Annotated in this window: 101 protein-coding genes, 4 pseudogenes and 1 riboswitch (1 of these 106 running past the window's edge); of the genes and pseudogenes, 50 read left to right on the top strand and 55 right to left on the bottom strand. The window is 43.2% G+C overall.

Going from position 1 to position 115,343, the window contains the following annotated elements; all coding sequences use genetic code 11:
* Nucleotides 1-186 carry the 5' portion of a homoserine dehydrogenase gene (locus H6F41_RS06635; protein ID WP_190402686.1) on the bottom strand. Its footprint begins 1,110 nt before the window's first position, so only the first 186 of its 1,296 coding nucleotides appear in the window; the start codon lies at nucleotides 184-186; its stop codon lies off the left edge, out of view.
* A gap of 92 nt (nucleotides 187-278) precedes the next feature.
* Nucleotides 279-1,487, bottom strand: a complete 1,209-nt coding sequence (locus tag H6F41_RS06630) for a DUF4336 domain-containing protein (protein ID WP_190402685.1) — start codon at nucleotides 1,485-1,487, stop codon at nucleotides 279-281.
* 303 nt (nucleotides 1,488-1,790) lie between these two features.
* Here H6F41_RS06630 and H6F41_RS06625 point away from each other — a divergent pair, with 303 nt between their 5' ends.
* Nucleotides 1,791-3,365, top strand: coding sequence for a TIGR04222 domain-containing membrane protein (locus H6F41_RS06625; RefSeq protein ID WP_190402684.1), 1,575 nt, complete (start codon nucleotides 1,791-1,793; stop codon nucleotides 3,363-3,365).
* A gap of 47 nt (nucleotides 3,366-3,412) precedes the next feature.
* On the opposite strand, the gene H6F41_RS06620 is transcribed toward H6F41_RS06625, so the two are convergent.
* Nucleotides 3,413-3,856, bottom strand: coding sequence for an HD domain-containing protein (locus H6F41_RS06620; RefSeq protein WP_190402683.1), 444 nt, complete (start codon nucleotides 3,854-3,856; stop codon nucleotides 3,413-3,415).
* A gap of 105 nt (nucleotides 3,857-3,961) precedes the next feature.
* On the opposite strand from H6F41_RS06620, the gene H6F41_RS06615 reads away from it, so the two are divergent.
* Both H6F41_RS06615 and H6F41_RS06610 read left to right on the top strand, forming a co-directional pair.
* The gene (locus tag H6F41_RS06615; protein ID WP_242022949.1) at nucleotides 3,962-4,828 is read left to right on the top strand and encodes a substrate-binding periplasmic protein; all 867 of its coding nucleotides are present in this window, start codon (nucleotides 3,962-3,964) and stop codon (nucleotides 4,826-4,828) included.
* Nucleotides 4,741-5,631, top strand: coding sequence for a J domain-containing protein (locus H6F41_RS06610; protein WP_190402697.1), 891 nt, complete (start codon nucleotides 4,741-4,743; stop codon nucleotides 5,629-5,631). Before H6F41_RS06615 ends, H6F41_RS06610 begins: the two co-directional genes overlap by 88 nt.
* A gap of 42 nt (nucleotides 5,632-5,673) precedes the next feature.
* Here the strand turns inward: H6F41_RS06610 and secA are convergent, their stop codons facing one another.
* The gene (secA, locus tag H6F41_RS06605) at nucleotides 5,674-8,484 is read right to left on the bottom strand and encodes a preprotein translocase subunit SecA (protein WP_190402681.1); all 2,811 of its coding nucleotides are present in this window, start codon (nucleotides 8,482-8,484) and stop codon (nucleotides 5,674-5,676) included.
* A 176-nt stretch (nucleotides 8,485-8,660) separates the two neighbouring features.
* Here secA and H6F41_RS06600 point away from each other — a divergent pair, with 176 nt between their 5' ends.
* From H6F41_RS06600 to H6F41_RS06585, 4 genes are all read left to right on the top strand, one after another.
* Nucleotides 8,661-9,746: an ATP-dependent 6-phosphofructokinase gene (locus tag H6F41_RS06600; RefSeq protein WP_190402680.1), complete on the top strand. Its 1,086-nt coding sequence runs from the start codon at nucleotides 8,661-8,663 to the stop codon at nucleotides 9,744-9,746.
* A gap of 113 nt (nucleotides 9,747-9,859) precedes the next feature.
* Nucleotides 9,860-10,888 (top strand): ABC transporter permease, encoded by a 1,029-nt coding sequence (locus H6F41_RS06595; RefSeq protein ID WP_190402679.1) that lies wholly within the window; start codon nucleotides 9,860-9,862, stop codon nucleotides 10,886-10,888.
* Nucleotides 10,889-10,890: 2 nt separating this feature from the next.
* Nucleotides 10,891-12,519 carry a DUF3352 domain-containing protein gene (locus H6F41_RS06590; RefSeq protein WP_190402678.1) on the top strand — a complete coding sequence of 543 codons (1,629 nt, stop codon included), beginning with the start codon at nucleotides 10,891-10,893 and terminating at the stop codon, nucleotides 12,517-12,519.
* A 114-nt stretch (nucleotides 12,520-12,633) separates the two neighbouring features.
* Entirely contained in the window at nucleotides 12,634-13,992 is a 1,359-nt protein-coding gene (locus H6F41_RS06585) for a hypothetical protein (RefSeq protein WP_190402677.1), read from the top strand.
* Nucleotides 13,993-13,997: 5 nt separating this feature from the next.
* Here the strand turns inward: H6F41_RS06585 and H6F41_RS06580 are convergent, their stop codons facing one another.
* Entirely contained in the window at nucleotides 13,998-14,408 is a 411-nt protein-coding gene (locus H6F41_RS06580) for a (2Fe-2S) ferredoxin domain-containing protein (RefSeq protein WP_190402676.1), read from the bottom strand.
* Between the two features lie 78 nt (nucleotides 14,409-14,486).
* Here H6F41_RS06580 and H6F41_RS06575 point away from each other — a divergent pair, with 78 nt between their 5' ends.
* The 3 genes from H6F41_RS06575 (at nucleotide 14,487) to H6F41_RS06565 (ending at nucleotide 16,991) form a co-directional block, all read left to right on the top strand.
* Nucleotides 14,487-15,158: a response regulator transcription factor gene (locus H6F41_RS06575; protein ID WP_190402675.1), complete on the top strand. Its 672-nt coding sequence runs from the start codon at nucleotides 14,487-14,489 to the stop codon at nucleotides 15,156-15,158.
* Nucleotides 15,159-15,167: 9 nt separating this feature from the next.
* Nucleotides 15,168-16,583, top strand: coding sequence for a sensor histidine kinase (locus H6F41_RS06570; protein WP_190402674.1), 1,416 nt, complete (start codon nucleotides 15,168-15,170; stop codon nucleotides 16,581-16,583).
* A gap of 105 nt (nucleotides 16,584-16,688) precedes the next feature.
* Nucleotides 16,689-16,991, top strand: coding sequence for a hypothetical protein (locus tag H6F41_RS06565; RefSeq protein ID WP_190402673.1), 303 nt, complete (start codon nucleotides 16,689-16,691; stop codon nucleotides 16,989-16,991).
* Between the two features lie 47 nt (nucleotides 16,992-17,038).
* Here the strand turns inward: H6F41_RS06565 and H6F41_RS06560 are convergent, their stop codons facing one another.
* From H6F41_RS06560 to H6F41_RS06550, 3 genes are all read right to left on the bottom strand, one after another.
* Nucleotides 17,039-17,620, bottom strand: coding sequence for a thylakoid membrane photosystem I accumulation factor (locus H6F41_RS06560; protein ID WP_190402672.1), 582 nt, complete (start codon nucleotides 17,618-17,620; stop codon nucleotides 17,039-17,041).
* Between the two features lie 168 nt (nucleotides 17,621-17,788).
* A complete protein-coding gene (folE, locus tag H6F41_RS06555; RefSeq protein ID WP_190402671.1) occupies nucleotides 17,789-18,553 on the bottom strand; it encodes a GTP cyclohydrolase I in 765 nt (254 codons plus the stop codon).
* A 480-nt stretch (nucleotides 18,554-19,033) separates the two neighbouring features.
* Nucleotides 19,034-19,780, bottom strand: a complete 747-nt coding sequence (locus H6F41_RS06550; RefSeq protein WP_190402670.1) for an SDR family oxidoreductase — start codon at nucleotides 19,778-19,780, stop codon at nucleotides 19,034-19,036.
* A gap of 35 nt (nucleotides 19,781-19,815) precedes the next feature.
* Between H6F41_RS06550 and H6F41_RS06545 the strand changes: the two genes are divergently transcribed.
* The gene (locus tag H6F41_RS06545; protein WP_190402669.1) at nucleotides 19,816-20,382 is read left to right on the top strand and encodes a hypothetical protein; all 567 of its coding nucleotides are present in this window, start codon (nucleotides 19,816-19,818) and stop codon (nucleotides 20,380-20,382) included.
* A gap of 15 nt (nucleotides 20,383-20,397) precedes the next feature.
* On the opposite strand, the gene H6F41_RS06540 is transcribed toward H6F41_RS06545, so the two are convergent.
* Complete coding sequence (locus tag H6F41_RS06540; protein ID WP_190402668.1) at nucleotides 20,398-20,961, bottom strand: hypothetical protein; 564 nt, start codon at nucleotides 20,959-20,961, stop codon at nucleotides 20,398-20,400.
* A gap of 93 nt (nucleotides 20,962-21,054) precedes the next feature.
* Here H6F41_RS06540 and H6F41_RS06535 point away from each other — a divergent pair, with 93 nt between their 5' ends.
* Entirely contained in the window at nucleotides 21,055-21,507 is a 453-nt protein-coding gene (locus tag H6F41_RS06535; RefSeq protein WP_190402667.1) for a peroxiredoxin, read from the top strand.
* A 35-nt stretch (nucleotides 21,508-21,542) separates the two neighbouring features.
* On the opposite strand, the gene ispD is transcribed toward H6F41_RS06535, so the two are convergent.
* The 7 genes from ispD to H6F41_RS06500 form a co-directional block, all read right to left on the bottom strand.
* Nucleotides 21,543-22,229: a 2-C-methyl-D-erythritol 4-phosphate cytidylyltransferase gene (gene ispD / locus H6F41_RS06530; RefSeq protein WP_190402666.1), complete on the bottom strand. Its 687-nt coding sequence runs from the start codon at nucleotides 22,227-22,229 to the stop codon at nucleotides 21,543-21,545.
* 3 nt (nucleotides 22,230-22,232) lie between these two features.
* Nucleotides 22,233-22,451 carry a DUF2839 domain-containing protein gene (locus tag H6F41_RS06525; protein WP_190402665.1) on the bottom strand — a complete coding sequence of 73 codons (219 nt, stop codon included), beginning with the start codon at nucleotides 22,449-22,451 and terminating at the stop codon, nucleotides 22,233-22,235.
* 110 nt (nucleotides 22,452-22,561) lie between these two features.
* Complete coding sequence (locus tag H6F41_RS06520; RefSeq protein WP_190402664.1) at nucleotides 22,562-24,526, bottom strand: DUF3352 domain-containing protein; 1,965 nt, start codon at nucleotides 24,524-24,526, stop codon at nucleotides 22,562-22,564.
* Between the two features lie 196 nt (nucleotides 24,527-24,722).
* Entirely contained in the window at nucleotides 24,723-25,856 is a 1,134-nt protein-coding gene (locus H6F41_RS06515) for an Hpt domain-containing protein (protein WP_190402663.1), read from the bottom strand.
* Between the two features lie 71 nt (nucleotides 25,857-25,927).
* Nucleotides 25,928-26,524 (bottom strand): GUN4 domain-containing protein, encoded by a 597-nt coding sequence (locus H6F41_RS06510; RefSeq protein WP_190402662.1) that lies wholly within the window; start codon nucleotides 26,522-26,524, stop codon nucleotides 25,928-25,930.
* 54 nt (nucleotides 26,525-26,578) lie between these two features.
* The gene (locus H6F41_RS06505; RefSeq protein WP_190402661.1) at nucleotides 26,579-28,600 is read right to left on the bottom strand and encodes a chloride channel protein; all 2,022 of its coding nucleotides are present in this window, start codon (nucleotides 28,598-28,600) and stop codon (nucleotides 26,579-26,581) included.
* A gap of 46 nt (nucleotides 28,601-28,646) precedes the next feature.
* Nucleotides 28,647-30,971, bottom strand: coding sequence for a ribonuclease R family protein (locus tag H6F41_RS06500; protein ID WP_242022948.1), 2,325 nt, complete (start codon nucleotides 30,969-30,971; stop codon nucleotides 28,647-28,649).
* A gap of 501 nt (nucleotides 30,972-31,472) precedes the next feature.
* On the opposite strand from H6F41_RS06500, the gene H6F41_RS06495 reads away from it, so the two are divergent.
* Complete coding sequence (locus H6F41_RS06495) at nucleotides 31,473-33,113, top strand: iron uptake porin (protein ID WP_190402660.1); 1,641 nt, start codon at nucleotides 31,473-31,475, stop codon at nucleotides 33,111-33,113.
* A gap of 132 nt (nucleotides 33,114-33,245) precedes the next feature.
* On the opposite strand, the gene argB is transcribed toward H6F41_RS06495, so the two are convergent.
* The 4 genes from argB to apcB form a co-directional block, all read right to left on the bottom strand.
* On the bottom strand, nucleotides 33,246-34,115 hold the full coding sequence (argB, locus tag H6F41_RS06490) for an acetylglutamate kinase (RefSeq protein WP_190402659.1): 870 nt from the start codon (nucleotides 34,113-34,115) through the stop codon (nucleotides 33,246-33,248).
* A gap of 116 nt (nucleotides 34,116-34,231) precedes the next feature.
* A complete protein-coding gene (locus H6F41_RS06485; protein WP_190402658.1) occupies nucleotides 34,232-35,380 on the bottom strand; it encodes a glycosyltransferase family 4 protein in 1,149 nt (382 codons plus the stop codon).
* Between the two features lie 86 nt (nucleotides 35,381-35,466).
* Nucleotides 35,467-36,546: a class II fructose-bisphosphate aldolase gene (gene fba, locus H6F41_RS06480; protein WP_190402657.1), complete on the bottom strand. Its 1,080-nt coding sequence runs from the start codon at nucleotides 36,544-36,546 to the stop codon at nucleotides 35,467-35,469.
* Between the two features lie 176 nt (nucleotides 36,547-36,722).
* The gene (gene apcB, locus H6F41_RS06475; protein ID WP_190402656.1) at nucleotides 36,723-37,220 is read right to left on the bottom strand and encodes an allophycocyanin subunit beta; all 498 of its coding nucleotides are present in this window, start codon (nucleotides 37,218-37,220) and stop codon (nucleotides 36,723-36,725) included.
* Nucleotides 37,221-37,702: 482 nt separating this feature from the next.
* Between apcB and H6F41_RS06470 the strand changes: the two genes are divergently transcribed.
* Nucleotides 37,703-38,914, top strand: a complete 1,212-nt coding sequence (locus tag H6F41_RS06470; protein WP_190402655.1) for an FIST signal transduction protein — start codon at nucleotides 37,703-37,705, stop codon at nucleotides 38,912-38,914.
* A 189-nt stretch (nucleotides 38,915-39,103) separates the two neighbouring features.
* Nucleotides 39,104-39,493 carry a hypothetical protein gene (locus H6F41_RS06465; RefSeq protein WP_199288685.1) on the top strand — a complete coding sequence of 130 codons (390 nt, stop codon included), beginning with the start codon at nucleotides 39,104-39,106 and terminating at the stop codon, nucleotides 39,491-39,493.
* Nucleotides 39,494-39,539: 46 nt separating this feature from the next.
* On the opposite strand, the gene dxs is transcribed toward H6F41_RS06465, so the two are convergent.
* Nucleotides 39,540-41,459 carry a 1-deoxy-D-xylulose-5-phosphate synthase gene (dxs, locus tag H6F41_RS06460; protein WP_190402654.1) on the bottom strand — a complete coding sequence of 640 codons (1,920 nt, stop codon included), beginning with the start codon at nucleotides 41,457-41,459 and terminating at the stop codon, nucleotides 39,540-39,542.
* A gap of 313 nt (nucleotides 41,460-41,772) precedes the next feature.
* Here dxs and H6F41_RS06455 point away from each other — a divergent pair, with 313 nt between their 5' ends.
* On the top strand, nucleotides 41,773-42,903 hold the full coding sequence (locus H6F41_RS06455; protein ID WP_190402653.1) for a sensor histidine kinase: 1,131 nt from the start codon (nucleotides 41,773-41,775) through the stop codon (nucleotides 42,901-42,903).
* A 56-nt stretch (nucleotides 42,904-42,959) separates the two neighbouring features.
* Here H6F41_RS06455 and H6F41_RS06450 read toward each other — a convergent pair whose 3' ends face one another.
* Both H6F41_RS06450 and idi read right to left on the bottom strand, forming a co-directional pair.
* On the bottom strand, nucleotides 42,960-43,442 hold the full coding sequence (locus H6F41_RS06450; RefSeq protein WP_242022947.1) for a 2TM domain-containing protein: 483 nt from the start codon (nucleotides 43,440-43,442) through the stop codon (nucleotides 42,960-42,962).
* Between the two features lie 55 nt (nucleotides 43,443-43,497).
* Nucleotides 43,498-44,019, bottom strand: a complete 522-nt coding sequence (gene idi / locus H6F41_RS06445) for an isopentenyl-diphosphate Delta-isomerase (RefSeq protein ID WP_190402695.1) — start codon at nucleotides 44,017-44,019, stop codon at nucleotides 43,498-43,500.
* 118 nt (nucleotides 44,020-44,137) lie between these two features.
* Between idi and H6F41_RS06440 the strand changes: the two genes are divergently transcribed.
* Nucleotides 44,138-44,560, top strand: a complete 423-nt coding sequence (locus tag H6F41_RS06440) for a hypothetical protein (protein ID WP_190402652.1) — start codon at nucleotides 44,138-44,140, stop codon at nucleotides 44,558-44,560.
* A gap of 31 nt (nucleotides 44,561-44,591) precedes the next feature.
* Here the strand turns inward: H6F41_RS06440 and surE are convergent, their stop codons facing one another.
* From surE to hisH, 3 genes are all read right to left on the bottom strand, one after another.
* On the bottom strand, nucleotides 44,592-45,365 hold the full coding sequence (gene surE, locus H6F41_RS06435) for a 5'/3'-nucleotidase SurE (RefSeq protein ID WP_190402651.1): 774 nt from the start codon (nucleotides 45,363-45,365) through the stop codon (nucleotides 44,592-44,594).
* Between the two features lie 99 nt (nucleotides 45,366-45,464).
* Complete coding sequence (locus tag H6F41_RS06430) at nucleotides 45,465-45,992, bottom strand: DUF2808 domain-containing protein (protein WP_190402650.1); 528 nt, start codon at nucleotides 45,990-45,992, stop codon at nucleotides 45,465-45,467.
* Nucleotides 45,993-46,018: 26 nt separating this feature from the next.
* Nucleotides 46,019-46,642, bottom strand: coding sequence for an imidazole glycerol phosphate synthase subunit HisH (gene hisH, locus H6F41_RS06425; RefSeq protein ID WP_190402649.1), 624 nt, complete (start codon nucleotides 46,640-46,642; stop codon nucleotides 46,019-46,021).
* Nucleotides 46,643-46,822: 180 nt separating this feature from the next.
* On the opposite strand from hisH, the gene H6F41_RS06420 reads away from it, so the two are divergent.
* Nucleotides 46,823-47,293, top strand: a complete 471-nt coding sequence (locus tag H6F41_RS06420) for a hypothetical protein (RefSeq protein WP_190402648.1) — start codon at nucleotides 46,823-46,825, stop codon at nucleotides 47,291-47,293.
* Nucleotides 47,294-47,342: 49 nt separating this feature from the next.
* Here H6F41_RS06420 and H6F41_RS06415 read toward each other — a convergent pair whose 3' ends face one another.
* The 4 genes from H6F41_RS06415 to hemL all read right to left on the bottom strand — a co-directional run bounded on the left by H6F41_RS06415 (nucleotide 47,343) and on the right by hemL (nucleotide 52,343).
* A complete protein-coding gene (locus tag H6F41_RS06415) occupies nucleotides 47,343-48,833 on the bottom strand; it encodes a mechanosensitive ion channel domain-containing protein (protein ID WP_190402647.1) in 1,491 nt (496 codons plus the stop codon).
* Between the two features lie 47 nt (nucleotides 48,834-48,880).
* A complete protein-coding gene (locus H6F41_RS06410) occupies nucleotides 48,881-49,972 on the bottom strand; it encodes a ligand-binding sensor domain-containing protein (protein ID WP_190402646.1) in 1,092 nt (363 codons plus the stop codon).
* 136 nt (nucleotides 49,973-50,108) lie between these two features.
* Entirely contained in the window at nucleotides 50,109-50,735 is a 627-nt protein-coding gene (locus H6F41_RS06405; RefSeq protein ID WP_190402645.1) for an ATP synthase subunit B family protein, read from the bottom strand.
* Nucleotides 50,736-51,032: 297 nt separating this feature from the next.
* Nucleotides 51,033-52,343: a glutamate-1-semialdehyde 2,1-aminomutase gene (gene hemL, locus H6F41_RS06400; protein ID WP_190402644.1), complete on the bottom strand. Its 1,311-nt coding sequence runs from the start codon at nucleotides 52,341-52,343 to the stop codon at nucleotides 51,033-51,035.
* Between the two features lie 433 nt (nucleotides 52,344-52,776).
* Here hemL and H6F41_RS06395 point away from each other — a divergent pair, with 433 nt between their 5' ends.
* Both H6F41_RS06395 and H6F41_RS06390 read left to right on the top strand, forming a co-directional pair.
* Nucleotides 52,777-53,454: a response regulator transcription factor gene (locus tag H6F41_RS06395; RefSeq protein WP_190402643.1), complete on the top strand. Its 678-nt coding sequence runs from the start codon at nucleotides 52,777-52,779 to the stop codon at nucleotides 53,452-53,454.
* Between the two features lie 95 nt (nucleotides 53,455-53,549).
* The gene (locus H6F41_RS06390; RefSeq protein ID WP_190402642.1) at nucleotides 53,550-55,625 is read left to right on the top strand and encodes an FHA domain-containing protein; all 2,076 of its coding nucleotides are present in this window, start codon (nucleotides 53,550-53,552) and stop codon (nucleotides 55,623-55,625) included.
* Nucleotides 55,626-55,674: 49 nt separating this feature from the next.
* Here H6F41_RS06390 and H6F41_RS06385 read toward each other — a convergent pair whose 3' ends face one another.
* The 3 genes from H6F41_RS06385 to H6F41_RS06375 form a co-directional block, all read right to left on the bottom strand.
* Nucleotides 55,675-56,229 (bottom strand): glutathione S-transferase family protein, encoded by a 555-nt coding sequence (locus tag H6F41_RS06385; RefSeq protein ID WP_190402641.1) that lies wholly within the window; start codon nucleotides 56,227-56,229, stop codon nucleotides 55,675-55,677.
* A 75-nt stretch (nucleotides 56,230-56,304) separates the two neighbouring features.
* A complete protein-coding gene (locus H6F41_RS06380; RefSeq protein ID WP_190402640.1) occupies nucleotides 56,305-57,753 on the bottom strand; it encodes an aromatic ring-hydroxylating dioxygenase subunit alpha in 1,449 nt (482 codons plus the stop codon).
* Between the two features lie 88 nt (nucleotides 57,754-57,841).
* Nucleotides 57,842-59,173, bottom strand: coding sequence for an FAD-binding oxidoreductase (locus tag H6F41_RS06375; protein WP_190402639.1), 1,332 nt, complete (start codon nucleotides 59,171-59,173; stop codon nucleotides 57,842-57,844).
* Between the two features lie 118 nt (nucleotides 59,174-59,291).
* On the opposite strand from H6F41_RS06375, the gene H6F41_RS06370 reads away from it, so the two are divergent.
* From H6F41_RS06370 to H6F41_RS06360, 3 genes are all read left to right on the top strand, one after another.
* The gene (locus tag H6F41_RS06370) at nucleotides 59,292-59,441 is read left to right on the top strand and encodes a hypothetical protein (RefSeq protein WP_190402638.1); all 150 of its coding nucleotides are present in this window, start codon (nucleotides 59,292-59,294) and stop codon (nucleotides 59,439-59,441) included.
* 113 nt (nucleotides 59,442-59,554) lie between these two features.
* Nucleotides 59,555-59,839, top strand: a complete 285-nt coding sequence (locus tag H6F41_RS06365) for an RNA recognition motif domain-containing protein (RefSeq protein ID WP_094528637.1) — start codon at nucleotides 59,555-59,557, stop codon at nucleotides 59,837-59,839.
* Between the two features lie 93 nt (nucleotides 59,840-59,932).
* A complete protein-coding gene (locus H6F41_RS06360) occupies nucleotides 59,933-60,715 on the top strand; it encodes an ABC transporter permease (protein ID WP_190402637.1) in 783 nt (260 codons plus the stop codon).
* Between the two features lie 34 nt (nucleotides 60,716-60,749).
* On the opposite strand, the gene H6F41_RS06355 is transcribed toward H6F41_RS06360, so the two are convergent.
* A complete protein-coding gene (locus H6F41_RS06355) occupies nucleotides 60,750-61,382 on the bottom strand; it encodes a Vat family streptogramin A O-acetyltransferase (protein ID WP_190402636.1) in 633 nt (210 codons plus the stop codon).
* Between the two features lie 116 nt (nucleotides 61,383-61,498).
* On the opposite strand from H6F41_RS06355, the pseudogene H6F41_RS06350 reads away from it, so the two are divergent.
* The 8 genes and pseudogenes from H6F41_RS06350 (at nucleotide 61,499) to larC (ending at nucleotide 68,008) form a co-directional block, all read left to right on the top strand.
* A pseudogene (locus H6F41_RS06350) lies at nucleotides 61,499-62,068 on the top strand (Uma2 family endonuclease).
* A 129-nt stretch (nucleotides 62,069-62,197) separates the two neighbouring features.
* Nucleotides 62,198-62,710, top strand: coding sequence for a photosystem I assembly protein Ycf3 (locus tag H6F41_RS06345; RefSeq protein ID WP_190402635.1), 513 nt, complete (start codon nucleotides 62,198-62,200; stop codon nucleotides 62,708-62,710).
* A 73-nt stretch (nucleotides 62,711-62,783) separates the two neighbouring features.
* Nucleotides 62,784-63,074 carry an Asp-tRNA(Asn)/Glu-tRNA(Gln) amidotransferase subunit GatC gene (gene gatC, locus H6F41_RS06340; RefSeq protein WP_190402634.1) on the top strand — a complete coding sequence of 97 codons (291 nt, stop codon included), beginning with the start codon at nucleotides 62,784-62,786 and terminating at the stop codon, nucleotides 63,072-63,074.
* A 162-nt stretch (nucleotides 63,075-63,236) separates the two neighbouring features.
* Nucleotides 63,237-63,659, top strand: a complete 423-nt coding sequence (locus H6F41_RS06335; protein ID WP_190402633.1) for a response regulator — start codon at nucleotides 63,237-63,239, stop codon at nucleotides 63,657-63,659.
* A 4-nt stretch (nucleotides 63,660-63,663) separates the two neighbouring features.
* A complete protein-coding gene (locus tag H6F41_RS06330; RefSeq protein ID WP_190402632.1) occupies nucleotides 63,664-64,158 on the top strand; it encodes a DUF427 domain-containing protein in 495 nt (164 codons plus the stop codon).
* A gap of 322 nt (nucleotides 64,159-64,480) precedes the next feature.
* Entirely contained in the window at nucleotides 64,481-65,647 is a 1,167-nt protein-coding gene (locus H6F41_RS06325; protein WP_190402631.1) for a DnaJ domain-containing protein, read from the top strand.
* On the top strand, nucleotides 65,640-66,590 hold the full coding sequence (gene queG, locus H6F41_RS06320; protein WP_322095883.1) for a tRNA epoxyqueuosine(34) reductase QueG: 951 nt from the start codon (nucleotides 65,640-65,642) through the stop codon (nucleotides 66,588-66,590). Before H6F41_RS06325 ends, queG begins: the two co-directional genes overlap by 8 nt.
* A 33-nt stretch (nucleotides 66,591-66,623) precedes the next feature.
* Nucleotides 66,624-68,008: pseudogene (gene larC, locus H6F41_RS19480) on the top strand (nickel pincer cofactor biosynthesis protein LarC).
* On the opposite strand, the gene H6F41_RS06310 reads toward larC, so the two are convergent.
* Complete coding sequence (locus H6F41_RS06310) at nucleotides 67,977-68,444, bottom strand: gas vesicle protein K (protein WP_190402630.1); 468 nt, start codon at nucleotides 68,442-68,444, stop codon at nucleotides 67,977-67,979. The pseudogene larC and the gene H6F41_RS06310 sit on opposite strands and share 32 nt — an antisense overlap.
* Nucleotides 68,445-68,553: 109 nt before the next feature.
* Entirely contained in the window at nucleotides 68,554-69,945 is a 1,392-nt protein-coding gene (locus tag H6F41_RS06305) for an aldehyde dehydrogenase (RefSeq protein ID WP_190402629.1), read from the bottom strand.
* A gap of 137 nt (nucleotides 69,946-70,082) precedes the next feature.
* Between H6F41_RS06305 and H6F41_RS06300 the strand changes: the two genes are divergently transcribed.
* The gene (locus H6F41_RS06300; protein ID WP_190402628.1) at nucleotides 70,083-70,877 is read left to right on the top strand and encodes an E3 ubiquitin ligase family protein; all 795 of its coding nucleotides are present in this window, start codon (nucleotides 70,083-70,085) and stop codon (nucleotides 70,875-70,877) included.
* A gap of 39 nt (nucleotides 70,878-70,916) precedes the next feature.
* Here the strand turns inward: H6F41_RS06300 and H6F41_RS06295 are convergent, their stop codons facing one another.
* The 3 genes from H6F41_RS06295 to serS form a co-directional block, all read right to left on the bottom strand.
* Nucleotides 70,917-73,544, bottom strand: a complete 2,628-nt coding sequence (locus H6F41_RS06295) for a M1 family metallopeptidase (protein WP_199288684.1) — start codon at nucleotides 73,542-73,544, stop codon at nucleotides 70,917-70,919.
* 97 nt (nucleotides 73,545-73,641) lie between these two features.
* Nucleotides 73,642-74,313, bottom strand: a complete 672-nt coding sequence (locus tag H6F41_RS06290; RefSeq protein WP_190402627.1) for an L-threonylcarbamoyladenylate synthase — start codon at nucleotides 74,311-74,313, stop codon at nucleotides 73,642-73,644.
* 58 nt (nucleotides 74,314-74,371) lie between these two features.
* Nucleotides 74,372-75,646, bottom strand: a complete 1,275-nt coding sequence (gene serS / locus H6F41_RS06285; protein WP_190402626.1) for a serine--tRNA ligase — start codon at nucleotides 75,644-75,646, stop codon at nucleotides 74,372-74,374.
* A 231-nt stretch (nucleotides 75,647-75,877) separates the two neighbouring features.
* Here serS and H6F41_RS06280 point away from each other — a divergent pair, with 231 nt between their 5' ends.
* Nucleotides 75,878-76,180: a hypothetical protein gene (locus H6F41_RS06280; protein ID WP_190402625.1), complete on the top strand. Its 303-nt coding sequence runs from the start codon at nucleotides 75,878-75,880 to the stop codon at nucleotides 76,178-76,180.
* Nucleotides 76,168-76,389, top strand: a complete 222-nt coding sequence (locus H6F41_RS06275; protein WP_190402624.1) for a hypothetical protein — start codon at nucleotides 76,168-76,170, stop codon at nucleotides 76,387-76,389. Before H6F41_RS06280 ends, H6F41_RS06275 begins: the two co-directional genes overlap by 13 nt.
* Nucleotides 76,390-76,629: 240 nt before the next feature.
* Here H6F41_RS06275 and H6F41_RS06270 read toward each other — a convergent pair whose 3' ends face one another.
* Nucleotides 76,630-77,721, bottom strand: a complete 1,092-nt coding sequence (locus tag H6F41_RS06270) for a FecR domain-containing protein (protein WP_190402623.1) — start codon at nucleotides 77,719-77,721, stop codon at nucleotides 76,630-76,632.
* A gap of 256 nt (nucleotides 77,722-77,977) precedes the next feature.
* Here H6F41_RS06270 and rplI point away from each other — a divergent pair, with 256 nt between their 5' ends.
* Nucleotides 77,978-78,439, top strand: coding sequence for a 50S ribosomal protein L9 (gene rplI, locus H6F41_RS06265; RefSeq protein ID WP_190402622.1), 462 nt, complete (start codon nucleotides 77,978-77,980; stop codon nucleotides 78,437-78,439).
* A 78-nt stretch (nucleotides 78,440-78,517) separates the two neighbouring features.
* On the opposite strand, the gene pdxA is transcribed toward rplI, so the two are convergent.
* The gene (gene pdxA, locus H6F41_RS06260) at nucleotides 78,518-79,594 is read right to left on the bottom strand and encodes a 4-hydroxythreonine-4-phosphate dehydrogenase PdxA (RefSeq protein WP_190402621.1); all 1,077 of its coding nucleotides are present in this window, start codon (nucleotides 79,592-79,594) and stop codon (nucleotides 78,518-78,520) included.
* A gap of 98 nt (nucleotides 79,595-79,692) precedes the next feature.
* On the opposite strand from pdxA, the gene dnaA reads away from it, so the two are divergent.
* Both dnaA and H6F41_RS06250 read left to right on the top strand, forming a co-directional pair.
* Nucleotides 79,693-81,201, top strand: a complete 1,509-nt coding sequence (dnaA, locus tag H6F41_RS06255) for a chromosomal replication initiator protein DnaA (protein ID WP_190402620.1) — start codon at nucleotides 79,693-79,695, stop codon at nucleotides 81,199-81,201.
* Nucleotides 81,202-81,208: 7 nt separating this feature from the next.
* Nucleotides 81,209-82,333 (top strand): THUMP domain-containing class I SAM-dependent RNA methyltransferase, encoded by a 1,125-nt coding sequence (locus tag H6F41_RS06250; RefSeq protein ID WP_190402619.1) that lies wholly within the window; start codon nucleotides 81,209-81,211, stop codon nucleotides 82,331-82,333.
* A gap of 27 nt (nucleotides 82,334-82,360) precedes the next feature.
* Here H6F41_RS06250 and H6F41_RS06245 read toward each other — a convergent pair whose 3' ends face one another.
* Together H6F41_RS06245 and H6F41_RS06240 are read right to left on the bottom strand one after the other, a co-directional pair.
* Nucleotides 82,361-83,143, bottom strand: a complete 783-nt coding sequence (locus H6F41_RS06245; protein WP_190402618.1) for an MlaE family lipid ABC transporter permease subunit — start codon at nucleotides 83,141-83,143, stop codon at nucleotides 82,361-82,363.
* A gap of 135 nt (nucleotides 83,144-83,278) precedes the next feature.
* The gene (locus tag H6F41_RS06240) at nucleotides 83,279-83,461 is read right to left on the bottom strand and encodes a hypothetical protein (protein ID WP_190402617.1); all 183 of its coding nucleotides are present in this window, start codon (nucleotides 83,459-83,461) and stop codon (nucleotides 83,279-83,281) included.
* Nucleotides 83,462-83,678: 217 nt separating this feature from the next.
* Between H6F41_RS06240 and H6F41_RS06235 the strand changes: the two genes are divergently transcribed.
* The gene (locus tag H6F41_RS06235; RefSeq protein WP_190402616.1) at nucleotides 83,679-85,988 is read left to right on the top strand and encodes an NACHT C-terminal helical domain 2-containing protein; all 2,310 of its coding nucleotides are present in this window, start codon (nucleotides 83,679-83,681) and stop codon (nucleotides 85,986-85,988) included.
* 164 nt (nucleotides 85,989-86,152) lie between these two features.
* Here the strand turns inward: H6F41_RS06235 and H6F41_RS06230 are convergent, their stop codons facing one another.
* A complete protein-coding gene (locus tag H6F41_RS06230; RefSeq protein ID WP_190402615.1) occupies nucleotides 86,153-87,775 on the bottom strand; it encodes an adenylate/guanylate cyclase domain-containing protein in 1,623 nt (540 codons plus the stop codon).
* Between the two features lie 122 nt (nucleotides 87,776-87,897).
* Between H6F41_RS06230 and H6F41_RS06225 the strand changes: the two genes are divergently transcribed.
* On the top strand, nucleotides 87,898-89,175 hold the full coding sequence (locus H6F41_RS06225) for an aspartate aminotransferase family protein (protein WP_190402614.1): 1,278 nt from the start codon (nucleotides 87,898-87,900) through the stop codon (nucleotides 89,173-89,175).
* A gap of 48 nt (nucleotides 89,176-89,223) precedes the next feature.
* Here H6F41_RS06225 and ruvC read toward each other — a convergent pair whose 3' ends face one another.
* Nucleotides 89,224-89,691 (bottom strand): crossover junction endodeoxyribonuclease RuvC, encoded by a 468-nt coding sequence (gene ruvC / locus H6F41_RS06220; protein WP_190402613.1) that lies wholly within the window; start codon nucleotides 89,689-89,691, stop codon nucleotides 89,224-89,226.
* A gap of 274 nt (nucleotides 89,692-89,965) precedes the next feature.
* On the opposite strand from ruvC, the gene gyrB reads away from it, so the two are divergent.
* The 8 genes and pseudogenes from gyrB to H6F41_RS06180 all read left to right on the top strand — a co-directional run.
* A complete protein-coding gene (gyrB, locus tag H6F41_RS06215) occupies nucleotides 89,966-93,205 on the top strand; it encodes a DNA topoisomerase (ATP-hydrolyzing) subunit B (RefSeq protein WP_190402612.1) in 3,240 nt (1,079 codons plus the stop codon).
* A gap of 335 nt (nucleotides 93,206-93,540) precedes the next feature.
* On the top strand, nucleotides 93,541-94,452 hold the full coding sequence (locus H6F41_RS06210; RefSeq protein WP_190402611.1) for a hypothetical protein: 912 nt from the start codon (nucleotides 93,541-93,543) through the stop codon (nucleotides 94,450-94,452).
* Nucleotides 94,453-94,469: 17 nt separating this feature from the next.
* The gene (locus H6F41_RS06205; protein ID WP_190402610.1) at nucleotides 94,470-94,955 is read left to right on the top strand and encodes a hypothetical protein; all 486 of its coding nucleotides are present in this window, start codon (nucleotides 94,470-94,472) and stop codon (nucleotides 94,953-94,955) included.
* Nucleotides 94,956-94,958: 3 nt separating this feature from the next.
* Nucleotides 94,959-96,986 (top strand): coiled-coil domain-containing protein, encoded by a 2,028-nt coding sequence (locus H6F41_RS06200; RefSeq protein ID WP_190402609.1) that lies wholly within the window; start codon nucleotides 94,959-94,961, stop codon nucleotides 96,984-96,986.
* 350 nt (nucleotides 96,987-97,336) lie between these two features.
* Nucleotides 97,337-97,564, top strand: a complete 228-nt coding sequence (locus H6F41_RS06195; protein ID WP_190402608.1) for a hypothetical protein — start codon at nucleotides 97,337-97,339, stop codon at nucleotides 97,562-97,564.
* Nucleotides 97,564-97,974 (top strand): type II toxin-antitoxin system VapC family toxin, encoded by a 411-nt coding sequence (locus tag H6F41_RS06190; RefSeq protein WP_190402607.1) that lies wholly within the window; start codon nucleotides 97,564-97,566, stop codon nucleotides 97,972-97,974. Before H6F41_RS06195 ends, H6F41_RS06190 begins: the two co-directional genes overlap by 1 nt.
* A gap of 101 nt (nucleotides 97,975-98,075) precedes the next feature.
* On the top strand, nucleotides 98,076-98,402 hold the full coding sequence (locus H6F41_RS06185; RefSeq protein WP_190402606.1) for a DUF433 domain-containing protein: 327 nt from the start codon (nucleotides 98,076-98,078) through the stop codon (nucleotides 98,400-98,402).
* A gap of 1 nt (nucleotide 98,403) precedes the next feature.
* Nucleotides 98,404-98,613 (top strand): annotated as a pseudogene (locus H6F41_RS06180) (DUF5615 family PIN-like protein); the annotation flags it as partial.
* Nucleotides 98,614-98,695: 82 nt separating this feature from the next.
* On the opposite strand, the gene H6F41_RS06175 reads toward H6F41_RS06180, so the two are convergent.
* The 10 genes from H6F41_RS06175 to dnaB all read right to left on the bottom strand — a co-directional run bounded on the left by H6F41_RS06175 (nucleotide 98,696) and on the right by dnaB (nucleotide 112,246).
* A complete protein-coding gene (locus H6F41_RS06175) occupies nucleotides 98,696-100,612 on the bottom strand; it encodes a flavin monoamine oxidase family protein (protein WP_190402604.1) in 1,917 nt (638 codons plus the stop codon).
* A 92-nt stretch (nucleotides 100,613-100,704) separates the two neighbouring features.
* Nucleotides 100,705-102,147, bottom strand: a complete 1,443-nt coding sequence (cobG, locus tag H6F41_RS06170; protein WP_190402603.1) for a precorrin-3B synthase — start codon at nucleotides 102,145-102,147, stop codon at nucleotides 100,705-100,707.
* Nucleotides 102,148-102,279: 132 nt separating this feature from the next.
* Nucleotides 102,280-103,320 (bottom strand): cobalamin biosynthesis protein CobW, encoded by a 1,041-nt coding sequence (gene cobW, locus H6F41_RS06165; protein ID WP_190402602.1) that lies wholly within the window; start codon nucleotides 103,318-103,320, stop codon nucleotides 102,280-102,282.
* Between the two features lie 119 nt (nucleotides 103,321-103,439).
* Entirely contained in the window at nucleotides 103,440-104,120 is a 681-nt protein-coding gene (locus H6F41_RS06160; RefSeq protein ID WP_190402601.1) for a HupE/UreJ family protein, read from the bottom strand.
* A 30-nt stretch (nucleotides 104,121-104,150) separates the two neighbouring features.
* Nucleotides 104,151-104,329: riboswitch (cobalamin riboswitch) on the bottom strand.
* A 192-nt stretch (nucleotides 104,330-104,521) separates the two neighbouring features.
* Nucleotides 104,522-105,652, bottom strand: a complete 1,131-nt coding sequence (locus tag H6F41_RS06155) for a CO2 hydration protein (protein ID WP_190402600.1) — start codon at nucleotides 105,650-105,652, stop codon at nucleotides 104,522-104,524.
* A gap of 68 nt (nucleotides 105,653-105,720) precedes the next feature.
* Complete coding sequence (locus H6F41_RS06150; protein ID WP_190402599.1) at nucleotides 105,721-107,724, bottom strand: HAD family hydrolase; 2,004 nt, start codon at nucleotides 107,722-107,724, stop codon at nucleotides 105,721-105,723.
* Between the two features lie 58 nt (nucleotides 107,725-107,782).
* Complete coding sequence (locus tag H6F41_RS06145; protein WP_190402598.1) at nucleotides 107,783-109,198, bottom strand: glycosyltransferase; 1,416 nt, start codon at nucleotides 109,196-109,198, stop codon at nucleotides 107,783-107,785.
* Between the two features lie 47 nt (nucleotides 109,199-109,245).
* A complete protein-coding gene (locus tag H6F41_RS06140; protein ID WP_190402597.1) occupies nucleotides 109,246-110,094 on the bottom strand; it encodes a hypothetical protein in 849 nt (282 codons plus the stop codon).
* Between the two features lie 62 nt (nucleotides 110,095-110,156).
* Nucleotides 110,157-110,753 carry an antibiotic biosynthesis monooxygenase gene (locus tag H6F41_RS06135; RefSeq protein WP_190402596.1) on the bottom strand — a complete coding sequence of 199 codons (597 nt, stop codon included), beginning with the start codon at nucleotides 110,751-110,753 and terminating at the stop codon, nucleotides 110,157-110,159.
* A gap of 110 nt (nucleotides 110,754-110,863) precedes the next feature.
* Nucleotides 110,864-112,246 (bottom strand): replicative DNA helicase, encoded by a 1,383-nt coding sequence (dnaB, locus tag H6F41_RS06130; protein ID WP_190402595.1) that lies wholly within the window; start codon nucleotides 112,244-112,246, stop codon nucleotides 110,864-110,866.
* A gap of 165 nt (nucleotides 112,247-112,411) precedes the next feature.
* Here dnaB and H6F41_RS06125 point away from each other — a divergent pair, with 165 nt between their 5' ends.
* The 3 genes and pseudogenes from H6F41_RS06125 to H6F41_RS06115 form a co-directional block, all read left to right on the top strand.
* Nucleotides 112,412-113,896 carry a zinc metalloprotease gene (locus H6F41_RS06125; protein ID WP_190402594.1) on the top strand — a complete coding sequence of 495 codons (1,485 nt, stop codon included), beginning with the start codon at nucleotides 112,412-112,414 and terminating at the stop codon, nucleotides 113,894-113,896.
* 272 nt (nucleotides 113,897-114,168) lie between these two features.
* Nucleotides 114,169-114,825 (top strand): Npun_F0813 family protein, encoded by a 657-nt coding sequence (locus H6F41_RS06120; RefSeq protein WP_190402593.1) that lies wholly within the window; start codon nucleotides 114,169-114,171, stop codon nucleotides 114,823-114,825.
* A gap of 135 nt (nucleotides 114,826-114,960) precedes the next feature.
* Nucleotides 114,961-115,343 (top strand): annotated as a pseudogene (locus H6F41_RS06115) (hypothetical protein); the annotation flags it as partial.

The following is a 115,343-nucleotide window of genomic DNA, read 5'->3' as shown; positions in this document are numbered from 1 at the left end:
ATCTAAATCTTCTGTGACAATGCTGGCATCAATCGCCACATCACGCTGCTTATTTTGCGATCGCACACCCACACGAGCGATTTCAATATCAGGCAGTAGAGGATGGCGACCCGTAGAGTCTTGGAATATTTTGGCAACACCAGTGCCAACCGTTCCTAATCCGAGCAGTCCAACTTTATATGTCACAGTCTTAATCTATTTAATGCTTGTCATTTCTATTAACATTCACTCTAGTACATTATTTGAAATTTTTGGCTAATCGAGATTGTCTTTAGACTTCAAACTTTGTCTTTTGCCTGTTTAATAATGCGATTGCCTTGTAATAGATTATTGATTTCCTTGAGAACCGTGAAATCTTCCTCAGGCAGAGCAGTGGGACATTTAAATTGCGAATCTTTTTCTAGAAAGCTAAAGGCTTGGCGAAACTCAGTTGGTGTAGTTGCGATCGCATTATCGAAATGACAGGGGATAATTCGCACAAACTGCCAACTTGCCACTTGATTTGCCCATGCGATCGCCGCTTGGGGATCGCGATTGAGAATCAGGGTTTGCAAAATTGGCGCGACAAAAATTCGCCCATTGCCGCGTAATTTTTCAAAGGATTGATACCAGTCATAGCGCCATTTAAAGGGAAATAGTCCAAAAAAAGCTTTTTTCGATCGCTCTGGGGCATTGGCAAGATCGCGCAGGGCTTGCCCGAAAGGCACTGTTTCTAAAACTTGAGGACGGAAATAGAACAAAAATAGGGCGGTACGTTGCCAACCCCTGACCCGATTTACAGGCGTATCGGCAATTGGTTCGGCGGCGCTATCCCTAGCGTGAAACAACAGGGGATAGGGATCAATTTGTAAAATTTCAGGCGGATGCTCAGGAATTGCGACAATCGTATCCGTGACTAATAAACTTTGCGATCTCTTATCTAACCATGCCACCTCGGCAAATTTACCTAAACCTAGTTCAATCGAGCCTAAAATTGCATAGTCAAACTGATCCGCAAAGGGAGTTTGCTTAACATCTGGGGGCAAGATATGCGTGCGTCCCCAAGGTAAACCGAGCCAACTTAGCGGCAAATTAAACGGAAAACTCCATTGGTGGGGTGACACATATACTTGAGCCTTGGGAAATTTTCGCGCAAATGGCCCCACAAATACTTTATGTTCAATTCCTGAAACCGTTGGCAAAATAATGTATTTAACTTCCCCATGCTCCGCGACTAATTCATTCACGAGGCGGATACATTCAGGGGTTGGGGCAACGGGTGCATAGACTAGCAATCCACCTTGGGCTAGCTTTACCACAGTCATGCGGATTGGCACAACTACATAAAAGATCCCCTGAATTTGATCAAATGTCCATACTGAGTCTTTGACTATTTCTTTACGCAATGTCCTACGCTGACCATAGGGATATAGTGGCACTACCTGCCAAAATTTCCATGACCAGTCTTGTTTGCGATCGTTTGTGGGAGATGTTTCTGGAACAGCCATTAGCCGCAATCTTAATCTTTTATATTTATCAGTTTTTAGAGAAGCATCTCAATTAGACACTAAGCAATTATTTTTACAATTGAAAAAGCCTAAAGTCCTTATTTTTTGCAATATTCAGTATATGACAAACAAATGAGACTCGTAATATAGCAGTCCTAAATAAGTTAGAAGAGGATTTAGTTCCCCTCAGTCATCGATATACGTTATACATTGGCTGAGCGAAACCGAAACCCTATTTTATATTTAATTGCACTCAGATACTTATGGGAATATATCTAGAGAAGTTGCTAAGGTTACAAACTTATGAGCAATCCGTTGAACTGTCAGATCAAGCTAGAAGAAGACAACCTAGATCGAAAAAATGCGTGGGATTTGCAGAAATTAGAAATATATCAACGGATTCAGAAGTTTTCTCTAGATCAAGATGTACCATTTTCGTTCAGTCATCGGTTGGCGAGAGATAACAACTGGACGCAGAATTATGCTCAAAGAGTCATTATTGAGTACAAGAGATTTGTATTTCTCGCGATTGCGGCAGGGCATCCTGTGACTCCGTCGGATCAAGTCGATCAGGCTTGGCATCTGCATCTGAGCTATACCCGTTCCTATTGGCAAGAGTTTTGTCCCCATGTGTTGCAAACTGAGTTACATCACCAACCGACCAAGGGTGGTAAGTCTGAGAAAGTCAAATTTCATGATTGGTATAGTCGCACATTAGAGAGCTATCGCCACTTTTTTGAAGAAGAACCGCCCATTGATATTTGGTCAACAGCTAAGGAGCGCTTTGGGCAAGATTTACAGTTTGTGAGGGTGAACACTAGCCAAAATTGGATTATTCCTAAATTTCATTTCAAGGATCTTCTAAAATTCAAGGATTTTCTAAAACCAACGATTGCCTCTATTGATTCATCTAATTGGCAAAGACGCACAACACTTTTGCTGATTTTGTTTCTAGTTTCAAGCGCGATCGCAGGCTGTACTGTTAATCCCCTCAACTTGGGTGCTAATGATTTCTTGATATTTTATTTTTTGTTGTCAGTAATTGTGGTCTATACGTCCTTTCTCCTGAAAGACTATCTGCGATTGCCCGATGGCGATCCCAAGCAAACCTATATCAACCTCAGTCCCTATGAAATCGCTTATCTCATTGGTGGCGATCGCAGAGTTATAGAATCGGCGATCGCTAGTTTATTTCATAAAAAGCAGATTAGTATTGATGCTCAAAATCGAACTTTGACATTTAGTGGTTCTCTGAGTGACGTGAGAGATCCTATTGAAAGAGCCTTTGTAGAGGCAATTCAAGCTGATGAGACAATCGATGATCAGAGACGATTATCTTTTAGTTCTAAGGTTCTTCAAAATATTCGCTATGGCAGCGATGTGATTAGCGATCGCTTAGTTAAGCTTGGGCTTTTACTTAATCCATCTCAAGCCTTTAAAGCTCAGGTATATCCAATTCTCTTAATTACGGCACTACTAATTCTAGGAATTACGCGAATAGTTTTAGGAATCTTGCGGAATCGTCCTGTCGGCATATTAATAACTATGGTGTTTTTGATCTCCCTCATTGTTGGGGTTCTGTACAACATAGATTCTCGCCGTACTCGCTTTGGCGATCGCATGATTAAGCATTTGAGAGCAAATCAAGCACGAGTGAAAGATAAGTCACAGGTCGCTTTAATAGTTGCCTTATCAGGCATATTTGCCATCATGGGCGATCAATTTGTTGATTTAAGGACATTCCTTTATCCGCCATCAAACAGCAGTAGCGATAGCTTTAGTGGTAGTGATAATGATAGCTTTAGTAGTAGTGATAGCGGTGATAGCGGCGGCGGCGGATGTGGTGGTTGTGGAGGCTGCGGTGGCGGTGGTGACTAGTTCAAGGGAAGAAATTGCAAAGCAATCACTTTGAGCTATAGCAGTCCTCATTGCTGTAACTCTTGCAAAACCTGTTGATATTTGGCTAAACGCTGAAAATCCTGCTCAGTGGGGTTAGGGATGCGACCAAGATCCATGTTGTGCTTGAGATCAGCAATCTTGACTTTGGTGGCGATCGGATTAGATTTCACCCGCGATATATAGTCGGCATAGCTTTCACCCTCCAGTTTCGTAATTGCGGCGATCGCCTCGGTAATCGAGCTGGGAAAACCCTCACTGACCAGATCTTTAATCGTCAACTCCGAGTCCTCGATCGCATCGTGCAGAATTGCCACAATCTTGCTTTCGAGGCTGTCCATCTGCGCCATCACCATCAAAGGATGAGCAATATATGGTTTCCCCGCTTTATCAACTTGTCCCTCATGGGCTTTGGTGGCAATTGCGATCGCAATCGCTAAGAATTTTTCAGGATCTTTTTCATAATCCAGCATATAGCGCCCTCTAAGTCTCCAAGGTTATAATTATCAACTGTTGATGCAAGCTTTGAGATTACCAAACAAAAAACAATGCGGAAATATATCCACAAACTTGCTTGCTTGGCAATTTATACAAGCGTATGTCTGGGCATCAGTAGTACGATTGCACCTGTCTTTGCGGAAGATAGCAGCTTGGGCATAGTCATGCGCCGAGGTCATCTGCGCGTTGGTATTGATGCAGCCATTGGTGGCCCCTACATGTTTTGGAATGGCAAGACGCAATTCTATGATGGTTTTGAGATGGAAATCATCCAAGAAATTGCATCTCGTCTCAAAATTGAACCACGTCCGATTAATATTCCTTGGGCAACTCAGCCTGAAAATTTAGCATCGCGTCAGGTGGATGTACTTCTGAGTGCGCGGGAAGAGGGCGCATTAGAATCAGGCGCAACCCAAGGTAAGTTTATCGAAACCGTTCCCTACTATCGAAATGCTCAACGGGTGCTAATTCGGGCTGACGGCACACAAATTCGATCTCTGCGGGACATGATTGGTAAGCGAGTGGGCGTTGTTGCCAATAGTGGTGGTGCAGCCATAGCCGAGACCTACAACAAAAATAGAGGTAACGCCCTACGTCTATTTTCATCCCGTGATCTCGATCGTATGCTGATCCAGTTACGCGATCGCCAACTTGATGCGATGATCCTTGATGAACCTGTGGCGGTATGGCAAGTCCGCAATAATCCTAACTTTATAATTGTGGGCGAACCGATGATTCCGATTCGGTTAGTCGCCATTGTCAACAAGGACGATGTATCTCTCAAAAAAGCAATCGATCAGGCTTTAACGGAGATGCGTCAAGAGGGTAAACTCGAACAAATACTTAAAAAGTGGAATCTATGGGAAAGCCAGACAACTTTAAAATCGACAAGGGGCTTGCCAGATATGGTCTTAGCGATCATTATGCCATCCTCGGTTTACCAATGACGGTCGATCCGCTCCAGATTCGCAAAAAATTTCTCAAACTGGCAAAAATTCTCCATCCCGATGTCTTCGGCAGAACTAGCGAAGAAAAGGAAATTGCAACTAAATATTTCTCTAAAATGGTTAGCCCTGCCTATCAGATCCTCAATAGCGATCGCGAAAGAGGAGAATACTTGGCAACGCTGAGAATGTTTGCTCAGGGAAAGAAACAAAAGCAAGAAGTACCAACGCTGAATTCGGAAATTGCCCAAAAGCTGTATCGTATTCCCCATGAAATTACCTACAAGCAATATGTGGAGGAAATTACACCTAAACAATACGATTCGCTAGACTCCATTTTGGAATATACGGCGACTCTCAGCGAGCTAAACCTTGTGTATCTATTTACGCAAACTAGCCCTAGTTTCACGGTTAGTGGTTCGGCTACACCCATGAATACCAGTAATGATCAACTACAGGCACAGCAGCAACCTATTGTTGCCAAACCTGCTCAATCACCAGCACTGCGTAATCTCAATATGGCAGAGCTATTTATTGGCAAGAAACAATGGGCTGATGCGCTCAAGGAGTTAATTGCGGCGGAAAAACTAGATCCGAATAATGCGAAACTCCACGCCCTCAAAGGCTTGGTGCAAATGAACCAAAATGCGATCGCGATCGCCAAGTCTAGTTTCCAAAAAGCCCTCAAACTTGATCCCAAAGAACCAATTGCCCTTAAGTACATCAACCAAGTGAATGTAGCTACTAAACCACCTGAAAAGCCGCCAGAGAAAAAAGGTGGTTTCTTTGGTTGGGGTAAAAAGTAAAAAGTTAAAAGCGGCGCTAAGCGCCGCTTTTAACTTTGGTATCTAGACAAATTCAGCTTCTAAAGATTCAGGCTGTTGCTTGGGTCTTGGGTCAAACTCGAATAGCGAGTAGACAACATCACGGCGAATTTGCGTCATCATGTCAAGGAAAATCTCGTACCCTTCGCTCTTGTATTCGATCAACGGATCTTTCTGACCATAGCCACGTAAGCCAACCGACTCACGCAAAGCCTCCATTGCCTGTAAGTGATCGCGCCAGAGCGTATCAATGCGTTGCAGAATAAAGAAACGCTCTGCTTGACGCATCAAACCAACCTGTAAACCTTCGACCTGAGCCTCTTTAATTTCATAGGCACGACGGACTTCTTCTCTGAGAAAGGCTTGCATCTCAGGCAAGAACATATCATCAAGCTGTTCTGGCTCTAAATCTTGCAAGAGATTTACAAATTCCTTGATCTTTTTGACCATGGCAACCAGATTCCATTCTTCAGGAGGCAATTCAGGATTAACGTAGGCATTGACAATATCATCCATCGTGCGCTCGGCATATTCAATCACGCGATCGCGGAGATTTTCACCCTCAAGCACGCGCCGACGCTCTGCATAGATGGCTCGACGCTGATTATTCATTACTTCATCATATTCAAATACTTGCTTACGGATATCGTAATAGTAGGTTTCCACTTTTTTCTGTGCGTTTTCGAGAGCACTAGTCAACATGCCTGAGCTAATTGGCATATCTTCCTCAACACGGAAGGCATTCATTAGCCCTGCCACACGATCACCTGCAAAAATTCGCATCAAGTTGTCTTCCAGACTCAGGAAGAAACGGGTTGAGCCAGGGTCACCCTGACGACCGCAACGACCGCGCAACTGGTTATCGACGCGCCGAGATTCATGGCGCTCAGTACCAATCACATGTAGCCCGCCCAGATTAGTTACTTCTTGATGTTCAGCACTTGTGACGGCTTCATATTCACGCTTAATCAAAGTGAAGGCATCCCGCAGCTTTTGGATAACAGGATCATCGGTCGGCGCTTTTTCAGAAGCAACGGCAAGCATCTCCTCCGCCGTAAGCTCTGACTGACTCATGCGCCCCATTTTCTCGACCGCATAGTCAACGGCTTCCTTGAGCATAGTCTGAGCATCTTGAGATAGATCACAGGGATAGAGGCTATCTGAGACTTTCCAAGTTTTTTTCTTTTTGGTCTCTGCACCTGTACCAAAACCCTGTCCCTTTTGAGGGCGATCGCTAAACATGCGTTGTCCTTCATTGGTGAAGTCATCATCATCTTCAGGACGGACAATCTGTGGCATGAAGCTTTCTCGCACCTTTAAACGTGCCATGTAGTCCGCATTACCACCGAGAATAATGTCTGTACCACGTCCTGCCATGTTTGTAGCAATGGTAATCGAACCTTTGCGCCCTGCTTGGGCAACAATTTCAGCTTCCCGTTCTACATTCTCTGGCTTCGCATTTAAAAGATTATGAGGAATTTCCTTTTCACTCAGCAACCGCGAGAGGACTTCCGATTTCTCGACACTGGTTGTTCCAATCAACACAGGACGACCTGTTTCGTGCATTTCACGACATTCTTCGGCAACGGCACGCCATTTTGCTGCTTCGGTTTTATAAACCACATCTGACCAGTCTCCACGTCCACTCTTGCGGTTGGTGGGCATCGTGGTAACTTCGAGATTGTAAATTTTACCGAGTTCTGCCTCTTCAGTTTTGGCAGTACCCGTCATGCCGCCCAATTTAGGATATAGCAAGAAGAAGTTTTGGTAGGTAATGGTGGCAAGGGTTTGGGTTTCATTTTCAATATCAACACCTTCCTTCGCTTCGATCGCCTGATGCAACCCATCACTCCAACGACGACCAGGCATAATCCGACCCGTAAACTCATCAACAATGGTGACTTCGCCATTGCGGACAATATAGTTAACATCTTTGAGGAATAATTCCTTTGCCTTCAAGGCATTAAATACATAGTGCGCCCAAGGATCGGCTTGGTCAAATAAATCCGTAACACCCAGTAATTTTTCGGCTAGTTCAAAGCCTTCATCGGTCATAACCACATTACGCTGCTTTTCATCAACCTCGTAGTGGGTTTCCTGTTGCAGTTGTGCCGCGATTTGGACAGCCCCAATATATTTTTCGGTGGGACGTTCCACCATACCTGAAATGATCAGGGGCGTTCTGGCTTCGTCAATTAAAATCGAGTCTACTTCGTCAATAACGCAATAGTTAAAATTTCGCTGGACAACTTCTTCAATACTGGTTGCCATGTTGTCGCGGAGGTAATCAAAACCTAGTTCGCTGTTGGTAGCGTAGGTGATGTCACAGTTATAGTTTTTGCGGCGCTCAATTGGCTCCATCGAATTTTGAATCAAGCCCACAGACATTCCCAAAAAGCGGTGTACTTGTCCCATCCATTCCGCGTCACGACGGGCGAGATAGTCGTTAACCGTAACCACATGGACACCTTTACCTGAAAGGGCGTTGAGGTAGCTAGGCAAAGTTGCCACCAGTGTTTTGCCTTCCCCTGTTTTCATTTCGGCAATTTCACCACGATGCAAGATCATCCCGCCCAACATTTGCACATCGTAATGGCGCAGACCTAAAACGCGGGTAGCCGCTTCACGGACAACAGCGAAGGCTTCGGGCAGCAAGTCATCGAGGGGTTCGCCCTTTTCCAGTCTTTGTTTAAATTCTCCTGTTTTGCCTTGTAAATCGCGATCGCTTAGCTTCTCTAGCTCTGGCGCTAGGGAGTTAATGAGAGCCACGTCGGGACGGAGTTTGTCGAGCTTACGCTTGTTAGGATCGCCAATCAGGTTTTTTAGGTTAAACATAGCTACCGAATGCAGTTAAAAATGCGACTAAAACAGGGGAATGCGCCAAACGTGATATTTAATACGACTTTGGTCTTCATATTACATATTACTCGACTGTTGAGATTGTATTTATAATTTCGATGTTTCGGTTATCCGAAGACAACGAGCAAGAACTATTAGAAGATCTAAGATCTATGACAAAGCTTAAGCGTGTTGGCATTTTGACAAGTGGCGGTGACTGTGGCGGACTAAATGCCGTGATTAGGGCTGTGGTACGCCGTTCCCGCGATTATGACATGGAAATTTACGGGATTAAGGGTGCAACTCAAGGTTTGATGAATCGTCCAGTCGAGGCAGAGGTACTGGATATGCGAAAAGTTTCGGGGATTCTTCGCTATGGTGGCACGATTTTAGGGACAGTCAATAAAGGGAATCCCTTTGCCTACCCCATGGCTGATGGAGAAATTGTCGATCGCTCTGAAGAGGTGATTGAGGGATATCACAAGTTGGGACTAGATGCTCTGATTGGAATTGGTGGCGATGGCAGCTTGGCTATCCTGCGTCGCCTCGCGCAACAGGGCAATATGAATCTTGTGGCTGTACCAAAAACCATTGACAACGATTTGGGAGCAACTGAAAACTCGATTGGCTTTAATACGGCGGTGAGTGTGGCGGTAGAAGCTTTAGATCGCTTGACCTATACCGCAATTAGCCATAGTCGCGTGATGATCTTGGAGGTGATGGGGCGAGATGCAGGACATATTGCCGTTAGTGCAGGGATTGCTGGGGGCGCACATGTAATTTTAATCCCAGAAATTCCCTATAGTTTGGATGAAGTTTGCGATCGCTTAATGAATCGAGCCTTACGCGGCTTTCATTTCAGCACAATGGTGGTGGCGGAAGCGGTGAAAACGCCCACTGGTGAGCCAGTCAAGTACACCAACAGTCTGGGGCAAACTCTCTATGGCGGGATTGGGCAGTACCTTGGCGATCAGATCAGTACCCGTACTGGTATGGAGAGCCGTGTTAGTGTTTTGGGACATGTGCAGCGTGGCAGCACTCCATCACCACTAGATCGCATTCTTGGTGCAGCTTTTGGCGTGGCAGCCGTAGACTTGATCGCGCAGGAAAAATACGATCGCATGGTGGCATGGGTCAATCGTGAAGTTGTAGATGTACCGATTGCCGATGCGATCGCACAATATAGTGCGGTTGATGTGCATGGCACATTAGTCAGAACTGCGATCGGCTTGGGTACTTACATTGGTGAACTTGATTAGGACTCAATTAGAATGAGCGGCGCAAAGCGCCGCTCATTCTATAATCTTTCTATGTTTTTTTGGAGAGCGCTTTGCGCTAATGTGAAAACACATGTCGGGTAAAGCTTCAGCCTATGTCTAGTCGCCTCAAAGCCCTTTTGTATTACATCTCAGCGCGATTACTGCTCGCGCCGATCATGTTATGGGCGATCGCCTCAGTAGTATTTCTGTTAATGCGTGCCACCCCCGGCGATCCCATTGACGCAATCTTAGGTCCTCGAGCCCCTGAAGAGGTCAAAATTGCGCTCCGCGAACAAGTGGGACTAACAGGCTCTTTGTTTTCGCAATATTGGGGCTATATGCAGGATTTGTCTCGCTTTAATTTGGGCAAGTCGATCAGCACTCGTGACCAAACCGTTTGGCAAATCATCAAAAACTTTTTCCCTGCCACTGCCGAGTTAGCACTGTATGCCCTGATTATTGCTTTAGTAATTGGACTAACGGTGGGCATTATCGCCGCCCTTCGCCCCAACACCAAATGGGATGTGGGCGGTCGCTTGTTTGGGATTATTACCTATTCCTTACCACTTTTTTGGGTGGGGATGATTTTGCAATTAGTATTTGCGGTGCAATTGGGGTGGCTGCCAATCGGGACAAGATTTCCGACGAGCATTGATCCACCAGTGCAGGTATTTGGACTATATACAATCGATGCCTTGATCAAGGGTGACTGGGAAAGTTTCTGGCTCAGCGCTCAGTATTTAGTGCTGCCCGCAATGAGTCTAGGCATCGTGATCAGCGGCATTTTTGAGCGGATTGTGCGGGTAAATTTGCGCCAGACGTTGCAATCAGACTATGTGGAGGCAGCTAAAGCAAGGGGGATTAATTCCAGCGCGATTGTGTTTAACCATGCCCTCAAAAATGCCATGATTCCTGTAATTACAATTTTGGGATTGACCTTGGCTTCGATGCTCGGTGGTGCAGTCTTAACCGAAGTTACTTTTTCTTGGCCGGGGCTAGCCAATCGACTATTTGAGGCGATTGCAGGGCGCGACTATCCCGTAGTACAGGGAATTGTGGTATTTTTTGCAATCATTGTCACGATCGCCAGTATTCTCGTAGACATTATTAACGCTTGGATTGATCCGAGGATTCGTTACTAAACATGAAAATCAAACCCGTTTTTGTTGGAATTGCTTTATTGGGAGCTTTGCTGCTGTTGTTGAGCTTAAGCTCCGTGGGCAAAGTCTTGGGAGCGAATCCGCGTGATGTTTTGTCGGGTGTCAAAACTGCGCCGCTAGCTACTAAGTTTTTGCCACAAAGCTCACCCATGTTTGTGTCTTTTTTGGTGAATCCTGAAAAGTTAGGCTTATTTACGCAATTAGCAGCACAAACTAACGATCGCAATGAGGTGCGTCATGAGCTTGCAGAACTCAAGCGGCAATTGCAACAAAACTGGTTATTGAATTACGAAGCTGATATTCAACCTTGGCTCGATCAAGAAATTACTTTAGCGATCACTGATGCAGATCTTGATCACCAATCTGCTAATGGACTGCAAACAGGTTATTTAATTGCCTTTGCCGCTAAGGATGTCGATCTGGCTCAGTCAAGCATGGAGGCTTTTTGGCAAAGATTGGCGGTCGGTGGCTCTGATTTGGGCTTTGAGCAGTATCAGGGCTTGTCGATTTTGAGTACCGAATTTAAAGATGGCAAACCTGCGATCGCAGGTACGACTCTCGGAAATTTTGTAATATTTGCCAACGACTCACGGGTACTTCGTAGTGCCATTGATACGTTCAAAGAACCTAGATTTGCGATCGCAAATCTAGACACCTATCAGTCACGTCTTAGCAAGTTGAATAAGGGCAAAATTGCGATCGCATATACTAAGCTCCCTCAATCCATTCTATTGACCAGCTTTAATGTCGAAAAATCAGGACTTAGAGCCAAATCAATATTAACTTCAACCAAACAAGGCGAAAATTTGGGCGATAGTGTCGTGACAGAAAAGCGTAACTTCTCGCAGAAAAACTATATCAAGCTTGCCAGCACTATACCTGCGGGCAGCTCAGTGATTCTTGGTAGTGATCTTGGGCAAACATGGCAATCGATCAAGGGTTTACTCACGCATGAAGGGCTAGATAAGGTATTGCCAATTTCCATTGATAGTAGTGATTTGGCATGGGCGCAAAATGAATTTGTGATCGCAATACTGCCCCAACCGAATAGCGAACAGCTAGATTGGTTGCTAGTCTCCAAGGTCATCGATGAGCAATCCACAAAAACTGCGATCGCCGAGCTAGATCGTCTCGCCAGAACGAAACTAACCGTCGGAGAGATTGGCACAACAACTCAACCTTTAACAGTTTGGACAAAATTAAGTGCCGCTAATTCGAGTGTGTCAGGTAATGTGGTGGCTGTCCATACTAAGACTAAGGACTATGTTTATTTGTCAAATTCACTAACAGTTTTAGAATCTGCCTTAACACTAAAAAACAATCAATCTATCGCCGCTACTAAAAGCTTCAAGAATGCCTTGGCAAAATTACCAAAGGAGCAACAAACCTATGCCTATATTGCCAAAAATTTGATTAATAGGCTTAATTTAAGAGGATTACAGACTAGTTTATTCAATATTCCCACTATCAGTGGATTAACTCAAATATTTATTGACTCGCCGCTCAGCAATATTTTTAAACATTCAGAGTTAATTAGTTTTGCGGGTAATATAGCTAATAGCAGCAGTGAAATTGCTACACAAGATAGTGAATTTCTAGTAACTCTCAAATAGTTAAATAAACTTAGCCAATCGCAACTAATTACAGAAGATACAGCTATTCTGAAAGGAGTTTGTAAGTGGCTAAAATATATCCAAAATAGGGGCGCTGAACGTGGAGACGATCAGATGATTACGGCAACGGATGAACAGAAATGTCTCGCTTGTTTAACTGAGGCAATTGCCGATTTGCATGGTCAAGCTGACAAGCAAAAGTTGGCTAAAATTGCCGATCTGATTATTCAGACCATGACTGGCCCTTGGAGGCTATTTCACACCCCTAATCACATCTTTGAAGTGGGTGCAGGTGGCGATGCGATCGAAATTATCGCTGCCTTATTCCATGATTTAGTCTATGTACAGGTTGATCAAGGTATCAGTGTCAACATTAGCCGCTACATCTGTGGCTACATCAAAGAAGATCACGAACACCTCGTAATTTTGAATCCCCCAGAACTCTTAGAAGATAACGCTTTTCAGGTAGTCAGTAAGATATTTGGATTTCAGCAAGGACAGCCACTAGTTCCCGTCTGTGGACAAAATGAATTTCTCAGTGCCTTGATTGCTGTCAAAGCATTAGAAGATATCCTGCCGATGTCAACGCTGGCAGAGATTGCCGCCTGCATCGAAGCAACAATCCCTTTTCGTCCGCGCCTAGATGAAAATCAGACATGTTCCGATCTGCTTTTTAAACGCCTGATCGAAACTAATAAATTTTTTCAATTTGGTTGGGATATTCCCAAAGTTAATGAAATTGTCGAGCGCTCAGTCCGTTTGTCTAATCGTGATGTCGAAAACTTTGCTAGCCCCAATTCCTCAAGATTTTTAAACAATACTTGGAATTTAATTCCTGAAACTAACCACGACCTCAAAAATGTCAATTCCTATAGCGTATATGGATATCGGGTATCCATGCAAAAAATGGAAGCATTTATGAATTTTCTATCACCAGATATCGTGTTTCGGCGCTATGGTAATGAGCCAGATGTCCAAACCTATAGCAAATTATTAAGCCTCACTCAGCAAAATTTAGATGTGGCAAGACTATATTTAGGCACCAAGTTAGCTGCCATTGCCCTGCTAGAGGCGTTATCTGCTCGCATTGGCAACGATATTTCCCTATCAACAATGATGGGAGAGTTACCTCTAGAAGATAAATCGATGGCAACCCTAGAGCAGTTTTTGCCTAAAGTCGAGATGATAGTTCATCCTTTAAACGCAATTGAGGCAGAGGTTTTAGAGATTTTAGAAAAGGGACGTACCCTAGATTCCCATTACGATATTAAAAACTCTCCCGTAGCAACCCTGATGGTCAAATCGTTAGGGTTTGCAGAAATGCACAAGATCCTCAAATTGTCGAAGGAGTTTTTTAGTGGCAAGCTCACTGCTGAAGCCCTAATTGCTAACTGCGATCGCAATGTTACGGAAATGATTAAAAATGCGATTTTCCAGTTATTTGATTCTCGCAAAGCCGCCCTTTCGCAATAGACAATTTACTGTGCGGGTGCAACAAAAGCATAATCAGCCACAACCACACCACCGATGATATGTTCTTGTAAAATTCGCTCTAAAACTTCATTCGTTGCCGAGTGATACCAAACACCGTCGGGATAAACCAACAAAATCGGACCGCGATCGCAAACTCGCAAACAATTGGTTTTCGTCCGAAAAACCTTCGCTTCTAGATCCAGTTCTTTAATGCGGCGCTTGAGGTAGTCCCATGCTTGTAGCCCCAACTTTTTGTCGCAACAGAGAGGCTTAGTTTGGTCAGCACAGAGAAATAAGTGCTTTTCAATTTTGGGAATTGATAAATTTGCTGCACGGGTAGCTAATTGTTGCTTAATTAGATCGAGATCTACCACTATCTCCCTATCTGTGGTCATAATTTCAGGATTCAATTCCATAGTTTTTTTTGAGTCATATATTTAAGTCATACAACAAAGGATAATTAAAGATAAAGCCTTAATAGTTTCGATTATTGAATGAAAATTTTGTTGGTTGAAGATGATGAGCGCATCGCCGCCGCACTAACAGAGGCATTAACTGACCATTATTACGTCGTAGACGTAGCATCAGATGGAGAGCAAGGCTTTGCATTTGCACAAACCTTTCCCTATGAGTTATTAATTTTAGATGTCATGCTGCCAAAATTGGATGGTATTGCAGTATGTCGGAAAATTCGACAAACGGGTCACAAAATGCCAGTCTTGATGCTCACAGCAAGAGATACCTATCAAGATAAGGTAACTGGACTAGATGTGGGAGCAGATGATTATGTGGTCAAGCCCTTCGACTTAAATGAATTATTAGCAAGAGTTAGGGCGCTCTTGAGAAGGGGGACTTCTGACCTCACGATGATATTAGAGTTTGGATATTTACAACTTAATCCTAATACTTATGAAGTCCGCTACGATGGAGAACCATTACATTTAACACCTAAAGAATATCGAATTTTAGAGTTGCTATTGCGTCACCGCAATCGCACGTTTAGCAAGTCTGAAATTATCGATTATCTATGGTCATTTACAGAAACTCCTAACGAAGAAACGGTAAAAGTTCATATTCGCAGCTTGCGACAAAAATTAAAAAGTATGGGGGCAAAGCAAGACCTAATTGAAACTGTCTATGGTTTAGGATATCGCCTCAAGCACTAAGAAATAACAATGAGAATTGATGATAAAAAATATTTGCCAAAAATCCTAAGACAATGGTTTTATGATCCTTTTAACAAATTGCATTTGCATTTGTTATTTGCTTGTTTAAGCATGATGAGCATGGTCTTAGGGATAACGACATTGTTTATTTATCAATATTTTGCAAATAATCTCTATGACAAAATTGATCGTCAGATTAAGAACCTAGCTGATTCTGCTGCTCATAGTTTACCCACAATAAAAGCAAATTTGGGTATATCACAAACATCCCGTACATTTGACAATGACGGAGATCTAGACATTCCTTGGCAAGATCTGCGCCAAAATCAGCAAACTGTAGAATGGTTTAGTGCTGATGGTAAGTTACTGGTGCGAACAGGTAAAAAAATACCTAAATTCCCTTTGGTTCAGTCTAGTATTTTGGGCAAGGTACAAAAATTAAAAATCAATGAAAATGACCAGCACAATTTAACTAATACAGAATATGAAGACTTAAGATTCGTTACCATTCCTGTTTACCTTAGTAGTTCGCTTAGTAATCAAGACTCTTCTCAAAAAGTATTGATTGGCTATGTGCGGGTTAGCGAATCTGGCGAAGAAATAGAGGAAGAATTAGAAAGACTACTATGGGCTTTAGGATGGGGAGGAATACTAGCAATTGCCTTGAGTAGTATTGGCGGCTGGTGGTTAGTCAAGAAAGCCTTGCAACCAATTGAAAGAAATTATGAACAAATGCGTCAGTTTACTGCCGATGCTTCCCATGAGTTGCGTAGTCCATTAACAGCCATTAAAACTTCTGTAGACGTAATTCGTAGCCATCCCGAACGTATTCACCGTGACGATGTGCAAAAAATGGCGGCGATTGCTCATGCAACAGCACAAATGGGCAATCTAGTAGAAGATTTATTATTTATGGCAAGGTTTGACAATACTAAATTTAGTGAGTACGAGCGCCATAAGTTGTTGTTTTCTCTCAGTGAGTTATTGGAAGATGTATTAGAAATACTAGAAACCCAAATTCAGCAAAAGGAAATAACATTACATACCAATCTCTATGATCCAAAGCTAAACCAAATCAATATCTATGGTGAACCGCACGAAATTCGTCGCCTGTTGATGAACTTACTGGAAAATGCGATCGCATACACGCCAAAAGCAGGAGACCTTACAGTTAATCTATTAAAGTACGAAGATTATCTAAAAGTTAGCATTAGTGATACAGGCATAGGTATTGCTAATGAGGATTTAGATCACATTTTTGAACGATTTTGGCGGTCAGATCGCGCTCGCACAAGACGATCAGGTGGCTCAGGTTTAGGACTATCAATTGCACAAGCAATTGCCAACAGACATGGCACAACTATTAATGTGAAAAGTGAGATAGGTGTGGGTAGTAGTTTTAGTGTGAAATTTTTCTATAAGTAAATGTGACAAAAAAGACTATTTTTACTTTGCGCCTTTCCGAGTTCTTTACTTTTATTCGACATAATCAACGCATTCACTAAAACTAACCGTAGCCCCAAAGTAATCATGAAAAAATTTAACTGGCGCAAAATTCACCGCTTTATTGCTCCTATTTTATTTCTACCACTTTTGCTGACCACTGTTACAGGGGTCGCCTACAGACTAGGAAGGAGTTGGTTTCATATACCTAAAGGTGAAGGCACATTAGCAGAAACTTTACTGACAATTCATCAGGGAGGATTTCTAGGAGATCAACTCAGACCCTTCTATGTTTTGTTAGATGGGCTAGGGTTAATCGGGTTGATCGTAACGGGAATAATTATGATGGGACTTGTAGGAAAACGCCCTCGCCGCCAATACGATGTCTAGTCTGGGTCTACTAAACCAAAAAGTGCCGCAATGCGGCACTTTTTGGTTTAAGGATTTAGTTCGTTGATTACCTTGTCAGTTTTGCGGAATTTTAATTCTGGTGGTGCATCGGGTAAACCTAAAACATCACGAATTGCTGAATCTAATTCTTCAAAACCAAAAAGCCCTTCACGGTCGTAGCTAACTTTGCCATCGCCAGAGATTAGCACTGTTTGAGGAACTGTACCTTTGTAATAATAGGCTTCATCGCTTGGCGTATAGTCCTTTCGGTCTAAGTCCAAGCTATCAACAGAAACCGCAATTAAGCTAATCGTCTTGCCATAAAAACCTTGAGCAAGATTGAGAATTGGCGAAAATCGTTTGCAGTCAGCACTATCATCAACGTAGAAAACGATCATCGCCGCGCGATCTTTCTCAAGAGATTGCGCCAAGCTGATTCTTGGTGGCACAATCGAGCCATTGCCACCATAGAGAGCAAAGATATTGCCATCATAGGCATCGTCGGTCAGTTTTGCCTGTACAGGTTGCGTATCACCGACCACTGTTCCCAGAAATATACTTAGGCTTAAACAACTTGCGATCGCAACACCAAAAATTACATCAAAGGATCGCTTCAGCCAATTTTTCATTATTTTTAATACAACTTCCAATATAAGTTCTTCTACAAAACACTATAGATGTAGGTATCACAAATTAAAACCCAGTGATCTTAGGCAACACGTAGGTATACCTTGAAATCTCTGGGTTTTAGAAAGGCGACAAGCGCCAAAACTAGTCACACAAATTAGTCACGCAGATTAGTCGCCAAAACCATGGGCGCGAATTAGATCAAAGAATTCCTTCTTCATGTGGGGGTCATGGCGGAACGAACCACGCACGATCGAGTTAACCATTTTGGTCTCAGGTTCTTTGACTCCACGCCAAGTCATGCACATATGCTGCGCCTTAATTACAAACGCTAAGCCTTTGGGTTTAATCAGATTCTCAATAGTATCAGCAACCATGATGGCAGCTTCTTCTTGAATGTGAGGACGACTCATCACCCAGTCAACAATACGATTGAACTTAGAAATACCAATTACGCGATCGCTAGGAACAATACCAATCCAGGCCTGACCAACAATAGGAACAAAGTGGTGGGAACAAGCCGAACGCACAGTGATGGGACCAAGGGTATAGATTTCGTCAAGTTCTTTGGCATTAGGGAAGTCAGTTACCTTAGGCATGGGATGGTAACGCCCTTTAAAAACCTCGTCCACATACATTTTGGCAACACGTTTTGCGGTTTCTTTGGTGTTGTGATCGTTTGCAGTATCAATAATCAACGAGTCAAAAACACCTTGCAATTTCACTTCGATTTCTTTTTTTAGCTCTTCCCGTTCAGTCGCGCTAATGTGATGGGCGATCGAGTCATTGGCAAAGAATGGATCGCCAGCGGCAACCACACGCTCACGGATAATTTGCGAGATAGCTTTTCTGGTTGGTAAAGATTCTAAGACTTTTGCGGGTTTTGAGTCGCTTTCAGAATTGTTGCTGACAGGGCGAGAGATACTGATCGTCATGGTGTGATACTTACTAGATATCCAGTGAATTAACGTAAAACTGAGGAAGCCAAAAAATACCGAGAAAACAGTAATTAAACATCAAAATTTTTCGCTTGACTCCAATCAAATTCGCATACATAAAAACGGATTTAATCAAAAATTCAAACTATAAAGCTTAATATATTCTCCCATATTTGCAGATCTGCGGAAGTTATTACTTCTCTCAATAGATTGAAATTTGGATTTAATTTTTTCAATTGTCACTGAGTCTTCCTTTATAATTCTAAACCATTGTTTCGTCGCTATAGTTGATTATGGTTAAGTTTCAGTTAATTCCATCCGTAAGATAGAGAAACTAGATTAATTTCAATTTTGCATAGTTTTGAATAAGTAGACTAAAAGCTGCTTTGTATATAGACAAATACTTATCAATTTCTTTAAATCGAAAAAAGAGTGGCGGCGCGAAGCGCCACCACTCTTTTTTCAAGAAGCCAAAAATTAGAAAGCGCCTGCATTAGGCATCAGTACGAAGTCACTAATCATTGCGTCAGCAGGCAGATTTACTAAGGTCATGATTGATTCAGCAACGGTGGCAGGGCGCAGCATCGCTGCACGATTGAAATTGGGGGGGACTCTGTCACCGAGGGTGTCCCATAGTGGTGTATCGATAGAACCTGGGCAGATTGACATAACTTTAATTCCATGGGGTTGCTCTTCGGCGGCGATCGCTTGCGTCAAGCCCAAGAGGGCGAACTTGCTAGCACAGTATGCCCCCCAGTTGGGAAAACCTTGTTTCGCGGCAATGGAGGCAACATTGATAATCGTGCCGCTTTTTTGCGATCGCATTGAGGGTAAGGTTGCCTGCAAGCATTGAAATACACTAGTCAAATTTAGGTCAAATAATCTTTGCCATTCCGCGAGGGGCATATCAATCAATTCACCGATATATGCCATGCCTGCATTGTTGATCAAAATATCTACCCCTCCCATATCCTCGACAATAGCCTTGATTTGGGTCGCGACTTGAGATACATCAGCTAGATCAATCGCATATCCTTTAGCATTACTGCCTACGGGCAATTCCGAGATAATTTTGTCAGGATTGCGACTAACGAGGCTTACCTGTGCGCCTGCTTGCAACAGTCGTATTGCTACTTCTTTGCCAATGCCACTACTAGCACCCGTGACGATTGCTTTTTTGCCTGTTAATTTGTCGATGGATTTAGTTGATACTGTATTGGTCATGGTTTGATTTTTTATTTAGTCTATGTCAAAAGTCTATGTCAAAGAAGGTCGGACGCAACTTTTGGTGGCTATGGCTAGTCGCAAATATTCTGGGTAATGTTCTGCTGCCGATGTTGGTTTGGCAAGATCCCTATGATTTGCGATCGCAAATTTTGATCAACGAGATCCTACATGCCGTAGGAATTTCGATTGCTCAATCGGTAATGCTGCGTGATCGCTTTGCCAGAGAAGCTTGGTGGCTACCCCTAACATTACTGGGTTGGATCGTGGGATTGACGATCATCTTTTTTGTGCCTGCGCTGACTTTGAGATCGCAAGGTCAGAACCTGCCAGACATTTCCCGATTATTCGTTAGTTTTGCGATTATCGGTACGATTGTGGGTATTTGTCAGTGGCAATTGCTCAGAGGTTTTCGTGCAGCAGGGCTGTGGCTATTTGTGAGTGCGATTGCCTTGTCTCTTAGTGTTGCAGGGTTGTACCTTGGCTATATGGCAAAGTCTACGCTTTTAGCCAATATTCTCCAAGGTCTCATCTATGGGGCAATTACAGGTTTATTTATGATTAGAATTTTGCGATCAGCAAAGATAAAAAACAAAGATTAGAGTTGCACCGCAACTCTAATCTTTAGTGGCTTCCACAAATCGCAAATCGCGCTTTAAAAACGTCTTCTCACCAGTCTCCGTATTTACCGTCGCTCTGATTAAGCTCGTTTTTGTTACCAATAGTTTTGCCATGTAATAAGGGCTATCAGGTTCTAAAACTAAAACACGATCGCCTACCTGCAAAGGTCGAATTGTCGGCATGGGCAAATTAGTGCGCCGATCTTCTGAAGAGCTATTTTCGGGTGTATTGCGATCGCTATTAGGGAAGGCATCCACAGTGGAAAGGGATACTCGCTCTTTAACCAACTCCTCGACATATTGTTTCAGTCTTTGTTCCAGCGATAACTCCAAGGCATGGAATCGCTCATGATCATGATGATCTTGGGTGATCGAGCGACTCAAAACCTGCCGCAAGCCATGGGTTACAAAGTCCGATTCATTTTTACCCGTTAGTTGAATTTGTTCGATTAGCACAGCATAAAGATCGTGCGGTATCTGCACAGATATGGCAACCATAGCTAGCTGTTTTGCCTGTTCTGTTGACTGTTCAGGTGAGTTATCCATCGCAGGAGTTTCCATGGTAGTGATTATTGATAAGATGATGATTAGCTGTGAAACCAATACTCGTGTTCCAGTTTAAATACCCAATCAAAAGGTAATACAGGAAACTCTATGTCTGTCGAAGTCGGTCAAAAAGCTCCAAATTTTACTTTACCTAGCGATCGCGGTGATATTACACTCAGCCGCTACGAAGGTAAAACAAACGTCGTCCTCGCATTTTATCCAGGCGATTTTTCACCTCTCTGCACCAGTGAAATGCAATGTTTTGCAGACGATTGGACTAAATTTCGGGAGGCTGGGGCAGAAATTTTGGGCATCAGTACCGATCCAATCGAAAAACATATCCAGTTTTCCAAAAAGTTAGGTTTACAGTTTCCCTTACTCAGCGATCGCAATCAAGAAGTATCGAAAAAATACGGCGTGGCTGGGCTATTTGGCAGTAAACGCGCCTATTGCATCATCGATATTCATGGCATCGTCCGTTATAAACACATTGAATTTTTGCCCGTGTTTAAGCGGGAAGATAGCGAGCTTTTAGTTGTGCTACGCAGCCTCAAAGCCTAAATCTAAAAAGAAAGGACGCAAAGCGTCCTTTCTTTTTAATTATGTCGCTGTTTTAGAATGAACTCTGCGATCGCAAGATCTTGAGGAGTCGTCACTTTGAGATTGGTTTCTTCACCCATCACAATTTGCACTGCCAAGCCAACTTTTTCCAACAGAGCAGCATCATCGGTAACTTCCCAGCTTTGCTCTAGAGCCGTGAGATGGGCATTTTTGAGCAGTTCTAATTGAAAGCCTTGGGGAGTCTGAGCTGCCCAAAGTTGATCACGATTGGGGGTATCCACAATCGTTAAGCCATTGACCACCTTAATTGTGTCCTTGACTGGCACAGCCGCAATAAAGCCCTGCATAGTTTGCAAAGAGGCATCACAGCGATCAAATAATTCAGGGGTGGCTAAGCATCGCGCTCCGTCATGAATCAGTACGCGATCGCAATCTGCGGGTAAAGCCTGTAACCCATTAAATACCGAGGCTTGACGACTTTCTCCACCTTGAATTAGGCGAATTGGCTTTAGTTGACTAATCTCATTAAATATTTTTTGGAACTCTGGGTAGTCGTGGGGTTGCCCCATCACGCCAATCCATGCAATCGACTTTGAGGCAATCGCAGCTTCGAGAGTCCATTGCAAGATTGGTTTGCCCAATAACGGCAACAACAACTTGTTGCAATCGGCTCCCATGCGTTTGCCGCTACCTGCCGCAGGGATTAATAGATGACAGGCCATAGTTTAATCAGCCAATTGCCACCAACCAAAGGCGGGGCCAATAAAGCGAATTGTCACCCAGATTAACGCGGTTGCACCAATGCCATACCAAGCCCATTGGGTAGAGACTTCGACAAACTTATTGGCTTTATCTTTTGTCAAAAAAGGAATCCAAGAAGCGACTGGTTCTGATTTGCCGTAGTCTTCTCCCAATACTTGTTTGCGGCGTTTGGACTCGCCCATAATTAACACTCCTAAACTTACTTACAGCTCACCCCATAATATCCTATGCGAGTGCTAAGCAATCCAAGAAGGTGAGTGGCAGCGCTTCGCGCTGCCCTCGTCTAAAGAGTTTAGGGGTTTAGTCCCAAAAAGAAATCGGCTTGAAAACGATCGCTAGTTTCTGAATAGACAAACACAGCACCACCTAACATATCAATTGCCTTTTGAACAGGTGGGGGCAGCTGGGGTTGATCCGATTCACTAGACACATCAGGAAAGGGAATTACACCTGTGAGCATTAGCAAGCCCACACCTTGTTTTGCGATCGCATTGGCATTCAGATAGAAATAACCAAAGTTTGGTTGGGGCATGTCGGCAATTGCATCGCGAAACATTTCTGACTGAGCCAGTGATGGTTTTGGAGTCGGGCTAAAATCTGCGGCAGTGCTAGAACCCAATGTCAGCAGCAAAGTTTGGCGATCGCGCCAGCCATAGGCAAAAATGCTCTGAGTCTTGCCACGAACTTGCTCATCGGGAAACTCAAAACTAGTAAGTAAAGTCGTACCAACTTGACGCTTTTTAATTTGCAGCCCTTCCGATTTCAAACTGGTGACAAAGTTATTTAACTTGGCAAGCGCCGCATTAGCGGCTTCAGGCTTAGATGTGCGAATTAGCATCCCCGCCGTTACGTCCGTGCCAACTTCTTTTAAAGGAGAGTTTTCACTGGGAAAGACAACAAACGCATATTCCCCATCCATCCACGAAATAATATCTTTCTCAATATCAATGTCAACCCCAAAGCCAAACATCAACGGCACAACCATCCGTAAGCCTTCGGTAAAGATTTTGTAGGAAGGTTGAATTTTTGACTCTTCGACAAACCATTGCCACTGGCGGTTCAGATTACGACTGGTAATCGCTCCATAGACATTAGGAGGTAAATAGGACAACAATCGATCGCGATTTTCATTGTCTTTTGGCAAGGGTGGGCGCACCGATGAGAAATAACTATTACTTTGGCTGCGAAGTCCCTTGGGAGTTAGCCATGTAAATAAATCGAAGCTGCTGTATTGGGCGAGGGTTGTTTCCAATCCTTGTAAATATTCAGCACGGCTAAATCCGGGAATTTCGGAAGTTTCGGGTAAGTCCTCTGCCAAGGACTTATAAAATTCGGCTAAGGACTGAAAATCACCATAGCCCGCCAACAAGGATTGATTCCAACGCGGATTATTGACCGATCGCAAAAAGAGCGGGTGTGTTGCGAGTGACTGAGACTCATTGACATCAATCATCTGCTCAATTGCTTGGCGATCGGAGGCAATCACCGCCATACCACTGGGTAAATTTGCGATCGCAAATTTTTTGGGAGTAAAGTCTGGCATAGGTGGCTGAAATTCTTCCATTTCTTGATCCTCCTCTGGCAGATCCTCATCCATATTTTGCCCCACATTTTGCTTGGTGCGGAGTTGAGAAATCTGTGATTTGGCTAACTGCGAGATAACTGGCTTGTCATCAGATTCCCCCTCCTCTGACTGCAATTGCCATTCTAAAATTTTGACGTTTTTGTATAGAGTTTCAGTTGGCTGCGGTAGCTCGGATTCTTGGAGCTTAGTTAGGAAATCATCAAAACTTTTGGTATTGGTAATCGGTGCTAAGCCAACAAACATAATTTCTGTCTGTTGGTTAGGGTTACTCAAAAATGCGATCGCCATTTCTTTACCCAGCCAAGGCTGTACATATTTTGCGATCGAGATTTGCGGATCTCCTGCCAAAAGACCAAATAACTTATCAAGCCCCAAAACTGGATCGATTGGTGGTGCATCTGCTGATAGTTGCCATGACTGCGGATCAACATCTAGAATCATCACGCCGATCGTACTAGCAGGAAGGTGTTTGACCATCTTTAAGGAGCGAGCTGCAAATTGATGGGGACTAGCAGCATTAAGACTCTTGACCTGTTGCTGTTGAGACACAACACTTAGCCTTGATTCTCGACGAGATGCCAATAAATTATCAGTTAGGTTAGAAGAATTTGCGATCGCAGGTACAGATGTACTTGCAGCAATCGCTAAAAGTGTGGCAAACAAACTCCGCATCCAAACACCTCCACAAAGTAAACGCCGTCAAATAATATATTGGCTACATTTAAGATATAGTGCTTTGCGATCTAATCAAAACAAAAGAAAACCCGCAAAGCGGGTTTTCTTTTGTTTTGATTACGGATTGATATAGCAATTTTTAATCAAGCAATATATAGAATTTCTCTACCAAAAATGAGAAAATCCTATAAATCTAATTAATATTACAGTTAGCAATTTTGGCTAATAAAGACGCATACTGCGCTTGAAACTCCTTTGCTTTTGAGTCCTTAGACTGATGCCAACCCGCCAACCACATAGGAGTTGGGAAATGTCCATCGGGTTCATGGTCAGACGGCACAGCATTGGATGCAATCCAAGTACCATTGTGTCGCCACCCAATGCGATCGCAAAAAGTTTGCCAGCCCTTCATCGCCTTATCTTCTTCGATCACAGCACCAAAGATCTTACTTACCTCGTCGGCGGAAGTATTATCAGCCATCGCCTCAAAGCCTGTAATATCCGTTTGCACAGGAGGCAATAAATCGGCAGGGAGTAACTGTAGCAATTGGTTAGATACTTTAATCTGATCAGCCTTTTGCGCTAAAACCTGTTCCTGCGCTTGCTTTACTTCTTTGATTAAAACTGGGGCAAGAGTACGGAATTGATTATTAGGATTGGTGACAGCAGCTTGGACAGCATCAATCAACACCAACCAAGGATCTAAACCAAATCGGTTGCCAATCCCCTTTAACTGTGTGCAGATTTCCCCTAAACCTTGCCGACTGCGAGGACTATCGGGTTGTTTAAACAGCTCCAACATACTTCGCAGCTTCAGTGGAACCTCAGACTGAAATACTGTCAACATCTCGCGAGTATCATTCTTGGGCGCAGTCGCAGCAGTTGCACTAGTGGGTACTTTGCCCGCCACCAAATCCTGTAAATGTACCTTGAGATTTGCAAAAATCTGATCAGAACCAGCCATCACCCCATCAACAACATCCTTAGTCAATCCATAGGGGCTTTGCAGATGCTCAACTAGCTCCTGTAACTTGTCAAAAGCCTGTAAAAATAGCGTTTGTAAATCCTGATCAACTTTGAAATTATTATTTTCGCGAATTACCTTGAAATAATCTTCAAAATTATGGGCAATGTGTTGAATGCTACTAAAGCCCAACATTGCTGCCCCACCCTTGATCGAGTGAGCTGCCCGAAATATTTCATTGATTGCCTCAGCATCCCCCATCAGTGATTGCAAATTCAGCAGCCCTGATTCAATTGTCTGGAGATGTTCCTTAGCCTCCTCAATAAAGTAACCTGTAATCTGCTTTTGCTTATCCTGATCCATGACACTAACCCCTAATACCTAAGATTACTTAACAAATTGATGACTGATTGATGACTTAGTTGCTCTAACATTTATTCTAAAATTGATGACATATAGACCTGATTTTGGGCGCTAAAGCCATAACGTCCTTGGCTATATTGCCTCCACAAATCGTCAATCATCCGTAGATCATCACAGGAAATTTGCTTAATCTCCTCAGCAGTCATCACTGAGCCGAGGTTTTTATGCGCTGCCCGACACATTACATTCCATGTTTCTTGGTTCGCTTCTTGCCATTTACCACTGGCTAACAAAGTTTGCAGTGTTGTGTAGTCAACACCCGTACTCGAAACTAAGGACTTAGATGCACTTGCGGCTACCGCCTTTTGTTCAATTGCAGCTACAGCAACACTAGGACGACGGAACCGTAAAGTTATCGCCCCCTTACTTTGTCCATCTCCTAATAAAATTGCTTCACCCGTATCAGTGAGCTTGATCTCAATTTCAACTTCATCTAAGGCTAGCCCATTGGCATGACTAGGAGCATCGTCAGTGGCGAGTTGCTGCACTAAGTTAGCAATCCTTTGAATGCTGTCCTTGATCTTAGTGGTGTTGATTGTCTTAACCGATCCACCATTGGCGTGATCATCATTTCCTACAAACTCAATTAGTATTTCTTCGCTATCCATGACATCCTTGTTTGGGCTATTTGCCAGATATGTAAGACAATTCCTGTCTAAATTTTAGGAGGAAATCGCCTCAGAACTATGAATATCCGACTCTCTGTTTAAGTTGTTACTTGAATTGCTATCTAGAGTATTACTTAGAGGACTGTTTAAATTATTTAAACTGTCTAAATTACTATCTAAATTATTGTTCTGATCATTCTCCCTGTCATTAGCAATATTACTAGAGATATTGCTATTGCTATTGCCAGAGCCATTAGTGGTGATCACAGCAACAGCAGGAACAGGTGATACCGATTTAGTCGCTGTAATTCTAGCAGCGATCGCCCTTTTTGTTAGTGCCGTATTATAGGCTGTGGTAATCGCCAACCGATCAACCATGCCAATTACTCGCTTTGGCTGATGGCGATCAACGACTGGCATCTGGCGCAAGTCTCTAGTCGCCATGCGTTTCAGGGCTTCTGCAAGGGATTCATCAGCAAAGGTATATAGAACTTCACGGGTACAGATATTCTCAACGGTCATGTCTTCAATCGAACGCTCGCCCATGGGTGCAGATAGCGATCGCTTTAAATCTTGGGTGGTTAAAATCCCTTGCAAATGATTAATGTCATCAAAAACTAACGCGCTGTGATGGTACCCACTAGTAATAAATTGAGCAGCTTGCAATAACGGCATTGAATATTTCACCGATGCAGGGTTAAGGGTCATCACCTCCGCGATTTTAATTTTTTCTAGCACCTCAATATCAGCAGGTAAATTTGACCATTGCATGATCATTCGATCCGCCTTCGAGGTATCACTCTGATCGAGAACCCATGCACATAGTCCCACGGCTGCCATCAATGGCAACACAATCCGATAGTCGCGAGTCATCTCAAATAATAATAAAACTGATGTGAGTGGCGCGCGCACCGTCCCTGCGAGTACCGCCGCCATCCCCACGAGGGCATAGGCAGGTGAGGCTGCGATCGGGATTGAAGCTGGTAAAAAATAGGCGATCGCCTGTCCATATAAACTGCCTAACACTGCTCCTAGAAAAATCGAAGGCGCAAATATGCCGCCCACAAAGCCACTAGCGGAGCTAATTGCAGTCAAGAGTAACTTAATCACCAACAAAATTGTCAGCAACGGAATCGTAAAGGGAGTATCTTGCAGAATTGATTCCACGGTTTCATAGCCGATGCCAATCGCTTCTGGAAAGGTGAGTGCAATTATGCCTACACAAAATCCACCAATCAACAACTTGATCGGCATTGAGACCTTTTGCATAAATGCGGCGATCGCCCATTCCCCCGCAAAAAATCGCTTAGCCTGTTTGATGGAACGGGTAAACAGCAGGGCAACTACACTCGCGAGTACCCCTAAGCCCAAATATAGTGGTAGTTCCCAATAACTTCGCACTTCATAGACGGGCAAACTAAAGGCAGGACTCTCGCCTAAGCTAATTTGTGAAACTAAGGCTGAAATAACTGAAGCAATAACGACGACGCTGACATCGGAGTTGGGACTAGATTTATTGGTGCGATAGGAATCGCGTAATAACACCTCAAGGGCAAAAAACACACCTGCGATCGGCGCATTAAAACCTGCCGCTAAACCTGCCGCTCCGCCTGCACCAATTAGCAAACGAATCCTTTCGCTAGAAAATTGCATCGTTTGCCCCAGTAATGCGCCAATATTGCTACCTAGCTCCACGCTTGGTCCTTCTGGACCGAGCGAAGCTCCTGCACCTAACGATAATGCCGCCGCCACAGTTTTTAAAGGAATTTGCGAATAGGACTGCCCTAAATCACGGTTAGATGATCCCACTTCTAGTTGATCTAATTTGAAGCGCAAGAGGCTGACCACGACCGCCCCAAGCATGGGAATGAGAACAATTGCCCAGTGAAACTTGGCGCTAAAAACGATTGCAAATTCATGCCAATAGATTTCTTGGGCAAACAAAATTAGTTTGCGAAATAGGGTCACACCCGTGCCACTGATCACACCAACTGCGATCGCAGAAACAAGCATAACCGTCTCCGCAGATGGCTGAAGACGGTTAAGAAGGGTCACCAACAGGCGGGAAAGCGACATGGTGAAAACACTCGTGAAGGAGGAGTAATGGTGAGCGTAGGATTATTTATTCTAAAATCGCAGCATCAACTTCTTCGGGGAACTCTTCTAAGATATCCGATTCCCCAGAGTTCGATTCATCCAGAGTGGCTAGATCGCGATCGGCTTCGGCATTCACCACAGCCACAAGGTCAATTTGTTGACGATAATAATCAACGCCCTTGACCTGTACTTCCACACGATCACCTAAACAATATTGACGACCACTACGGCGACCCACCAACAAAGTTGAAGCCCTTGCACGTCCCTTGCCATTGATTAAAGGAAACTCGTACCAGTCATCCTTGAGGGAGCTGACATGGACTAAACCTTCAACCAAAAGGGATTCAATTTCTACGAAAAAGCCATAGGACTGCACACTGGTAATGATGCCGTAGAAATTACTACCTGTGTGCGATCGCATAAACTCAGCCTTACGCAAACCATCAAGGTCAGAAATTGAGCGATGGTACAAAGCATCTGCTTGATTTAGCTTCGGCACAATCGTTTCTAAATCTTCAATTAACTGACGCTCAGTTTCAGGTGGCAGTACACTCCAATTCACCTGACCATGGGCGCTAGAACTACGCAGATTAACCCCATCCTTAATGCGGATACTACGGCGATCGCGACCTTCTTCAAACACCGTATGCAAAATTCGCTGAATTAGCAAATCTGCATAATGATTTTGGGGAAATACACCATGTAAATAGGGCTGCTCAGTTAGCCCCAATCCAAAATGTACCGCAGGAGACATCACATACTCATTAGTCTTAAACATAGACATCAAGAGATACTTGAGGATGTCTCGAGTCGCATCCTGCTCCATCTGCTCAATTTGTCCTAAGATTTGATGTAAATCAGTAATCTGGATTTGCTCAGGAGTTTCTAGTTGCAAACTAATCCCCATACTCTCCAGCAGCTTTGTCCAGTCATCAACCTTGCCTTGGTCGGGAGGAATTTGACGCAGATAAATTGATGGAATCGCTAGGGAATTCAGATGAGATGCGATCGCTTTATTAGCTAGAATCATAACTTCTGTAACAGTGCCAGAAATCGGCAATGAGACAGGTACAACCGTCACCCCTCTCACACCCTCATCAGCTTCTTGTGAAGGAATCTGTGGCAAGACCAGTCTAATCGCATTAGACCGCTCTTGCAGTAATGCCCCCACCTTAGCGATTAAATGCACCAAAGCTTCCACTTCAGTATCAATTTCTTGACTAGGCGCATCCTCATCAACCGCCACCTTCCCATCAAGAATTTGTTGCGCTCTCTGATAGCTCAGGTTTGCTCTCACCAAGATAGCCGAAGGCTGAATTTCAAAAGAAAGCATATTACCTTGATGATCTAGCTTAATCAGCACCGACATCGTTAGATATTCTGGCTGGTTAAACACATTCATTTCAGGCAACATTGGTAAAACCGTGTCACCAAGGAAAAACGATCGCAATCGCTTTTGAGCCTCTAAATCCAATGGTGAGCCAGCAGTTACATAGGTAGCTACATCAGGAATATGCACGCCTAATTCCCAGCCAGTTTCCACTTCTGTGATCGAAGTAGCTGCCGCATTACCAATTCTTACAGTCAGGGTTTTGCGTAAATCGAGACGATGTTTAAGATCAGCTTTGCGCACACCCCTCGGCAAACTTGCCGCCGCCGTTAAAGCCTTAGCACTAAATCTTCTGGGCAAATTATGTTTGCAGCAGACCAAATCAATATCATTGGTCGATTCCGCGTTGTCACCCAAAACCTGCAAAATTCGTCCCAAAGGTAAATGATTACCCAAGGAAAATCTCACCATTTCCAAATGCACCAGTTTGCCAACTGCGACCGATAGATCAGGAGTTTCTTCGTCTGGCACTAGCTCAACTTCAAACAAAAGACGATCATCCAGTGGCACAGCTCGATAACTATCATCAGTTAATTTCACTGTTGATAGCAATGTCGGATTAGAACGCTCTAGAATTAAGCGCACCTCACCTTCTGGCGAACGTCTCCGCACACCATCTTTAGTTACCCGTACTAAAACGCGATCACCATTCCAAGCATTGCTCAGGCGACTTTCGCGCACATAAATATCCTCAGCACCTTCAACATCTTGAATCGCAAAGCAAAAACCTTTGCTAGAACAACGCAAACGACCTTCCACCAAACCCTCTTCTTGGATACGGCGATATCGTCCCTTGTCTTTTTCGAGAATGCCAATTTTTTCGAGAGCATCGAGGGCGACTTGGAGACGACGCACACTTTTGCTGTCATCGCTAATTCCAAGTTTTTTTTCGATCGCTTTGGGCGTAACTAGCTTGTCATCAGAGAAATTGTCTAACAGTTGATTAATCGAGAATTCCATGAGGCGAAGGTCAAACGATGGTTAAAGGTGAGCAAATTAGAGCAAACGAGAGGAAACAAGGCAGCAATCTAGTACATCACAACAAGATTACAAATCAGTCAGAAAGCAACATCGTCAAATCAACGAAAGTTAGTATCTCGGTGATCACCACAGTCCAGACTTGTAAGAGGTACAGCTTATCGAAATGAGACTTCTACAATCTCATTTATCTTCTCAGAGCTGACTTAACTTTATTTTAGAAACAGTCGTTAGGTAGTTATATAACTCTATGGTGTCACTATTAGCTCTCTTAATCAATTTGCAAGGTTAGTTTGCACATTGTTCCCCTGCCAGTGACATTTTAACCCAATTAATCCAGCAAATATTTTGGATATATTACACAGATGTTGAAAGTATTTAACAAATGTGTCGGTAATCACTTAACTTTTTGTCAACATTGTTGATATAGTTTCATTTAATACAGACTAAAAGCCTGTTGCGATGTGAGGAAAGGTAAAATCAATGTCTAATTTTTCTAAAAAAAGCTACAGCGTAGCTATCTCTGCGGCTGTTGCCGCATCTGCACTGATTAGTGGTGCTGCAAATGCTCAAGCTTCTCAAGATTCTGAAGTAATCCGCTCCGTAGGCACAACCAACAGCTTGTCTCGTTCTGCTGTTGCTCAAAATGTAACTTCCGTATCTCAACTCAGCGATGTTCGTCCTACTGATTGGGCTTTCACTGCTTTGCAGTCTTTGGTAGAGCGTTACGGTTGTATCGCTGGTTATCCTGACAGCACCTTCCGTGGCAACCAAGCCACCAGCCGCTACGAATTTGCTGCCGGCTTGAATGCTTGCTTAGACAAAATCAATGAAATCATCTCTGCTGGGCTTGCTGACAAGGTATCCCAAGAAGACCTCGCTACTTTGCAAAAGCTTCAAGAAGAGTTTGCTGCCGAACTAGCTACCCTTCGTGGTCGTGTTGATGCCCTTGATGCGAAGGTTGCAAAACTCGAAGCTCAACAATTCTCCACCACTACTAAGCTACGCGGCGAAGCAATCTTTGGTCTAGCTGCTGGTTCTGATGGTATTGTTACCCCTCCTGCTGGAGCAACTGTTGATAGAACCAACCTTGTTTTCAACTATCGCGCTCGTCTCAACCTAGACACCAGCTTCACTGGTAAGGACTTGCTGAGAACCCGCTTGCAAGCTAGCAATTCAAACAGCTTTACTAACCTCGCTGGCAGTAACAGCACTCGCCTTTCCTATGATGGCGTTTCAGCCGCTAATACGAACCTATTTGAACTCAATCGTCTGTATTACAGATTCCCAGTTGGTGATGCTTTCACAGCCTATGTTGCTCCCATTGGTGCTGTAGAAGACATTATCAACCCTCTTAACCCTCTTGAAAGCGATAGCCAAGGCACAATCTCTCGCTTTGGTCGATTCAGCCCATTGATTCGTATTGCATCTAGTGGGAACCCAGCCGTTGCTGGTTTTGACTGGAAGCTTTCTGACAAGGTAAACTTCCAAGCTGCTTACAGCGCTTCTAATGCTGGTCTTGCAACTGGTGCTGGTGGTGTAACTAATGGAGACACTAAGATTGCAGCTCAGTTTGTGTTCAAGCCTGCTGATGCTTTAACTTTGGGTGTTGGCTATGCTAATGCTTACACAACTAGCACTGCTACCTCAATCCTTGGCTCTGGTCTGAACTTGGATAATAATAGCGTTGGGATTCCTGCTGGTATTGGTCTGAAGACTGATACAGTTGTAGGTAGCTTAATTTGGGACATCACCAAGAAGTTTACCTTTAATACTTGGGGTTCTTGGACTTTTGCTAACGGGGCTAACGTTAATACATCTTCAACCCTTACTAGCTGGGCAGCTGCTCTCTCTGGCAAAGATTTGTTCAGCGATGGTGATCTAGCCGCTGTTATTTTTGGTCAGCCGCTAACACCAACCAATTTGACTCTTGGTGGTGTAGGTCAAGATCTAAATGCGTTAAATATTGGTAATACCCCTTATCACCTCGAAGCTCTTTACCGCTTCCGTGTTTCCAAGAATATCACCATCACCCCTGGTGTATTCTTTGTGTTCAACCAAAACAGTGCAAGTGCTAATGGCACAGCAACTGTTGGTGTAATTCGCACCACCTTCTCATTCTAGAAACTGCTCTAGATAGATAATAAAAAGCGGCAGAAGTGTTTATCACTTCTGCCGCTTTTTATTTGTGAATTGAAACTAAAAAAATATGGGTTTGAAAATAAAGCAATGGCTACGCCATTTCTTTATTTGGTATTAGAGGGCAGTTTCTGAGGCGACAATCATTGAACCAACGCCGCTATTGGTAAAAATCTCTAGAAGCAGTGAATGGGGAACACGACCATCGACAATATGAGCGGCTTTTACGCCTTGTGCTAGCGATCGCACACAACATTGCACCTTGGGAATCATCCCACCGCTAACAACATTGTCACGAATTAAATCTCTAGCTTTACCAATCGTCAGGCTGCGATATAGAGTGCTAGGGTCTTTGTAATCATGCAAAATACCAGCAATGTCAGTGAGTAGAATTAACTTCTCAGCACCTAAGGCTGCCGCTAGTTCACCAGCAACAGTATCGGCATTGATGTTATAAGACTGCCCCGTTTCGTCGGTAGCAACACTGGATACGACAGGAATATGCCCAGCTTCAAGGAGTGTAGATAATAAACCGATATTGATACCACTAACTTCGCCCACAAAACCGATCGCATCATTACCTTGAGGGCGAGCGCGAATCAAGTTACCATCTTTGCCGCATAAACCAACTGCTGAGCCACCAGCAAGATTAATCATCTCGACGATTTGTTTATTGACGCGACCGACTAACACCATTTCCACAACTTCCATAGTGGCAGCGTCGGTGACGCGCAAGCCGTTAATAAATTGAGGTTCAATATTGAGTTTGGCTAACCATGTATTAATTTCTGGCCCGCCACCGTGGACCAGCACAGGACGTAGTCCCATAAATGACATGGTGACGACATCGCGAATCACGTCCTGTCGCAAACTTTCTTCTTTCATTGCCGCCCCACCGTATTTAACTACGACAGTTCGCCCTGCAAATTGCTGCATATAAGGCAATGCTTCGCTTAAAACCTGAACGCGATCGCTATCTGTTAGCATTTAACGCCTCAACTAATCTTGAAATATCCTAATAACCTTACAACTTCAGTTGTCCTATTCAATAAAGGGAGCAGGTAACTTGTCATTATTTAATGACTTTTATGAAACTAGGGCTATTAGATTCCTGCGATCGCCATTTCAAAGGCTTGACAAACCGAAGGGATTGAAAACTTACTTTGAGCTTGATGATAGGCAGTTTCAACAATTTTTTTGGTGACGAGAGGCTCATTAAAAGTTTTTTGGATTACTTCTGCAAGTTTTTCGGAATCATTGGGAGGAATTAAAAAACCCGTAATCCCGTTATCAACAATTTCACTAGTGCCACCACCAATAGTTGCGATCGCAATTCTTTTAGCCAGCTGAGCCTCGACGATCACTCTGCCAAAGGGCTCAGGCGATGTCGAACAATGGACAATCGCATCACAAGCTTTCATAAGGTCGGGAATATCTTGACGGAAACCGAGCCAATGGATGCGCCCCTGCAAGCTTGGTTGATTTGCCATATTTTTTAGCTTTTCAGTATACTCAGCTTCACCAAATAGAGCATCCCCCACCAATAACACATGTACGTCAGGAAGCTGACTGACAGCCTCTAGTAAAATATGCTGACCTTTCCAATAGGACAATCGACTAAACATTCCCACTAATCGACAATCACGGGGGATATCTATTTGCTCCCGCAGACTCGATTGATTATCTTCAATGCAATCAAACTTTTCGCTAGCAAAGCCGTTATAGACTGTGCGTAATAGCTTCATATTGCCTCCCGCAGCAATAAACGCATCGGCAGTAGCTTGAGAATTAACAATCACCCTAGTCGCACACCAATTTGCTAAGGTCACCGCAATCCGCCGATTAGTTTTGCTAAAGATATCAGCAGTCAAAATATCGTGCAGATGCCAAACTACAGGTGCGCCACCCATAAATCTTGCGATCGCAGATACCACAAACCCCTTTTGATTGTTGGCATGAATCAAATCAAAATTCTGACTTTTTTTGGCAATTTGCTTGGCCAGTCGCCATAACTCTCCAAGGGATTTGAGTGATGCTAGCCCACTCGATACTTTAACCTCAGCCAATGACCGTGACGATTGCAAAACCTCAACCTTTACTCCCTCCTGTTCAAGACGCTGTTTAAGCGCACCATCGGTCAGCAACACCACCTCACTTGTATCACGATAGGCATGGGCAAAATCGATTAAGCAAAGCTCACCCCCTCCTAAGACTGCCGTGTAACTTACAAATAAAATTCGCTTTTTTTCCATGCCAAGTAATTGTGTTGATAAAAAATAGAGGGGGCGCATTGCACTCCCTCTATTTTATTTATAAGCAGTTAAAGAATAATTAACAACTAAGCCTTAACAGCAGCACGGCTAACTTGCTTCAATTCGCCCTTAGCATACTTACCAACAAAATCATAGATACTAACTTGCTTGATTTTGCTAGCTTGACCAGCAGCTTCAAATTGAATGTAGCGGTCAGCACATACCTTTTGCATGTATTTGATCGATGGCTTCAAGAAATGACGAGGATCGAATTCCTTAGGAGCTTTAGCCAAAGCTTCACGCACCGCAGCAGTGATTGCCAAGCGGCAGTCGGTGTCAATATTGACCTTACGAACACCACACTTGATGCCCTTTTGAATTTCTTCAACAGGTACACCATAGGTTTCAGGAATTGCGCCACCAAACTCGTTGATCATCGCAAGCAAATCTTCAGGAACTGAAGAAGAGCCATGCATGACAAGGTGAGTGTTAGGTAAGCGGTTATGAATTTCTTCGATGCGGCTGATGGCAAGGATTTCGCCAGTAGGCTTGCGAGTAAATTTGTAAGCACCGTGGCTAGTACCGATCGCAACGGCTAGAGCGTCTACTTGAGTGCGCTCAACAAAGTCAGCAGCTTCGTCAGGATCTGTTAAGAGTTGAGAATGATCTAAAGCACCTTCAAAACCATGACCGTCTTCAGCTTCGCCCTTACCAGTTTCGAGAGAACCTAAGCAACCTAGTTCACCTTCAACGCTTGCGCCGAAAGCATGAGCAACTTCGACAACCTTAGAAGTAACTTCCACGTTGTACTCATAGCTCGCAGGGGTCTTAGCATCAGCTTCTAGGGAGCCATCCATCATGACGCTAGTAAAGCCATTTTGGATTGCCGAGAAGCAAGTTGAAGGAGCATTACCGTGATCTTGGTGCATCACGATGGGGAGATGAGGATAGGTTTCCGCAGCAGCCAAAATTAAGTGACGTAGGAAATTTTCGCCTGCGTAGTTGCGTGCGCCACGAGAGGCTTGCAAAATTACGGGGCTGTTGGTTTCATTAGCAGCCTGCATAATCGACTGGATCTGCTCCATGTTGTTGACGTTAAATGCAGGAATGCCGTATCCGTTTTCAGCTGCGTGATCGAGCAGCAAACGCATTGGTACTAAAGCCATATATAAAATCTCTCCTAGACAAAATCGAGCTTGTTCGACTATGAACAATCTTAAATCATTTTGAAGACTTAAATTAATCAAAAAAAAGAGGTGTGCTTGGCACGCCCCTTTTTGACATTTTTTTGATCTTGCGATCGCAAAAATAATTTCATCCACTACAGGGGGAGAAATTACTTTTAAATATTTTTTTCGCTAAGTTCGCGGCTCATATAGTCAAAGGGTGCAGCTAGCCAATCCGCAGAGTCACCAACCAGTTCAAATACCAATTGCTTCATAATCTGAATACCCTGTACGGTTGGACCAATGGGTACGCCTAAGGAGTTGTAAGTATCACGCAAACCTTGCAATACTCTCTCATCAAGCACATCGTTATTACCAGCAACTAGAGCATAGGAGGCATAACGGAGGTAGTAGTCCATGTCACGCAAGCAAGCTGCAAAACGGCGCGTTGTATAGGCATTGCCACCTGGACGGATCAAGTCTGGCACTTCTTCAAATAATTGTGAGCCAGCTTTACGTACAATCGACGCTGCATTTGCAGTAATGGCAGAAGAGGCAGCTAGGCGAGCGTTCCCCGTAGCAAAATAGGATTTGAGGGTATCCAATGCATCGCGATCAAAGTATTTACCAGTTGCATCATAAGCTCCGATCAGGCTGGTAATTGCATCTTGCATGTTGTTTTCTCCGTTAACTTGTCTTTAATAAATGTATCGGTAACGTATTTGTAAAGTTTGTAAACTATATATAACTTAAACTTGGCAACCTATCCCTTGGGCAGTTACCGAAATTATTTTACTGTGCTTTCAGCGTCTCACCAAGTTTTGAATGCCCAAATTTGTAAAAACTAGTGCCGATAAATAGCTCATTCAGCAGATTGAGTCGCTCGCTAAGCGAGTAACTCAAGATTTGTTTTTGTTTTTTAACTATCCTGAGCTACTTAAAAGACAGTTTTGGTAAATTTTGACCGTAATCAACCCATAAAAAATGTCGGAATTAAGTCTTTGCAGGGTAAGCTTAAATACTATGCTTAAATAATAAGCTCAAATATCTTGGATCTTTAGAATCATCAGAATTCAAGATTGGGGTTTATCCGAAAGCTTTGCAAATTATTTATTAAAGAAATGTGCGGAAGTGAACTTGATCTGTGGCTAGGTATATGAAGTGGGTTACTAGTCTCTCGACGAAAATATCTTTAGAAGCTGCGATACAAGATATATCACAGCAAGTGTTTTCACTGTTGGGTGACAAATCGCTTGATCTGGGTTTTTTATTTGTGTCTACTGCCTTCGCCAGCGACTATCCGCGCCTATTACCTCTGCTAGCAGATAAATTGCCAATCAAGAAATTAATTGGTTGCTCTGGTGGCGGTATTGTTGGCAATGGGCAAGAGTTTGAAGATAAGCCTGCGATCGCACTTTTAATCGGACACCTACCTAACGCTGAAGTCAAGATATTTCACCTTGATGACGATCAGTTGCCAGATCTTGATAGTCCTCCTGATCGTTGGGAAGAAATTACTAAAGTTGACCCATCCAGCGCACCTAACTTTGTTTTAGTTGGCGATCCATTCTCCTTTCCGATTAACGACTTAATTCAGGGACTAGATTTTGCCTACCCCAATGCGGTGAAGGTGGGTGGATTGGCAAGCAGTGGTGGCATGGGTGCTAATGCATTATTTTGCTTCCATCAAGAAGGAGAATATAAGCTTTACCGTACAGGGCTACTAGGTGCAGCGCTTTGGGGAGACATCACAATTGATCCTGTGGTTGCCCAAGGATGTCGCCCAATTGGTAAAGTTCTACAAGTTTCTGAATGTGAACGCAATTTGATTTTGGGTCTGGAGGGCAAAGCTCCCCTAAGTTTATTGCAAGATACGGTGAGTGACCTTAGCCCTAGCGATCGCGAACTTGCCCAGCATTCACTATTCATTGGGGTGGTGATGAATGAATTTAAGGCAGATCCGTCGCAGGGTGATTTTTTAATCCGTAATATCATTGGTGTTGATCCTCGTTCTGGGGCGATTGCCGTTGGCGATCGGATGCGTCCTGGACAGAGAATTCAATTACATTTGCGTGATGGTAAAGCTTCAGCCACAGATCTGGAAGAAGCCTTAGTTAACTACACTAATCAGATGAGCTTAGAGGCTCCGAATGTATCGCCTTCAGCAGCCTTAATGTTTTCCTGTATGGGACGTGGCGAGAGGCTTTACAACCATCCCAACTTTGATTCGAGTCTATTGCAAAAGCACTTAGGGCTAATACCATTGGGAGGCTTTTTCTGCTCTGGGGAAATTGGGCCTGTTGGAGGCACAACATTTCTGCACGGTTATACTTCAGTTTTTGGCATCTTTAGAGCAAAGAACTCATAAGTAGCTTATCCGAAATCTTAAGCCCTGTGGCGCACGCTGCATGTGCGCCACAGGGCTTGAGGTTTCGTTTTTACCTGTATTGAGATTAGTAACAAATACTCAGGAAATGCTGTGATTATGATAGCTTGAGAGGAATCGTAACCATGGATTTGTCAATCCATGATTAAGAAGTTGATAAGGATTAATTGAATGTTTGACTTGCATTGTTTGGGAAACTCGCTAGGTGATTTTTCGCGATCGCATTGCCTAGCAATCTGTGCATTCCTCGTACCTGCAAACCTAATCGCCACTTCACAAACAATATTATTTACGCTCTTAAGAAGATCATCCCTCCAAGTTTTTACAATCAGCACTATTGCCACGATCTATGCATTGCTGATGATTTCCCACGTGATTAGCTGGTTTGTGGTGGGCGTGGTCATGGCTCCCACATTTATTTTGATGTTCTTGGGTATTACTTGTTTAGCAATTAATGCGATCGCAGTTTGGTTCAAAGTCAATCAAGTTGAGATTGATTATTTAAGAATTTTAATAAGAATTTTAAGAAGATTTGATTTTAGGTCTGTTCCTTCGTCTTAAACAATTCCTAAATAAAAAAGGCGGCGTGTTACGCCGCCTTTTTTATTTAGTTACTAACCGCAGTTTGTTTGCTAAAAGCAAACTGATTCAGAATGCGATCGCAAATCTGCCCACTGGATAAACCCAGAGCATTGAAAGACTGCTCAGGTGAAGCATGTTCAACAAGCATGTCAGGAACTCCAATTCTACAAACAGGAACCATAACACTTTCATCACTTAAAGCTTCGAGAACCGCACTACCAAAACCACCCATCAAGCAACCTTCCTCGACTGTAACTACTTTGCCAATTTTTTGGGCAAGGGGAACAATCAGCTCAGTATCTAAGGGTTTTGCAAACCTTGCATTAACGACAGTGGCACTAACGCCATGCTCATTGAGAAGTTCTGCAACCTGTAGCGAAGGGTACACCATAGAGCCGTATGCCAAGAGCAACACATCATTACCTTCACGTAATACTTCGGCTTTACCGATTGGTAATGGCTCTATATCTTCATCCTGTAATGGTGCACCCACACCATTACCACGAGGATAACGCATGGCAATGGGACCAGCGTGAGTCAAGCCAGTAACAATCATATTCTGCATTTCCGCTTCGTCCTTAGGAGCCATCAGCACCATATTGGGAATACAGCGCAGATAGGCGATATCATACATACCTTGGTGGGTAGGGCCATCAGCACCAACTATACCTGCACGATCTAGACAGAGGAACACAGGTAAATCTTGGATACAGATATCATGGATGATTTGGTCAAAACCACGTTGCAGGAAAGTGGAATAAATAGCCGCAACGGGGCGCATTCCTTCACAAGCCATACCTGCGGCAAGGGTGAGGGCGTGCTGTTCGGCAATACCAACATCGACAAATTGATTGGGCAATGCCGCTTGAAATTTATCTAGTCCTGTACCTGTGGACATTGCCGCCGTAATCGCGACGATGCGTTTGTCATGTTCGGCAAGTTTGATCAGCGTATCCGCAAAAACTTTGGAATAGCTGGGAGGTTTGGGCTTACTAGAGGTGGAGGGTTTCGCCTTGCCTGTAGCGAGATCAAAGGAGTTTTGAGCATGGTAGCCAACGCGATCAGCTTCAGCATAGCTATAGCCCTTACCCTTCGTGGTACTAACGTGAACCATGACGGGGCCAGTTAGCGTATGCGCCATTTTAAAAGTGTCAATCAATTCCTTGAGATTGTGACCATCGACGGGGCCAATGTACGTGAAGCCGAGTTCTTCAAAAACAGCACCCACCTTATTTTGTACCATCGTCACAATCTTGAGATTGTCTTTGATTCGCTCGATTTCAGGACTGATTTGTTCGCCAACAAAGGGAATATTGCGGATTTGTCCCTCTAGGTTGTTAGTGATAAATTTCATCGGTGGACTGAGGCGCATTTTGTTCAAATAGCGAGGAATCGCGCCCACATTGGCTGAAATCGACATTTCATTGTCATTAAGGACAACCAATAAATTAGTTTTGGGAAGATGTCCTGCATGGTTAATTGCTTCGAGAGCCATTCCGCCCGTCAATGAACCATCACCAATAATTGCTACAGTTTTATAATTTTCACCTTGCAAATCACGGGCGATCGCCATACCAAGAGCAGCAGAAATGCTAGTTGATGCGTGTCCAGCACCAAAATGGTCGAATTCACTTTCACGACGATTGAGATAACCTGCAATCCCATCCTTTTGACGTAAAGTATGGAAATTTTTGTAGCGCCCTGTGATCAACTTGTGAGGATAAGCCTGATGCCCTACGTCCCAAACGACCTTATCGCGATCTAAATCAAGGGTTTGGTATAAAGCAAGTGTCAATTCCACTACGCCTAGCCCAGGGCCTAAATGACCACCTGTAGCAGCAATGGTTTCTAAATGTTTTTGCCGAATTTCCTTGGCGATCGCTTCCAATTGCGAGATCGTTAGACCGTGCAATTGGTTAGGATGGGTAACTTCACTTAGCCGCATATATACTTATTTTCATAAAATAACTTCCTTTAGTTTAACTGACTCGCACCCTACAAACGTTCATTGCGATCGCGGTTATTGAAATATAGCTGTAGTCCTTTGCCTCAGGACAAATCAAAACCCAAAAAGTGAGTGGCGGCACTTCGCGCCGCCACTCACTTTTTGGGTTTTATGTCTTAACAATAGTGGCGACAGCTATAGTCCAGAACATCATCAAGATTTTGAGAAAAAGTAATGAAATAGAAGCCAAGCAGTGATCGCTATATACTAAAAATTAGACATTATCAATTTCTAATTCCCTATTCCGTTATTCATGCTCTCCGCCAGCCCCGATCTTATAGCCTTAGCCCGATCGCAAATTATGTTGCTGACCCATAGCTTGGGTGCGGTTGCTAGTGCTATTTACATTACCGAAAATGTAGCGGAAGGGATGCCGTCGAATTTGATAGAAGTCGCGATTTTTCCTGAAGATGGAGTTATGGCTTTGCCTGAAGCTTTTGCCTCTGACACGCTGCCAATGCTATCTATGGGTAATGGCGGACTCGTCAGGCAACGGCGGTTTGTTTTGCCATTGATCTATGAAGAGGCGATTCTTGGTTTTTTGATGACGGGACGAGATGATCGGGATTGGTTTGAATATGAACAGTTGCAAATTAAACAAATTGCCAATACGTTAGCGATTGCCTGTGCGTTGGATCGGCGGAATCAATGGTTGGAGGCTAATCAACGACGCAACTATGAACAACAAAGCAATTTTTTAGCTTCATTGCTACATCAGCTTCGTAATCCCCTCACGGCAATTCGGACTTTTGCACAACTACTCGCCAGACGAATTGTGACTGGAGATCCTAATTACAAGTTTGTAACGGGCATTTTGCGCGAGGCTCAACATATTCAAGATTTACTTAGCGAAGCCGATCACCCTGCACCACTACTACTATCTCAAGCTGAACCTGAAAAAGCTTTATTACCTGCGGCAAGTTTAGATCTGGGGCTAGTGGATTTAAGTAATATTTTGGATGCGATCGCAAATTTTGCTAGTGCCATTGCTCTAGAGCGCAATATTCAATTTCTCTCCAATATCCCTCCCCAATTACCGCCTGTTTTAGGAAATGAATCTGGACTGAGAGAAGTGATTGGGAACTTGGTAGAAAACGCTCTTAAATACACACCTGAGAAGGGATATGTTTTGTTAGGAGCAGATGTAAAACTTGATAGTGTTGACATCTATATTCAGGATACAGGGGTAGGTATTCCCGATGCGGATATTCCCAGACTATTTGAGCGTAATTTTCGCGGTAGACAAGCAGATGGAAACATATCGGGAACTGGTCTGGGGCTGGCGATTGCTAATGATTTAGTCCAACAAATGGAAGGTAGTATTCATGTGATCAGTCAGGTGGGAAAAGGAAGTACTTTTGCGGTAACCCTAAAGCGCCCATAGAAATCCAGTCAGGATTTTCAAAAATAAAAATGGTGTAGCCATTTTTATTTTTGATATTATTTCAACCATTCTTCAATACTATTGGTCAATTTACCTGTGATTTGAGCCGTAAGTTGCTCTCGTTTTTGTTTGCGTTGCCATTTTCGGAATTGCTTCTCATATTCATCACTTTCCTTTTGATAGGTACTCCAAGCATCTAGCGCCACACCTAATCCCCAAAACAATAATGGATAGATTGCCCAGCCAATTTTGCCCGAGGTGGATAGATTTAACGCCACTAAAAACGAATTAACAATCGTGTATTTTAGTAAATTAGAGTTGAATGATTTTTTTTTGTATTTATCGAACTCTACCTGCTCTTGACGGACACTTTGGGTGGATTGCCACTGCTGCACTGCCGCCAAAAAATCAACCTCACTAATACCCATGTCTGAAGCAATTTCATAGATTTGCTGTTTCGTCAAATTTTGCCCATTAGTTCTCTTGGCAAGAGCATAGCGAAGAATTTGATCAACCTGTTCTTCTGAATAAGTTTCCATATTTTTCTCCATCACAATAAAAATAAAGAGAAACAACCCTGCGGGTTGTTTCTCTTTATCTTAGTTCAGCAATAAAGCGATCGCAGCAATCGCGCAACCAATAGGTATAGTTTTGGGGATGTTGTTGAATATCAACTTGCAAGGTTTTTAAATCTATCCATTGCCAGTCTTCCGCTTCTTCGGGATTAAGCAATGGATTGCGATCGCAATAACCGACCAACACATGATCAAACTCATATTCCGTTAGTTCATTATCGAGCTTGGCTTGATAAACAAAGCTAAACAGTTCTTGCAACTCACAGTCAAAGCCCATTTCTTCTTGCAAACGGCGATGGGCAGCATCTAAAACTAATTCGTCGGGACGAGGATGGCTACAGCAAGTATTTGTCCAGAGTCCTCCTGAATGATATTTGTGTGCGGCCCGTTTCTGCAATAAAAGCTGTCCCTGTGAGTTCAGCACAAAAATAGAAAAGGCACGATGTAACAGTCCATCACGATGGGCTTGTAATTTTTCGGCAATCCCAATTTTGCGATCGCAGACATCTACTAAAATAACTTGTTCTTCTAACGCATTCATGGTGTTGGGTATTACAGTCAAAACCTTAAGCTCAATCGCTTCAAATTCTTACGCAAAAGTTTTCCAAAGAGTAGATCGGCTAGAATATATTACAAAACTACACATTCGCAGGAGTTTTATGGATACCATCGACTTAGGAAAGCTTGCTCAAAAAGGCTACTACGTCACACTAGGGGCAACATCATCATTACTTGAGGTAATCCAAGATCCCATCAAACGCGAAGAAAACTTGAGACTGATCGGGCGCAATCTTGATGAAGTTACCCAAGAGCTTGCTAATAAAGGTGTTAGCGTGGAAGCCGAAGCACGCAGCTATGTAGATAATTTTATCGCGCAGCAGGTAAATGGCACAGCAAGTAAATCTTCTGAGTCCACAGGCTTAACCACTGTCACCACCACTGCGAAAACCGTTGAGGATGATGTAAATACATCAACTAAGGCTGATCAAAAGGTCAAAGCGAGTATGCGTGATGAGATTCAAGAACTTACACAGCAGCTAGCCACTTTACGTTCTGAATTAGCGCAAATGCGATCTCAATAATTAAAATACCGTCCGCAAAGCGGGCGGTATTTTAATTATTGAGCTTGTCTGTCCATGCTTGTAAAAATGGCATAGCCGTCGCCAAGGTCAAATCATATTTGAGCGGTGTAATCGTGACGTAATTATCTCTAATCGCTTGGATATCTGTATCCGCCTCCGCTTCTTCCTCAACCACTACACCCGATAACCAATAGTAAGTTTTGCCGCGAGGATCGATCCGTTTTTCAAATAGATCCCGATAGCGGCGAATACCTAGTCTTGTCACCACTGCACCACAAATATCTGCCTCTGGAATTGCAGGGATATTTACATTTAATAAAATTGGTTCTGTAAGGGGATTAATTGCGATCGCAGTGACCATTTTTTTTGCAAAATTTGCCGCCGCACTAAAGTCGAGGTGCGTAAAGCTCGTCAAACTAAAGGCAATGCTTGGCACATCTTCAAGAACTCCCTCCATAGCGGCGGAAACTGTCCCCGAATATAAAACATCAGTGCCTAAATTAGCACCTCGATTAATACCTGATAGCACCAGATCAGGACGAGTATCTAATAACGCATCCAATGCTAACTTTACCGTGTCTGAAGGAGTTCCCGAACAAGCCCAAGCCGTAATTCCTTCAGGATAAATACCCGTAATTTGATCAACCCGTAGTGGCTCTTGCAAGGTCAGAGCGTGACCTGTAGCCGAGCGCTCACGGTCTGGACAAACCACTGTAATTTGATGCTCAGTATCACTCAGCGCTTCCGCTAGCGCCCTCACCCCCGGCGCATAAATGCCATCATCATTACTAATAAGAATATTCATTGTCAAAAATCGTCAGTGCTAAAGATGGCAAAGTTAAAACCTATTTCAATTTTCAATATAAAGGCTCGCTTAGCGAGCCTTTATATTGAGGAAATATTCTTAGTCGAGGGTAATTACCCATGAGCCAATATAAACAGGCACAGGCACATCTGCCCGTAGAACTCGTCCATCCATTTGATAGAAACCGCTGTAGTCAGGGTTACGCACATTTGACATCACAATTCTAATGGGGGTTTTGGAAGGAATTGCTTCTTTAGGAATGATGGTAACGCGACGACTTTCTCGATCCCAAGTTACTGATTCAATTTCCAAATCTTTACCACCACGGCATTGATCAGAGATGCGTAGCTTAATGTCTTCAGTATCAAATCCGCCTGTAAAATGGCTAGGATAGGTGACAATTACTTCCGATACTTTGAAGCTTTGGGGTTTGACCTCTAGGTAATACCGATCGCGACGACCACTTGTACCATTATCGAGGCAATAGTCTAGCGCACTGTCTCTTACCCCACCAAATAGAATAAATCCTGCATTACCTTGAGCGCGAACTATTGATGGCGACACAACTGCACAAGCCGCAGCCAAACAAGAAACAATACCGAGTTTTTTGATCATTTGGATCTTCATACATCTCACAAGATTCTACTATTATGCTACGCACTGATCATTCTGACGAAATTTGCTAGTAAATGTATCCCGTCCATGGATGATTTTTCAGGGTGAAATTGTACCGCCATCACATTATCTTTTGCGATCGCAACAGTGACCGTTTGACTACCGTGGGTAGTGCTGGCAGCAGTAACAGCACAGTCAACAGGCGCAGTGTAATAGGAATGCACAAAATACATCCAAGGGTTACTACCTAAATCTTGCCACAATTGACAATCGGGCTGATTGAGCTGCAACTGATTCCAACCCATATGCGGGATTGTCAAATTTTGCTCAGGACGAAATCGTTTGACTTGCCCCTTGATGATACCTAGCCCTGTTTCCTGCCCCTCTTCACTACTATCAAATAGAATTTGCATACCCAAGCAAATTCCTAAGAATGGTTTGCCCGATGCAATCGCATCATGAATCGGTTGCTCTAGTCGGTTGGCTCGTAATTTTTGCATCGCAGGATCAAAAGAACCAACCCCCGGTAAAACGAGCGCATCGGCGGCGGCTAATTTTTGCGGATCATTGGTGACTAATGGGGTTGCACCTGCGATCTCTAAACCTTTGCAGGCTGAGTGCAGATTACCCATGTCATAGTCAATCACTGCCACAACTGGCATGAATTTGCTCCTAACTAAAATTTTGGGGTTGCTAAGTAGCTTGAGCTAAAACCTGTGGCGCACGCTGCGCGTGCGCCACAGGTTTTAGAGTTTTATATTTAATTGCGCCTAGCTACTTAGTTATAATAGTAGACAATAGTAGACAACCTAAAAAGTTATCACAAATCTCTGAGGCAGCATATGGCGGACAAGTTAGCAATTAATCAGGCTTCATTGTCTCTGAACACAGGGATATGCACGGGATTATTTGTAAGTGCGATCGCAACTTTCTTAATTGCTAATCCCGCAACATCAGAAGAGATTGTTACTATTCCCCAAACGCCAGTACAGCCAAGCTTATGGTGGAAGTCGCAACGATTACCCGAAGGATGGGTAGAAAATATTGTTATTAATGCTGAGACTAGACAAGCAATTGTCACGCTAAATCTTAACCGATGGACAGCATCAGATTATTTGCAGAGATTTAGTTTTTTGTTTCAATTGGGTACTGAAGCGCAGAAGAATAATTTTGGGGTATTGCTACACAATCGCCGCGCTCAGACTATTGCTGAATATAGTGTACAGCAGGAAAAATGGCGGATCGAGCCAAAATCCCTTGGCACAGATCCTTTTCGGGTAATTTCCCCCACGATTTTGCAGCGACAATTTTAAGAATCAAGAGACTGTAGCGCTCGCTTCGCTTACACTACAGTCTCTTGGATTAAGAATTTTTTCCTAAGTTAATTCCAAATAAATTATTGAGGCGATCGCGCACCCATGCCAAAGCCGCATGTTGCGAATCCTTTAACTCTTCTTCATTAAGTAAACCAAGACTGATCAGCACCTGCTGCCTCTCCGACAATTTTAGGGCAATTTGTTCGCCTAGCTCTTTATATTCACTGAGTAGTTTTTTAAGTTGCTGACGCTCCACCACAAATAAAACCGTATCCGCCGCACTAGCCCGAACTGTAGCCGTGCGAGGCGTACCAGTCAGCAAAGAAATCTCCCCAAAAAAGTCGCCTTGTCCTAGAGTGGCGATCACCTGATTACTTTTTTCAGAGAATACTTCCACTTTTCCCGACAGAATCATATAAAATTCTTCGCTAGAATCATCTTCATAGCAGATGATTTCGCTAATATCATAATAGCGCCGATAGCCTCTGGTGATAATGGCGAATAGTTCCACATCTGTACATCTCTCAAAATAAGATATCTTCCGTAATAAATCTCGTAAACTGCGAGAGTTCACACCGTTAGGATTATTAGAGTTATCAGAGATAGCCACATTGATGGGTAGATTCGCTGGCGGTTGAGTTGCTAGATTCTCTGGATTAGATATAGGTTGCGAAATAATTTGGCGAATTGATTCAGGATTTTGAATCATTAATGCTCTGGTCGGGAGCGGAATTTTAATTCCTCTTTCTCTAAATTCATAGGTAATCCGAAAGTAAAGAGAACTACTAATGGGATCATTCGCATCAGGTTCATCAATCCAGACCAACAATTCAAAATCGAGAGATTCTTTGCCAAAGCCACAACATAAAACCTCTGGAGGCGGCGTGGATAATACTCTTGGTTCATGACGGGCAGCTTTGAATAGAGCTTCTGTCAAAACTAATAAGTCCGTGTCATAGGCAACACTTACAGGGATACGAATACGGCAAGTATGACCTGCATAGCTCCAGTTAACTGTATTATTTTCGATAAAGCGCTGATTGGGAACGATTACATATAGGTCATCATTAGTCCTCAGAATTGTCGAGCGAATCGAAATTTTTTCAATTGTGCCTTTAAGATCGCCAATTTCGATGTAGTCACCAATTTTTAGGGTTTGCTCGAATATTAAAACTAGTCCACTAACAAAGTTACTCGCCAGATTTTGCAATCCAAACCCGATTCCAATTCCCAATACACCTGCAATCACCGCTAGAGAGGCGAGATTGATGCCTGCACTTTGCAAAATGATGATGCTGCTGAGGGTGATCAGCAGATATTTAACAAATACAGTAATTGCTTCTTGTAAGCCAAGATTAATTCGGAATCTAGATAACAGCGTGCGTCGAATAATTTCACTAATTAATTTGGAAACAAAAAAGGCGGCAATTATTAGCCCCAGCAAGGATACGATCGTGGCGATCGAAAATCGATTTTCCCCAATATCAAGAATTGGCGCGGTGAAGATTTCATACAGCTTGTTTAAAAAAGCATTCATGTTTGTATATGTTTCTTCACAAATCAATCTGAATAGAGTTCTGTGAACTAGTTCATTTTGTAAATCACTGTAGCATTAGCATTAGGAATTTCTGAAGCCTTGAGATTGGTGTTAATTTTGCCAAGACCATCCATTGTGCCAACCCATAACTGCTGATTGTGAATGATCAAGTTAGTGACAGAGCTGCTAGGCAAACTATAGACAGAGGCGGTCACTGCCCCATTGTAAGTATTAGCTAAAACGAGACCATCGCGCATACCGATCCAAAGCTGACCATTTTTGTCACTGGCAAGCGCGATGATGTCGCGACCAGTTACAGAATTCACTCTTGCGATCGCAACATTAGTACGCGGATTAATTTCAATAACATTACGGGGTGTCCCTGCCCAGATTTTTCCTGATGGGGCAATAGTCAAAGCTTGGACAATCTGACCAGAAACAAAGGGAATATTGGCAAGGATTTTGGCAGTGCCGGGATTAATTTTAACTAGCCCGTTGAGAGTGCCAACCCAAAGATTGCCAGCATAATCAATCTGCATCACATTTGCGGCTTGCCCCGGTAGATCAGGAATTCTGGCATAGGTTTCAGCATTGTATGGACTGATTCGAGTGAGTCCGCGATCTGTACCAACCCAAATAAATCCTGCTCGATCCATTGCGAGACTGAGTACGCGGCTGGAAGACAGTTGCGTTGGCATATTCATGATTTTGCCAGAACTAGGTTGCACTTGGTATAACCCTGAAGTTGTGCCAACCCAGAAATAACCACGACGGTCTTCTAGTAATGCAGTGATTGTGGAATTGGGAAGAGAGATAGCAGTGATTGCCTTGCCAGACTTGGGATTAATTTGCATTAATCCTTGCCAAGTTCCAATCCATAGTCGCCCACCACGATCAACGATGGCAGCACTAATGCGACCATCAAAAGATGATGATGGGGTACGCGCAATTTGCGTAGAAGTTAGATGCGTAGAAGCTAGAACAGGCTGATGCGTAACAGTATTAATTGCTTCCGCATTTTTGTAGCTGTAAGTAGCAAGTAGACCTGCGGCATTAATAGCAGTTGCTAATAAAATTTTAGAGACAACATCCAAGGCATTTCTGGCGAATGTCCCCGATCTCTTTTTTGCTGCCAACATCCTGATCACCATCACTAAAAGCTAAGACTCTTTTAAGCGTCAGATGTTAACACAAGAGATTGCCATTGCCACGTTAATGTCAGATTAAATCTGTTAAATGTCAGATAATGCCAGATTTAACATTGCCTAAGGTCGGCTAGAGTCGTAACTCCTTGCGTCCATTTTGGACAATTTTGATCATGTCAATTAGTTGCAATTCAAGATTGCCAAGAATGCGATCGCTATATTCATCAGCCCCACGTTGCATATCCTGCACCTCTCCAGTCACCTGTTGATGCAAAAGGTCAAGGTCTTTTTGGGCTTGACGACGCATTTGAGCGACTTCATTGAGGGTTTGCGATCGCAGTTGCTCACATTCCTCTTGCAGTTGGCGGCGAATTTGATTGGCTTCTTGCTCAGCTTGACGAATAATCAACGATTCTTCGAGCATCTGACTTGCTCGAAGAATCGTTGATTTGATTAAGTCATCAGCATATTGTTGTGCTTCAGCAACCAAATCTTCTTTATAAAGTAAAATTTCTTCTGCCTTAGCGATCGAATCAGGAACAGTCAACCGCACCCGATCAATTTGCTGGCAAAGTTTCTCCTCATCGATAACAGTATGTCCCATAACGCGAGGTCCACTTTCTAGCACCATCTCTTCAAGTTGGTCTAGCTCTTTGTGTAAGCCCATGTAGTAATCGGAGCGTGTCACAGGCGGTGGTGAGGTGTTGTAATTGCCATTGTTAGACCTTGTTGTAGCAGTAGGGTGTTCTGTCAGCATCGGATTTTATGTAGAGAGACTTTAACAATGCTCGGAAGTTCCAGATAATGTGGCTTTACAAGATTTATTCAGCCAATATGCTTAGAAATGCTCGATAACATTGTAAATGAATTTTTGTGAAATTAGTAACCGAACAAACTTTTTTTAAGAAAATTTCTATACAGCTACAGCCATTTACGTTAGGACAAAACCAAAAACCAAAAGAGAGTTGCGGCGCGAAGCGCCGCAACTCTCTTTTGGTTTTATGGCTATAGCTAGCGAATGGCGACGCGGAGTGTCGCCATTCGCTTCGTGTGGTTAAGCAGGAATCTTTGACAAGACAGCGCGGGCTGCATCTAGGGTCGTCTGTACGTCAGCATCGGTATGGGCAAGGGATGTAAAACCAGCCTCAAACTGTGAAGGAGCAAGATAAACGCCATGCTCTAACATGCCGCGATGAAACTTGGCAAACTTCTCAGTATCACTAGTTTTGGCATCTTCATAGCTATAAACTTGCTTGTCAGTGAAAAACAAACCAAACATTGCGCCAACCAAATTACCTGTAGCCGCATGTCCAGTCTCATGGGCGATCGACAGCATTCCATCCGCCAGCTTCTTGGTAATTTGCTCCAGATATTCATAAGAACCAACGCGCTTCAGAATTTCCATGGTCTTGATGCCTGCGGTCATTGCCAAAGGATTCCCTGACAATGTACCTGCCTGATACATAGGGCCAGCAGGGGCAACCATTGCCATAATATCTTTACGTCCACCATAGGCTCCTACGGGTAAGCCCCCACCAATTACCTTACCCATGGTCGTAAGGTCAGGAGTAACGCCAAAGCGAGCCTGTGCGCCACCATAAGAAAGACGGAAGCCTGTCATGACTTCATCAAATACCAACAAAGCACCATTGGCATGACAGAGATCCTTTAAACCTTGTAGAAATCCATCCTTAGGTACGATGCAACCCGCATTACCAACTACTGGCTCGATAATCACACCAGATATCTGGTCTGGATTTTCGGCGAACAACTGTTTGACGGCTTCAAGATCGTTGTAAGGAGCAGTGAGGGTATTGGCAGTGGTGGACTTGGGAACACCGGGGGAGTCGGGCAAGCCAAGGGTGGCGACACCAGACCCAGCCTTAACCAAGAACATATCGGCGTGACCATGGTAGCAACCTTCAAATTTGATGATTTTGTCACGACCTGTAAAAGCCCGCATGAGGCGCAATACAGACATACAGGCTTCAGTACCAGAGTTCACAAAGCGCACCATCTCGACGCTAGGGACAGCTTCAATTACCATTTCCGCGAGTTGATTTTCGAGAACACAGGGCGCACCAAAGCTTGTGCCTTTTTCTAACGCTTTGTGTAATGCTTCGATGACTTCGGGATGAGAATGTCCGACGATCGCAGGCCCCCATGAACCGATGTAATCAATATACTTATTGCCATCGATATCCCATGCGTATGCGCCATTAACGCGATCAAACACGATTGGCTCGCCACCCACAGATTTGAAGGCACGAACAGGAGAACTAACACCTCCAGGCATTAGCTCTTTGGCTTTTGCAAAAATTTCTTGAGATGCAGTTGTTTTAAAAGTAGTTAGGTTCGCGGTCATTTTCTAATTAAAGATTTATTGAAGGTTTTCGGGTCTCTATAGACTCAATTTAACTCAGCAACGATCCAAGCGTCACAAAAATCAGAGAGAAAATTGTAACTAGTGTCATCGTTTGCCATAATTTAGCTTTGTAACACCCAAAGTCAGTGTGGTCAAAAGTTTGGCTATCCACAAGTTTCTTTACAAAGTATATGCTTTTGGCTTAATAAATACGATTTTTTGATGATTGCGGGTGTTATAATCGCAATAATACTTAAAATTTTTGCATATATGAAAAACCATTCGACGTTTCGTATATGATTTGAATAGATAGTAGTGAATCGTGTTAGCGAAATTTATACAGTTTATGTTTTCCATATACCCGTTAAAGGCATCCGTTAATTGGCGAGCAAGCTACTATTCAACTTCAATAACCAAGACTTGTCCGAATCTAATGAGAATTCTCCTTGTAGAAGATGATGCCAATTTAGCTGATACTTTAGCCGATGTGCTAACTGGTCAGCATTGTGTTGTAGACATTGCTAGAGATGGGGAGGAAGGCTGGGAGAAATCTCAAGCCGATGATTACAACCTAATCTTGCTAGATGTGATGCTGCCGAAGTTGGATGGTATTAACCTATGTCGTCGCTTACGCGCCCATGGGAACAATATCCCAATTTTGATGGTGACAGCGCTAGATATGAGTTCTGACAAAGTTCAGGGGCTTGATGCGGGTGCTGACGACTATATCGTCAAGCCAATTGATCCGCCTGAATTGATGGCACGGATTCGTGCTTTGTCTCGTCGCGCTCAGATTGCAGAACCAACTGTTTTACGTTGGGGGGAACTCCAACTTGATCCCGGAATGCATGAAGTGTCCTATGCAGGACAATCTGTGCATTTAACACCAAAGGAATACAACATTCTGGAGTTGTTGCTTCATCATGGTCGCCAAGTTTTAAAGCGTGGCACTATCGTAGAGCATGTATGGTCACTCACTGATCCTCCTAGAGAAGATACAATCAACGCAACGATCAAGAGTCTCCGTAACAAATTAAAGGGTGCTGATGCGCCTCATAACTTGATTGAGACAATCCATGGTGTTGGTTATCGTTTGAGCCAACTTTCTTAGGCTTACATAAAGATCAAAAAGGGGGATTTGCACTCCCTTTTTTTATAGCCAAATTCAAAAAAAGATGTAAAGCTCGTCGGAATTAGTAAGTCCTTATGCCGTCTGAAGTTCAACTAAGCTGGCTAGAAGTAGGCACTGATCAGTCTGTATCTATACGCTTAAATTTACCGATCGCAATTGGTAAGGATGCAACGGCTCTGCCAGATTATCTTGATGCAGAACAGGTATCGCCATTAGTGCTTAATGATCGCTCGGTATCTCGCTATCACCTGTTACTAAAAATTGAGCAGGGGAATCTAGTGGCGATTGACCAAAACAGCACCAATGGAGTTTTGGTCAATGGGGTTTTGCTAAATCAGTCGATGGGATTACGGCAAGTGTTAAGCACAGGCGATCGCATTACGCTAGGACGATACGAAATTGCGATCGCCTTTGACTTTGCTCCTGTTTCGGCTAATCAAGCAACAATTACTACTTCACAGGCGAATACCCTTAGTAGGGATTCTGAAAGTCAGACAGCTTCAGTTTCCCCAAGTTTTCCAACAATTTTATTTAATGCTAAAACAGGTTTACCGCCATCAGTAGCAATCCCCAAAGGGGAAGAGCCTCCTAGCCCACAGGTTAGTCAAACTGGTCAGGATTTTCCGCCCAACTTTTTTCAATTACCCGTTGTCGAGGTGGCAGCTTTGCAGCAAACAGGAATGCCTGTATATGCGTCAACCTATGGGGCAGTCGGTGGGGGATTGGGTAGCTATATCTGGGCAGACTATTTACGAATATTTGGGGTGGCGGCGGATCAAATTGTGTCATTGGGTTTAGAGCCACAGCCCTATGCCCGCTACAAACGGCTTTGTCTGAACTCACAGATTCCTTTGTCCGAGAGATTGCGCTCTAATTCCGATTCCTGTCCTGATAATATTTGGGGATTTCCTAGCTACGCATGGCGCGAGGCTTGGCATGACTTGAGTCGCGGGATACTCAAGCAAGCGGCTAAGTATCTCTGGCAAGTTTTTGCAGAGCCAGATTTGGCGGAAACCTATACGCCGCGATCGGGCAATGTATTTGATTCGATTGATCGTGAAGCCCAACGCATTGGCTGGGACAAGATCTATCGCTATGGCAGGGTGCGCTCAATTCGGAAGACCGATGATGGGCGCTATGCGATCGCATATTCCCTAGGGCAAGGTAATCATGCTTTTTTAGTAGTCAGATATTTACACTTAGCAGTGGGCTATGCGGCGATCCAATTTTTGCCAGATTTACAGGCTTATCGCAGTCAAACCTTAGATTTTCGCTCTGTAGTCAATGGCTATGAGGAGCATGAGCATATTTATCAACATCTCGAAAGTCATGGCGGTACGGTGTTAATCCGTGGACGTGGCATTGTTGCTTCGCGAATTGTGCAGCGCATCTCAGAAATACGTCAACGAGCTCCACAGCAAAATATTCATCTCTTGCATTTGATGCGATCGCCCAAAGCTCAAGGTAATCGCTATGGTAAGGCGCAGCGCGATGTGGACAATCATTACGAGTTTCAACCCTTTAACTGGCCAAAAGCCTGTTGGGGTGGCGATTTACGGCTACTGCTCGAAAAGTCCGATCCTGCTACTCGCCATACTTTGCTCAAGGATTGGGGTGGCACAACCACTGCCGATCGCCGTGATTGGAAGCACATTGTCCAAACAGGACTAAAGGAAGGTTGGTATCAAATTACCTTTGGTGATGTGGAGAAGGTGGAACGGTTGCCTGATCAGCGTACGGTTACTTATATTCGTCCACGTCAGATGCAAGGGCTATTGCAGTTAACCGCAGATTTTATTATTGATGCGACAGGATTGGATGCCAAAGTAGAGACAAATCCTCTGTATGCAGATTTGCTGCAATGTTACAACATTCCAACCAATGCTATGGGCAGACTCAATGTCACTAATGACTTTGAAATTGCGGAGCTACGCAATCAGGGGCGAGCCTATATCGGTAAGGTATATGCAGCAGGGGCAGCGACTTTGGGTGGGCCCTATGCGGCGGTAGATAGTTTTTTGGGCTTACAGTTTGCGGCTTTGCGATCGGTGGATAACTTAATTGTATCTCGCGCCCCCCAGTTAGGTTATCTCAATGGATTGAGTTCGTTGGGGCAGTGGCTAAAATGGGCTACTAATCAAGCTCCGTAAAGCCTGCGGCAAATAAGCGGGCTAAGCCCGCTTATTTGCCTAAAAATTTTTAAGGTTGTCCCAAAATTGCTTTTTTAAACGCAGGGCGCTCATTGATCCGTTTTACATAGGCATCAACGGCAGGATAATCAGTGTAGGACATTTGTAACATCATGACGGCATAGCCTAGAATCGAACCAACGGCAACATCAGCGACAGTAAAGGTATCACCGAGGAGATAGGTCTGGGTTTCAAGAACCTTATTTAAGCCACTTAATAAACGAGGTGCTTCTTTTTCGCGATTATCAGCTACAAACAAACCAGTGCCAAGGGTCGCATTGGCAAATAATACCCACTGACTTGCGATCGCTTTTGCTTCAGGAGTCTTTAATTCGCCAAATTTTTCAGCAAGATAGAGCAAGATTGCACCTGATTCCCATAGTTTTAAGTCGCCATCGGTAATTGCGGGAACTTTGCCAAAAGGGTTAATTTCTAAAAAATCAGGCTGCAAATGCTCTCCTTCCTGCATATTCATCAGTTGAAACTCGTAAGGAGCTTGCAGTTCTTCGAGATACCATTTGACGATTGAGGCGCGGCTTCTTGCACCGCCATAGAGCTTAATCATGATTTTTTAACATAGTGCATAAAAAACAAGAGCGCAAAAGCGCTCTTGTTTATCTTAAATCGCAAAGTGTGATGTCTATAAGTTGCGTAACGGGGTTTCTTGTCCGTAGATAAATTTCCGTTCCAAATTTTTGCAGACTAGCCAGACTGCGATCGCAATTGTGGCAGGAATCGCACTGAGTAAGGTTGTCATTAAATTTACTGGTGCAAAGAGTATGCTGAGCAAGGGACTAGCAGTCCAAGCAGTCGCCGCAATCGCGAGACTGATGGTTTTGATTTTGCGAACATTTTGCAAAGCTTGGCGGCAACTCGCACATTTAGAAGTATGGGAATGATAGCGATCTAAGAGAACTTCTTTAGATAAAGGTGCTGCTAATCTGTGCCCTGCAAAGGGATCAGCAGCATAGCGATTCACCCATTTGCGTAGTTCGGAAACATAGGCATCGGCGGGAGTTGCCAAATAGAAGGCTTTGGCATGGTTGCCATTAACTTCAGTTTGGGCGAGAGTTTCGGCTAGATAACGCTCTTGATAGTGCAGAAAAATCTGATCATCTTCGAGGATGCTATTTTGTCCAATATGAGAATACCAACGGGGAGTGATACCAATGAAGAATCGCGGAATTGCCGAATTGAATTGGAAGGGAAATCTCGCAAATAAACGACATTCACCCTTGCGTGTGGGTGTGGCATAGACTGCCGTGATTGTGCGCCCAAATTGCTTTGAGGTGAGGTCATGCCACATTAATGAGGGGGCAATAAAAGTTGTATCTTGAGTTCCGAGTTTGCCACGGCGGGGGCCTTCTTCCCAAGTTCCTGTAAAGCCATGCTTATCTGTTTCGAGAACTTCCAAAACCATTGGTGCAGCATTGGCGCGATTACCAACAGATTTATGGTGCGTAAAGGGAAGGTGACTAGCATCCAGCACATTTTCTAAAAGGGTGATGGCATCATAGGGAAGATCGCGAAAAGTCCCAAATAGAGTCCATTTTTCCGTATCAGTCTCTAATGGCTCAATAATTGGGATTTTAACTTGGGGTGCATTTTCGGGATTGCCAGCATAGATAAACAGCAAACCTTGACGCTCGGCAGTCGGTAGGGACTTGACACATGCGCGGGGCGATAAATGGGCAGTGCCACCTTCGGGCTGTTGGGGAATGCGATCGCAGTTACCATCACCTTTAAATGCCCAACCATGATAGGGACATTCTAGTAAGCCATCTTCAGCAATTCTACCTTCAGAAAGAGGAACAAGACGATGGGGACAGCGATCGTCAAAGGCTTTCCATGCGTTACTGTGTCGATCCCACCAAATCACAAGATCTCGTTCGAGTAATGTAAATTGGGCGGGCTTATGCTTGTCTAGGTCTTCTATATAAAAGACAGGATACCAAACCTCTTGCCAATCAAAGCGTTCAGGATCTTGTCCCCCCGCCGCCAAATTGTTGGGCGCTGTTTGCGATCGCAGATCAGCATCAGATTGAAATTTGCCGCCAAGATTATCTCTAGGCACAGTATTTGTAGTCATAGCAGTCAAGTTGATCGCAATGTAAAGTTATGTAAATAGTGTAGCTTGCGATCGCCCAAAAAGGGATTGGCAAGATGTGCTGATTCCTCTACTGCCAGCCGCGCATTTTGTCAGGATTCATCAATCCGTGGGGATCAACCATGCGTTTGAAATTAAGTTGATTATGATCAACCACCTTCATGCCACCATCCTCAAGAATGTAAGTATGGGGATTGGCAATGAATACGCCCTGTGATTCATGGTAAGCAATAATTTCATTGAGCCGCTCAGCATCGGTAAAGCGCACCAATTGAATTGCCGCAGGAATGACATTGCCATTTACCTTAATAAATTCCAAATGCATCATCACCTCATCACCAAAATGAGTAAACATGCGCTGGACAAGTTCCAATTGCGGATCATTCAAAAATAAGCTTTGAAGATAGGTAAGGGAGTCATCGACAGCACGCGCATGAAGGGTCGTATGATTCCAAGAAAATTCGATCAGATTTAGTCCTTTTCCCGCTTCATGAGCGCCCTTTTCGTAGCAAATTTCACCCTTAAATTCCTGTACAAGACTGAAAAATGGTTCGCGATCGCTTTCGGCAACTAATACCAAAGCACAGTTAGCATCTTGGGGAATATAGCTCTGTAAAGCCGTGAAATAATTAGGGATTGGCGCAGCATGAACACTGATCATCTTTTTGATAATGCCATCACTATTGCCTAGAGCCTGACCAAATCGGGCTGCCGTCATGAAATCTCCGAAACAGACCACATATTCTGCCCAACCATAGGCAGGTGCGAGGGGAACTTCCAATTCCGTAATGATGCCATTAGTTCCATAGGCATGGGCTACTTTTTGAACATCATCCCCGCGCAATTCCATGATTCTCGGCTCATCTTCGAGGGTAACGACACGGACAGCCCGCAAGTTACCGCGATCGCGCAACTGTCCATACAAAACTGACCCAATGCCGCCACTGCCTCCCGCAATAAAACCGCCCACCGTCGCACTTCTAAAAGTCGATGGAACCATGCGAGATTCCCAACCCATTTCCTGCGCTCTTTTATCTAAAGCTGCCAGTTTTACGCCTGTTTGGACTGAGGCAATCCCCTCCTTAATCCATTTAATTTCCTGTAGTCGCGATGTCTCTAAAATGATTCCGCCCCTAAGAGGTGTACATTGCCCATAATTACCTGTACCGCTACCACGGATCGTCAGAGGCACTTTATATTTCACACAGGTTTTGGCGATCCTTAGCACTTCGCTTTCATCACTAGGACGTACCACTAAGTCCCCAACCTTGCCCGCTAGCAAAGGCACTAAAACAGGACTGAAATGCGCGTAATCTTCCGAGAGCTTGGCGACTTGAGCAGGATTCGTAATTACCTCAAGCCCAGACAATTCTTCAATCAAATTTTCTAAAGATATTTGCATATTTGCCAAGTTACTCTGTTCTATCACGCTATTCCCCCATTTTAAGCCCTGTAAGGCTGCACTATGTTTAGTTATTTTTACCTATGTCTTTAGAATGAAATTTTGAATACAATTCTAGGTGATAAAAGAATTTGCGATCGCAACCGAGCAGAAATACCGCATCCAGCAAGGAATTTATGCAGCGATTCACAACTTTGCCGTCTCTTTACCATTACTTGCACAAAGCTTTGTAATACAGCCTACGCAAATTGATGCGGGTAGACGGTAAACTTATACCAAAGCTGAAATTTAGGTTGGATTTGTGAGATCTCGGATCGAGCGAGTCTTTTCCGAAGACTGGCTAAATTACTATATCGATCTCTTTTTTGGAGCGAACTGACTGTGACTATCTACGTTGGAAATTTGTCTTATCAAGCTGCTAAGGACGACTTAACAAGCGTCTTTTCAGACTACGGCACCGTAAAGCGCGTGCAATTGCCCACCGACCAAGAAACAGGTCGGGTTCGGGGCTTCGCCTTCGTTGATATGGAGGATGACGCTCAGGAAGAAGCGGCAATCGCAGCACTAAACGAAGCTGAATGGATGGGACGAACCCTGCGCGTTAATAAGGCTAAGCCTCGTGCTGAGCGTAGCAACGATCGCCCTAGAGGTCGTGGTTACGCCTAAGTCTCATTAATGGCAAACATCATAGGGTTAGACAATAGCCTTGCTGTGGTTTAACCCTGTGATGCAAATTAACATGAGTAAATATGGGCAAGTATGGGCAAATATTTACAAGCCTTAAAACTTTTCTGGTCAACAGCGATCGCCGCCGAACTCGAATATCGGATTAATTTTGCGATCGCATCCTTGGGCAGTATTGGCAATTTGGCAGGAAGCTTGTTTGGGCTCTTTTTGTTTTACCGCACTGGCTATACCTTTGCAGGATGGCAATGGGAAGAAGCAATGGTCGTGCTGGGCATATTTACAATCCTTGAAGGATTTTCTAGCACCTTTCTTGCGCCAAACCTCAGCAAAATCGTTGATCACGTCCAAAAAGGGACATTAGATTTTGTACTTTTAAAGCCAATCAGCAGTCAGTTTTGGCTATCGGCAAGAACCATCTCACCTTGGGGATTCCCAAATTTAATCTTTGGTTGCGGTATTTTGATTTATGCAGGCAACAAACTAGGGCTAAGTTTAGGTAATTATCTCATCAGCCTCATCCCGTTACTTTTGGGTTGTATTAGCCTCTACAGCATTTGGTTTATGCTCGGAGCAACCAGCATTTGGTTTGTCAAAATTTATAACGTTACCGAGGTTTTGCGGGGACTGATGGAGGCGGGGAGATATCCGATGGCAGCTTATCCCGCTTCCTATCGTTTTTTCTTTACCTTTGTTGTGCCAATCGCCTTTTTAACCACAGTTCCCGCCGAGACCCTATTGGGACGAGGTGAAGCCATTTGGATTTTCGGCTCAATGCTTTTGGCAATTGGTTTACTCTATGCCTCCAATCAATTTTGGCGCTTTGCCCTCAAGTTTTACACCAGTGCTTCTAGCTAATCCAAAAAGCATTGCTTCGCAATGTTTTTGGATTTTACTTACACAACCTTAGAGCTTCAATATCTGCTGATAGGATCTTGTCTAAGTTGCTTGTGATTTTGTCGATATCCCAGTTCCACCAAGCAATTTCCAGTAACGACTCAACTATTTCACTATCAAAACGCTGACGGATGCACTTAGCTGGGTTACCACCAAAAATGCTGTAGGGAGGTACATCAGTCACCACTACCGATTTTGAGGCAATAATCGCTCCATCGCCAATCTTCACCCCTGCCATAATCACTGATTCATAACCAATCCACACATCATTACCAATGATCGTATCGCCCTTAAATGGAAACTCTTCGGGACGAGGAGTAGACTTTTCCCACCCATTACCAAAAATATAAAATGGATAGGTGGAAAACCCATCTAATTTGTGATTGGCTCCATTCATGATGAACTTTACACCTCTCGCCAAGGCGCAAAACTTACCAATAATCAGCCGATCGCCAACAAAGGGAAAGTGATATAGAACATTACGTTCAAAGTTTTCCGAGTCGTCGGGATCGTCATAATAGGTGTAATCACCAACAATGATATTGGCATTAGATATGGTGTTTTTAATAAAGCAGATTTGTGGAAATCCCTTCATTGGGTGCTTATCTTTGGGATCGGCTCCTGTCATTAGCGATCGCTCCTAGCTCTTATGCTTAGTATAGTTAACTATCCAGCCCTGTGACACACGCCACAGGGCTGGGGGATTGCGCCTAGCTACTTATTGAAAATATAGCAATTAAAATTATGGTTGCCTTACCCGATCGCATCTTGATGAGCTACGAAGAATATCTCGCATGGGAATCGACCCAAGAAATGCGCCATGAATATATTGATGGTGAAGTTGTCGCTATGGCTGACGGCACACGCAACCATAACCGTGTGAGTGGCAATATTTTTAAAATACTCGATGATGCTTTTGGCGATCGCCAATGTGAAGTTTATATATCTGATGTAAAGGTACAAGTCGAACGAAATCGTAAATATTTCTATCCCGATATTGTTGTTACCTGTGATGAAAGCGATCGCGATCCGCAGTTAGTGCTATTTCCTTGTTTAATCATCGAAGTGCTTTCACCATCCACCGAAGCCTACGATCGTGGCTTTAAATTTTCGCAATATCGTCAGTTTGAGAGCTTGCAAGAATATGTCCTAGTCCAAGTCTAACAAGCCACAGTAGAAATATTTCAGCGCGAACAAAAGGGGAAATGGTTATTTGCTGAATATGGGCTAGGAGACCGAATATTCCTGAAATCTATAAATTTGGAAATCTTAGTTGATGACTTATACAAGCAAGTGCAGTTTTCGCAAAATTAAAACCAATAATTGTTTCGGCGGACTTTGCTCGCCGAAACAATTATTTTGATGAAATCACAAAACGCAACCTCAGATAGATCGAGCTTTTGATATGCTGAGTAGTAATTGACTGCAAATTTATAAAGAACTATGCCTAGATCGCAACGTAATGACAACTTCGTCGATCAAACCTTTACCGTTATTGCTGATACGATTTTAAAACTCTTTCCTGCCAGTCAGAAAGAAAAAGAAGCCTTTGCCTATTATCGCGATGGGATGTCGGCTCAAGGTGATGGTGAATATGCCGAAGCCCTAGCCAACTACGAAGAAGCGCTCAAGCTTGAAGAAAACGCTTACGATCGCAGCTATGTTTATTACAACATGGGATTGATTCATGCTAGTAATGGCGATCATGATAAGGCTCTAGAATTTTATGAGCAGGCGATCGACCTCAATCCACGGATGCCCCAAGCCCTCAACAATGTGGCAGTAATCTATCACCATAAAGGCGAAAATGCCCAAGATGAAGAACAAGCCGAGGAGTATTTCAATACGGCGGCAGAGCATTGGGTCAGAGCAATTCGTCTTGCTCCTAACAATTATATTGAGGCGCAAAACTGGCTGAAGACTACTGGACGCGCTGATATTAATCTATTTTTCTAGCTTCCAAATTTATAAATTTCCGAAACAAGGGGCTTCAGCCCTTTTCCCTATCATTAAATACATATACAAAACTATGATTGACAGAGAGCAAGTGCGTCACGTTGCCCACTTAGGCCGTTTGCAACTAACTGAAGCAGAAGAAATTGCTTTTACAAAACAACTCGATAGCATTTTGGACTATTTCCAACAGCTTAATGAGCTTGATCCTTTGCTAGAGGGGGTGGAACCAACGACTAGAGCCGTTAACACTGTAAATATTACCCGTCCTGATATTTTGCAGCCCTTTACCGATCGCGAAGTGCTGCTTGACTGCGCTCCTGATCGTGAAGAGGATTTTTTCCGCGTACCTCAAATTATGGGCTAATACCAAAGCCAAAGCTGGTAATACCAGTTTTGGCTTTGAGCACTCTAAATTTGGTGTGTTTTTTATTCATGAAAGTGTTGTCATGCTTGCATGTATTGATACAACCAAAATTTGCGATCGCAATTGCTTGTTTGCCCAGATATAAATCAACACCATCTAGCTATGGAAACTTCCAGCACCAATGAACCATCCTTGTCTAATTTGAGGATATTGTTAGCCGAGGATAATGCTGTTAACCAAAAAGTAGCACTACGGGTACTCAAGCATCTTGGCTATCAAGCGGACTTAGCTATTAATGGCAAAGAAGCAGTCACAGCGATCGCTGATAAGTCTTACGATCTAATTCTCATGGATGTGCAAATGCCTGAGATGGATGGGTTAGAAGCGACTAAACAAATTCGACAGCAGCAAGCAGCATCAGCAGTAGCACCCGTTATCATTGTTGCCATGACAGCCAATGCCGCATCGGACGATCAATCGATCTGTCGCAATGCAGGGATGGATGACTACATCAGTAAGCCGATTCAAATTGAAAAGTTGAAGAATCTCTTGCAGCACTACGAATCACTCAAGAATCAAAATTAGTTCTATGCACCCCCAACGAATTGAGCCACAGTTAGGTCAAGAATCAGTATGGGACTATCCCCGTCCTGCCATTTGGGAAGATACAAATAAACGGATTCGCATTATTTGTAATGGGGTTGTCTTAGCAGAAACACAACAGGCTAAGCGCGTATTAGAAACTAGCCATCCACCTTGCTATTACATCCCCATTGAAGATATCAAAATGGAATATCTGATTGAGACTTCGCGGCGGACTATGTGCGAATGGAAGGGAATTAGTCAATATTATGATGTGGCTATTGCGGATAGATACATCAAAAATGCTGCATGGCGATACTTTGCCCCAACTCCTAATTTTTGGGAAATTCAAAATTCTCTCAGCTTTTATGGCAGCCTCATGGATGAATGTTATGTCAATGACGAGCTAATTACACCACAGGCTGGAGATTTTTATGGCGGATGGATTACAGCCGATATTGTTGGTCCGTTTAAAGGGGAAGTCGGAACTTGGGGCTGGTAGATATAGCAATCAAAGTTTTGCTTAGGACATAAAACCAAAGAATTAAGTTGCAGCGCGAAGCGCTGCAACTTAATTCTTTGGTTTTGATTTATTTTTGCGATCGCAGAATTATGAAATTAATTATTAAGAATAAAAGCTACGATTGCCATCAGACTTTATCATGATAAATCCTAGATAATTTAATGGTTTCTGTATGGAAAATATCTGATTGTTAAGATAGAATGACTATTAATTATCATTAGCATATTATCTAGTCTTGTGGTGTAGAACCACTTGAATCCTGAAAATAAAGTCTATGCAACATAAAAGCTGAGGATTGATAGTGGATAGTCCAAGAAAATTTCGTATAGATCGTGGCATCGGTCAATATGACTATAATGATTACTACGCTGTACTGGGACTGCCTATCACAGCCTCATCTTTTTATGTAAGGAAGCGCTACATCACGATTGCTAAGACTCTACATCCCGATGTGATCTATGGGTATAGTGAAGCGGAAAAACGTAAAGCTACTGAATATCTGTCTAAGCTAGTTAACCCTGCTTATAATGTTTTGTCACAGGATCGCGAGCGCACTGAATATTCAGCCATTTTAAAATTACTTGGTAAAAGACTGATTAAGCGTAATCAAAAATTTTTACCCCAGTCAGATCTTGCAAAACAGTATTTAGAGGCTTCCCATAGTGTCAATTATGAGCAAACTATCCAATCAATTGCCCAAATTCAGTACAAAAATCTCGATCAGACTTTAGATTATATTAATCAGCTTAGTGAGCTAAATTTGGCGCACATATTATTACAAGAAGGTTATACTAATTCGTCAAACGTTATTCTTCTTAGTAATAAAACTAGTCCTAGCAACTCTTCTGCTGCTATCCGTTCTAGCAACGTAGCGAGCCAGACAGAGATGAGTAGCAACGGCATGGCAAGCAAGAGTTATCAAGCTCAAAGTGAGTCAAAAATGGCGATGGGTAAATCTGTAAATGGTTCTGTAAATGCTAGTGTTAACAGCTCTGCGGCAAGTACCTCTACAAATAACAGTCAAGCTAATCAAGCTAATCGAACCAATCAAGCTAGTGGCTATCAAGGGAGTTATGGTCAAGCTGCTAAACAACCTCCACTGAGTCAATCAACGGCTAACCAATCTAGCAACCTCAACTCTAGCAAACCAGTTAGTCATCACATTACTCAGGCAGAAGAATATATCAATCAACAGCTATGGGCATCGGCTCTGCGTGAGCTGCGTACAGCTCTGCAAACTGATCCTAAGAGTAGTAAATGTCATGCACTGTTGGGTTATGTCTACATGAATCAAAAGTTAGTGGGCATGGCAAAAACAAGCTTTAAACAAGCTTTAGCCATTAATCCTAAAGAAGAGTTAGCCCTGAAACATATCAATCAAGTTGGCGGCAATACGACTGAAGTACCAAAAGATCAAGATAAGAAGCAGAAGAAAGGCGGTTTTTTTGGGTGGTTAGGTGGTGGCTGATATTGACCGCAAAGTAGACATCAAACAGACAATCATTAATAAAGCGAAGGAATTGGGCTTTACGAAGGTTGGCATTGCCAGAGCCGAGTCTGGGCTGGAAGCAGAACGGCTACAAGCATGGCTAGATCTTGGTTATCACGCGGATATGGATTGGATGAGCAACCCCAAGCGTCAGGACATTACCGAGGTGATGGTGGGGGTAAAGTCAGTCATATGCGTAGCTCTGAATTACTACACACCACATCAGCATAGTTGCGATCGCAATATTGGCAAAATCTCTCGCTATGGTTGGGGACGTGACTATCATAAGGTATTAACAAAAAAGCTCAAGGCGTTATCAACTTGGTTGACGGCACAGGGTGAGCAGATTGAAGCGAGATATTACGTCGATACAGGGCCAATCTCAGAAAAAGCTTTTGCTCAAAAAGCAGGGATTGGTTGGATTGGCAAACATAGCAATGTGATTACAAGGGACTACGGCTCTTGGTTATTTTTAGGAGAATTGCTCACGAATTTGGAGTTAGAACCCGATCGACCACACACAGAGCATTGTGGAACTTGTACGCGCTGTATTGAGGCTTGCCCCACAGGTGCGATTACCCAACCCTTTGTGGTTGATGCCAATCGCTGTATTGCTTTTCATACGATTGAAAATAAAGCGGCACAAATTCCAGATGCGATCGCAAAAAATTTACAGAACTGGGTGGCGGGCTGCGACATTTGCCAAGATGTTTGCCCATGGAATCAACGATTTGCTCAAGAAACTTTGGAATCTGATTTTCAACCCTTTGCCCATAATGTCGATCCGCAGTTGGAGGATTTAGCCAATATGACCGAATCTGAATGGGATCAGGGATTTACAGGATCAGCATTGAGAAGAATTAAGCACGAGCGTTGGCAGCGCAATGCTAGGGCTGCCATGGATGATGCAGATGTGAAATGATAGGATACAGATAGAAAGCCGCTCGAGGACTCTATGGGAAGCATTGCATATTTAGACTGTCCAACAGGAATCTCTGGTGATATGTGTTTAGGTGCGCTGGTCAGCGCGGGTGTGCCTTTGACATATTTACAGGAAATTGTCCAGAAGTTGGGTCTAGAAACAGAAGTGAAACTATGGACAGAATTGGTGCAGCGCATGGGTGTGGAAGCGACCAAATTACATGTTGAACTAATTAGCCATGCCCATGAAACGGTTTCGCCGATAGTTTCCGACCAAACTTCCGATCACGATCATCAATCCCATAGTCATTCCCATGACCATTCCCATAAACATTCAGGAACTTCGCATCAAGTGCATTCCCATGGGGTACATCGTCATCTACCCGATATTGAGAAGCTGATCTGTAATGCCAAGTTACCTCAACAAGTTGAAGTTTGGAGTCTCGCCATATTTAGAGAACTGGCGATTGCTGAAGGGGCGGTGCATGGCATTGCCCCTGAATCTGTCCATTTTCATGAAGTCGGCGCAATTGATGCGATCGTGGATATTGTTTGTACCTGTGCGGGATTGGCTTGGTTAGGCATTGAGCATCTTTATTGCTCGGCTTTGCCTGCGGGTGGCGGCTATGTCAATTGCGAGCATGGCAAGATGCCTGTACCCGCACCTGCAACCTTGAAACTATGGGAAATGCACGGCGTGACCACCTTTGATAATGGAATTAAGAAGGAACTGGTCACACCCACAGGTGCAGCAATTGCAGTCACCCGTTGTAAAAAATTTGGGGAAGTGCCACCGATGAAAATCAAAAAAGTGGGACTAGGAGCAGGTTCTCAAGATCTAGAAATTCCCAATATTTTGCGTCTATGGATTGGTAAGGATAAAAAAAAAGGGCTCGCCTAGCGCTTAATCAATCCACTAATCTCCTAACCCAAAATCTGCGAAATACACAGACACAAGAAACGATCGCTATTTTGGAAACGCAAGTAGATGATATGACGGCTCAAGCGATTGCCTACACGATGGAGCAGCTATTGCAGGCAGGGGCTTTAGATGTTTATAGTCAAGCCATCGGCATGAAAAAGTCTCGCAGTGGTGTATTGCTAACGGTGATCTGTACCTGCGATCGCAAATCTGTATGCGAGCAAATTCTGTTTCAAGAAACAAGTACCCTCGGTATTCGCTATCGATATCAACAGCGCAAAATTCTCGATCGCAAAATTCTCGAAGTGATTACCGAATATGGTACGGCAAGGGTCAAAATTGCTTGGCGAAACGATTTCTGGACAGTGCAACCAGAATATGAAGACTGTGCCAAATTAGCGCGATCGCAAAATTTACCGCTATTCCAAATTCAAGAAGCCGTCAGGGTGGCGGGGCTACAACTGCTCAAGACGATGCCGACTTATCCCCAGATGTGAGTAATAACTTCAGTTTGAGATCGATCAAATTAATATCCGCAAGCCCAATCTGGACATCGCCTTCTAAAACTATGCCTGTGCTAATGAGACGATCGAGCAATTCTAATATCGATGATTCGCTAGAGGATTGATCGGGATAGTAGGCTCCCCGACGGGGCAGGAGTTTTCCAAATTCACCTAAATCAAGATTAAGGTCTTCAGGATCAATATCTAGGACTTCACAAAGGTTGAAAATTTGCTGCTCTAGGGCTTGAAGGCTATCAGCAGCGCGATTAATCTCAGACTCGGTTAGCTTTTCGGCATCCATGCGCCGAATGACTTGAGCTTCCATTAACTGGCGCAACAATTCCACTAAGGTCAAGATTAGCGGTGCTAGTCCTGACTTTTTGGGTTTGACGACTAAATTATCGGCGAAATTATCAACATCATCAGTCATGGAGGGATTTCACGGACAGGTTTCTTAAATCAGTGTATATCATTCCTCGTAGTGGCAATTCATGAATTGCCACTACGGATAGGTGACGTGGCCGCCTATCCTTACTTTTTTATTTGATAAATTTCTTCAATGCATCCAGACTCATCGTATAGGGAGGATAGCGCCAATTTAGATCAAAGCGGAATGAGTTTTTGAGAATACTCTTGCGATGAGAGAAAATATCAAAACTCGTCTTGCCATGGTAAGCGCCGATGCCACTATCACCGACACCACCAAAGGGAAGTTCAGGATTACCCAGATGCAGGATCAGGTCATTGAGGCAACCACCACCAAAGGAAATCTCTTGCAGAATTTGCTCTTGATGCTTTTTATTGCGTGAGAACAGATACAACGCCAAGGGTTTAGGCTGTGCTTTAACAAATGCGATCGCATCGGTGAGTTGGTCATATTCCAAAATTGGCAAAATTGGGCCAAAGATTTCCTCTGCCATCACTTTGGAATTAGGAGAAACTTCGTCAATTAGCGTCGGTGCAATAAAACGATCGCTCCTGTCATGGTCACCACCAATCAAGATTTTGCCTTGATCGAGCAGACCGATTAAGCGGTCAAATTGGCGCTCATTTACAATTCTGCCTAAATCGGGGCTTTGTTGCGGATTGTCGCCAAAGAAGGTTTTGACATAGGCTAATAACTTCTCAATTAGGGCAGGTTTGATCTGCTTCTGCACTAATAGATAGTCAGGGGCAACACAGGTTTGTCCCATATTGTAGAACTTACCCCAAACAATACGCTTTGCCGTGACTTCTAAATCGCAGGTTTCATCAACAATGCAAGGACTTTTGCCGCCTAGCTCTAGGGTGACGGGAGTGAGATTTTGGGCTGCGGCTGCCATGACAATTTTGCCGATCGCCGTGCCACCCGTAAAGAAAATATGGTCAAATTTTTCGGCAAGTAAAGCTTGGTTAGTCTCAATGCCCCCCTCAATCGCCGTAATAAAACTAGGATCGAAATTGGCATTAATGATTTTGGCGATCGCCGCAGAAGTATGGGGCGTATGCTCCGAGGGCTTGAGAATCGCGCAATTACCTGCGGCAATTGCGCCAATTAGCGGTTGAATTGTCAGGTTAAATGGGTAGTTCCAAGGTGCAACAATCAGGACGACACCGAGCGGTTCGGTATGAATATAACTAGAACTCGGAAATAGGTTTAAGGGAGTGCTAACTTTTTGAGGCTGCATCCAAGCTTTGAGATGTTTGAGTGTGTATTTGATTTCCGACAGCGCGATCAAAACTTCACTACCAAAGGCCTCGATCGCAGGCTTACGCAAATCCGCATACAAGGCATCCAAAATAAGCTGATCGTTGTCTTTAATCAACTGCGAGAGACGATTGAGTTGCTCCACCCTAAAGGTATAGTCCTTAGTTTTTCCTATCGCAAAAAAAGCTCGTTGTTTTGCGATCGCAGTCTTAATGTCCACATCTATAGCAGGGATAGCTACCATAATTTCACTACTTTATTCCAACTTAATTACAGTTTGATTACAATTTATGACCGTTGCTAGGCTACGCATTGCCGAGCGTAGTAAAAACTAGACTGATACAATCATAGCAAGCACTCAAGAACGGCTTCTGGAAAACTATGGCAATCTTTGGCGGCATCCTGCTCTTAGTGGGAATTATTCTATTTTTTGTGCAGAAAAACTACAGCACCAAGTTAAAAAGTATTCGCATGGCAACCCCTTCCACGGTGGCAGAATTACAGCAGATCGCTAGTTCCATTGCGGGTGAAATTGGTAGTGGCAATTTACGAGAATATGTCAAGGTCAGTGGAGTAATTCGCAGTGACTCACCTTTGATTTCAGAACTAAAACAAGAACCCTGTGTACATTATGCGATGCGGGTTATCAGGGAATATGAGGAACAGGTAACGAACACTGATAGCGAGGGCAAAAGCCGCACCGAGACGCGCCGCAGTTCGGAAACTATATCCAGTAATAGTCAATCAATTCCCTTTATTTTGCAAGATCGCTCTGGGGAACTGGTGGTCAATCCCGACGGTGGCAATATTGACACGGTGCAAATTTTAAATGAGTTTCGCCAAGAAAATTCAGGTGGTTCCATAAGTTTTGGTGGTTTTAGCTTAGCCATTAATTCGCTTGGCGGCGGCAGACGTACCCTTGGTTATCGCTATACCGAGTCAATTTTGCCTTGCGATCGTCAAGTTCTGGTCATTGGTACGGCTGCCGATGATGGTGGGCAGGTCACTTTGCGGAAGCCATTGCAATCTGACAAAAAGTTTATTATTTCGCTCAAGAGTGAAGAAGAATTAGCCAAGTCAACTGCCAATGCAGCAAAGGGCTTTTTATATGGCGAAATTGCCTGTTTTGCGATCGGTGCAATTTTATTGATCATCGGATTAATTACCAAGAAGTAGAGAATGGCGGCGCGAAGCGCCGTCATTCTCTACTTGGGGCTAGGATTTAGATTTTGCTTCGATCGCCTCAAGACGACTCTTAAGATCTTGATTGTCCTTACGCAGTTGATCAAGTTCCTCGCGCAATTGCTTCAGTCCTGCATCTTTGCCAATCGCCTTCTGCACCCGTTGAATTGCTTCATCGGCAACACGGCGCACCCGACCATCGGGAGTCGAATCCGATAGCGATCGCAAAACGCCAATTGCCCCCGCACTGTCAATCTGACCGAGTGCGCCCACAACCGCCATTTGGGTCAAGAAGAAAGTCTCTTGAGCAATCACACTCAAACGATTGAGAATTTGTTCAGTTTTAGGCTTAGTTTGGGACTTACCCATTCCACCCAAGGCACGAATTGAGGCAAGGCGCAATGGTTGCGGAACATCTGGCTCCGTATAGGCTAGCACCGTTTCCAAAGCTTCATCAGCATCTTTGATTTTGGCTAAACCTGCGATCGCACCCGAACGCACTACCTCATTCCAGCCTGAACGTTCTTTGAGTACCATTTGTAGTAATTTCACCACCTTTGAAGGTTCACGCTCAGCACTCAAAGCCGCCGCCAACTCACCCGTTAGCCTTGCCGCCGTAGCTTCGACCGTATAGCTAGGATCGCCCTTCTTAATAAACGGCTTAATCAAGTCCAAACTTTGCTGCACCTTGTTTTGAGCGAGTCCAGTCAAGACCGCAGTTCGCACTCTCGCATCAGGATCTTCCAAGCCCTTTGCCAAGGCGACAAAAGCTTGATCGAGTTTAATCGCTGCCAAATTCTCAGCAATTTCCACCCGCACGCCCCAGAACTTCTCATCTAAAAGTGCTTGTCCTAGAGCCTTAGCCGCCTCCAAACCACCTTTTTTCGCTAAGGCTTCTGCACAATAGATTCTAGCGATCGGATCGGGGTCAGATTGTAAACCTGCCTTTAGTTCCGCCACACCATATTCGAGAGTGACCTGTTTCAGATAGTTATTACCGCGATCGAAGCTGATGTATTTGGGCTTCTGTTTTAACGGAAAGTAGAAAGCCTGCTCCTTCTCAAATACGCGCACTGTGAAAACTTGGCTGTCCGCTACGTCTTCAAAACCAAAGCCAATGGGAATCTTGAGATCAAATAATTCATCTTGAGTTTGGGTAACCGTGACTTTCGCCAAATTATTGTCACCATCCCAGCTATAGCCAATCTTGTATTCAGGATGTCCACCACGGAATACATATTGATCGAAGAGGAACATACAGTTTTTACCTGTCGCTTCTTCAATTGCTCGCAATAAATCAATCGTCTCTACGGTTTTATGGGCATTAGTCCGCACAAAATGGTGGATTGCTTTCCAGAACAAATCATCACCTAGCTCAGTGCGAAGCATGTGATAGACACAGCCACCCTTCTCATAAATATGGCGATCGTATAGTTCGATGGCTTCGCGATAGACATGGGTGACCATCGGACGGCGATAGCGATCGCGATCTTCCGAAATATAGCGACGTGCCTCGCCCAGCAAATAGTAGGCAGCTTCTTCGGCTCCATATTCATGATCTGTCCACAGCACTTCGGCATAGGTCGCCGCACCTTCCTTGACCCACGCGTGTGACCAATGCTTAATTACCACCAAGTCGCCAAACCATTGGTGCGCCAATTCGTGAGCAACGAGGCTTTCACTAGAGCGATTGTCTAGGGCAGCGCGTTGGTCTAACACACAGCGATCGGTGAGGAGGGTTGTGGAGGTGTTTTCCATCCCTCCAAAAATGAAGTCAGCCACACAAACCTGCGCATATTTAGGGAACGCATAGTCATAGCCATATTTCTGACTAAAGAATTCAATCATTTTTGGGGTTTTACCCATGGTCAAGATTGCTTCTTCGGCAGTACGGGCTTTATCGACGTAGTAGGTGACGGGCTTACCTTTCCACTCATCCTGAACTTCAATAAAATCACCGATCGCAACGGTCATCAAATAGCTAGGATGAACTTCCTTTTGATACCAATGGTAAGTCTTTTCCTTTTTATGTTCTTTCACTTCAATCAGTTCACCATTGGAAATGACATTCAACTCCTTGGGAACGCGAATCTTAATTTCTGAAGTTGCCAACTGACCGGGGTAATCAAAACAGGGAAACCAATAACGGGAGTCTTCATCTTCGCCCTGTGTCCATACCTGAGTTGGTTTATCGGGTTGATGCTCCGTCGGTGTTACAAAGTAAATACCACGTTGGGGTTGCTCGGCAGCATATGCGATCGCAATTTCAATCGGCACACCCGCTTTGGTTGGCTCATTCAAATAAATTTTGAGAAATTCACCATCATAGTCAAACCTGCATTTAGTCTTGTCGGGGTCGGGCTTAGCCTCAATGCGATCGTAAATCGACACCTGATCAATCCGCAAAGCCACGGCATCTAAAGTCAAGTCCGTGACACCATCGCGCACAGGGCGCAATCGAATCTTACAATCCCCTGTGATCGTCTGAGCAGCAATGTCTAGCTCTAAATCCAAGCCAATATGCTCAACCTGTCCTGGGCGATCGGGGTTGTAATGGGGCTTTGCACCTGGCAGGTGAAAAGACTTGTGCTTTTTCGATTTGTCTCCTTCAGCTTCCCAAACACCTAATTCTAAATAGCTATCCCAAGATTTGCGACTCATAAAACTGGATCTCTAACATCTGCTTTGATTTCACCATAATATAGCAATCCTTAATCATTGTTTACATTTAGCTATATGGCTTTGCCGATGAGGGGGATCACAAAAATGGAACGACTCCTAATCCCTGACGTAATATCTGTGGATTGAGATCATCGGTCAAGTCGAGAATCGTTGATACTTCATAGCTATGTTCCGAACCATCATCAACAATTAAATCCACTAATTTAGAAAAGCGATCGAATAGTTCCATCTTTGGTAAATCACAAACATTATTCTGCTTATTTTTGACCTGATGCCCAAAATCTTCATCATCTAAATCATCCTCTTGTAAATTTGCTGATGTGGAAATAATTGGGTTTCCCAAAGCTTCAATAATGGTTTGAGACACACCATGGTCAGGAACGCGAATCCCTGTTGTTTTGCGCTTAGGGTTTAACACTAGCTTCGGCACAAGCTTGGTGGCAGGCAGAATGAAAGTGAACGGACCGGGGACGAGACTCTTCATATTGCGGTAGTTGGCATTCGAGACAATCGCATATTCCGCAATATTTGACAGAGAAGAACATAAAAAAGTTAAAGGCTTATCATTCGACATCTGCTTGAGTTTACGGACACGCTCCACGGCTGACTTTGACATCAAATCGCAGCCAATAGCATAGACAGTATCCGTGGGATAGAGCATAATCGCTCCGCCCCGCAAAGCATTCACAATTTGCGAAATCGCTCTCGGTTGAGGATTATCTGGATGGAGTTGATGGATTGTTGCCATAGTTTATGTCTCGTAAGCTAAGTTAATACGCAAAAAGCACGCTAAGCGTGCTTTTTGACTAGAGATATTCTCGGTTCATTAAAGGCTGTAGAACTTCAGGAATTAATACCCTTCCATCGGGTTGCTGATAGTTTTCCAGAATTGCCGACATCGTGCGTCCGACCGCTAAGCCCGAACCATTAAGGGTATGTAAAAATTCCGTTCCTTTTTTGCCTTTGCTCTTAAAGCGAATATTCGCGCGTCGAGATTGGAAGTCGAGGAAATTCGAACAGCTCGAAATTTCGCGATAGGTATTGGCAGTAGGTAGCCACACTTCAAGGTCATAGCATTTCGCAGCACTAAAGCCAATATCACCTGTGCAAAGTTCCAGAACACGGTAGGGAAGTTTTAATGCTTGTAGAATTGATTCGGCATCGCGCACAAGTTGTTCATGTTCTTCTGCCGACTTGTCGGGATGCACAAATTTAACCAGTTCCACTTTATTGAACTGATGCAACCGAATTAAGCCTCTAGTATCGCGTCCATAGCTCCCTGCCTCACGACGGAAACAGGGGGTATAGGCACAATGATGCACTGGCAGATTCTCATCTTCCAAAATTTCATCACGATACAAGTTCGTAACAGGCACTTCTGCGGTGGGAATTAGCCACAGTTCATCTTCGGCACATTTAAACAGGTCTTCCGCAAATTTGGGTAGCTGCCCTGTGCCTGTCATGCTTGCCGTATTGACCAACAATGGGGGCGCGACTTCCACATAGCCATTGGCAGTATGGGTATTGAGCATAAACTGAATCAGGGCGCGTTCAAGGGCAGCACCCGCTCCGATCAGATTCACAAATCGAGCCTGTGAAATTTTGACCGCCCGTTCAAAGTTGAGAATGCCTAACTTCTCACCAATTTCCCAATGGGGCAGAATATCGGTGCGATTAGTTTTATATTCATCACCCCAACGGCGAATTTCCACATTTTCGGTCTCATTTGCACCAATGGGAGTCGTTTCGCTAGGCAAATTTGGCAAGGTCATTAAGATGGCATTGCTTTCTTCTCGGAGAGCTTTTTCCTTTGGTTCTAGCTCCGCTAGCTGTTGTTTGATTTCTGGCGATCTTGCCTTGAGTGCTTCAATTTCGGCGGCGGGCGCACCAGCTTTCATTTTGATGCCAACTTGCTTACCGATGTCATTGCTTTCGGCTTGCAAATGCGATCGCTGGGTTTCTAATGCACGAACTTCCTGCTCTAGTTCGACCAATCTACTAATGTCGTAACCTTTGCCTCGACTGTTGAGGCGAGCTTGCACCTGTTCGGGCTGCGATCGCACGAGCTTAATGTCTAACACGGACTTTTATTTACCTAAACGCACTCTGAGGATCATACCCCACCGCATTACAGTTAATGCGATCGCAATTATTTAATATTTTAATTAGTGACAATGCGGCGATAGATTTCTGCAAGGAGAAATTTTATAGGATTACTGCCCCTTTGAATTAATCTGTCATAATTGTAGGCAATTATCTAGCTGATTGCCCTAAGCACTATGACTCAAAAGACAATATGAGATAATTAAAACATGAAATTTGAAGTCAAAACACCATTGGGGTTTGTTGTTAGAACAACGGAGGAATATTGGCAAAAGTTACTCATCAAACATCCCGATCTTACAGATTTGGAAGAATTAGTAGAAACGGCTTTACAACTGCCAGATGAAATTCGGGAGAGTAAGCGCGACTCTGATGTGGTTTTGTTTTATTTGCAAAGACGGGAAAGACGTTGGGTTGTGGCGGTAGCCCGTAGGTTAAATGAAGATGGTTTTCTAATTACTGCATATCAAACCGATGCAATTAAGGAAGGAACGCAATTATGGCACAGATAAAAGTCTTTTATGAACCTAAAATGGAACTGCTAACTGTATTTTGGCAAGCTCCTCGTAAAAATCAAATTTGTTCTGAACTTGACGATGGAATTATTCTTATTAAAGATGCAGATACTGATGAAGCAATCGGGATTGAGTTGCTTTCTTATCATCCTAATGACGATCGCTTTGATGGGGTATCAGTGGAATTAGGGCAAGCGAGTCTTTGAATTTTATAATTTTGGGCTGCGATCGCAATTATTTAATGTTTTATAGCTCTTCCACTTCTAAAGTCAAAATAGGATTTGTGTTATCTGTCATCAGAGATTCCATGTAGGGGCAAAATATTCACGCCATAATCCGTCAATTTCCAGATTTTTCTAATTCGAGAATGTCCTGCCCAAAAACTAGAGCATTCACCGATTATGCTCAAATCGCAGGGTAATTAATTTATTGAGAACAGCAAATCTCTAGGGCTGAACTGGTGCAGGTGGTGGATCTAGGGGAGCTGGTTGAGGTGCTGGCGGCTCTATCGGCGTAGCTACAGGCGGCGGGTTATTGGTGATCGGCTCGCTTGGTGCTGGCTCACTTGGCAAGGGTGCTGGCTCACTTGGCAAGGGTGCTGGCTCACTTGGTAATGGCGCAGGTGGCGGATCATTCTGAGGAGCAGCAGCACTTGGGGGCTTCGCTTGTGGTTGAGGTTCAGCCGCAGGTGGTGGCGGATCGTTATTTACAGAACCAGACGTGTAAGTAACTTTATTACGATTGGTATTTTCCGCAGGCTTAGGGAGATCTGATCGTCTAAATTCGATGCGAGATGCTTCCTTAACACTGGCCGATACACCAAACTCGGATGTAATTTGGGACAGACTTGCTAATTGAGTGCTAAACCCGAAAAGTAGGGAATTATTGGCAATGCGTTTATTAACGCCTTCGTTATCAATCCGTTTTGGGGCAGAGGCTTTGCCATTAGCCTTGATACTAATTTCTTCACCCTTATTTAAAGTGACCAATTGCGAAGAATCTTTTAGCAAAACTGTAACTGTGCCATCAAGGGCAATCACGCGACGATCTTCGGCGGCTTTGTTGGGTATTTCTACATAAATAGTGCCGTTGTTGCTGGAAATTTCGCCAAAGGGGGTTTGCACCTGTGCGGGCGCTTTGCGATCGCGATCTGCCCATGCCACCAAATTACCAGAGATAAATTCCACTTGGTTCTTAGGTTTGAGGGTCAGGTTCGATTTGCCACCAATGCGAATAATTGTGCCACTGCGTAGGGTCACCTGAGCATTTGATGATTCCTCAGTGCTGACACTTTCATTGACTTTAAGGGGTACACCGACAGTTGCAGGTCTTGCGGATGCGGAGTTGAGATATTTTACCCGCACAGGATAACTGCGGATTTCACTGATTTCCGCGATCGCTTCCGTCGGTAAAGCCTCAGAACTAAAGGGTTTAGGAGGCTGACTGGTGATACAGCTTGGCAATAAAGATATTGCCAAACCTGAGATCAGAAGCGGGAAAATTCGCCCAGAGATTTTGGATAACTGCCAACGCTGCATCGTAAATTTTTTGTAGGGTCTACAAAGCCAGTTTTTTCGCTATACTAGGGAGTCTGGTTAAAACCGTAAATCCTAATGTATCCATATTAGGTCTAACATCGTTGTTTGACCATAGCTAACAATTTTCATTCTGACACCGATTTTAGATTTCTAAAGCCACAGGCATCAAAAATCTACAGTCGGTTTTGCAGGGTCTACAGAAGTTAGAACTTGTCAAACCAAATTTTATCTTTAAACGAGTAAGAGTCAAAAGCACATGGCAAAGAGTAATTTGCAGGTCATGCTGACCAAAAATGTCACCAAATTAGGTAAACTCGGTGACTTAGTATCTGTAGCACCGGGTTATGCTCAAAATTTCCTCATCCCTCAAGGTCTAGCTATTCGTGCTACCTCTGGTGTTGTTAAAGAAGTTGAAAGACGTAAAGAAGTTGAGCGTCAGCGTTTGTTGGCGATTCGCCAAGAGGCTGAAAGCCGTAAGGTCGCACTTTCAACCATTGGTGGTTTCATTATCAAGAAGAAAGTTGGCGAAGGTAATTCAATTTTCGGTACTGTCACCGATCGCGAAGTTGCTCAGTTGATTACAGCGAAGTCGATGCTAGAAATCGATCACCGCGACATTACAATTCCTGAAATTAATCAAACAGGTACTTTTGATGTTTCGATCAAGCTTCATGCTGAAGTCACGGCAACAATCAAAATTCAAGTTGTCCCTGAATAATTTGCAAATAAAAAAGGCGGCGCAATGCGCCGCCTTTTTTATTTCTTAAAAGTGGTGTGAAGCATCGCTTTTAAGGGTTTAAGGCTTTTTTTGCATTGTCCGAATTTTTGCTAGCTCGATCGCTAATTCGATCGCAGCGATGGTACTAGCAGGGTCAGCAATACCTTTGCCAGCGATATCAAAGGCTGTCCCATGGTCGGGCGATGTGCGGACAAAGGGCAAACCAATTGTGGTGTTGACTGCCCGATCAAAAGCCAAAAGTTTGACGGGAATTAAGCCCTGATCGTGATACATCGCCAGATAGGCATCATAACCAAGCTGAATGCGATCGCAATTGTTCCATGCTTTAGCAGGATTCACCCACATCGTATCAGGCGGGATCGGGTTAGTAATTTGTACGTTCGGGTGCTGTTGGCGGTAGCGCTCGATTAGGGGTTGTAACCAATCAGATTCTTCGCGTCCCAGTTGCCCCTGCTCACCACTATGGGGATTAATCCCTGCGATCGCAATCCGTGGATTTGCGATCGCAAAGTCTTGTAGCAACGATCGTCGCAATAATTCTAATTTCTGCTCAATTAAATTTGGTGTAAGTTGCTTGCTAACTTCACTGAGGGGAATATGCACCGTTGCCAGCAAAGTCCGCAATACCCAATTGGTATGGGGCGATCTCCCGACAAACAACATCCCAAAATCACTAACTTGGCTACGTTCCGCCAGCAACTCCGTTTGCCCCGCATAGTGATGCCCCGCCTGTTTCCATGCTGATTTTGCGATCGGTGCAGTCACAATTGCATCAAAATTTCCTGCAAGGGTTCCCGAAATGGCGGCATCTAAATAAGCAAAGCTAGCTGCACCACTAGCGCGATCCCCAGAGCCTAAGACAATATCGTCTTTGTTAACAATATCGACAATATTTATAGAATCAGGATCAGCGATAGAGAAATTGCTATTATCTATTAACAAACTGTAGGTTTTTACAATATGACGACGATCGCCAAAGATCGTGAACTCGCTATTACTTTGTAATAAATTGCGATCGGCTAGGGCTTTTAGCGTTACTTCTGTACCGATGCCTGCGGGATCGCCTATAGTGAGAGCTATGCGTGATCTAGAGCTTGATTTGGATGCCGAATGCAGATTTTCCAACATGTTCATAGTTCTGAAGCTCTAATATTGTGAAGTAGTTCTCCAAAATTTTAGTACACGCGATAAGATCGTAATCCGCCGTTAGTCCCCCTTGACCACAACCAACAATGTCTGTTGATATTTCCTTAGAAACTCTCTGGAATCAAGTCCTTGAATTGCTTGAAAGCCAACTTAGTCGCCCCACCTATGAAGGATGGATCAAGACAGTTGTGGCCGATGAGCTTACGGCTGATCGCTTAACAATTCTCACGCCCTCAGTTTTTGCCAAGAACTGGCTGCACAAATACTATGTGCAGAATATTACTGAAGCCGTGACCGAAATTTTGGGCTATCCCGTCGAAATCTATATCGAGGCTGCCCCCAGCAGTGATCCCCCCAATGGTCAGCCTGAACTCGATCTGAGTTTTGATACCCCAGACCATAAGTCCCCAAACAAGATCGACAGCATTCATGGCATTGCCGTCAGTCAAGATGGGATGCTGGAAACTGCGATCGCAGCCGAAGCTGTGCAGGCCATGGCAGCCGCAATTCCTGCGCCCATACTTGAACAGAATAATTCCCAATCCGAGCGCCACGCCCCGCGCCCTAGCAATCTCAATATTAAATATAATTTCAATCGGTTTGTGGTCGGCTCAGCAAATCGGATGGCGCACGCCGCAGCCCTAGCCGTGTCCGAGTCACCCGGTCGCGAGTTTAACCCTTTATTTTTATGTGGTGGTGTGGGCTTGGGCAAAACCCATTTGATGCAAGCCATCGCCCATTACCGCCTAGAAATCGAACCGAAGGCACGGATTGCCTATGTTTCCACAGAACAGTTCACCAATGATCTGATTGCGGCAATTCGTAAGGATAGTATGCAGAGATTTCGGGAGCTATATCGCGAAATCGATATGCTGATCGTCGATGACATTCAATTTATTGAGGGCAAAGAATACACCCAAGAGGAGTTTTTCCATACCTTTAATACGCTTTACGAAACTGGCAAGCAAATCGTACTAGCTAGCGATCGTCCACCTGCTCAAATCCCCCGTTTACAAGAGCGGCTTTGTTCACGCTTCTCGATGGGTTTGATTGCCGATATTCAAGTGCCAGATCTAGAGACGCGCATGGCAATCTTGCAGAAAAAAGCCGAATACGACAATCTCAAAATCCCCACCGATGTCCTCCACTACATTGCCGCTAGCTACACATCTAACATTCGTGAGCTAGAAGGAGCTTTAGTGCGTGCGGTTGCCTATATTTCGATTTCGGGCTTGCCCATGACCGTGGAAAATGTTGCACCAGTGCTAAACCCTCCCAAAGAACCCGTAGAAGTCTCGGCGGAAATGGTGCTGAGCGTAGTTACCGAAATGCTGAATATTGATCTTGCCGACCTATTGGGCAATTCGCGACGACGCGAGATCAGCCAAGCTCGCCAATATGTGATGTACTTGATGCGTCAACATACTAATCTCAGTTTGCCCAAAATTGGTGAGGCTGTGGGCGGCAAAGATCACACCACCGTGATGTATAGCTGTGAAAAGGTGGCGCAATTGCAATCTACTGATGGTGACATCGCGCAGCTATTAAGACAACTTAGCGATCGCATTTATCTGGTCGCACAAACCAAGAACTAATAAATTAATGAATCAATATTTTGCCACGGTCGCCAGAGGGCTAGAAGCTCTGGCGGCTCAGGAATTAGAAGAACTGGGCGCGAATCATGTTGAAGCGGGATTTTGTGGGGTGAGCTTTGAGGGCGATCGCAATTTGCTCTATCGAGTCAATCTCTGGGCAAGGCTACCATTTCGGATTTTGATGCATGTCGATCAGTTTGATTGTCTTGATGCCGATGACCTATACCAAGGCATTAAAGCGATTGATTGGTCAGAATACCTCACCCCTGAAATGACTCTTGCGGTCAATGCGACGGGCAAAAATGATCAGCTTAACCATACCCACTTCACAGCGCTACAGGTCAAAAATGCGATCGTTGACCAGCAAAAGGAGCGATTTGGTGAGCGCTCGGATGTGGATATTCAGGGCGCAGATTTAAGAATTGGTGTGCATATTGATGATAATGGCTGCACCGTCAGTCTCGATAGCTCTGGCAATAGTTTGCATCGCCGTGGATATCGCCCTGCGGTCGGAGCAGCACCCCTAAAAGAGTCCCTTGCGGCGGCGTTAATTCAAATGTCAGGGTGGCAGCCAGACCAAATGTTTTACGATCCCCTCTGCGGTTCAGGGACTTTACCCCTCGAAGCTAGCTTAAAAGCTTTAAATATTGCCCCTGGAATGTTTCGCGAAAGCTTTGGCTTTGAAACTTGGCTCGATTTTGATCAGACTTTATTAGAGCAGTTAATTCAAGAAGCCGATGATAGTCGCTTAGATGCTCTGCCTGCGCCAATCTGGGGTAGCGATCGCAATCCTGAAGTAGTCGATCAAGCGATTATCAATGCCAAGAACTGTGGCTTGTCTAACCATGTCTATTTCTCGGCTTTGGATTTGTCGGAAGTAGTTGCGCCTGCCGATAGCGGTGTACTGTTTTGCAATCCTCCCTACGGCGAAAGACTAGGACGAGACAGTGATTTGGGTGCTTTTTATAAGCAGTTAGGAAATGTCCTCAAGCAAAGATTCAAGGGATGGACAGCCTTTGTCTTGAGTGGGAATAAGGAGCTATCGCAAACAATTGGTCTCAAGTCCGCCTCACGCACTGCCATATTAAATGGGGCGCTGCCATGCCAGTTGATGAAATATGAGCTTTACTAAAAAAAGCCGCGCACAGCGCGGCTTTTTTTAAACTTGAGCGGTCAATGCTGAGCCAATACCTTGGAAGAATGCCCAAGACAAAAAGAAATTACTGATAAAGATCGCCAGTAAAGCCGTGACTACGGCGGTAGTGGTGGACTCGCCCACACCCTTTGCACCGCCTGTGGTGGTTAGTCCCCATGTTGTACCAATCGCGGCAATTAAAACCCCAAAAATGCTGGATTTAATCAAGGCGGCAATTAAGTCCCAAGGTTTCAGTAGGTTTTGAATAGAGTTAAGAAACATCGTGGAAGGAATCGCATACATGGCTTGCGATAGGAATAATCCACCTGCCATCCCTGTGAGAAATCCTAAAATTGTCAAGACTGGCAACATCAACATACAGGCGACCGCACGGGGGGTTGCCAGATAGTCAACGGGATTAGTACGGAGCATGTATAGGGCATCAATTTGCTCTGTAACTTGCATGGTGCCAATTTCGGCAGCAAAGGCTGAGCCAACCCTCCCCGCAATGATCACGGCAGTCAGTACAGGGATTAACTCGCGGGCAAGTGCGATCGCTAAAATGCCCCCGATCGCCTGTTGTGCGCCAAAGTTAATAAACTCTCTTGCCACTTGGATCGTGAATACTGCACCGACGAAGGCGGCCGTAATTAATGTAATCAGCAAAGACTCTGTGCCAACCATAGACATTTGCTCAATGGTGTTGCGCCAGTGAAAGCGACGATAGATCAAAATATGGGTGATGATTTGTCCGATCAGCAAACAACTCTGCCCTAGCTTAATTATCCAACTGCCAAAATTTCCCATATTTTACATTTATCACTAAATTTAGCTTAGCTTAATATAAAGCGTCTAATTGCAAGGCTGACGAAGAATATGTATCGCTAAGTTGTTACATTATCAAGATCATTCCAAAGCAGCAACTTAGCGATATTGGCGTTTTTACTTTTTGTCTGAAGATGGGCGATCGAGGATGACACGTACCAATACGGCAAGAGCAAGAATTGTCCAGAAGATCGGATCGCGGACAAAGGCGAGATTAGCGCTGACAGGTACACTATCGACTTGGGCGATCGCTTGAGTTGGGACTTCCTTTTGGAGTTGGGCTTGACTTTGAACTGACATAATTTTTTGCTCTGAATTAACAATGCAATCACTATGAAAGATGCATGCTTGACTGACTTTGCATGATTTGCGTGACTTGCGCGAGTTTGTTGCTACTTTTACGGGCTTCGACTTCGCTCAGCCCTCGATCAATCTGTTGGGTGAGCGAAGCCGAACCCAGATTTTGCGTGACTTTGAAAAAATGCCAAAATAGTTTTTAGATGGTTGAGGTTTAGCAATGGCAAGATCGCTACGGGCTTCTGAAGAGGGTATTAAACAGATTAAAAAGGCGATGAAACAGGGGGATTTCACGCAAAAATCTCTTACTGAGGCTTTGGGGATTTCGCGATCAGTGATTACAGTTTTGATGCGGGGGGAGGCGATCGCTAAGGATAATTTTGAGAAAATTTGTGATTACCTCATGCTCGATTGCCGAGATATCAGGGGTGAAGATGTTGCTAATGACGATGACCTTGATCTGCTAGTCCAAGAGGTGAAGCAAAAAATCGCGGCGGATGTGACGGAGCGATGTGGGACGATGCGGATGTTGGATATGACGCAACCTGTCGATCTGGATCGAATTTATACCGATGTGAATATTCTCAATAATTTGACTAGACTACGGAGATATGACGATTACGATCTGAAGGACTACAACAACCGCGAGGGTTATGAGCGCTTTTTAGTGGGATCAATCCAAGAAAGGGTGCAAGGATTTGAGGCAGTTGAAGAATTTCAAAAGTTGGTGGTGTTGGGTAAACCGGGGGCAGGGAAAACCACGTTTATGAAATATTTGGCGATGTCTTGCCTTGGAGATCGGTTTCATGGGGAACTTGTGCCGATCTTTGTGACTCTGAAGGCTTATGCGGAGGACAGGGGGCAGCCAACGCTAGAGAATTATATTTTGACAGAATTTGCCAAGCGCAAGGTATCGCAGGATGTGGCAAAACATTTGTTAGATAACGGTAAAGCCTTGATCCTGTTGGATGGATTGGATGAGGTGAAGAAAGAAGATGATCGGCGGGTTAAGCAGGATATTGATCAATTTTCGAGGGATTGGCTAAAAAATCGGTTTGCGATTACCTGTCGGATTGCGGCGCGAGAATATCAGTTTGAGAAGTTTGCGGAAGTTGAGGTCGCAGATTTTGATGATGGGCAGATTGAAACCTTTGTGAATAATTGGTTTCGGGAGAGGGATGAGTCAAAGGCAGAACGGTTGTTAGAGAGGTTGAAGGGAAATAAACCTGTTAAGGAATTGGCTAAAAGTCCTTTGTTACTGACGCTGTTGTGTTTGGTATTTGGTGAGCGTAACGACTTCCCGCCGAAGCGATCGGAACTGTATAAGGAAGGTTTGGAAGTATTGATGAAAAAGTGGGATGCCAAGCGCAATATTGAACGAGAGATCATTTACAAACATCTGTCGCCACAAAATAAGGAGGATATGCTGGGACAAATTGCCTTTAATACCTTTGTGAATGGTGAATATTTCTTTCGGCAAGAGGATTTGCAACGCCAGATTAAGGACTATATCTGCAATCTCCCTGATGCCTCCGCCGATCCTGATGCTTTGCGGTTGGATAGTGAGGCGGTGCTAAAAGCGATCGAGCATCATCATGGATTGTTAGTGGAAAGGGCAAGAAATATTTATTCTTTTTCCCATTTGACTTTTCAAGAATATTTCACAGCGCAAGAAATTGAACGAGAAAGACATTTTGAAAAATTGATAGAAAATATTACTAATCCCAGATGGAAAGAAGTATTTTATCTGACTGCGGAAATGTTAAGGCGCTCGGATAATTTTTTACGAATAATGAAAGATTGTATTGATGAAATGACTAGAATAGATCCAAAGCTGTACAATTTTCTAGAATGGTTAAACTCAAAATCTATAAGACTACCTAATATATATAAACCCAATATAAGAAGAAGTATTTACATCGATCTTTCAATATACTGTGGTTTTTACGATCGTCAAGGACGCTCTAGGAGAAGTGCAAAACTTGCGAAAGAACTAGGTTTTACATGGAAATTAGATGAAGAAACGATCATATTGGATTGCCTGTTTTCTGAAATACTTCAGGGAGCTATTAACTTATCCTATGGGGGGGTGTATGTTCCTTTATTCATCTATAACAATATTGATTTTTCAGATGTTATATCTGTTGCTTGCCGAGTAAAAGAGATACTTTCGTATTTAGAAAATTTAACTAACAGCAGTAAAATATCAAGTTTAAATAAAAAATTGCCTGCCCTGTCTAGAGAGTTGTATAGCCTACTTAATGATGAAGATAAATTTGATGAGTTGTTGAGAGAAATCCATTTTTGGTGGAGAGAAAATGGTCGTCAATGGATTGAAGAATTTAGGCAACTCTTAATTGACGAATATAACATCGGTCACGATTGGCAATTTACTAAAGAGCAAGCAGAACTTCTCAATCAATATTATGAAGCCAATCTCCTCCTTGTCGAGTGCATGAACCGCAGCTACGTCAGCAAACAAGTCCGCGAAGAAATCGAAGCAACGATGCTGTTGCCAAGTAAAAAGTAGAAAGGCAAAAAGTGCCATCAGGAAAGAGGAATCGTAATATCCCAATTGACAATAACTGGGAAGGAATCCAGAAATCTTGATACTGGTACAAATCCTCTTAGTTGTCTTTCCACCATTGACTCAGGCAACCTACGATGAAATTACTTTTCCATTAAAAATATTCCTTAATTTTTGGAACAGGACTGCCAAAGCACTCTGTAAAGCTGTAATGCCTCAGCTTTGCCCTTGACATAGATCGGCTCTAGTTTTTCCATGGGTAGATTATGGCTAGCAATCTTGGCTAAGGTGCTTTCCGAGATAAAGACTTCGCCTGCCTGCGCGGCGGTGCAGATCCGACTGGCGACATTCATGGTGTCACCAATATTGGTGTATTGGATGAGGTTAGTAGAGCCAATATTGCCAGAGGCAACCATACCCGTATTTAAACCAATGTGGATTTGGATTTGGAGATCACGTCCCTGTTCTGTCCAATCTTCGTTGAGTTTCTTCATAGCCCATTGCATGGCGATTGCGGCATTGACTGCCATGATCGCATCATCATCTTTTTGATAGGGAGAACCCCAGACGGCTAGGAGTGCATCGGCAATATATTTCTCTAATGTGCCGCCAAAGGGAAACACAATATCTTCAACCATGACTTTGAAATATTCATTCAGAAATTCCAAGACCTTGCGGGGCTGCATTTTTGATGTCATTTCTGTAAAGCCGCTAATGTCTGAAAACAAAGCCGTGATCTCCGTTTCGACAATCCGATTTAAGTCCCAACCCTCTTCGATTTTTTTGCTAACTGCGGCAGGGAAAAATCGCTCTAGGCGCGTGCGGCGAATTACTTCCGCTTGCATATTGCGATAAAGATTGGCATTCTCAATTGCGATCGCAGCTTGATTTGCCAAACTACTCAAAAACTCTAGATCTTCTTTGTGATAGGCATGACCTTGGGCGAGACTATCGATATAAAGTACACCGATGGCTTGATCTCTTGGCTTTAAGGGCGCACACATGGCAGCTTGGATCGCCTGCTGAATGATGGACTCGGACTTGTCAAAACGGCGATCGCCCGATACATCGTCACTGATGATCGCATCGCCCTGCTGCAAGACAAAATTAGTGATTTTCCGACTGTAAAAATTGAGATCGGCGGTGCTGCTAGCATTACTAAATTTATAGGCAGTTGGCTCTAGCTGCCCTGTTTCTCGATTGACTAGCAGTAAAACTGCCCGATCAAATACTAGGATTTGCTTGAGTAACTCCAAAATTCTGTCAGGCAAAGCAGAGTGTACCTCTGGTGATGCTAGCTCTTGACTGACCTCTAAAAGTACCTTCAACTTGGCGGCTGTCCGTTGCACCTCGTCTGTGCCTTGGATCATCAACATTGAGCCTGTATTTGCCCGCTTATCGAGTAAATCTTGCATATGCCCCCGCGATTTTTCGGGGGAAACACGCATCAAAATTGATAGACCTGAATGGGACGAAGAAGGATGATTGCTAGTTGCCACATCGTCAGTCAATCGAAAGATAACGCTACCAAACTGCACCAGATCGCCGTTATTGAGTTTTTGCTTGATGATTTTGGTTTGATTAACAAATGTGCCATTGCTACTACCCAGATCGCTGACATAAATCCCCTTATCGGTGACTTGGATTTCCGCATGATGTCGCGACAGACTGCGAGCTTCATCTTCGACGACGATACTATTATCTAAGCCACGTCCAATCGTGTTGATCCCCTGTTTTAAATTGCACACTCGCTGGGATGGACTGCCTTGGTTTTGGATCAGGTATGGCATATTTTTCTAACTGGATTTCTTGGCTGTACAGGATGATGATTCGCTAATTCCACTACAGAATTAATTACTAAAACTCTCGTATCATCCATAATGAAACTAGTAGCATTATCACATTTTTATTCATGTCTCCAACTACGCTAGAAGCACAATCTCAGCCGCAAGCAGATGGTAACGTTGCACCTATTGCGATCGCAGATACTATTACCGAGTTTAATCAGTATGTGATGAGTACCTATGCTCGCTTTCCGATCGCCCTAGAGCGCGGGGAAGGTTGCCGCGTTTGGGATAGCACAGGCAAAGAATATTTAGATTTTGTGGCTGGCATTGCAACTTGTACGTTGGGACATGCCCATCCTGCCATGGTCAAGGCGGTAACGGATCAGATCCAAACTTTGCACCATGCCTCTAATTTGTTTTATTTTGCGCCCCAAGGTCAATTGGCAAAGTGGCTTGTCCAAAATTCCTGTGCCGATAAAGCCTTTTTCTGTAACTCTGGTGCAGAGGCAAATGAAGGCGCAATCAAGTTAGCGCGTAAATATGCCCACACCAAACTCGGCATTGATAATCCTGTGATTTTGACAGCCAATGCCAGTTTCCACGGACGCACCCTTGCTACGGTCACGGCTACGGGTCAGCCCAAATATCATAAAAACTTTGCCCCCTTAGTTTCAGGTTTTGACTACATCCCTTATAACGACATTGCCGCCTTAGAAGCTGCTGTCCAAAAATATGAGGGTAGACTTTGCGCGATTATGCTCGAACCATTGCAGGGTGAAGGCGGCGTAAACCCCGGCGATCGGGCTTATTTTTCACGGGTGCGCGAAATTTGCGATCAGAAAAAGATTTTATTGATCATTGATGAAGTGCAAGTCGGGATGGGGCGCAGTGGAATGCTCTGGGGCTACGAGAACCTAGGTATTCAGCCCGATATCTTTACTTCTGCCAAGGGCTTGGGCGGTGGTATTCCCATCGGCGCAATGATGTGCAAGGCGCATTGCGATGTGTTTGAAGCGGGCGATCATGCTAGTACCTTTGGCGGTAATCCCTTTGCCTGTGCAGTGGCGCTCTCGGTTTGCGATACGATGGTCAGCGAAAACTTGATTGCTAATGCGAGGGAGAGAGGGCAGCAATTGAGAACTGGTTTACAAGCTCTTTGCGATCGCTATCCGCAACATCTTGCCTCGGTGCGTGGTTGGGGCTTGATTGATGGGTTAGTTTTGCAAGAGGCGAGCAATATCCAAGCCCGTGATGTGGTTGCGGCTGGTATTGAAAATGGGCTTTTGTTAGTGCCTGCGGGCGTGAAGGTTGTCCGATTTGTGCCACCTCTAACGGTTTCTGCCGCCGAAGTTGATCAGGCTTTAGCCATCGTTGAAAAAGCGATCGCAGGTTTTGAGTCCTAACTAAAACTTTCCCTATCATTGGCGACGCAAAGCGTCGCCAATGATTTTTTAAGCAATCAACCAACAGGTTAACGCTGCTGCGATCGCATCGGCAGCATCATCGGGACGGGGAATCGCATCTAGCGCTAACTCTCGCTTAACGGCTTCTTGAACATCACTCTTATCGGCATTACCATGCCCAGTTAATGCTTGCTTAATCTGCGGCGGCGAAAACTCAATCGGCTCAATATTATGTTGATTCAGAGCCAAAACAATGACTCCCCTTGCCTGCGCCACATTCACCAAGTTTCCCATCCGATAAAAAAACAACTTCTCCATGCCCACCACCTGCGGCTGGAACTGCTCAATCAATGTATGGATGTCTTCGTAAATAGTCTTGAGCCGATCGCCAATGGGAGTTTGTTTGGGCGTAACAATTGTGCCAAATTCTAATAATTGGGGTGCAGCAGGTTTATTCACCTCAATTAAGCCAAATCCCACAATTGCTAAACCAGGATCGATTCCTAAAATTTTCATGCAAGTAATCCTACCAAAATCTTTGTCCCTAAGGTCATAGAGCGCCAATATTTCCAGCTTGGTCTTTTTCTGGGATGGATCGGTTGTGTAAAAACTTAACCTGAGACGGTTTTGATATATCTGCAAGGCTTTTAAGCTATAATGGCACAGTGTTTTTGAGTCTTTACTCAAAACCCATCCTAAAAACACCATCAAGAGCGTCTAAAATTTTTTCTGCAAAGATTTTTTCAAAGCCCTCTTGCAAGCGACATAATTTCTGGAGTTGTTTACCTTCATGCCTGAGATCGTTACAGAAACATACAATGCCAATCAGATCCAAGTCCTTGAGGGTCTAGAAGCAGTTCGTAAACGACCTGGGATGTATATCGGCTCAACAGGGCCCAAAGGATTACATCACCTTGTTTTTGAAGTCGTTGACAATAGCGTTGATGAAGCCCTTGCAGGACATTGCGATCGCATTTTGATTGAGCTGCTGCCCGATGGCTCGGTACAGGTATCCGACAATGGTCGTGGTATCCCCATCGACACTCACCCCAAGACGGGCAAATCTGCCCTTGAGACAGTATTAACCGTCCTGCACGCTGGGGGGAAATTTGGCGACGGCGGTTACAAAGTATCAGGCGGTTTGCATGGTGTCGGCGTTTCGGTCGTTAATGCCCTCTCTGAATGGGTGGAAGTATCGGTATGGCGACTAGAAACCGTCTATAAACAGCGCTACGAAAGAGGCGTTCCTGTTACCGAGTTAATCCCTAGCCACAGTGAAGAAGTTCGTCGCGGTACGCAGGTGCGTTTCAAGCCTGACCCCCAAATCTTCACAACCCAAACGGAATTTGAATATGACATTCTCGCTGGTCGTCTCAAGGAATTGGCTTACCTCAATGCTGGCGTAAAAATTGAATTTTGCGATCGCAGAGGCGAAGAACCCCGCACCGATATCTTCTGCTATGAAGGTGGTATCCGCGAGTATGTTGCTTACATGACCCGTGAGAAAGAACCAATTCACCCCGATATTATTTACGTTAATGGGGAACGCGATAATGTGGTGGTCGAAGTCGCTCTACAATGGTGCATTGACTCCTACAACGACAATGTACTTGGCTTTGCGAATAACATTCGCACCATTGATGGCGGTACTCACCTTGAGGGTTTGAAGACAGTGCTTACCCGCACCATGAACGCCACCGCAAGGAAGCTCAAAAAGATTAAGGAAGGGGATTCTAATCTTGCAGGGGAAAACGTTCGGGAAGGTCTAACGGCGGTAATTTCCGTTAAGGTTACTGATCCTGAATTTGAAGGGCAAACTAAAACCAAGTTAGGGAATACGGAAGTTCGGGGAATTGTTGATTCCTTTGTTGGTGAAGTTCTCAATGAATATCTAGAATTTCATCCTGCGGTCGCAACCTCAATCATTGACAAAGCGCTGCAAGCCTTTAATGCTGCCGAAGCCGCTCGCCGCGCCCGTGAGTTGGTACGCCGCAAATCGGCGCTAGAGTCTTCGACTTTACCTGGAAAGCTTGCCGATTGTAGTTCTCGCGATCCTAAAGAATCAGAAATTTTCATCGTGGAAGGCGATTCCGCAGGCGGCTGTTTTGATGGTGATACGCTGGTTGCCCTAGCCGATGGACGTAATCTTAGTTTCAAGCAACTGGTAGAAGAAGAACAAGCCGGTAAGCAAAACTTCTGTTACACAATTCGCAATGATGGCACGATTGGAGTTGAAAAAATTATTAATGCGCGAATTACTAAGCGAGATGCTGAAGTAATCCGTGTCACTCTAGATAATGGTGAGCAATTGATTTGTACACCTGATCATCCTTTTATGCTGCGCGATCGCACCTATAAGGCGGCAGTGAAACTGACAAATGAAGACTCATTGATGCCTCTCTACCGTAAGCTTTCTAGTAAGGCAGATAAAGGTGTAACCATTGATGGTTATGAGATGATTTGGAATCCTAAATCCGATGGTTGGCTATTCACGCACATGATCGCAGATTGGTATAACCGCTATCACGGTGTATACCAAGTTGAAGAAGGCGATCATTGTCATCATCTTGATTTCAATAAACTGAATAATAATCCTACTAATCTCCAACGTTTGCCAGCTTCAGAGCATTTGCAATTGCATCAGGTTCACATTGCTAAAACCTTGCATCGTCCTGAAGTGATTGAGAAATGCCGTCAGTTGAAAACAACAGTAGAGTTTCGCGATCGCATGAGTCGGCGAATGCAAGAACCTGCAACCAGAGAAGTTCTCTCGCAACAGGCAAAGGCTCAGTGGCAAGACGCTGATTACAAAGCCTATATGACTGCGAAGTGGCGTGAATTTTATGAAAGTAATCCTGATTATCAACAACAAAATCACCAGCAGTTAGATCAGTCTCAACGAGAATATTGGAGCAATCCTGAACATCGTCAGCAGCAATCTACAAGAACAAAAGAGTTCTTTGCTCAAAATCCTGAAGCAAAACAACGCTTATCAGAAATTGCCCAACAACAATGGCAAGATCCTGATCTAATCGATTGGCGACGTGTGAAAACTAAAGAGCAATGGACAGATAGCTTCAGGGCAAAGCGCAAGGTAGCCTTGCAGGAAACCTATTACCGCAAAACCTTAGCTGCGCTTAAGCAAATTGCGGTTGAGAATGGTTGTCTTGATTTAGATGCCTATCGTGCCTATCGCATTGATACTCGCGATAAATCTCTTCTAAAATTTGAGACATTTTGCGATCGCTATTTTGCAGGTAATTCTGATCTTGCAGTGGAAGCAGTGTCTAACTACAATCATCGCATTGTCAAGATTGAGAAACTAACCGAGCGCATTGATGTGTATGACATCGAAGTGCCAAACACTCATAACTTTGCTCTTGCTAGTGGTGTGTTTGTGCATAATAGCGCCAAACAAGGACGTGATCGCCATTATCAGGCAATCCTGCCATTGCGCGGTAAAGTTCTCAATATCGAGAGAGCCGATGACAGCAAGATTTATAAAAACAATGAAATTCAAGCCTTGATTACGGGCTGTGGATTGGGGATTAAAGGCGAAGACTTCAATGAGTCTCAACTTCGCTATCACAAAATTATTCTTCTTGCTGATGCGGACGTTGACGGAGCGCACATTCGCACCTTGCTTCTGACCTTCTTCTATCGCTATCAACGCGAACTTCTCGATCGTGGTTACATCTATATCGGCTGTCCTCCACTATATAAAGTTGAGCGTGGTAAAAATCATAGCTACTGTTACAGCGATCAAGACCTACAGCAGTTAATTGCCACTTTCCCCGCCAATGCCAATTACAGCATTCAGCGTTTTAAAGGTTTGGGTGAAATGATGCCTCAACAGCTATGGGAAACAACCATGAACCCAGCCACGCGATCGCTAAAACGACTCACCATCGAAGATGCTGCCGAAGCAGATCGCATTTTTACAATTTTGATGGGTGACAAAGTTGCGCCGCGTCGCGAATTTATTGAAACCTATGGTTCTAAGCTAGGGCTTGCGGATTTGGATATCTAATCCATCATTCAAGAATTAGTTTTGTGATTGCAAACCTAAATTCAGTAAGCTTTTAAAAAAGAAGAAATGGCATAGCCATTTCTTCTTTTTGTTATTACATGGTAAGCCAACGAAATATCGGCTGCGGACGATTAAATTTGCGAGAGAAATTAAGTTCAAGTGACAGTTGTTGCAGACTGCGATCGCCCGCCGTTTGTTTGTTGATAGGTTTAGGGATGTAGCGATCGCCTCTTTAATCTTGGTAAAAGTAAAGGACGATCGCATGTTAGATAAAATTAAGCTAAAATTAAACAATTCAAGTTTGAGTAATCAGTTAAGTATTTGTGCGAGATAGTATGAGTTCTTCAAAAAATATGCGCTTTTACGAGGGAGAAGAATGGGAAACTTATATTCAACTATTACTCAAAAGACACTACAAACTGAATTATCAAGAAGTACCAGCAAAGCATAAGGGTGATTTTGGGATTGAAGGTTATTCAAGTTGTGGGGCTGTTTTTCAATGTTATGCAACTGAGGCTTATGAAACAAATCAGAGATATGAAGCCCAACGAAAGAAAATTACTACTGACATTGGCAAGTTTATAAAGAACAAAGATGAATTCATAAAACTTTTTGGTAATACAGTTATCAATCGATGGATTCTACTCGTACCAGTTTTTGATAGTGCTTTGTTGCCACAACATGCATCAAAAAAAGCTAAAGAGGTATTAGAGTTAAATCTTCCATATGTTTCAAATGACTTTAAAATATTTATTGCGACAGATGACCATTTTGCTAAAGAAAGAAATGAACTTGCTAATTCAGGAGTTATAGATATTGATATCCCAGACACAGAAATCAGTTCTAAAAATCGTGAAGAGTGGCTAAATTTAAATGATGGTCTAGTTAAAAATTTGGATATTAAGGGACAGAAAATTCTTGGTATTTCTTCCGATGACAAGATTGAAAGCTTTAAGCGTTTAATAATAGATCAATATTTAAGTGGACAAAATTTATTAAATCAACTAAGCGATAACTATCCTGACCTATATGCTAGTCTGAGCAACTACAAACTTATATATGAAAGTGAATTGTCTATGACTAGTTTGATTAATGATTCTGCATCAAATAATTTTTTTAGACAGACACTTAAGGAGTATGAGCAAAACATCAAAAGTGTGACTCCAAACTTATCAAGCACAACAATTAAAAAACTTTCTTTGGAAGCAATTTCAGACTGGTTAATGAGATGTCCGTTAGATTTTTAAGCAGATAGTTTAAAATTATGGAAATACAAGAGTTATTAGAATATTTAGATGTTCCATTTTCTTTCCAGAAACGACCCACACCTTTATCTCCACAATATAGGGTGATTTGGGGTTTATCAATATTGGTTTTAATCTTGGAAATTGGTAGTAAAGCTCAAACAAGTCCACTTACTCGTCTACACCTTTTGAATTGGGCAATCCGAAGTAGTGAGAATCGGGAGCGAATGTCTCAACTAATAGAAAATAGATCATCCCCTATTGCTGAGTTTATTAAATACGATCCTGGGTTCACTAGAGCGATTGAATATGCTATTGCTGATGGACTAGTAGAAATAAAGAATAATGCTACTAATAAGCCTATATCTTTAACTGCAAAGGGCAAGAAATTCGCAAAAGAAATAATTGCTACAAATAACTGTTTAGAAGAAGAAAAAATTTTTCTTAAACAAAAAGGTAAACTAATTACTGCTGATCTATCAAAAAGTTTATTTAAACTTTCTTAATGTATGTCTTTGCAAATTCGACATCTTCGTATAAGGGTTTCTACATCAGCAGGTCTGTTTGGTGTAGACATACCTTTTTGTGAAGGTCTGTTTATTATACATGCTGATAATAGTATGGGAAAGTCAACATGTTTACAGTCGATTATTTATGCTTTAGGTCTAGAGGGCATGATTAGTCCACAGCATAATATTCCTTTACCTTCAGTAGTTACTGATCTTCTTGAATATCAAAATGTAAGATATCCAGTTTTGGAATCTGAGGTGTTACTTGAAGTGTCAAATGGTTCTAAAAATATAACAGTACGTCGTCAAATAAAAGGACAGCAAAATAATCGTTTTCGTTTAATTACTGTTTGGGAAGATGCAATATTGTCTCAACCTAATATTTCTTGTCTTTCTACTGACTATTTTGTAAGGCAAAGTGGATCAGCTTCTAGAGAAAGGGGATTTCACCATTTTTTAGCAGAATTTATTGGATGGCAACTTCCAACAGTACCAACCTATGACGAAACTGAAATCACACTTTATATTGAGACAATATTTCCATTCCTATTTGTTGAGCAAAAACATGGATGGTCAAATTTACGCAATAGATTTCCAACTTATTTTCGCATAAAAGATTTGAATAAAAGAGCATTTGAGTTTATTTTTAACTTAGATGCTCAAGAAATTGCTAATCAAAAAGTACTGCTTAAACAACAAGAAGCAAATTTAAAATCTCATTGGTCTAACAAAGTCTCAGAATGTAATCGTCTGACTGCAAGCATTAATGCAACTATCGATAATTTACCAACACAACCAATATCAATTTGGCCGCCAACTATTCAACCAACAGTTTTAGTATCTTATGCTAACGATTGGATAAGTATAGGGCAAGCTATTTTAGATTTTGAAGAACAACTTGCGTCTTTGGAAGCCCAAGAAATTCCTGTTGTTAATGAAATTTCCGAAATTGTTAATGAGCAATTAGAGCAGAAAAATATAGAGAAATTAAATATTGAGATGCAATTACGAATTAAATTTGAAGAAATTGAAAATTCTACCGTTAGTGTTGATTCTCTTCAATCTAGAATTTTTTCTTTAGAAGAAGAATTATCGAAACATAAAGATCTTCAAACATTATCAAATCTCGGTTCAGCAATAGATTTACAAGTTAACTCTGGAACTTGTCCAACTTGTCATCAACATATTAGCGATTCATTGATTGCACCTCAAGAAGTTAGCAACCCAATGACAATAGATCAAAATGTCGAATTTATTAGTGAGCAACTTAAAATATTTAAAGCAATGCGTCAAAGTGAGATACAAACTCTTGAGATTAAAAGAAGACAGCTTAATGCAATCAATAGTCGTGCAGCAGATATTAGAGAAGAAATTAGATCTCTTAAAACAACTTTAACTTCTCCTAATAATTCGCCATCTTATTTTGCTATAGAAGAAAGAATTAGACTTAAAGATAAAATTCGATATACTAAGTCAGTTCGCGAACAAATTGATGTATTACTTGGTAGTTTTGAACCACTATCAAATGAGTGGAATGAAGTTCAAGAAATGATTAGAAGTCTTCCCAAAGGAATACTATCTAATGAAGACACAGCTAAAATTAGGGATTTAGAAATGTGTTTTCAACAACAACTTACTGAGTATGGTTTTAGTAGTTTAAATATCTCTGAAGTCAAAATATCTAGCACATCATATTTTCCTGAATACGAAGGATTTGATTTGAGATTTGATCTGTCCGCGAGTGACTACATTAGAATTTTTTGGGCTTATTTACTAGGTTTGTTGGAAGTTTCTAGAAGCCATCAAACTAATCATCTTGGGTTGCTTATCTTAGATGAACCACGTCAACAAAGCGCTCGTGAGACTAGCATTGAGGCATTTTTAAGAAGAGCAAGTAATTCACTGCAATATAACCAACAGGTAATAATCGCTACAAGTGAAAGTAGAGATGTTCTTGAAGCACATCTTGAGAATATTCCACACACACTACGTCAGTTTGATGAAAGGATTATTGCACCCATTGAGTGAGCTTGCCTTTGCCGAACTTATCAAAATAGTGACTCAGTTAAAATTTTATACACTAATCATTTATTCGACTAAAGTGATCACTATGCTACCTTTGGTAGCTGGCGAGTAATGATTACACATAATCGATCGCCATTGACGTTTTCTCATTAGCCTAAGATATTTTGGAAAAGATAAGAGTGATGGGAGAAAAGGCGATCGCTTTTACTACTTGAGAGATTTATCGATTTGACTTATCAATATGATGATTAAGCAATTAAATACGCGATCGCAGATCCTAATAATTTTCATTTGCTGAAAATGTTAAAATTGTTCCCACTAGCCTCGCAACACAGCCTAACTGGAGTAACACTATGTTATTGCAAGAACTTAAAAATCAGGTGCGTAAATTACCTGTAAGCGATCGCCTAGAACTTGTGCGCTCTATCATCGAATCAATTCAAGAAACTCCAATCTCAACACCTACGCGATCGCAAGCAATCAGCCGCATGAAAGGTTTACTCAAAACTAGCCAGCCAGCCCCGACCGATGCTGAAGTCGGATCAATGTTAGAACAGCATCGCATGGAAAAATACCTCTAATGAAAGTTCTTATTGACACAAATGTTCTACTTGATTTTTTGTTAGAAAGAGAACCTTTTAAAAAGGATGCAGAAGAACTGTTTGCAGCGATCGACTCTGGACAAATCATTTGCTATGTAACCGCTACAACCCTGACCGATATTTTCTACATTGCGCGTAAACATACTCACAGCCTAGAACTCGCAAGAGAAGCAGTTTCCAGCACCTTAGAAACCATGACTATTTGTCCAATCAATCGAAATGTCTTAGAGGCAGCATTCGCATCTGGCTTAACAGATTTTGAAGATGCTGTCCAGATTTATAGTGCGATCGCTCAAAATTTAGATGCAATAGTAACCCGTGATGCCAAAGGATTTGTAAGTTCAACTATCTCTGTATACACTGTTCAAGAATTACTAAAGAGATTGTGAAATGCTAAAGTCGGGGTATTTGGGAAGAGTTAAGAGTAATGGAGAAAATAGCGATCGCTTCTACTACCTGCGAGATTTATCCATAGAAAAGGAGACATAAAATGACACTCAAAGAACTACAACCACAACTACTAAACCTAACCCCCGAAGAAAAATCTCAAGCAATCCAAATCCTAGTCCAAAGCCTTAGCAACACATGGCAAGGCATCGAAAAAAATCCCAAGGTCATGGGCGGTGATGCTTGCATTCGTCAAACCCGCATACCCGTATGGCTGCTAGTAAGCCTCCAACATCAAGGCGCAAGCGAAGCCTACATCCTCGAAGACTATCCCACCCTATCCGCAACAGACTTAGCAAACGCATGGCGTTACGCCGAAACCCATCCTGACGAGATAGAAGCAGCCATTCACAGGCAAGAGGCTGCTTAAAATGGCAAGTCTCTATGCCGATGAGCAGTTTCCCAAAATTGTCGTCAAACTACTTCGCGCACTAGGGCATGATATTTTGACAGTCCAAGAAGCAGGAAAAGCCAACCAAAGAATTCCCGATGAAGACGTATTAGCCTTTGTGATCGCTGAAAACCGCGCTGTATTAACGATTAATCGAAGCGACTTCATTCGATTGCATAACTTCCAACCTAACAAGACTCAGGGCTAGTAATAACGGCGATCGTTTGCTTCTGTTGCAGACAAAAAAGGGCGGCGCAATGCGCCGCCCTTTTTTAAATAGATTTGACCTTTTCACAAATGCGATCGCAGACAATCTCCGCCGAGCCTAGCGAACCTTCCATCCAACCGGGTAAATAACTCATATAGTCGCCAGCGCAATAGATATTCAGATAGGGATTAAAGCGAGTATTCAGCATCTCATAGTAAGCCTTAGTTTCGGACTTCCTTCCTGAGTGACTGTCCCAACCACCATCGAAGTAAGGCATATTTTGCCAAGCCACCACCAGAGCGCTTTCCTTGCGAATGTTATTGCTGTAACCAGCATGGAGCTTTTCACCACCCATAAGCGCCAAGTCAATCCGATCTTTACTTTGCAAAGATCCCAAGGCTCTCGCAGCACGACTGTTGTTGTAAGTTCCCGTAAGCACACCCCTTTCGCCGTGAAATCCATTGGAAGGATACCAAACCTGTGTGATTAGCGTAGACCACTTTTGTTTGCGGATCTCAGGACTGGCTTGAGCGTAGAGATTGCGAAAATCCTCAGTTCCTAATCGCTTGCCGCCATTCGCTTCCTGTCGAAAAGCTTGCGTGAGTTCTGTGGGATAGTCATTCTTGATCCAACTAATGCCGCCATAGATTGATTCTTTCCCAGTTTCGTAAATTTTGTCATCGCCCACTTCCCAGAAGCGATTTTTGGTTTGAAATCCCACTTTCGTAGCAGGCACAGAACGAAAAGCATTGAGACAAACCTTGAAATCTTCACTGGCATTACGGACAACGGCGGCAAGTCGTTTGGGAGTCATGGTCGAAACACAAAAATCGGCGCGATCGCTACCATCGACATAGGAAACAGTCACACCCTGAGCATCAGGCGTAATCGCAGTGATGGGGCGATTGACCACCACAAGGTCTTTGACTTTTTTGTTGCCCATGACAGGTTGTTCCAAAAATGCTTTCCATAGCATATCCATCCCGCCAACGGGCTGTAGCAAAGAATTTTGCCACTCAGTTCTAAGGGAATTAAACATCTCACCATTCCATAAACCAGAACGCAGAATTTCTTCCAATTCAATGATTGGCAATGGATTTCCTTCATTTATTCCTGCCCAAGGTGGCTGTTGATTGGTGAAATCTGAGCCAAAGCGTGAGGATTCTTCATAAAAACTCTCTCTCAAACGCGCAAGGCGAGAAGGTGGCTTAGGTAGACTGTCAGTATATTCGCCAAACTCTCCCGCAAAGACTCCACGGAGGAGGCGGCGCTGCTCATTTTTGGGCAGATCGTTAATCGAATATTCATCAATGAACATTCTCACAAAATCATCTTCAGTTAATACTTGATCAAGCGCTCGATCTAGCTGCGTACCAGGAGTTTTATCGAGGATTTCCCCAATTTCATGGTGCAGGCTACTTTGCAATTGCCGAAACAAGACAGGCTTGCCATTATTCAAAGTGTTACTTTGAAAACGGTTAGCACTGGATAAGAAAATGAAAGGTTCTAGGGCAACTTTAAAAGCGCGGCAATACTTGAGAACAGTTTGATGATGATGGGGAATTCTGCCAGGGCCTGCATTGAGGTATGGACTGGGAGCATTATCGGATTTGATAAAATCACAGGTTTGAATTTCCCCGCCAACTTCCTGCATCTTTCCGCCTGGTCGCACTGTCAGCGATCGCCCACCCATGCGATTATTCGCTTCAAAAACCTTGACATCAAAGCCCCGATTCGCCAACAAATAGGCGGTACAGATACCAGCCACACCCGCACCGATGACGATTACCTTCTTCCCATTGCCAATATTTCCCGTGGGGAAGCGTGGACTTTGGGCATGGGCATAGGGATTGTCGAGTAATCCTAAGCTGACCAAACCGCGCTGCAAAACTGCGGCTCCCCCCAATCCCCCTAAAGCCATTAAAAACTGTCTTCTGGTCAGAGGAATTCCTGAACGCCCGATATAGACACGCTTGCCCATGTTAATAATCCTGAGACACAATAATATATTTAGAGTTAAAACTAAAAATACAATAATGCGCTAGCTAATAGGCTCTAAATCAACAATTTGTATTAAAAAGTTTGATTTATAAACTCTCTGAAGGTTTGTTGGGGATTTTGTCTTAGATTTTGATGTTTTTCTAACATTTGTGCTATCAAGATCGGAATATCTTGAGCAGCATATTCTGAATATAATTCTCGACCAAAATTAGTATCACCATCACCAACGTAAACCCTATAAACTTCAGAATTATTGCTGTCTTTTGCTTGGATGCCCACTAGCGCAATATCACTGGGATAGTGCTGAGCGCAAGACTTTTCACAGCCTGAGAAATGGATATTAATCGGCTGATCGAGTTTGATGCAGTTTTCTAAATAGGCGGCAACTCGTTTCGCATCGGATTGCGTATCAGTGTGGGCTGCCTTACATCCTTGGAACCCAGAACAAGCAGTAATTGCGGCATAGGGATGATTTGCGGAAGCAAATAATCCTAAGTTCAAAATTTCCTGTGTTACCTGTTCGATATCAGCTTCCGCAATATTCGTAATCAGCAGATTTTGCCAAGGTGTTAACCGCAAAGCCCCACCACCGTATTGTTTTGCCAAGTTTCCCAAACCTTGAAACTGAGCAGCAGTTAATCTTCCTAATGGAACAACAACCCCAATATAGAAAAGCCCTAATTGCTTTTGAGGATGAATCCCTAAATAGCTATAACTTTCTAACTTTCTTGTTCCCCTCTCCCCTAATGTGCGAGTGTCTAGGGATGAGGATCTTAATACATAACCTAATTTCTGTTCAACTCGATCAAGATACTTTTCTACACCCCAATCATGAATTAGGTCTCTTAATCGGGGAGGACGCGATCGCAAATATGTTTTTTGCTCTAGTTGTTGCTCTGTAAATTGACGGTATAAGTCTGTAAGTGCGGCTAAAACCTCTAAAACTTGGTGATGGGGAATCAAAATATTTACCGATGTTGGAGCGTCACCGCGATCGCCTAAACCTAAGTGCAATTCAAAGTAAATTTCATCATTAATCTCAACTGCGATTAAACAAATATCATTGGGGCGATCGCTGACGTTAATGGCTTCACTACCATCAAAGCACACACTAAATTTATTGGAGAGAATCGCTAATTCAGGATGTTGTGACAGATAGAAGTTCCATGCTTTGACAAAAGGAATGATATTGATCTTGGCATGGGGATCAATCCCTGCACTGGGACTAGCCATAATATTTCGCAAGCCATCGGTGCTTTCGGTGCTAGAGGCAAGTCCATAATCTTGAAAATCTAGCAGCACTTCCTCGATTAAAGCTTGACTGGTACGGATTTGGAGATTCGCGCGATTAGTAATTTGAATTTGATCATTACCAAATTGCTTGACGACCTGTGTGAGAACTTCGCATTGTGTGGCAGTAATCAATCCCGCAGGAAAACGGATACGCGAAAGAATGCCATCTTGGGCAGTGGTGGCATTAAAGAGACTGGGACAAATAGCTGTAGTAGATTGCAATTGAGAATATTCCAAAAAAATATAGATGTTGCCCTCACCCCTAGCCCCTCTCCCTATGGGAGAGGGGGAGAAAATGCAACTCTTTGCTTATTCCCCTCTCCCTATGGGAGAGGGGGCTGGGAGGTGAGGGGCTTATAAACTTAACGCCGCTTCAATTTGCGATCGCACTAAACCTTGACCTATGAAAACCAAACGGGTTTGGCGAGCTTCATCCTTAGCCCAGAGGCGATCATAAGAGGTTTCAAGGCGATCGCCGACACCTTGCAATACCATCCGCATCGGCTTATTAGGGACATTCACAAAGCCCTTGATGCGGTAAATTTCCTGATCTGCGATCGCAAGTTTGAGGGATGCCAATAATTGCGAAGGCTCAAAGGTGCGATCGGTAATGATATCAATGGAATTAATATCATCATCATGGTCATGATCTTCCTCGGTATCATGGTGACTTGGACGCGCATCTAGATCATCCTCAACGGCAGCATTGAAGCCCAACAAGATTTCAGGATTAATATTGCCTTCATCACAGGCAATCACCTTAACGCCCTCGCGCAATTCTTGCTTCAGCCATGAATGGACTTTGTTTTGAGCGTCAACATCCACCAAATCAGTTTTAGTTAATAAGACCAAATCCGCACAGGCTAACTGATCTTCAAATAGTTCTTCAATAGGCGTTTCATGATCGAGATTAGGATCGAGTTGGCGCTGAGCATTTACAGCATCAAGATCCCCTACCAATTTGCCGCTAGCAACTGCCTCGCAATCAACGACAGCAATCACACCATCAACCGTTGCACCATTGCGAATTTCTTGCCAACGGAAGGCTTGAATTAAGGGTTTGGGTAATGCTAGTCCAGAGGTTTCGATGAGAATACAATCAATGCGATCGCGAATTTTGAGAAGCTCCTGCATGGTTGGCAAGAATTCCTCCTGTACTGTGCAACAGAGGCAACCATTAGTTAGCTCGACAATATTTGGAGTAATTTCTTTCCCGTCTTCATCACATACACGACAAGAGCGCAGGAGATCGCCATCAATGCCGATTTCACCAAATTCATTGACCAGTACCGCAATGCGCTTGCCTTGATTATTTCGTAACTGTTTTTTGATCAGCGTCGTTTTCCCACTGCCCAAGAATCCAGTAATTACAGTTACAGGTATTTTCGCTGCCATAATTATTCTCTAAATTTTTAAAAAATGCCCACTGTGGAGGAGCGGTAAACAGGAAAGCATAGACGGTGCTTTACGCCGCCTATGCCTACGATATTTCCACGAATAATACCGAAAATTTACTAAACAGATGGAAAAACTAAGGCGGAGATGTTGGACGCTAAATATGCCGCGCCAATGCCACAAATTACTAATCCAGCCGAGCGTAGATTAGGCGATACTCCTGCAAAATCACCACTCAGGACTTTTTTGCCCGCAAAGAATGCTGACCCTGAAATTACGAGTTGGATGATCGTAAAACCAACCAAGTAGGAAACTAAAGCGGTAGTTTGTGCGCCAAAAATTGCTTCCCCGTAGGCATGACCATGAAATAGCCCTGCGATCGCCGACAACCCAATTATTACTAAAGCGTTAGGACTATTTTTGCTGGCTAGTAACACACCAAAGAGCAAGATGGAGGCGGAAACAACTAGTTCTACTACAGGCAGGTTTACACCAAGAAGATGAAGCCCAGTACCCAGCATTGCTGACAATACAAAGGAGGTGGGAATCAAAATACCTTGAGTCTTGATTGAGGCTACTAAACCAAGGGCAACGATAAAGGCAAGATGATCTAAACCAATCACAGGGTGCGCCAAGCCTGACATGAAGCCTTCAAAAAAGTTACTAGGAACTCTGCCACCCATAGGATGATGAGCTGAGGCAGGACTAGCAAATACTAAAAAGCTAAAAGCAATTGCGATCGCAATCGCTTTAGTTTGCACTGACCCCAATTTGGTCGATAGATTTTTGGAGAGATTCATGATCTGTAACTCGCAGATATAAATTAACTTAAGCAATTAAAAGTTCTAGAAGGCATCCTGACTTAAAGCGATCAAAGGCGATCAATGGGCTAGTCACTTTTACAGTTGCGGTACAGCGTTGGACTTTCACCAAACTTTCCCTATTTGAAATTAAGCATTTCATCTTCTAACGGCTGCTCCCCGTTAGATCTAGAACAGACTTTGACTTTACAATAATTTGGATACAGGTATTTAGAAATACACATTTTGACAAAAAAAATTTCTCAGTAAAACTCTTCTTGTAAGTAGCTAGGCATAATTAAACCCAAACCCTAAAATCTGTGGCGCACACGCAGTGTGCGCCACAGATTTTAGGGTTTGCAAAGTGCAGTAACAAGAATGACGAGCGCAATAGGATACAACTATTGCAAACTATATAAACGCGATCGCGAAAGTCTATCTAGCCATGGGGCAAGGAATTTCTCATTAGCTTGCTGTTGTTGAGGATCTTCAGTTTCTAGCGGATGGGGAGCTAAACCACGCAAAGCCGCAGTGGTTACACAAAACATTGATTTTTGGAACGACAAACAGATTTTGACTAGCAAATCCTCCTCACCGCGATCGCCATTTTGGTAAAACCTATGTAAATAGTCAGGCAAGAAATGTCTCATATCCTGCATGAGTAATGTCGGCGGAATCCCTGCGCCACCAACAGGCAGAGGATCGGCATATAGTACACCATAATTAAATTGCGAAATTTCTGGCGAAATTTGATTCGCCTGCGCGTTATAGGAAGTTGTGCCTCGGAATGGAAAAGAACGGAAAAACACTGCCTCTACATAGGGAACAGCCGTATCCATTAAAAAGCTCAAATTTGCTGACTGTGGCACAATTTCGTAATCTTGACCGTTAATCGGCACTTTGTAAATATAGGGTACTGCTGCTGCTGCCACTAAGCCATCCTGCACATGCCGCACCACATCAGGAATACTTTTGATTTCACCACGATCATAGCGATCGCTAAGTTCTAAAAACATCGGTGACATGAATGACCAAAAATATCCCAACGCACTGTAGTAGGTCATCAGACGTACCTGCTCTAGCAAAAAGTCAGGAAACAATTGATTGGTCAATGCCATAAATGGATTGCGCTTAACTTTGGCTGCGATCGCAATTTTGGCACGTTGTTTAAAATCATCAGAATCCAGATACCTGTCCAGCCCGCCACCGCCATGCCAAAACATTGCTTTCATGCAATATTCGGCAAATTCAAAATTAATGCGATCATGCCACCAATGCCGAGCCACTTTACCTAACGAGAGATTGCCATTAAAAAATTTCCAAAATGGCAAAATATTCAAGAATTGATACTCAGAAATATAAGTAAGATTTCGATAATATTCGCCTAAAACCACTCCATAGCTTTTAAGAATACCAACCACTTCTAAGAGGTTGTCGGCGCTATCGGGTAATAAAGCACCTCCCGAATCTAAACGTTGCTTTACTGCCGCTAAAATGGGATTATTTGTTTGATTTTGCTCTATTACGGGCATAGGGAATATGAATATATTTATATTATTTATGTATTTATATACTTATGGTAGACGAAACTTTGCATATCTCACAAACGTTTCAATAGCCTTTTAACACGCCTCAGCATCATTCTTTGTGCTTTTGCCCAAGGTACAATTGCTTTTACCAGTGGGGAGCTAACTTGCACGCTTGCCTCATACCAAGCATTACGATGTACATTCAACCCATCTTGCATTGCGATCGCATACTTTAAAACCCCAACCAAGGGCAAAGGCATCGCCCAATAGAAGTGATATAGCTCATTGGGATCATCAAAAAATGGACAGTCCCTAAAAGCTTCGGCTTCTTCCTGAGTTGGCGCATTATTGAAAGTGAGAAACACTTCATCCAAGGCTTCACGCAATAGCTTTGGTGAAATAGTAAAATCAATCTCCGCAGTTGATCGCGCCACTAAACGTCGCACAAAACTCAACACTGATTTCTGAAAACCCTTCAATCCCCAATCCAAGGCTGGTTGATTCTTGATATGTTTCAGAACAGGAATAACTGAATTATCCGCCTGCAAAGCATAATCAAGAGTTGTCCCTTCACAACCAGCACAAAAGACTTCCATTGCCGAAACATAACGATAGTCGATGTCATTGCGAAGCCCTGTAGAATTATTCAAATTGAAGAAAAATGCCAGCACTTCCCCTTTATGAATAAGTCCACCTGTCGGTCTATCCAAAGCGAAGTAAAATCCAACGGGCATCCTTGTTCCAAATATCTCAAAGACATTTTCCAGAGAAATTTGCAAACTACCGCGCCAACCCACATCAACCAAACCAAACGCTTTCCCATCAAGCATCTTTTCCTGCTCTAAATAGGCTTTTAAAACCTCACGCTTCTGTTCCGCAATCTTGAGAACTAATTCATGCAAAGGTTCGTGTTGCTCTAGTTTACTTCTGAGTGCTTTCCGCTCCTGTGTCGATAAATTTCTTTGCCACATCTCATAGGGATATCCTAACGGCTCCAAAATTGGTCGAGCAGTTTCTCTCTCCACACACATCCGCGCTAACAGCGCCTCAATCGTAAAAATAGTCGTATCATCAAACATCCATTCCCAAAACGCCCTATTAATTGTCGTTAACCCTGGCATCCTCAAAGCTTGGCGGCTAACATAGAGATATCGCAACTCCACCTCTGGATAAATCCTTGGCGCAATTTCTTGAGCAATTTGCAACAAAATTTCGCCATCTCTTGCTAAAAAATAAATGCGTGCCAGTTGCTTCGCCCTAGCCTGCTGCAAAATCCAAATCACATAAGCCGTTAAAATCGGCGCAGCCACCGAGGCGGCAACATCACAAATTATTGCTTCTTTACTTGTCTTTGCAACCTCTGTCAATCTTGTATAGCGAGATATCGCCGCCCAACTAGATGTAATTCCATTCGTAGCATCAGCATATTTTTGCAAAATCGTTTCATAACGATTGGGATTTGCATCATTGAAATGAATAGAATTAATCCCTAATGATCTTGGTTTCGCAACATCAGAATGCCAACTATTTCCTATATGAGTTAGCTCTTGGGGTTGCAAGCTTAAATCTTGTAGCACTTGTAAAAACAGATCACCCTTCCCTTTAGACTTGCGCCAATGTGAAGATACATATAAGCGATCGCCTTCTCGCCAAAAGTCATGATGTTTTAGCCTCTCAATTAGAAATTCAGCAGGCAAATACATGTCCGACAGAAATAAAACATGAGGATGCAATCGCCTTGCTTTAGCAATCATTTGATAAGCTTTTGGGATAGGAATAAGCAATTCTCTTTCAACTTCAAGTTCAAGATTCTTTAGTTTAGAGATAGTTTCTCGGGATATTCCTAGAGCATCAGCAATTTCATCATAGATTTCATCCAGAGTATTCTCACCTCCTTCAATAAATTTGCAAGATCGATCTCTTGCGTTCACTCGTTCAACCTGAAACATCTTCGGTGACATGGTTAGCCAGCCAAATTGCAAAGCACGAATACCACATATATAAAAAACTTCAGATGGTGTTAATACCGATCTTGTTAAAATTGTATCAAAGATATCAAAGCTACATATATTCATATATTGATTCTGTTCTAGGTCGATGTAGTTGAACAACTTGAGATGAAAATTTTATTGATTATGCAGATTTTTTAAATGTATTCAAAATTTGCAAAAAGTTCTCAGTCAACCTTGTATAACTCATTTCTTCATGGCTTGCAGTCCGATCAAATCTCAGTGGAGAACCAGATAGCTTCGCCGTAAAAACTAGATTAATCACTTCACACATTGCATCTATATCCATAGGATCTACAATCCATACGCCCGCTTTACCATTGAGATAATTCCAGTTTTCGCCCTTAGGAATAGCTGCTAATATTGGGCGATCAGTCATGAGGTACTCATAGGTCTTGACTGAAATTCTCCCTCCATAATTCCCATCAGGTCTTGCGGGTAAAGTCAGCAGTAATAGATCCGCCTGTCTAGCAATTTGAATTACTTGAGAATGGGGAGTTTTGCCGAACACGTTAACTAAATCCTTCAACCCTTGAATTTCTAAAACTTGATTCACAGTGTCATCTGAAAATCCATTACCATATATTTTTAGATGCAACTTATCTTGCCAACTAGGATTTTGTGCAATTGCTTTTTGCATTGCTTTACCAATAAAAACAGGACTAGAACTACGATAATCAACCTTTGCTCTGATGTGCTTTCCCAATCCCATCCAATACCGATAGAGCTGTTTGAGATAATTCTTTTCTTCTTTATTGCTTAAAAACTCATACCATCCATTCATGCCACCTGTATAAATAATATCCAATGAGTCATTCATTGATTGAAATTGAGATTTATCAGGTTCGTTATTAATCGGCAAATTATAATCAGATGGATCAATACCACAACGGATTAAATGAAATTTATGCTGTTGGTCTATAGATTGACGTTTTTTTGCAATTTCTAAGTTAACTTCAGAAACATATACCAGAGCGTTGGCATGTCGACCATAAAGATATTCTAAACATAACTCTAGCCAATGATGTATCCAAGTAGGAGTAGCTGCATGCATATCAGTACAGGTAATCGAATCATTTAAGTTAAATATCAACGGTACTCCTGTAAGCCATTTGAGAATAATGCCAATAATGCTTGCAGAATATGGCATCATAAAAACTAAAATTACATCAGGTTTTTCCTGCTTTACAATTTGATATCCTTTAATTAAAGCTGGTAAAATCCAAAAGATATACTTGTCTGGCCAAATAAATATATCTAGAAACTTGCCGAGCTTTAATTTGTTAAAAACATCAATTATTAATTGAGGTGTCCAAGCTTTTACAAAATGAATTTTAGTTGAATTATCCAGAAATGCGTTTTCTGTATCGGTTAAGCCGATGATATTCCATTCCTTTTGAAATCCTAATAGTAGTTTGGAAACCCTGTTAGCAAGGGGATTTATTTTGGGCGGAAAAACATGCGATATACAGAGCAGAGTTCGTTTAGGAATTAATGTTTCAGATTCAGTTTGTGTATATTCTTGCTCGTTATTTATCATGATATTTTAATTTCTAGTTTTATATGGATTTGTTTTTAATAACGACTTTATTTAAATTCTTTAATCGCACTATTCCAAAATTTGTGTCTGATGTCACTAACGTAATGACGCATCGCAATCTGTTTAGTGACAAATTTATCTGGATAAATGAATTGATCATCAACATTCATAATATATTTTTCGCGTGCAAGGGCAATTCCATGATTGTGCCTGATAGTTAAATTAACAATTGTTTGCTCAGAAAAGTAGTTTGGAAGTTCTTGTAAATCGCTTAACCTTTGGATCGCATAATCCCAGTTCAAGTTTTTTTTGAACAAAATGAATCCTGCATTAATTGGTTCTTGTTGTTCGATATCTTCATAAATCAGCCGTTTGTCTAGAGAGCTTTTACAGTCAGGTAAATAATAAGTATGTGTATCTTTGGAGATGGCTAAATTAGCTAGATCCGATGCACCTTGAAAAAACAGAATGTCGGAATCTGTGTAAAGTGTTGCACCTTCAATGGGGATCGACATTAGAGCAGCAAGCTTCTTTCCCATTGCTTGCTGCGATGCATAAGCATAGACCGATTGTGGTAAATCATCTCTTTGGAATTTAGTTAAGAGCTGTACCTCCACACAGGGATGAACAAGCTTTAGTAATTTAATACTATTTTCGGTGTAGCTTCCATCGGACATAATTGTAAATGTGTCAGGTATGCCGACATATTTAAGAAAAGACCGTAGACTAGCAATCTGTTCAGGTAAATCCCGCTCACAGGATAGGGCATAAACTTTAATGGGAACTTGTCGTGATTGTGCAATGGGGCGGCTAACAATATTGGGGAGGTTAGATTTATAAATTGATCGAATTAACTTACCCTGTAACTTTGCTGTATGATAGCCAATATTTACCATTTGTTTATCTCAAGTTAATAATGTGTTCTAGTTAAAAATGACAAGTGTTCATTTTTTGATTCTTATTTTGAACGGTTGCTTACTCTCTTTGGTGTTGCAGGATATAGCCAAAATTCTAGTAGTTTAGTTAGATATGGCATTACAGGATAAGTCAGCAATGTAGATACAAATATCACAGAAATGAGTAATCTTAATGTATCAGGCAGACCTTTTAGTAATGGATTGAGAATTAAGTTAGCTAATAGAATGAGAGGATAAACAGTAATTACGCCAATGATCACCTGTTTATAATATGCTGGCTGTGGCGGATGTGGCAGGGTGCTTTTAGGTAATGTAAACCAGAGTTCTAATCCATTGGGAAGATGTTGTTGCGATCGCTTCGAGATAAAGCGCTTAGATCGTTGTATCCATTGTTGATAAATAGATGATGATAGCCAGTTTTTACAATGATCGTAGTTGTCAAATTTTACGATGACTACATACTCAAGGTAATGATGATTACGTGGACGAATTACTTCGACACCCATAAATCCTTCAAATTGTTGAGCTGATTGATTTATTTCCTTTGTCCAAGCTTCATATTCTTCTACAAGATTTGGCTCAACAACTTCGGAGATTACTAATGTAATGGGATCTGATTGCTGACCAGACGTTTGCATAGATTTATCGTCAGATAGTTGAGCTTAGGTAAATTATATCGTTATCGCTCTGAAATAAATGTGCGAAATTGTAACTCCTCTTATTTATCCATTTTATTTGCCATTGAACTTTAACTACGTCCAGAAGCCATATTCTCAAATTTAGTTAAGCGTGGCTCAAATAGTAGTTTGACCGTGCCAACGGGACCATTACGATGCTTGGCAATAATAATTTCCGCAACTCCACGATCGGGAGTTTCAGGATTGTAATATTCATCACGATATAAATTTATGACTAAATCCGCGTCCTGTTCGATACTTCCACTTTCCCTCAAATCTGATAGCATGGGACGCTTGTTAGTTCTTGCTTCTACGCCTCGACTTAATTGGGATAGAGCAATTACGGGTACATTTAACTCACGCGCTAAAGCTTTAAGAGATCGCGTAATTCTTGATATTTCTTGCACCCGATTATCCGACCCTGACCCTTCCATTAATTGCAAATAATCAATCAGAATTAAGCCTAATACGCCACCTTTTTCTGACTGTAAACGACGGGCTTTGGAACGCAATTCGGTGATGGGAGGATTGGGAGTGTCATCAATGAATAGCGGCAGTTCCGACAGTCCACTAATTGCCATCGCCACCGTTCCCCATTCATTTTCGCTGATTTGACCAGTGCGGAGACGGTTACTATCGATGCCTAAATCACTGGATCGCGCCTTAGATTGGCTAGCAAGCAGACGGTAAACCAACTGCTCTTTCGACATTTCTAAGCTAAAGATCGCCACGGGTAATCGATGAATTTCTGCCATCTTGCGAGCTAATTCTAGACCAAAAGCGGTTTTCCCCATTGAAGGGCGACCTGCGAGGATAATCAAATCCGATCGCTGTAAGCCATTGGTCATGGCATCAAAATCATAAAATCCTGTAATTAAACCTGTGGCAGTGGAGTTGCCAGTGCCAAGGGAATTAAAACGATTTTCTAATTCGTAAAAGGTTTTGGTGAGAATATCGGCAGCAGGAGTAAGTCCTTGCTGGGCGCGAGATTGGGTGACGGCAAAAATCTTCTGCTCAGATTGATCAAGTAGTTGGGCAAGTTCTATTTCGTTGCTGTAGCTAATTTCAACTACACCTCTAGCGGCTTCGGCAAGTTTGCGCCGTGCATATTTATCGGCAACTAGTTGGGCATAGAAATCGATATTGACTGCACTAACGGTGCGATCGCAAAGTTGGGCAATTTTAGTTTGTCCGCCAACTTTTTCGAGCAGATCGCGATCACTAAGCCATGTGGTCAAGCTCATCATGTCTGTGGGGTTAGATTGATTGTGCAGTAGTAGACAAGCCCGAAAAATTTCCTGATGAGCTGCGACATAAAACATCTCAGGACGCAAAGTATCTAACACCCGCGAAACTGCCTCTGGATCGATCAATATTCCCCCTAGCACCGCCTCCTCTGCTTCAATATTTTGTGGTGGTAAGCGATCGCTAATAGATTCAAAGTCTTTGCTCATAGGGGAGAGATTGCCATTACAGTTAAGGTAGCAAGCCAAGAGATTGTAGTAGAGCGCAGCAAATTTTGCGGACTCTCTTGGTTTTGGCGCTAGACAATAGCTTAATTTAAAGTAAGTGTCACAGTACCGATTAATTGTTTAAGTTGACCTTATCTTGGTATTGCTATGGGATTTAAAGAAATCTTTATTTTTGTGGTGGTGGGCTGCACGGTGGGCTATTACCTGCGATCGCAATTGCGCTCAAACGACAGCCAATCCCAAATATTTTTTCTATGGGTTCTAGCAGTTGCATTACCCAGCATAACTATTGTCTTGACGACCACTTACCAATTAACTTTGCCATTAATTTTTTTAGTAACCACTTATCTCTTAGGAATTTGGCTATATCAGTGCTGGAATCCTAATGTTCAGGCGATTCCCATTCTCAGCCATGAAGAAGAGCAAAAACTTAAAACCTGTTTCCCCCCAGCGCTTTATCATTACCAAGGTTTAGAGCACCGAGAATCTCAGATTTATTGCCACGGCACTTTGCGATCGCAAAATTCTCAATATGCTTACGACACCATTAGTCAAAATATTTATCAAAACTTTGGTGATCGCTTCATCTGCTATCTCCAAGAAAGCCACCCCGACAATCGTGGCATGTATTTAGATAATCATGAAGATACTCATGGGAATAATACCAGCTATGGTTTTTATTTAATTCCCAGCCACCATAGCAATCAGGAATCCCACATTGTCAACCACCGCAAGCAATGGATTGCTAGTAGTGTCAGTATGATTGTCACGGCTTTCACAGTGATGATTGTGGGTGCAAATATTAGCCATATCGAAGACTTGAGTTTTGCGAATTTACAAACAGGCATTTCGTATTTAATGGGAATTGCCCTGATTGTGATCGCCCGCCTAACTGCTCAATATGTAGTTACCAAAAGATATAAATTAAATTTTTGCCCCCCCATCCTTCTGCCCTGCATCAGTGGATTTGGTTGGCTGGGCAGTTTACATAATCGCGTCGCTATTCCCAAAAACCCTAAATATCAACGCCATTTTCTATTTGAATTATCCGTAATTACTGCGATCTCAAGTTTAGGGATTTCCATAATTCTGTTGTTTTTGGGCAACTGGTTTCTGATCCCCACAAACACAATTAACACCGCAATTAATAACGAAGCTGCAATCTCAGCATCATTTTTGCCCTACCTCAACACCTTTGAGGTGAGGAATTCTATTTTCATCACTATATTGCAGTCAGTTTTTAGCGCAGGTAAAACGATCAATGATATAGATCTGCTTACAAGTGTATCTCCGCTCACCCTTGCTGGTTGGACTGGACTCGCCATCAGTGCTTTACAATTACTACCATTTCAATATCTCGATGGTGGCAATCTTGCCCTCGCGATGTTTGGTTATCGCCAAGCAGTTAAAATTTCTCGCATTGTGCGAATTGTATTATTAGCAATCGCGTTGATTGCTCAGCCTTGGCTACAAATGTATAGCCTCTTATTATTTCTACTCCCCACACCCCAACCACTGATCGTTAATGAAAGTATCGAAATTTCTGCAAATCGTGACTTGATTGGCATAATCTTGCTGATAATCGCATTACTGACTATACTCCCAACTTCAAAATCTTTACTGCTATCGTAAGAAGCTTGCAGGATAGCAACGCAATATAGAACAAGGATATGAGTTGCGACGCGAAGCACCAAAACTCACCTATTGATTTTTTGGTTTTAGCTTTAGCTTTAGCTCTTATATCAATATATTCAAAGAACAAGAGTAGAAAAGATCGCTTTTTTGTTAAGGTTTTATTTTAAATTTCAAGGTGTTAATGTGATTTTGGGATTATTATTAACCTTGGCATGGAGTAGCCACAATTTGTTGCTACTGGTAACGTCAGTTAAGTCAACAATAGAGACATGTTCATCCTGAAGCGCCAAGACGTTGAAATTGTCAACGTTCAGAATCCACAAAATAGAGATCAGCAAATACCAATTTTGCAGTATCAGGGACAAACCTTTCGATTACTCAACACATTTGGTGATAATCGCGATGAAGCCCTAGCACTTTGGCGAGACTTAACTGATAACAAGGGTAAAGCTTGCGTCTTATTAGAAGAACCCAAACGTTTTAGCGTATGGGGCAGAGTTAAGCTAGATAAACCGCAGACCACAAATCATGGAGGTTCGTCTGCGGGTACGCATCTTGTCCAAGGGGGCTTGTTAATACTGCAATCTGTATATTTGGAGGTCGAAGATTTTCTTGGTGTGAGACAAGCAGACTCCTTTAAGCAAGATTTATTAAGATTCATGCAAACAAATAAATTTGCTCAATGTGAAAACATGACTTCACTGGAACAAGTGCTATCAATCAATCCCCTGAATACTGTCCAAATCCCTAACTGGGACGAGACTAAATTACGACTTCTTCTCGTTGAGCTACATCGTCTAGGCTCTTCTTATCTAGGAAATAACAGCTTTGTGGATGGGGCGATTGAGGCTCTCAATGAGTTACCAGAGGCATTATCGATAAAGACTTGGTTAAAAAGAATTCCTGAAAGCAAATTGTGGCGGTAGATAATTGTGGCATTAATGGCATTAATAAGTGATAGCCTGTCGCCATATCTGCTACTTACCATTGATTTGTGAGCAATATTTAGAGAAAAACTTACAAAAATTTATATTTATTAGAGATTTCGCCAAGGTCTAACTATGAATAAAGACAAGTCATCATCATCAGGAATTTCTACACAATCGATTATTTGGGCGGCGATCGCATGGGCAATTCTCGCCCTTATGTTTTACCTCTTCCTCAGCGCACCCACTGATAGTATGGGGGGCATCAAGCCTGAGGAATGTGACAAAGTGATCAAAGATTTAAGTGTTCGTCCAAATTGGTATCGATATGGAACTTACATTTTTCAAACGATTGCGATCGCAGTTTCAGGTTTACTATGCCTTCGCAATTGGCGTAGTCCCAAAATCATCAGTGGTCGCAATGTGTGGTTAGGGCTTGGTCTAGGAATTCTCTCTTGGGGAATCGGCAATTTAATTTTTGGCTATCTAGATTTTCAATATCAGAGTGGTCTGATTGC

The organism is Pseudanabaena mucicola FACHB-723, from assembly GCF_014696385.1.
Classification (GTDB): Bacteria; Cyanobacteriota; Cyanobacteriia; order Pseudanabaenales; family Pseudanabaenaceae; genus Pseudanabaena.
The sequence above is the reverse complement of the archived record's forward strand: the minus strand, read 5'-3'. Positions and strand labels throughout refer to the sequence as shown.

Excerpts from the sequence above, each read along its gene's own strand:
- H6F41_RS06595 (WP_190402679.1), top strand. The coding sequence starts at position 9,860 with ATGTCTAGTCGCCTCAAAGCCCTTTTGTATTACATCTCAGCGCGATTA.
- H6F41_RS06390 (WP_190402642.1), top strand. The coding sequence starts at position 53,550 with ATGCCGTCTGAAGTTCAACTAAGCTGGCTAGAAGTAGGCACTGATCAG.
- H6F41_RS06205 (WP_190402610.1), top strand. The coding sequence starts at position 94,470 with ATGGAAATACAAGAGTTATTAGAATATTTAGATGTTCCATTTTCTTTC.
- H6F41_RS06185 (WP_190402606.1), top strand. The coding sequence starts at position 98,076 with ATGACACTCAAAGAACTACAACCACAACTACTAAACCTAACCCCCGAA.
- H6F41_RS06450 (WP_242022947.1), bottom strand. The coding sequence starts at position 43,442 with ATGGAAACTTATTCAGAAGAACAGGTTGATCAAATTCTTCGCTATGCT.
- H6F41_RS06500 (WP_242022948.1), bottom strand. The coding sequence starts at position 30,971 with ATGGAATTCTCGATTAATCAACTGTTAGACAATTTCTCTGATGACAAG.
- H6F41_RS06610 (WP_190402697.1), top strand. The coding sequence starts at position 4,741 with ATGGGAAAGCCAGACAACTTTAAAATCGACAAGGGGCTTGCCAGATAT.
- H6F41_RS06140 (WP_190402597.1), bottom strand. The coding sequence starts at position 110,094 with ATGGTAAATATTGGCTATCATACAGCAAAGTTACAGGGTAAGTTAATT.
- H6F41_RS06310 (WP_190402630.1), bottom strand. The coding sequence starts at position 68,444 with ATGACTGATGATGTTGATAATTTCGCCGATAATTTAGTCGTCAAACCC.
- H6F41_RS06305 (WP_190402629.1), bottom strand. The coding sequence starts at position 69,945 with ATGGTAGCTATCCCTGCTATAGATGTGGACATTAAGACTGCGATCGCA.
- H6F41_RS06145 (WP_190402598.1), bottom strand. The coding sequence starts at position 109,198 with ATGATAAATAACGAGCAAGAATATACACAAACTGAATCTGAAACATTA.
- H6F41_RS06375 (WP_190402639.1), bottom strand. The coding sequence starts at position 59,173 with ATGCAAATATCTTTAGAAAATTTGATTGAAGAATTGTCTGGGCTTGAG.
- gyrB (WP_190402612.1), top strand. The coding sequence starts at position 89,966 with ATGCCTGAGATCGTTACAGAAACATACAATGCCAATCAGATCCAAGTC.
- H6F41_RS06380 (WP_190402640.1), bottom strand. The coding sequence starts at position 57,753 with ATGACTACAAATACTGTGCCTAGAGATAATCTTGGCGGCAAATTTCAA.
- H6F41_RS06235 (WP_190402616.1), top strand. The coding sequence starts at position 83,679 with ATGGCAAGATCGCTACGGGCTTCTGAAGAGGGTATTAAACAGATTAAA.
- dnaA (WP_190402620.1), top strand. The coding sequence starts at position 79,693 with ATGTCTGTTGATATTTCCTTAGAAACTCTCTGGAATCAAGTCCTTGAA.
- H6F41_RS06495 (WP_190402660.1), top strand. The coding sequence starts at position 31,473 with ATGTCTAATTTTTCTAAAAAAAGCTACAGCGTAGCTATCTCTGCGGCT.
- H6F41_RS06335 (WP_190402633.1), top strand. The coding sequence starts at position 63,237 with ATGGAAACTTCCAGCACCAATGAACCATCCTTGTCTAATTTGAGGATA.
- H6F41_RS06245 (WP_190402618.1), bottom strand. The coding sequence starts at position 83,143 with ATGGGAAATTTTGGCAGTTGGATAATTAAGCTAGGGCAGAGTTGTTTG.
- H6F41_RS06625 (WP_190402684.1), top strand. The coding sequence starts at position 1,791 with ATGAGCAATCCGTTGAACTGTCAGATCAAGCTAGAAGAAGACAACCTA.
- H6F41_RS06290 (WP_190402627.1), bottom strand. The coding sequence starts at position 74,313 with ATGGCAACAATCCATCAACTCCATCCAGATAATCCTCAACCGAGAGCG.
- hisH (WP_190402649.1), bottom strand. The coding sequence starts at position 46,642 with ATGCCAGTTGTGGCAGTGATTGACTATGACATGGGTAATCTGCACTCA.
- H6F41_RS06540 (WP_190402668.1), bottom strand. The coding sequence starts at position 20,961 with ATGGAAACTCCTGCGATGGATAACTCACCTGAACAGTCAACAGAACAG.
- H6F41_RS06160 (WP_190402601.1), bottom strand. The coding sequence starts at position 104,120 with ATGAATCTCTCCAAAAATCTATCGACCAAATTGGGGTCAGTGCAAACT.
- H6F41_RS06405 (WP_190402645.1), bottom strand. The coding sequence starts at position 50,735 with ATGCTGACAGAACACCCTACTGCTACAACAAGGTCTAACAATGGCAAT.
- idi (WP_190402695.1), bottom strand. The coding sequence starts at position 44,019 with ATGAATGCGTTAGAAGAACAAGTTATTTTAGTAGATGTCTGCGATCGC.
- ispD (WP_190402666.1), bottom strand. The coding sequence starts at position 22,229 with ATGGCCTGTCATCTATTAATCCCTGCGGCAGGTAGCGGCAAACGCATG.
- H6F41_RS06190 (WP_190402607.1), top strand. The coding sequence starts at position 97,564 with ATGAAAGTTCTTATTGACACAAATGTTCTACTTGATTTTTTGTTAGAA.
- H6F41_RS06575 (WP_190402675.1), top strand. The coding sequence starts at position 14,487 with ATGAAAATTTTGTTGGTTGAAGATGATGAGCGCATCGCCGCCGCACTA.
- argB (WP_190402659.1), bottom strand. The coding sequence starts at position 34,115 with ATGCTAACAGATAGCGATCGCGTTCAGGTTTTAAGCGAAGCATTGCCT.
- H6F41_RS06155 (WP_190402600.1), bottom strand. The coding sequence starts at position 105,652 with ATGCCCGTAATAGAGCAAAATCAAACAAATAATCCCATTTTAGCGGCA.
- H6F41_RS06120 (WP_190402593.1), top strand. The coding sequence starts at position 114,169 with ATGTTCATCCTGAAGCGCCAAGACGTTGAAATTGTCAACGTTCAGAAT.
- H6F41_RS06535 (WP_190402667.1), top strand. The coding sequence starts at position 21,055 with ATGTCTGTCGAAGTCGGTCAAAAAGCTCCAAATTTTACTTTACCTAGC.
- H6F41_RS06470 (WP_190402655.1), top strand. The coding sequence starts at position 37,703 with ATGAAGTGGGTTACTAGTCTCTCGACGAAAATATCTTTAGAAGCTGCG.
- H6F41_RS06125 (WP_190402594.1), top strand. The coding sequence starts at position 112,412 with ATGGGATTTAAAGAAATCTTTATTTTTGTGGTGGTGGGCTGCACGGTG.
- H6F41_RS06150 (WP_190402599.1), bottom strand. The coding sequence starts at position 107,724 with ATGAATATATGTAGCTTTGATATCTTTGATACAATTTTAACAAGATCG.
- H6F41_RS06330 (WP_190402632.1), top strand. The coding sequence starts at position 63,664 with ATGCACCCCCAACGAATTGAGCCACAGTTAGGTCAAGAATCAGTATGG.
- H6F41_RS06270 (WP_190402623.1), bottom strand. The coding sequence starts at position 77,721 with ATGCAGCGTTGGCAGTTATCCAAAATCTCTGGGCGAATTTTCCCGCTT.
- H6F41_RS06240 (WP_190402617.1), bottom strand. The coding sequence starts at position 83,461 with ATGTCAGTTCAAAGTCAAGCCCAACTCCAAAAGGAAGTCCCAACTCAA.
- hemL (WP_190402644.1), bottom strand. The coding sequence starts at position 52,343 with ATGACCGCGAACCTAACTACTTTTAAAACAACTGCATCTCAAGAAATT.
- H6F41_RS06280 (WP_190402625.1), top strand. The coding sequence starts at position 75,878 with ATGAAATTTGAAGTCAAAACACCATTGGGGTTTGTTGTTAGAACAACG.
- H6F41_RS06525 (WP_190402665.1), bottom strand. The coding sequence starts at position 22,451 with ATGGGCGAGTCCAAACGCCGCAAACAAGTATTGGGAGAAGACTACGGC.
- H6F41_RS06195 (WP_190402608.1), top strand. The coding sequence starts at position 97,337 with ATGTTATTGCAAGAACTTAAAAATCAGGTGCGTAAATTACCTGTAAGC.
- H6F41_RS06210 (WP_190402611.1), top strand. The coding sequence starts at position 93,541 with ATGAGTTCTTCAAAAAATATGCGCTTTTACGAGGGAGAAGAATGGGAA.
- H6F41_RS06510 (WP_190402662.1), bottom strand. The coding sequence starts at position 26,524 with ATGGATAGCGAAGAAATACTAATTGAGTTTGTAGGAAATGATGATCAC.
- H6F41_RS06230 (WP_190402615.1), bottom strand. The coding sequence starts at position 87,775 with ATGCCATACCTGATCCAAAACCAAGGCAGTCCATCCCAGCGAGTGTGC.
- H6F41_RS06465 (WP_199288685.1), top strand. The coding sequence starts at position 39,104 with ATGTTTGACTTGCATTGTTTGGGAAACTCGCTAGGTGATTTTTCGCGA.
- H6F41_RS06570 (WP_190402674.1), top strand. The coding sequence starts at position 15,168 with ATGAGAATTGATGATAAAAAATATTTGCCAAAAATCCTAAGACAATGG.
- H6F41_RS06200 (WP_190402609.1), top strand. The coding sequence starts at position 94,959 with ATGTCTTTGCAAATTCGACATCTTCGTATAAGGGTTTCTACATCAGCA.
- H6F41_RS06620 (WP_190402683.1), bottom strand. The coding sequence starts at position 3,856 with ATGCTGGATTATGAAAAAGATCCTGAAAAATTCTTAGCGATTGCGATC.
- H6F41_RS06395 (WP_190402643.1), top strand. The coding sequence starts at position 52,777 with ATGAGAATTCTCCTTGTAGAAGATGATGCCAATTTAGCTGATACTTTA.
- folE (WP_190402671.1), bottom strand. The coding sequence starts at position 18,553 with ATGACGATCAGTATCTCTCGCCCTGTCAGCAACAATTCTGAAAGCGAC.
- H6F41_RS06515 (WP_190402663.1), bottom strand. The coding sequence starts at position 25,856 with ATGGATCAGGATAAGCAAAAGCAGATTACAGGTTACTTTATTGAGGAG.
- ruvC (WP_190402613.1), bottom strand. The coding sequence starts at position 89,691 with ATGAAAATTTTAGGAATCGATCCTGGTTTAGCAATTGTGGGATTTGGC.
- fba (WP_190402657.1), bottom strand. The coding sequence starts at position 36,546 with ATGGCTTTAGTACCAATGCGTTTGCTGCTCGATCACGCAGCTGAAAAC.
- cobW (WP_190402602.1), bottom strand. The coding sequence starts at position 103,320 with ATGGCAGCGAAAATACCTGTAACTGTAATTACTGGATTCTTGGGCAGT.
- H6F41_RS06410 (WP_190402646.1), bottom strand. The coding sequence starts at position 49,972 with ATGTTGGCAGCAAAAAAGAGATCGGGGACATTCGCCAGAAATGCCTTG.
- H6F41_RS06485 (WP_190402658.1), bottom strand. The coding sequence starts at position 35,380 with ATGGAAAAAAAGCGAATTTTATTTGTAAGTTACACGGCAGTCTTAGGA.
- H6F41_RS06275 (WP_190402624.1), top strand. The coding sequence starts at position 76,168 with ATGGCACAGATAAAAGTCTTTTATGAACCTAAAATGGAACTGCTAACT.
- H6F41_RS06545 (WP_190402669.1), top strand. The coding sequence starts at position 19,816 with ATGTCAAAGAAGGTCGGACGCAACTTTTGGTGGCTATGGCTAGTCGCA.
- H6F41_RS06630 (WP_190402685.1), bottom strand. The coding sequence starts at position 1,487 with ATGGCTGTTCCAGAAACATCTCCCACAAACGATCGCAAACAAGACTGG.
- H6F41_RS06440 (WP_190402652.1), top strand. The coding sequence starts at position 44,138 with ATGGATACCATCGACTTAGGAAAGCTTGCTCAAAAAGGCTACTACGTC.
- rplI (WP_190402622.1), top strand. The coding sequence starts at position 77,978 with ATGGCAAAGAGTAATTTGCAGGTCATGCTGACCAAAAATGTCACCAAA.
- H6F41_RS06415 (WP_190402647.1), bottom strand. The coding sequence starts at position 48,833 with ATGAATGCTTTTTTAAACAAGCTGTATGAAATCTTCACCGCGCCAATT.
- H6F41_RS06300 (WP_190402628.1), top strand. The coding sequence starts at position 70,083 with ATGGCAATCTTTGGCGGCATCCTGCTCTTAGTGGGAATTATTCTATTT.
- H6F41_RS06135 (WP_190402596.1), bottom strand. The coding sequence starts at position 110,753 with ATGCAAACGTCTGGTCAGCAATCAGATCCCATTACATTAGTAATCTCC.
- H6F41_RS06585 (WP_190402677.1), top strand. The coding sequence starts at position 12,634 with ATGATTACGGCAACGGATGAACAGAAATGTCTCGCTTGTTTAACTGAG.
- secA (WP_190402681.1), bottom strand. The coding sequence starts at position 8,484 with ATGTTTAACCTAAAAAACCTGATTGGCGATCCTAACAAGCGTAAGCTC.
- H6F41_RS06590 (WP_190402678.1), top strand. The coding sequence starts at position 10,891 with ATGAAAATCAAACCCGTTTTTGTTGGAATTGCTTTATTGGGAGCTTTG.
- H6F41_RS06385 (WP_190402641.1), bottom strand. The coding sequence starts at position 56,229 with ATGATTAAGCTCTATGGCGGTGCAAGAAGCCGCGCCTCAATCGTCAAA.
- H6F41_RS06520 (WP_190402664.1), bottom strand. The coding sequence starts at position 24,526 with ATGCGGAGTTTGTTTGCCACACTTTTAGCGATTGCTGCAAGTACATCT.
- H6F41_RS06560 (WP_190402672.1), bottom strand. The coding sequence starts at position 17,620 with ATGAAAAATTGGCTGAAGCGATCCTTTGATGTAATTTTTGGTGTTGCG.
- H6F41_RS06455 (WP_190402653.1), top strand. The coding sequence starts at position 41,773 with ATGCTCTCCGCCAGCCCCGATCTTATAGCCTTAGCCCGATCGCAAATT.
- H6F41_RS06565 (WP_190402673.1), top strand. The coding sequence starts at position 16,689 with ATGAAAAAATTTAACTGGCGCAAAATTCACCGCTTTATTGCTCCTATT.
- H6F41_RS06550 (WP_190402670.1), bottom strand. The coding sequence starts at position 19,780 with ATGACCAATACAGTATCAACTAAATCCATCGACAAATTAACAGGCAAA.
- apcB (WP_190402656.1), bottom strand. The coding sequence starts at position 37,220 with ATGCAAGATGCAATTACCAGCCTGATCGGAGCTTATGATGCAACTGGT.
- H6F41_RS06355 (WP_190402636.1), bottom strand. The coding sequence starts at position 61,382 with ATGACAGGAGCCGATCCCAAAGATAAGCACCCAATGAAGGGATTTCCA.
- H6F41_RS06360 (WP_190402637.1), top strand. The coding sequence starts at position 59,933 with ATGGGCAAATATTTACAAGCCTTAAAACTTTTCTGGTCAACAGCGATC.
- H6F41_RS06505 (WP_190402661.1), bottom strand. The coding sequence starts at position 28,600 with ATGTCGCTTTCCCGCCTGTTGGTGACCCTTCTTAACCGTCTTCAGCCA.
- H6F41_RS06580 (WP_190402676.1), bottom strand. The coding sequence starts at position 14,408 with ATGGAATTGAATCCTGAAATTATGACCACAGATAGGGAGATAGTGGTA.
- H6F41_RS06295 (WP_199288684.1), bottom strand. The coding sequence starts at position 73,544 with ATGAGTCGCAAATCTTGGGATAGCTATTTAGAATTAGGTGTTTGGGAA.
- H6F41_RS06345 (WP_190402635.1), top strand. The coding sequence starts at position 62,198 with ATGCCTAGATCGCAACGTAATGACAACTTCGTCGATCAAACCTTTACC.
- H6F41_RS06175 (WP_190402604.1), bottom strand. The coding sequence starts at position 100,612 with ATGGGCAAGCGTGTCTATATCGGGCGTTCAGGAATTCCTCTGACCAGA.
- surE (WP_190402651.1), bottom strand. The coding sequence starts at position 45,365 with ATGAATATTCTTATTAGTAATGATGATGGCATTTATGCGCCGGGGGTG.
- H6F41_RS06250 (WP_190402619.1), top strand. The coding sequence starts at position 81,209 with ATGAATCAATATTTTGCCACGGTCGCCAGAGGGCTAGAAGCTCTGGCG.
- pdxA (WP_190402621.1), bottom strand. The coding sequence starts at position 79,594 with ATGAACATGTTGGAAAATCTGCATTCGGCATCCAAATCAAGCTCTAGA.
- H6F41_RS06600 (WP_190402680.1), top strand. The coding sequence starts at position 8,661 with ATGACAAAGCTTAAGCGTGTTGGCATTTTGACAAGTGGCGGTGACTGT.
- gatC (WP_190402634.1), top strand. The coding sequence starts at position 62,784 with ATGATTGACAGAGAGCAAGTGCGTCACGTTGCCCACTTAGGCCGTTTG.
- dnaB (WP_190402595.1), bottom strand. The coding sequence starts at position 112,246 with ATGAGCAAAGACTTTGAATCTATTAGCGATCGCTTACCACCACAAAAT.
- dxs (WP_190402654.1), bottom strand. The coding sequence starts at position 41,459 with ATGCGGCTAAGTGAAGTTACCCATCCTAACCAATTGCACGGTCTAACG.
- H6F41_RS06430 (WP_190402650.1), bottom strand. The coding sequence starts at position 45,992 with ATGAAGATCCAAATGATCAAAAAACTCGGTATTGTTTCTTGTTTGGCT.
- H6F41_RS06225 (WP_190402614.1), top strand. The coding sequence starts at position 87,898 with ATGTCTCCAACTACGCTAGAAGCACAATCTCAGCCGCAAGCAGATGGT.
- H6F41_RS06420 (WP_190402648.1), top strand. The coding sequence starts at position 46,823 with ATGGCGGACAAGTTAGCAATTAATCAGGCTTCATTGTCTCTGAACACA.